Origin of the sequence: Uniformispora flossi (assembly GCF_049534875.1) — a bacterium.
Classification (GTDB): domain Bacteria; phylum Actinomycetota; class Actinomycetes; order Streptomycetales; family Streptomycetaceae; genus Yinghuangia; species Yinghuangia aomiensis.
The window spans coordinates 115,344-230,686 of record NZ_JBMULZ010000015.1 but is presented as its reverse complement, the minus strand read 5'-3'; the positions used below and the strand labels follow the sequence as shown (position 1 = coordinate 230,686).

Below are 115,343 nucleotides of genomic sequence, written 5' to 3'. Positions count from 1 at the left end.
GCGGTGCTGATCCTGCGGGACGTCCTCGAATGGTCGGCCGCCGAGACCGCCGCCCTGCTGGAGACCACCCCGGCCGCGGTCAACAGCGCCCTCCAACGGGCCCGGGCCCGGCTGTCCACGGCCGGCCCCGCCGAGCACGAGGTCGCGGAGGCCGCCGTCGACCGCGCCGTGGTCGACCGCTACGCGGCGGCGTTCGAGAAGGCGGACATCGAGGCGCTCACGGCGCTGCTCGCGCACGACGCGATCCTGGAGATGCCGCCGGTCAGCACGTGGTTCGTCGGACGGGACCGGTACGCGGCGTTCATGGGGTGGGTGTACGGCGCCAACGGGACCGACTGGCGCGTCGTGCCGACGGCGGCCAACGGGAGCCCGGCGATGGCGGCGTATGTGCGGACCGGGCCCGGCGACGGTGCGGTGTACCGGCTGCACACCCTCCAGGTGTTCGACGTGGCCGAGGGGCGGATCGTCAGGAACACGGTGTTCCAGGACCCGGAGGTGCTCGCGTTGTTCGACCTGCCGGCTCACGTCTGACAGACGCCTCATGCCTGATGGGCGATTGCGCAAATGTGTTGTCCACAGGGTGAATTCGGGGGCGGGGTTATCCACAGATTCGGGATTTCGGGCTGGGAAAGGGGAATTCGCCGGGGTGCCTCGACCTAACGTCGGGGCATGACGAAATCCACGAAGTTCTCCGGTGCCGCTGCGAACACGCGTGTGCTGTCGCGGTTGGACGGCCTGTTCGCCGACGATGCCGCGCGGCGCGAGGTGCGGCGGGAGGCGCGGGCGGGGGCGCCGCCGGACCGGCCGCCGGATGACGCTCCACCGGGTCGTCGGCTGCTCGCGGGGGACCACGCGGGGACGCCGCCGCCGTTGTCGGGCGGGTCCGGCGTGAACCGTGCGGAGACGCACCGGCCTGTGCCTGCCCGACCCGGCTCCGTACTGCCCGACTCCGTCCTCCCCGCACCCGTTGCGCCCGTGCCCGTCCGACCCGACCCCGTGCCGCCCGCACCCGGCCGCACCGACCCCGGTGCGGCCGAGGAAGGCGACGGGTGGGAGCGGTTGTTCGCCCGGCTGTCCGATCAGGACGCCTCTGACGCCTCTGACACCTGTGACGCCTCTGACACCTCGGTCGGCGCGGCCACTGTGGTCACCGGCGGGCAGGACACCGCCCGGCTGCCCGCAGTCCCGCTCCGCGGTCGGGTCGCCGACGCCGTCGCCGACCGGATTCCGCCGCACCTCAAAGCGTTGCGGGTCGGCATGGACCGGCGGGCGGTCGCCGCCGTGGCGGTGCTGGCGCTGCTGGCGGTCGTGCTGGCCGGGGCCGGGTGGTGGCGGGCCCGTCCGCAGGCGGTTGCGGTGCCGCCGGTGGTCGGGGGCTCCACCCGGGCGACGTCCGGCCCGGGTGCGGAACGGGCCCGCGTGGCACCGGGGCCCGGCTCGCCCGCGGCCGTCATGGTGCCCGGTGTCGAAGCGAGCGCCGTGCCTACGGCTCCGCCGACCGTCTCGGTGCACGTCGTGGGCAAGGTCGCGCAGCCCGGTGTCCTCGCCCTGCCCGCCGGTTCCCGGGTGGACGACGCGCTCAAGGCGGCCGGCGGGGTGCTGCCGGGGACCGACCTGTCCGTCCTCAACCTCGCGCGCGTGCTGGTCGACGGCGAACAGATCCCGGTGGGCGTGCCCGGGGCCACGGCACCGCCGCCGGTGCCTGCGGCGGTGCCGGGACCGGCTGCCGCGGGCGCGGGTGGCGGCAAAGCGGCGGCCGGCGGCGTGGTCGACCTCAACACCGCGACCGCCGAACAACTCGACGCCCTGCCCGGGATCGGCCCCGTCATGGCCGCCCACATTCTCGACTGGCGCCGCGAACACGGACGTTTCACGTCGGTCGACCAACTCCGGGAAATCCGCGGCATCGGGGCCCGCCGCCTGGAGGAAATCCGTTCGAAGGTGCGGGTATGAACGTCCGTGGGAGCGGCACGCCCCCTTTCCGTGCCTCCTCGGGACCTGGGAAGGAAAAGGAGAAAGCCGAAAACGTCCTCGATTTACGGCTGGTGCCAGGTGCGTTCGCCGCCTGGGCAGCCGCATGGGTCGCCGTCGACGTGCCGGCCCGAACCGTCCGGCTCGTTGTCGGGGCATGCCTGCTCGGCGCCGCGGTGCTCGCCCGACGCGGGTGCGGACCGGTGCGGGCCACAGCGGCCGTGGTGCTGGTCTGCCTGGCAGCGGGCGGGGGTTCCGCCGCTCTGCTCACGTCCGGCGAACGTGCCGGCCCGGTGCCCGGGTTGGCCGCGGAGGGCCGTACCGCCACGATCCGGTTCACGGTGACCGACGACCCGGCGGCCGTCGCCCCGAAAGTCCGGGGCGACGCGCGGGGCGGGGGATCCGTGCGGGTGCGGGCCCGCGCCGACGACGTCACGGTGGGGGCCGCCTCGGCGGGCAGCACACATACCCGCACGCCCCTCACCATCCTCGCCCCGGCCTCTCCCGCCTGGTCCCGCCTCCTGCCCACCACCCGGGCCGAAGTCGCCGGGCGGCTGGTGCCCGCCCGCGACGGCGGCCCCGACGCCGCGCTCCTGCTCGTCCGCGCCGCCGAGCCGCGGATCCTCGCCGACCCCGCCGCCCACCAGCGCTGGGCCGGTCACCTGCGCGAACGCCTCCGCGCCGCGTGCGCCGGGCTCTCGCCGACCGCCCGCGGACTGCTCCCCGGCCTGGTGGTCGGGGACACCCGGGCGATCCCGTCCGACCTCCTCGACGACTTCAAAGCCACCGAACTCACCCACCTCACCGCCGTCTCCGGCACGAACATCACGATCCTGCTCGGCGCCGCACTGCTCGCTTTCCGCTACGCCGGTGTCCGCGGCCGCGCTCTCCCGCTGCTCGGCGCCGGGGCGGTGCTCGCCTTCGTCGTGCTCGCCCGTCCCGATCCCAGCGTGCTGCGCGCCGCGGTCATGGGACTGGTCACCTTGGCGGCGCTGTTCACCGGGCGGCGCAGGCACGGCCCTTCGGCACTCGCCGGGGCGGCGCTCGTCCTGCTGCTCGTCGATCCCGGACTCGCGCGGAGCTTCGGCTTTGTGCTGTCGGTGCTCGCCACGGGTGCGCTGCTGCTCCTCGCGCCCCACTGGACGCGGGCGTTGGCGCGGCGCGGCTGGCCGGTCAAGGTGGCGGCGGCCGTCGCGGTGCCGTGTGCCGCGCAGGCGGTGTGCGGGCCGGTCGTGGTGACGTTCACCGACCGGGTCAGCCTGGTCGCCGTGCCGTGCAATCTGCTGGCCGAGTTCGCGGTCGTCCCGGCGACCGTCCTCGGGTTCCTGGTGCTGCTCGTGGCACCGGTGTGGCCGAGCGCAGCCGCCCTGCTCGCGCACGTGGCGGCGTGGCCTGTCGCGTGGATTGCCGCGGTGGCGCGCACCGGGGCGGGCGTGCCCGGCGCGACGGTCGGCTGGCCGGGCGGTCTCGGCGGCGGCATCGCCCTCGCGGTGGCGACGTTCGCGCTGGTCCCCCTGGTGCGGGTGATGGCGCGGCGGCCCCTGGCACTCGTCGGGATGGCGGGCCTCCTCGTGGTGATGCTGCTCCGGCCCGCGGCCGTGGTCAGGCCGTTGACCGGTTGGCCGCCGCCCGGCTGGCATCTGGCGATGTGCGACGTCGGCCAAGGCGACGCGCTCGTCCTGAACGCGGGTCCGCGGACCGCGGTGGTGGTGGACGCCGGTCCGGATCCGCGGCCGGTCGACCGCTGCTTGGGCGAACTCGGCGTCCGCGGGATCCCGTTGGCGATCCTCAGCCACTACCACGCCGATCACGTCGAGGGCCTGCCCGGTGTGCTGCGGCACCGCGCGGTCGGTGCGGTGGCGGCCACGCCGGTGGCCGAACCGGCGGGCGAGGCCGCCCGCGTGCGCCGCTGGACGACGGCCGAGGGTGTCCCGCTGCTGGCCGCCGAGTACGGCGAGGAACGCGTCTTCGGCGACCGGGTCCGGCTCCGCGTCCTCGCCCCGCACGACCCGGCCGGGGTGCGCCGGCTGTCCGGATCGGTGCCGAACAACGCGAGCCTGGTGGTGCTCGCCGAGGTGTCCGGCGTGCGGGTGCTGCTCACCGGCGACGTCGAACCGGACGCCCAGCACCTGCTGCGTACCGAGACCGCCGGCCTGCGCATCGACGTCCTCAAGGTGCCGCACCACGGGTCGGCACACCAGGACCCGGCCCTGGTCCTCGGTCTGCGTCCGCGCATTGCGCTGGTGTCGGCGGGACGCGGGAACCCGTACGGACACCCGGCACCCGCCACCACCGCGCTGCTGGCCGCGGCCGGGGCCGTGGTGCCGCGCACCGACCGGGACGGGAGCGTCGCGGTGAGCGGGCCGCCCGCGGCGCTGCGGGTGGTCGCCCGCGGCCGGGACCGGGTTGTCGCGGCGGCGTGCGATGCTGTCCGGGATGGCCAGGAAATCTGCAGACGACCCGCTCGCCCCGGTGACCCTCGTGGTCGGCCCGGAGGAACTCCTCGTCGACCGGGCGGTGGCCGTGGTCACCCGTGCCGTGCGCGCGGAGGACCCGGACGCCGACATCCGCGACCTCGCCCCCGGGGCGCTCCAGCCCGGCATGCTCGCCGAACTCGCCAGCCCGTCACTGTTCGGCGAACGCAAGGTGATCGTGGTGCGTGCCGCGCAGGACCTCGGCACGGACGTGGTCAACGACCTCAAGGGCTATCTGGCCGCGCCCGCCGAGGAAGTCGTGCTCGTCCTCACCCACCTCGGCGGGCCGAAGGGCAAGGGGCTGCTGGATGCGGCGCGCAAGGCGGGCGCCCGCGAGGTCGCGTGCGCGAAGGTCACCAAGGCCGGCGACCGACTGGCGCTGGTGAAGACCGAGTTCCGCACCGCGGGCCGTTCGGTCACCGAGGACGCGGCCCGGGCGCTGGTCGAGGCGGTCGGCAACGACCTGCGCGAACTCGCCGCCGCGTGCAGCCAACTCGCCGCCGACACCGAGGGCGTCGTCGACGAGGAGACGGTGGCCCGCTACTACACCGGCCGTGCGGAGGCGTCCAGCTTCGACGTCGCCGACAAGGCCGTGGAAGGGCGTACCGCGGAGGCCCTGGAGCAACTCCGCTGGGCGCTGTCCGTCGGGGTGGCCCCGGTCCTGGTGACCAGCGCGCTCGCCCAAGGCGTCCGCAACATCGCCCGGCTCGGCGGTGCCCCCCGCGGTGCCCGCCCGGCCGACCTGGCCCGCGACCTCGGCATGCCCCCGTGGAAGATCGACCGCGTCCGCCAACAGCTCCGCGGCTGGTCCCCCGACGGCATCGCCCGCGCCCTCCGCGCCGTCGCCGCCGCCGACGCCGCCGTCAAGGGCGGCGGCACCGACCCGGCCTACGCCCTGGAGAAGGCCGTCGTGACCGTGGCCATGACCCGCAACACCTGACCGGCGGGGCAGCACACGGCTCGGCTCCCCGTACGGGGTGAGCCGTCGGAACGAGACGCGCTTCCGGCCTGGCCGGTCGACTTCAGCACCGCCTTGCCCATCCCGCCACGCCGGGTCCTGGTCGTTGCCCGCACCCGTCCGCGGCTCGGCGGTCGTCGCGCTCCGGTCGGCCGGTTGGGCGTCCCGACCGGCCCGGATCGCCCGGCGCGCCCACCACCGCCTGCCCCAGCCCGGCCTGCGCAGTTACGTCCCGGCCTGGCCCGCGTCCCCGCCGGACCGGGGCCGTCCGTCGTGCCCGCTCCCGGCCGACCCGTCCCGGCCCGCGCGGTCATGTCCCCGGCCAGACCCGGCGCGCTGCCGGCCCCGCGTCCCGCCCCGCACCGACGCGGCCGCATCTCCCTCGTCGGCCCCGAACGCCAAGAACGCCGCCCCCGCCCGAATTGCTTCGGGGGAGCGGCGTTCCCGGGTGCCACAGAGACCGGCGGACCGGCCGGGAAGGTCAGGCCTGGAGGGAGGAGACCTTCTTGGCCAGCGCGGACTTCTTGTTCGCGGCCTGGTTCTTGTGGATGACGCCCTTGCTCACGGCCTTGTCGAGCTTCGCGTTGGCCTCGCGGGCGAGCACGGTCGCCTTCTCGACGTCGCCGGCCTCCACGGCCTCGCGGGCCTTGCGCACGGCGGTCTTGAGCGCCGACTTGACCGCCTTGTTGCGCTGGCGGTCCTTCTCGTTCGTCTTGATCCGCTTGATCTGGGACTTGATGTTAGCCACGGTAGAAAGAGCCTCGTCTTGTCGGACGTGAGTTGTCCACGTCGGGGTAGAGGGCCCTCGGTGAACTGACGACTGGTTGCGCGGCTGAGACAGTGGCACACGCAGTGGGACAGGCTACCAGGGGCCGATCAGGCCACCCAAATCGAACCCCGGGCTCAACCCGCCGCCGTGAAGTGCGTGACCTCGGGGAACGGATCGTAGAAATGGTGCAGCAGCTCGCGCCAGCGCCCGTACTCGGCGGAGCCGCGGAATCCCTGGGTGTGGTCCTCCAGCCGCTCCCACCGCACCAGCAGCAGGAACCGCGACGGGTGCTCGACGCACCGCTCGAGCCGCAGGTCCACGAAGCCCTCCTGACCCTCGATGAGCGGGCGGGCCTCGGCGAACGCGGCGAGGTACTCGTCCTCGCGGCCGGGGAGGACGTCGAGCAGCGCGTGTTCGAGGATCATGACCCGTCATCTTCCCGGGCCCGCCGCAGCCACACCAGCGCTTTTGCCGCCCGCGCGGCCTCGTAGGCGCGCAGTCCGGGCGCATACGGCGGCGCCGCCGACCGGGCCGCGTCCGTCCAGTGCCCCGCCGCCCCGGAAAGCAGCCCGCACAGTGCCTCGTGCGGGACGTCGTAGTCGGACAGGAGCCACTCCGGCAGCGCGGTCACCCCCGGATCGCGCAGGCAGAACAACAGTGCGTCGACCCACGCAGCGCCGCGCGCCGGCCGTGTCCAGTCGACCGCGACCGCCTCCCGCGACGCGCGGCCGCGCACGAGGACGTTCCCGGGATGCAGATCCGTGTGCAGCGGCCCTTCACCCTCCGCTGCGGAAGCCCAATGCCGCTCCATCGCCCGCAGCTCCCCGAGCCGCCCCGCCGCCCACGGGTCGAGCCCCGGCGGCGGCTCGGCCGCGACCCGCGCCCATCCCGACGCCAGGTGCCCGAGCGCCACCCCGACCGGCGGGATCCGGGCCGACCACGCCGCCGGATACTCCGCGGAGGCGAGCCGGGTGAGCAGGTTCCGGCAGGCCGCCAGGTCGGCCGGGTCGGTCAGGTCGGCCTCGCCGCCGGGGAGATCGGCGAACACGTCCTCGAAGAGCAGCACGAACCACCCGGCGGCGTCGAACGACGCCAGCAGCCGCGGTGCGGGGAACGTGTCCGGCATGCGCGCGCCGAACCACGCCTCCACGTCGTACTGGGCGGCGATCGGGTGGTCCTCCGGGCAGCCCTTGAGGAAGACGCGGCGCCCGTCCGGGAGCGCCAACCGGGCTGCGACGCCGCCGCTGAACCCGCCCGCGCGGTCCTCCGCGGACACCGCGGCCGCGCCCGACCGGGATGCCGCCGCGGCACGGACCTCGGGTGGAAGCGACCAGTACTCGACACGCATGGGACGATGATGGTCTACATGCCCCGCGCGCTTGCCCGCGTGCGACAGCAGTCCCCACGTCAACGATCGAGAACCTGGAAGCCTGCGTGCCCGCGACCCCCGTGAACGTGCCGGAGCCCAGCCGTACCGACCCGGCGCTGATCCGCAACTTCTGCATCATCGCCCACATCGACCACGGCAAGTCGACACTCGCCGACCGGATGCTGCAGATCACCGGCGTGGTCGACGCACGGCAGATGCGGGCGCAGTACCTCGACCGGATGGACATCGAGCGCGAGCGCGGCATCACCATCAAGTCGCAGGCCGTGCGGCTCCCGTGGACCGCCGAGGACGGGCGCACCTACGTCCTCAACATGATCGACACCCCCGGCCACGTCGACTTCACCTACGAGGTGTCGCGCTCCCTCGCCGCGTGCGAAGGCGCGATCCTCCTCGTCGACGCCGCGCAGGGCATCGAGGCGCAGACCCTCGCCAACCTGTACCTGGCGCTGGAGAACGACCTCCAGATCATCCCGGTGCTCAACAAGATCGACCTGCCCGCCGCGCAGCCGGAGAAGTACGCCGAGGAACTCGCGCACATCATCGGCTGCGAGCCGAGCGACGTGCTGCGCGTGTCCGGCAAGACCGGCGAGGGCGTCGCCGAACTCCTCAACGAGGCCGTGCGCCTGGTCCCCGCGCCGGTCGGCGTCGCGAACGCGCCCGCCCGCGCGATGATCTTCGACTCGGTGTACGACTCGTACCGCGGCGTCGTCACCTACGTCCGTGTCGTCGACGGCCAGCTCAACAAGCGCGAGCGCATCCAGATGATGTCGACGGGCGCGACCCACGAACTGCTGGAGATCGGCGTCATCTCGCCGGAGCCCAAGCCCGCGGACGGGCTCGGCGTCGGCGAGGTCGGCTACATCATCACCGGCGTGAAGGACGTCCGGCAGTCCCGCGTCGGTGACACCATCACCAGCCTGCACAAGGGCGCCACCGAAGCGCTCGGCGGCTACAAGGACCCGCGCCCGATGGTGTTCTCCGGCCTGTATCCGCTCGACGGATCGGACTACCCGGAGCTGCGCGACGCGCTCGACAAGCTGCAACTCAACGACGCGGCACTGGTGTACGAGCCGGAGACGTCCGCGGCCCTCGGCTTCGGCTTCCGCTGCGGCTTCCTCGGCCTGCTCCACCTGGAGATCATCCGCGAGCGCCTGGAACGCGAGTTCGGCCTCGACCTGATCTCCACCGCGCCGAGCGTGGTCTACCGCGTGGTGATGGAGGACGGCACCGAGCACACGGTGACCAACCCGAGCGAGTTCCCCGGCGGCAAGATCTCCGAGGTGCACGAGCCCGTCGTGCGGTCCACCGTCCTGGCGCCGAGCGAGTACGTCGGCGCGATCATGGAGCTGTGCCAGTCCCGCCGCGGCAGCCTGCTCGGCATGGACTACCTGTCCGAGGACCGCGTCGAACTGCGGTACACGCTCCCGCTCGCGGAGATCGTCTTCGACTTCTTCGACCAGCTGAAGTCCAAGACGCGCGGCTACGCGTCGCTGGACTACGAGCCCACCGGCGAGCAGATGGCCGACCTCGTCAAGGTCGACATCCTGCTGCAGGGCGAAGCCGTGGACGCGTTCAGCGCGATCGTCCACAAGGACAAGGCCTACAACTACGGCGTCGAGATGACGAAGAAGCTGCGCGAGCTGATCCCGCGCCAGCAGTTCGAGGTGCCGATCCAGGCGGCCATCGGCGCGCGCGTCATCGCCCGCGAGAACATCCGCGCGATCCGCAAGGACGTCCTCGCCAAGTGCTACGGCGGCGACATCTCCCGCAAGCGCAAGCTGCTGGAGAAGCAGAAGGAAGGCAAGAAGCGCATGAAGATGGTCGGCCGCGTCGAGGTGCCGCAGGAGGCCTTCATCGCCGCGCTGTCGACCGACTCGGACGGGCCCAAGAAGGAGAAGTAAGCCCGCACGCAAGCCCGGCCGCGTCGGCCGCGTCGGCCGCGTCGTCCGCACGACGCCCGCGCCGCACAGGAGTCCGCCCGCCGACCGGTATCCGGTCGGCGGGCGGTGTCCGTTTGCCCGGGGCGAAGCAGGCTGCCGTTCATCGGCCTTGGGCCTGCGAGGAGGGAAGGCCCCGGTTTTCCAGCGCGAGGATGATTAACCCGACAAGTCCGACTCACACCCGCCGTTCGTTTATCGGGCGCCCTTGGAATGGCGATGGCACCGGGGTCCGCGGCCTCCGCTACTACCGCGTAAGGGCCCGCCGGACTATGTTGACCGATCATCAATAAGCGTGACGCAGGGCACAGCCACCGCTCCACCACACCGCTCCACCACACCGCGCCGCCGTGAACCCGCTCGGCGGCGTGACCCCACACCCCAGGGTCTCGGAGGCCGCCGTGAGCGAAACCCTTGACGCGATCGAGAACCGCCCGCCGTCCATCGCCGTGGACTTCGTCGCCCGGGTCCGGGACACACCCGACGCGGTGGCCTACCTGTTCCCGCGCCCGCTGCCGGACGGCGGCGAGGAATGGGCGTCGCTCACCTGGGCGCAGACCGCGGAGCGCGTCGACGCGATCGCCGCGGGGCTGGTCGCCCTCGGTGTGGCACCGACCGACCGGGTCGCGATCATGTGCCAGACCCGGATCGACTGGATCCTCGTCGACCTCGGCATCGTGTGCGCCGGCGCGGCCACGACCACCGTGTACCCGTCGACCAACGCCGACGAGGCCGCGTTCATCCTCGACGACTCCGGCAGCACCGTCGTGGTCGCCGAGGACGCCGCCCAGGTCGCCAAGCTCCGCGCCGAACGCGAACGTCTCGGCGCGGTCCGCAAGGTCGTCGTCATCGACCCGGAAGGCAGCCGCGCGGCCCCCGGGGGTACCGAGGCCCCCGAGGACACCGAAGGCGACGACGAGTGGGTCGTCACCCTCGCCGACCTCGAAGCCGCCGGAACCGCGCTCCTCGGCAAGGAACCCGACATCGTCGAACGCCGCATCGCCGGCATCGAACGCGACCAACTCGCCACGATCATCTACACGTCCGGCACCACCGGCCGCCCCAAGGGCGTCCGCATCCTGCACGACAGCTGGTCCTACCAGGCCGCCGCCCAGGCCACCATGGCCTTCAGCGACGGCAACGACCTGCAGTACCTGTGGTTGCCGCTGTCGCACTGCTACGGCAAGGTCATGATCTCCGGCCAGCTGCGCATCGGCTTCCCCACCGCCGTCGACGGGCGCATCCCCAAGATCGTGGAGAACCTGCCGATCGTCCGCCCCACCTTCATGGCCGCCGCGCCGCGCGTGTTCGAGAAGGTCTACAACACCGTCGTCACCCGCGTGAAAGCCGAAGGCGGCGCCAAATACGCCATCTTCACGTGGGCGGTCGGCGTCGGCCGCCGGCACGTCCGGGCCCGGGCCGCCGGGCACAGCCCCGGCCTGCTGCTCGGCCTCCAGTACAAGCTCGCCGACAAGCTGGTCTTCGCCAAGCTGCGCGAGCTGTTCGGCGGCCGCATGAAAGGCTGCATCTCCGGCAGCGCCGCGCTGTCCGACGACGTCGCGGAGTTCTTCGAAGCGATCGGCGTCCCCGTCTTCCAGGGCTACGGCCTCACCGAAGCCACCGCCGGCAACAGCGTCAACCGCTACGGCGACAACCGCCTCGGCACCGTCGGCCGCCCCCTCCCCGGCACCGAGATCCGCATCGCCGACGACGGCGAAGTCCTGGTCCGCGGCCCGGCGGTCATGGCCGGCTACCACAACAACCCGGACGCCACCGCCGAGGTCCTCGACGACGACGGGTGGCTGCACACCGGCGACATCGGCGAACTGGACGCGCACGGCTCGCTGCGCATCACCGACCGCAAGAAGGACCTCATCAAGACGTCCGGTGGCAAGTACGTCGCCCCGTCCGACGTCGAGGGCCGCTTCAAAGGCATGTGCCCGTACGTGAGCAACGTCATCGTGCACGGCAACAACCGCAACTTCTGCTCCGCCCTGATCACCCTCGACGCCGACGCGATCCGCGGCTGGGCGGACACCTCCGGCCTCGCCGGGCTCGAGTACGCCGACCTCGTCGCGCACCCCAAGGTCCGGGCGCTGCTCGACGGCTACGTGGCCGACCTCAACGCCGGACTCCAGCGCTGGCAGACGATCAAGAAGTACGCGATCCTCCCGCGTGACCTCAGCGTCGAACACGGCGAGCTGACCCCGTCCCTCAAAGTCAAGCGCGTGGTCGTGGAACGCGAGTACGCGGCCCTCCTCGACGCGATGTACAAGGGCACCCTCGTCGAGACCTGACCGGCCCGAACAGCGCCGCAACCGACGCACCTCCCGCCCCGCGGGCCCCGCCGGCCACACCGGCGGAGTCCGCGGAGCGCCACGCACCGGACCGCGTTTCGGACCGGGTTTTGGGCCGGGTTTTGGGCCGGGACCCGCCGTGGGGGACACTGGGCCGATGCCTTCCGCACTTCCCGACGGCCTGCCCGCGCCCCTCGACGGCTCGCTGCCCGCGTCCGCCACGACCGGCGACGAGCCCCGGCCGTTCGGGTTCTACGTGCACGTGCCCTACTGCGCGTCACGGTGCGGCTACTGCGACTTCAACACGTACACCGCCGCCGAGCTGGGCGGCGGCGCCTCCCAGGCCGGGTACGCCGACGACGCGATCGCGGAGGTCCGCCTCGCCCGCGGCATCCTCGGCGACGCCGACCGGCCCGTCGAAACGGTCTTCTTCGGCGGCGGCACCCCCACCCTGCTGCCCGCCGCCGAACTCGGCCGGATCCTCGCCGCGATCCGCGACGAATTCGGCCTCGCCGCGGACGCGGAGATCACCACCGAAGCGAACCCCGAGTCGGTCACCCCCGCCTATCTGGAGACGCTGCGCGAGGCGGGCTTCACGCGCCTGTCCTTCGGCATGCAGAGCGCCCGCACCCATGTCCTCCACGTGCTCGACCGGCACCACACGCCCGGCCGTGCTCAGGAGTGCGTCGCCGAGGCCCGCGCGGCCGGCTTCGACCACGTCAACCTCGACCTGATCTACGGCACCCCCGGGGAGACCGACGACGACTGGCGGGCGTCCCTCGAAGCGGCCCTCGCCACCGGACCCGACCACGTATCCGCGTACGCGCTGATCATCGAGGACGGCACCCGCATCGCGAGCCGCATCAAGCGCGGCGAACTCCCGCCCCCCGACGACGACGCCCTCGCCGACCGCTACCTCATCGCCGAGGAACTCCTCACCGCGGGCGGCCTCGGCTGGTACGAGGTCAGCAACTGGGCCGCCAACGGCGCCGCCCGCTGCCGCCACAACGAGCTGTACTGGACCGGCGCCGACTGGTGGGGCGCGGGCCCCGGCGCGCACAGCCACATCGGCGGCGTCCGCTGGTGGAACGTCAAACACCCCAAGGCCTACACCGAACGCGTCACCGCGGGCCACTCCCCGGCACACGGCCGCGAGATCCTCACCGACGAGGACCGCCGCATCGAACGCATCCTCCTCGAACTCCGCCTCAAGGACGGCGCCCCGCTGTCCCTGCTCAAGCCCGAGGGCATGGCGGCGGCCGAACGCGCGGTGAAAGAAGGCCTGTTGGACGAGGACCGCTTCGCGGACCGGCACGCCGTGCTGACCCTGAAGGGCCGCCTCCTGGCCGACGCGGTGGTCCGCGACCTGGTGGACTGACACACGAGCCGACGGCCACGCGAGCATCGTTCGCATGATGGCCACCGGTGTCTTCTCGGCTCAGTGGTCAGATGTCGATCATCAGCCGCAGGTAGACACGAATATCCTCGGCTTCCTTGTTGGAGACCTTGCCCAGCGGCCGGCCGATGAGCCGCTGTTCCGAGATCGTCCGGATATCGTCCGTCCGCGCCCAACTCGGCCGCTGCAGCCCGGACCCCTCGGGGGCCACGGCGACATGATGCGGCAACCCGCGACTCCGGGTCGTCAGCGGCACGACGATCGCCATCTCGGTCGGGAATTCGACGAACAGCGGCGAAGACACGACGACCACCGGTCGGCGGCCTGCTTGCTCCGAGCCGACGACCGGTGACAGGTCGGCCATCCACACCTGCCAGGGCTTCGACCGCCGACTCACTCGTCGCCTCGCAGTCCGTCGCCGGCGACGCCGTCCCACTCGCCCAGTTCATCCTGGTATTCGGCCCACGCGACGGGATCCGCCTGCAGCCGCTCGTACGAGCGGAGTATCGCGGCCTTGCGGTGCTCCGTCAGAAGGTGCTCCAAGGCGGTGTTCAACGTGACACCGCCGAGATCCTGCTCGGCGACACGTGCCAGGTCGTCCCGGACATCGGCACGAACCTTTATCGTGGTCATCGTCATACCCCGGAGTATACCGTCCGGTGTGCCGATGGGCGGCCGGGCGGCCCAAGCCCTCCTACAGCGCCACGTCCATGATCAAGTCAGCGAGCTGCTCGTCGATCCGGTTCAGCTCCGACGAGTAGCGGCGCAAGTCGGCGCCGGTCTTCTTGGCGTCTTCCTCGCCCTGCTCCTTGGTCTTCAGCGCGTGGCCGACCTCGTCGCGGATGCTCTTGATCTCCGAGTCGAGGCCCTGCGCGATCGCGTCGCGCATCACGCGGAGCTGCTTGGTGATCTCGTCGCCCAGGTTCTGCACGTCGACGTCGGCGCGGCCGCGGAGTTCCTCCACGACCTGTTCGGCGACCTGCTCCTTCATACGCTGGTTGGCCTTGTTCAGCTGCAGGGCGCCGCGGAACAGGTTGCCGCCCAGCAGCATCGCGAAGATCGCCACCGGGCCCAGGCCGACCATGACGGCCAGCGCGCCCACCGCGATCTGCGGCAGGAGCGTGGTGAGCATGGTGCGCAGGCTGAACTTCCCGCCGCTCAGGGCGGTACCGGGGTCGAGGACGAACGAGACCGCGTCCGCGAGGAGGCGTTCCAGCGGCGCCGCGTTCTTGTCGGACACCTTGAACATCTGCGTCTCGGCCTCGGCCGGGGTGAGCGAGGCGCGGATCTCGTCGATGCGGGTGACGAACTGCTTCACGTCGTCGTCGATCGACCGCTCCAGGTCCTCGACGCGGCGCTGCAGCAGCGGCTTGAGTTCCTTCTCCTGCCACTCGGCGAACGCGACCTGGATGCGGCCGGAGAGGTGGTCGGAGATCTCCCGGACCGCCATCTCCATCTTCTCGCGCGCCTTGAACGGGTTGGCGCCGAGTTTGTTCTCCGGGTCGTACTCGCGCGCCCACGTCGGGACCTGGCCCATCACGCGCTGCATGAACCGGCGGCCGGCGTCCTCGACTTCGGCCCGGGTCTCGCGCAGGTGGCCTTCCATCTGGGCGACGATGACCCGGCGGTTCTGCTCCAGCCGGTTCAGCGGCACCTGCACGCGCTCGTAGGTGGAACGCAGTTGGTCGACGTTCTGGTTCAGCAGCGTCTCGCGGCGTTCGATCTGCTCGCGCGCCTCGATCAGCAGGTACTTCAGCTCGCGCGCGGGGGAGAGGATCTTCGCCCGGCCGCGTTCCCGGGTGAGGAAGTCCTCCAGCGCGCGCTCGAGTTCCACCATGCCGGACTCGCAGACCAGGGCCGGGTCCTCCTTGCGGCGGCCGTTCAGCGCGGCGCGCGCGTTGACGAAGAACACCCGGTCCGGGCGGGAGACGTAGGGGCCGAGGCGCTTGCGGATCTCCCGCTGCACGTCCTCGCGCTCTTCCTCCTCGACCAGGTTGATCTTGTTGCCGACGTAGAACACGTCCTCGTGGCCGCGTGCCTTGACGTGCACGTCGAGGAACAACTGCTCACTGCGCGACATCGCGGCCTGGCAGTCCACCACGAACACCAGCACGTCGGCCTGCTCCAGATACGCAAGCGTCACGCGCTCGCGCTCCGGCGCCTCGTTCAGCCCCGGCGAGTCCACCACCACGACACCGTTGCGGCACAGCTCCAGCGGCCAGCGCACCACCGCCCGCTGGTACGGGTTCGGCGTGTTGTCGTCGTCCGCGCCGATCGTCACGTAGTCGACGATCTCCTCGACGCCGATCGGAATCGGGTCGCCCGCGCTGCCGTCCGCTTCCAGCGGGTAGATGAGGGCCGAACGCTGGTCGGCCCACATCACCTCGTTGATGATCGCCGTGCACGGCCGCGCGAACGACGGCAGCACCTTGTCGCCGAGCATCGCGTTGATCACGGTGCTCTTCCCGCGCTTGAACTCGCCGACGATCATCACCTTGAACGCCTCGGACGCGGCGCGCGTGCGCACCGAAGCGAGCTTCTTCACCCCGCTGCCGATGGACAGTCCGGAGATGATCGGGGTCAGCCGGTCGATCAGCTCGACCAGCGTCTCCTGCCGGGCACGCCAGGCGCTGTACCCGCCGTTGGAGCGCCGCATCACCGGGTTGTCGTCCACTGCTCTCCTGTCCCTCCGCGCTGGTCCCCGCGGATCATACGGTGATCGGGCCGAACTACTTCCGGACGGTCTCACCGTCGATCAATGCGCCGACCCCGGTCAGCAATTCCTGCGTAGCGGAAAACAGCCGCTGCCAGTCCGGGCCGCCCTTGCCCTGCGAAGTCAGCGCCGCCAGCCGGTCCTTGCGCCACGCCTGCTGCCCGCGCACCGCCTCGTCCATGACCCCCGCATACAGCGTGTGCAGGCGCTCCGACACCTGCTCGGCGAACCCGGCCAGCACCTGCTCGACGGCCGGTGCCAGCGCCTTCGACGCCTGCGAACGCTGCCCGTCGGTCAGCGAACCCGACTTCACCTCGCCCAGCACCATGCCGCCCACCGACGCCGCCATGCCGGCGCCCATCGGCATCGACAGCCCGCCGGTCAGCGGAATCAGCAGCATGCCCAGCACCGCGATGCCGCTCGGCCCGATCCGCCACGCCAGCTTGCGGCTCTTGAGGTCCTTCAACCCCAGGTCCTCGGCCTCGTGCAGCTCGAACTCCGTCGACAACTGCTCGGCTTTGTCCACCTTGTGCATGGTGCCCTTGCCGAAGTGCTTCTTCATCTGCGCGTCGAGCCACTGCAAGTCGCCCTGCACACTCGCGTGCAGCTGGCCCTCGTACTTCTTCGCCAACCCGGTCAGCTCGCGGCGCAGCCGGAACGGCAGATCCCGCTCCCACCACGTCTTCGGGTCCGGCGTGCGCTCCATCTCGTACGTGAGGACCCCCAGCAGGTCCTCCTGCGACTGCGCCAGGTGCTCGCGGAACTTCTCCGCGGTCTCCCCGCGCCGCCGCTGCAGCTCGACGCGGACCTTGCCCCACTCGGCCGTCATCTTGTCGATCTGGACCTCGGCCTCGTCGGCCGCGCGGCGCCGTTCCTCGTCGCCGAGCGCCGCGTCCGCGACACCCTGGCGCGCGAGTTCCGCCATCTCCTCGAGCAGCCCCAGCAGCTGCCCCGCGGTCTGCCGGGCCCGCATCGACCGGCGTCCGCCCGACGACGCGTACTCCTCCAGCCGACCGCGCACGGACGCCAGCGGCGCGGCGTCCTCGCGGTGCGGGCCCGCGAGCACCTCCAGCACCGGCGAAATCCGCCGCACCCGGCCGCCGAGGTAGTCGACGATGTCCTCGCGCTCGTCGTCGTCGACGGTGTCCAGCTTCGACACCACCACGGTGATCCGCGGCACGTGCCGCGAGATGACCTCCTCCTCCAGGAACGAGGTCTCCGAAATGCCCAGCGGCTGGCTCGCCGACACCACCATGAACACCGCGTCGCTCGCCGCGACCGTGCGGCGCACGAGGTCCTGCGCCTTCTCGTCGTCGGCGCCCTCGCCCGCGTTCACACCGGGCGTGTCCACGATCTCCACGTCCAGCCGGGCCAGTTCCGGATCGGTGACGAGCACCCGGACACCGACCAGCGCGCCGTCGCCGGAACGCTGAGCCTCCTCGTCGATCTGCTGCCACGTCGACGGGACGGCCGGCCGCACGTCGGACTTGCCGTTCGCGTACTGGAGTTCGATGCGCTCCTCGGGACCCGGCGCGACCACGACCGGCACCCGCGTGTGCCGGCCCTCCGGCACGACCTTGGTGCCGAGCAGCCGGTTCACCAGTGACGACTTGCCGCGCCCGAATTCGCCGACGACCGCCAGCCGGAAGCCCGGCCGGCGCATCCGGGTGCGCAGCCGGTCCACCTCGGTGCAGATCTGCCCGAGACCGAACTCCTCGGCCAGCTCGCGGGTGCGGGCGATGGGATCGGACAACGCGGCACCCGACGTTTCGGCCGGACCCCCGGTCACCCCGGAGGTGCCGGGAGCCGCGAGCCGGGCGGGACGGGGTGCCGCGGCGGCGGCCCGCTGGGGTGGGACGCCCGCCGAGGACGGGCCGTTCGCGCGTGCCGGGGCCCCCGCCCCCTGCGGCGCGCGAGCGGCCGGGGCCGCCTTCGGCGCAGCGGGACGCTGCGCCGCGGTCCTCGACGGGCCCGGTAGACCGGAGACCCCGGCCTCGGCCGAGGCGCCCGCGGCGGCGCGCGCCCGCGCCTCGCGGCCCGCGGCCGACTGGCCCGGCGCGGCGGCGGCCTGCAGCCAGCTCCGCGTGCTGGGCACCAGCACGTGGTAGATCGGGTAGGCGGCGCGCGGCAGCACCTGCGCGTAGGCGCGGGTGAGCAGCTTCAGGTCGCGCTCGACGGGTTCGGACACGAACCGGGTCAGCGTCTGGAAGAACCGGGCGCGCGCGGCGAGCGCCTCGGCCTGCATCGACAGGTTCCAGGTCGCGCCGGAGCCCGCGGCCTTCGCCAGCATCGCGGCGGCGGCCTCGTGCTCGGACAGGGTGACGGTCTGCAGCACCTTCTGCGACGGCCACGCCCACTGCACCGCGGCCCACGCCGGGGCGACGTCGATGACGGGCGCCTGCGGTTCGCGGCGGCCCACGGCGAGCAGCGCGGTCAGCGTCCACTGGCCGTCGACCCGCTCGGGCACCGGCGGCAGCGCTATCGAGGCGGGCTTGAGCCAGCCCTTGAGTTCGGCGCTGCGGTGGATCCCGCCGAGGAGCCCGGCCACACCGCCCTGGCGGCGCGGCTGGGCCTGGGCGGCGCGGGCGTTGACGGCCTCACGGTCGATGGTCACGGAGGTTGTCCTCTCCAGGTTGTTCGGGAGGTTGTTCGGGGTCTGCCTGCGACCTGCCGTCCGACACGAGTGTCGGCGTGGGGTGCCGGCGCACCGGCCGTCCGGGGACGACGCGCCGCCGGAGCGGTACCGGACGCCCCGGGATTGCGGTCTCGGCAGGGTGGTTCGGGTGTTCGGGCGGTTCGGGTGGTTCGGGTGGTTCGGATGCGCTTCGGTTGTCTCGCGTACCTCGGGTCCGGGGGCAGTGGTGCCGGGCGGGCGCCCACCCGGCACCACCGCCTACCGGACTACGGTGCTAGCGAGTTCAGCGGCCGGTCGGCTCGCCGGTGTGCGCGATGACCGCCTGGTTGTCGCCGTCCGCCCACGCGTTCGCGAAGTCCTCGACGGCGATCGCCTGGGTCTGGCCCTCGGGCCACGTCGGGTCGTTGACGATGACGAACGCGTGGCCGTTCTCGTCGACGTCGATGCCCGTGACCCACACCGAGTTGAGCGCCGGCGGGTTCTGCTCGATCGGCTCGCCGGTGGCCACGTCACGCAGCGGGTCGGCGGTCTCGTTGGTGTCCACGACGGCGATGACCTGGTCACCGTGCTCCAGCGCGTCCATGAGGGTGTTCATGTCGGCGCCGTACACGGTCTCGGTCTCGATGCCGTGCAGCTCCAGGTAGCTGCCCACCTGGGTGTTGTACATGCCGGCCTCGGGGTCGTAGATCCCGGCGTTCTCCGCCTCCTGGACCGCGGAGGTCTCGTTGTACGGCTCGCCGGTGATCTTCTCGACGATCGACGCCTCGACGCTGATCGGGCCGTGCGCCGGGTCCTCGACCGGGTGGAAGAAGGCACCGTCGGACAGCGGGGTGCCCGCACCGTCGAAGTCGGTGACGTCGAAGGTCGGGGCGTAGTGCGCGACCTCCATGGCGTCGTACGACTGGTACGGGGCGTCGTAGGACTGGTCCCACCCGGTGTATGTCGTGTCGTAGTGCGTGTCGGGCGTGTAGTCCACCTCGGAAGGCGCGTAGCCGTCGTTGTTCTCGATGACGGTGGTGTCCGAGGCCGACGCGTAGACGTCCTGGTGCACGTCGATGTGCGTGCTGTTGTCGACGTACACGTTCTGGTACGAGTCGTAGTGCGAGTCGCCGTAGCACGGGTCGTACGCGACGTCGTACGAGTCGCCGTACACGTTGTCGTCGTACGGGTTGTAGCCCGGCTCCTGGTACGGGTCGTAGCCGGGGTCGTAGCCGTCCTGGCCGAACGGGTCGCTGTAGTCGTACTCGACCGGCTGGTAGTCGGTCGGGTCGTAGCCGGTGCCGTCCTGGACGTCGCTCGGGCCGTCGTACGGGTGGCCGTTCTCGGCGTAGTAGTGGTCGTAGTTCGGGTCGGACGGGTCGAGGCCGACGTTCGGGTCGTTCGGGTCGTAGGCCGGCATGTCGCCGCCCTGCGGCACGTCCAGCGGGTCGACGTAGGGCTGGCCCGTGGTCGGGTCGAGCAGTTCGCCGTTCGCGTTGTACTCGTCGCCGGTGACCGGGTCGACGTAGTGGCCGGTCGACGGGTCGAACTCGGAGCCGCCGCCCTGCGGGTTCCACTCCTCGGTGCCGTCGTTGACGTCGGCGTCGAGGGTGTCCGGGGCCTGGGCGCCGTACGGGTCGTTCGCGGCGTCGATCTGGTCCTGCACCCACGGGTCCGGGGTGGCGCCGGTGCCCGCGTCGGCCTCCGGGTAGCCCTGGTTGGCCGCGTCGATCTGGTCCTGCACCCACGGGTCGGCCGAGGTGCCGGCGGCCGGGTCGGCGCCGAAGTCCTGGGTACCGGCGGGCGCCGCGTCGAGCGGGTTGCCCGACGGGTCGAGCGCGGCCTGGTCCTCGGTGGCCGCCGGGTCGTACGACGGGTCGTCGTAGGTCGGCAGCTCCGGCGCGTCCGGCACGGAGTCGTACGAGATGTCCGAGGCGGGCATGTCGTCCGGCAGGTTGGGCGACAGGTCGTCCATGCCCTGCTCGACGCTCCACAGCTGGTCGTTGACGCTCGGGTCGTCGAAGCCCGTGCCGTCGTGCGACATGCCGTCGTCGTACCCGGTCTGGTCCAGGTCCGAGTTGTACGCGTCTTCGCTGAAGTGGTCGGTCATGTTCGGGATCCCCCCCGAGTCGTGAGCCGCTCGCGCTGCCTCGTGATGGTCGCGCGCCGCTGCTCGGTCTGCCTGGTGGCGTCGTGCAAAAGGTTCCTGCGTGCCGTGAGGATGCCCTCGCGGCGTTCGTACTCCGTGACCAGTTCGTCGACGGTGTGCGCGTACGTGGCCCGGTACTGCTCCACGTACGCGCGGACCGTCTCCGCATAGTGCTCGGTCGCGGCGAGGATGGCTTCGTCGATCTGCCGTGCGAGGCCGTCCGCGACCGTCTGGAGTGTCTGATGCATTTCGGCCCGTGCGTGGTTCCGCAGTGCGTTCATGTCCGTCGACGACATCGAGTCGGCGATCCGGGCCGCGAACGCCCCCAGCCCACTGCGCGGTTGGGGCGGCGGGCCGTAGTTCGGCGCCGACTGGCCGGGCATCGGCGGCGGCGGAATGCTCGGTGCCCCCGGGGGAGACGGCGGGGGGTAGGAGTGGATTCCGCCCGAATTGGGGCCGCCGTATTGCGGCGAATGCCCGGATGGGTAAGCGGGATAGGGTGCCGAGCCGGGCAGCCGCGGCGGCGGCATGTTCGGCGGCACGCTCCCGCGCCGCGGCCCGGTGGGCGGCGGCATCGACGCGAACCACTGGTCCACGCCGGACCCGATCGGACCCGATCTTGTTGCCTGGCCGCGAACCGCCCGTATCTGTTGTGTGACACCCGAGACGTTCGATTCGTACGCCCGCAGGGCGTTCGACGCGAGCACCGTCCCGGACACGATCGTGACGTTCGTGCGTATCTGCACGACGGCGGTCTGGTCGAGCTTCGCGTACTCGGCCTCGAAGGCGGCCTCGACGGCCGCTTCCGCCTCGCGCGCGCTGTCCGCCAGCGCCGACGTCACCGCCTTCTGTACGACGTCGCCGATGCGCGGCAGGTCGCGCCGGATCAGGTCGGGCACGTCCGCACGGATCACCCGGCGCATGTCGTCCGGCGTGACCGCGGTGTCGATGGCCGTGTCGATCGACCGGCGCGTGTACTGCTGCCACTGCGCGGCCATCGCGCCCACCGCACGCCGCGCGTTCTCCGCGCCCGCGTCCACCAGCAGGGCGCCGCGCGCCGCGTGCCGTTCGCCGAACGCGGCCAGGTTCGGGATGCGGTTCGCGTCCAGCTCGGCTTCCTCGGCCGCCAACCGGCGCTGCGCGTCCTCGAGTTCGCCGCCCAGTTCGGTGAGTACGTCCTCCATGAGGCGCAGCAGGTGGTCGGACACGGCGATGATGCGCTGGCGCTGCATCTGGTCCCGCAGCGTCTCCAGCGTCGCCGGGAACATGTCCGCCCAGTACTCCTGTTCCGGCCCGAGGAGTTCCCGGCCGGTGGCGCGGCGCAGCACGGCGTCGGCGGCGACGCCCTGCACGACGACGTCGTCGAGGCCCAGCAGGCGGGCGAACCGTTTGCGGACGTGGCTGAGCAGGTCGTCGTGCTCGTCGTCCTCGACGTGGTCCATCTTCGTGACGATGAAGATGCAGCGGCGCAGCAGTCCGGGGTCGAGCGCGTCGGTGAGGAACGCGGTCAGTGATGTCGAGGCGGGGGAGGCGGAGGGGGTAAGCACCGCGGCCAGGTCGGCTTCGGTGCGCATGACCTCGCTGGTGATGTCGGTGTGCCCGACCTCGGCGTTGGTGCCGGGGGTGTCGATGACGACCAGCCCGTCGCGCAGCGGCGCGGCGGGGTGCCGGACTTCGAGGTACGACAGGTGCGGGGCGAACCGCTCGTCGGCGGTGAGCAGCGACAGGATCCCCGCGGTGTCGTCGGGGACGGCGACGTCGGGTGCGAGGTGCAGCAGCATGCGGCCGAGGGGGCTGTGCGGGCCCGCGGCGCGGCCGGTGGGGTACTGGTAGCGGATCCCGTCGAGGCGGAACCGGACTTCGAGGGAGAATTCCGGCCCGTGCGTGATGCGGGTCGCGGCGGCGGTGGTGCGCAGCGCGGACGTGGGGAGGAGGTCCTGGCCGAGCAGGGCGTTGATGAAGGTGCTTTTGCCGGCCGAGAACTCACCGATGACGGCGAGGTAATAGCGGTCGTCGTGGAGGCGTTCCTCGACGGCGTGGATCCGCGTGGTGAGTTGGCCGAGCCGGGTCTGGTCGGCGACGATGCGGCGCACCAGGCGCAGCGCGAAGTCCAGGTGGTCCGAGACTTCGGTCAGCGCTTCGATTGTGTCGCGGCGCTCTTCGCGCGCCGCTTCGGACCGGTTTCCGCCCGGCCCATGAGTTGTCCCCACGTGCATGGCTCCCCCCAGAGTGGGGCCAGTCTCTCGACCGCCGGGCGTCGCGTCAATGCGGCGGGAGGGGAGCGGGCGCGCGGGGGGCGCAACGCGCGTCGACCATGCCGTACGCAGGTCGTTCCTCGCCGCCGAACTCGCTTCCGACGGGCGGTGGGAGCGGCCTTCGGGCATCGGGTTCATCGGGTTCTGGATCGTGCAGGAATGTTTCTTCGTCACCCGCACCGTAAGCCAGCTTGGGGTGGCTGGGGTTTCTGTTTCCCGTGGGATTGGCAAAGAACATGCCAAAGAACGGTTGTGGGGCGGTTGCGGGCCTTTTCCCGAGGGCTTTCCCCCAGGTCGGAGCGGGTGCAGGCGGCTACGATCCGGGCAATTGACCGCGGGTCAATACATCCCCCGGTGTTTCCCCCCTTCTGCAAAGGACTTCGATGCGTTCCGCACGCGCGCGTTTGGTCGGTGCCGCCCTGGTGCCGCTGCTTCTCGCGGCCACGGCCTGCAAGTTCGGCTCGGACGACAAGAAAGACGACAAGAAGGCGGACAACGCGGCGGCCTCGACCACCGCCCCGGCGTCCGCCCCCGCCGCCCCCTCCACCGCGGCACCCTCCGGTGCGGCTTCCGGCAACCCGGGCGGCAACGGCAAGGCGCTCACCGCCGCCCAGCTCCAGACCGCCCTGCTGTCCGCGAAGGAACTCCCGTCCGGCTGGAAGACCGCCGCCGGCAAACTCCCCGCCCCCACCGCGCAGACCGTCACCCCCGCGGGCTGCCAGCCGGTCTGGGACCTGGTCTTCGGCGACCCGAAGAAGCAGCCCACCGCCAAGGCCGGCGCCACCTTGACCGGCCCCGGCGGCAGCTACCAGGTCTCCCTGGCCGAATTCGCCCCCGGCGTCGCCGAGAAGCTCTTCGCCGACACCGCCGGCGCGGTCAAGAACGACACCACCACGGACTGCCTCGCCTACAGCGCCAAGAACGCCAAGGGCGACATCACCTCCGTCGAAGGCGGCACCCAGGACGCCCCCAAACTCGGTGACGCGTCCCTGAAGCTCCTGGTCGCCTACGGACCTAAGGCGTCCATGGACAACCCCTCCAACGCCAACCCGGCCGGCTACGTCCAGTTCATCCGCGTCGGCACCGCCATAGCCGCCGTCTATGTCGTCAGCGACGTCAACGTCGGCATGTTCCCGAAGGACTTCCCGGACGACCTGGTGAAGACCCAGGTGGACAAGCTGGCCGCGGCGAAGAAGGGCTGACCCGCACCGCGGCGTCGGCGGGCGGTGCGGCATGATCCGGACTCGACACATTGCGTCGACCGGCCGTCCCGGGGAGTCTCATGCACACCGCTCGCCCTGCCGCAACAGCCGCCGCACTGCTGGCACTTGTCATCGCCTCCGCCGGCTGTTCCGGCGGCGGCAAGTCGGGTGACAATGCGGACGACAAGCCCGCGCAGGGGCAGCCGGTCGCGCCTGCGGCCGGTGCGCCGTCCACGGCCGGTTCCGCGCCCGGCGGGCAGCCGTCCACCGCGGCGGCCTCGGCACCTTCGGCGGGCAAGGACATCGACCCGGCAAAGGTGCCCGACTTGCTGGTGGCCAATGCCGACCTCCCGGACGGCTGGAAGACCAGCTCGGACTTCCTGACCGACGACACCGGTGCGGCGAACCCGGAGAAGTGCCAAGCCGTTGCCGACCTCCTGCAAGGGCGCAGTGCCGCCGTGGAGCCCGTCGCAGCCGTGCGCACCGGGCTGCAAGACGGTTCCGCCACGGGCTCGCTGCGCGCGATCGGCATCCGCGCCTACACCGACGGAGGCGCCGCGAAGCTGATGGCCGACGCCGTCGCTGCCCGCCCCGGCTGTGCGACGTTCCGGGCGGTCGACTCGCAGGGCAAAGAAGCCGAGTACCACATCGCCCCCGGCAACCCGCCGAAACTCGGCGACGACGGCTTCGCCTCGCTGGTCACCACCAAGGCCGGCACCAAGAGCTACACGCTGCCCGCCACCCTCATCCGGGTCGGAAACGTCATCGTGAGCTTCATGGCCTACCAAGGCTCGTTCCCCGACGACGTCATACGCGCCCAGGTCGCCAAGGTCGTCGCCGCGCAGAAGGCCTGACGCGATCCGGCCCGGCCCCTCGCGCCTCCGGGCCACCTTTTCCCCGGTGGATCTTGCTTCGTCTGCCCGTGCGGGTATGCGATGGACGCAGTCGAGGCGATCCCTCGCAGATGTGCCGCTGCGCGGAGCCGGCGGGCGCCTTCACGGGTGCCGCGGGGTCCGGTCCGGGGGCGTTGCCGGAGCCGTCACCCACGGCATACGGGCGCATACTGGACATAGCGGGTCGCGTGGTCATCCCCGCGCGCCCGTGGGCGGTGCCGCTGTGCGGTGGTCCTCACCCGTCGGCCGACGCCCGGTCGCCCGGCGGATACCGGTTCCGTCCGGACCCGATCGGTCCTGTCCGGCCCCGCGAGGAGGCGGCGATGTTCGAGGAAGCGCAGTACCTGGCCCCGGTGACCCGGCGTGCCGACGGCAGCATCGAAGTCGAGCTGTCGCGAAGCCACCCGGGGTTCGCCGACCCGGTGTACCGCGAACGGCGCAACCGGATCGCCGAACTGGCGCTGCGCCACGTGCCCGGCGAGCCGATCCCCGCCGTGGAGTACACCCCCGAGGAACACGAAGTGTGGCGGATCGTGTCCGCCGAGCTGGCCGTCGCGCACCGCGAGCTGGCCGTCGCCGAATACCTGCACGGCGGCGAGCGCCTCGCCCTGCCGAAGGACCGCATCCCGCAGCTCGAGGAAGTCAGCGACTGGCTGGAGCCCCTCACAGGCTTCCGCTACCTGCCCGCGGCCGGACTGGTCGAGCTGCGCGAGTTCTACGGCACGCTCGCCGACTCCCTCTTCCACTCCACGCAGTACATCCGGCACCACAGCGTGCCGCTCTACACCCCCGAGCCGGACGTCGTCCACGAGGTCATCGGCCACGCCAACGCCCTCGCCAGCGACCGGTTCGCCGCGCTGTACCGGCTGGCCGGCGAGGCCGCCCGCCGAGTGGAGAGCCGCGAAGCACTGGAGTTCGTGTCCAAGGTCTTCTGGTTCACGCTGGAGTTCGGCGTGATGGCCGAAGGCGGCGAACTCAAGGCCTACGGCGCAGGCATCCTGTCCTCGTACGGCGAGATCCGCGAGTTCCGCCAGATGGATATCCGCCCGCTCGACCTGGCCGCCATGGGCACCACCACGTACGACATCACCCACTACCAGGACGTGCTGTTCCGCGCCGAATCGATGGCGCACCTCGAAGACGTCGTCGGCGCGTTCTGGGCCACCTGCGACGACGACGCCATCGCGCGCCTGGCACTCCCGGTGTCCTGAACCGATGCCCTGAACCGATGCCCTGAACCGGTGTCCTGAACCGGTGTCCTGAACCGGTGTCCTGAACCGGTGTCCTGAGCCGGTGCCCTGAACCGGCGTCCCGAAAGCGCAGAATCCGGCCGCGCTCCGCAGCACACGAACCGCGGGGCGCGGCCCGTCACTCCTCCGGCGGCGCCGTCACGAAGTCGATCAGCTCCTCGACCCGCCCCAGCAGGGCCGGCTCCAAGTCGCGGTACGAGTGCACGTGCGACAGGATCCACCGCCACGTCTCGCCGGTCGACGACGTCCGCCCCAGTGCCGCGTTGATCCCCGTCTTCCAGTCCGTTCCGCGCGGCACCGACGGCCACGCGTCCACGCCCAGCACGGACGGCTTCACCGCCTGCCAGATGTCCACGAACGGGTGCCCCGCCACCAGCACATGCGCGCCGAACGGGCCCGCCGCGACCTCCGCCGCGATCCGGCTCTCCTTCGACCCGGGCACCAGGTGGTCCACCAGCACCCCCAGCCTGCGACCCGGACCGGGAGCGAACTCACTTACCACCGCGGGCAGATCGTCGACGCCTTCGAGGAACTCCACGACCACACCCTCGATCCGCAGGTCGTCGCCCCACACGCGCTCGACCAACTCCGCGTCGTGCTTGCCCTCGACGTAGATCCGGCCCGCCCGCGCCACCCGCGCCTGATGCCCCGCCACCGCGATCGACCCCGACGCCGTGTGCGTCTTCCGCTGCGGCGCCGGCTGCCCGGCCCGCGGCCGCACCAGCGTCACCACCGCGCCGTCCACGAGGAAGCCCCGCGGCTCCATCGGGAACACCCGCAGCTTCCCGTGCCGGTCCTCCAGCGTGACCGTCAGGCCCTCGGGGGTCTTCTCCACCCGCACCACCGCGCCGCAGAACCCGGTCTCGGCCTCCTCGACCACCAGGTCCCGCTCCGCCTCCACCTCGGGAACCGGCTTCGGCTTCTTCCACGGCGGGGTCAGATCCGGCCCGTAACTCCTGCTGCGCATGGCAGCGAACGCTAGCGGGCTCAACCCCCGTCGACGGGGTCGGCACGCCGCGCCTTCACGTACTCCCATTGGCCCAGTACGAACTCCCGGTCCACCGGCTCGCCGTGCCCCGGCACCACCACCGACTCGGGCAGTTCCAGCAGATGCGCCAACGTGCCCGGCCACTCCGCCGGGAACGAATCCGGGCCGTACGACGGCGGCGCCGACTCCTCCACCAGATCCCCGGCCAACAGCACCCCCGCCTCCGGCACCCGCACCACCACATCGCAGCCGGTGTGGCCCCGGCCCGGCGCGTAGAGCAGCGCCTCCGCACCGCCGATATCCAGCCGTACTTCACGGCCCGCATCCACCAGATGCGTCGGCGCGACGATCCGCACCGCCGCCATGTCCCGCTCCGGCATACCGAACCGGACCGCGTCCGCCCGGCCCTCCTCGCCCCACCGCGCCAAATACGCGGGCAGGCCCGCGTGACCCCACACGTCCGCGTCCGGAAAACGACGCAGCACCTCCGCATTGCCGTAGCAATGGTCGAAGTGCCCGTGCGTATTCACCACCGCCAACGCGCGCGCGGCAGCCCGTCCCGCTCCAGCACCGACGCCAACCCGTCGAGCAGCGCCGCGGTCTCCCGCTCATACGAGCCGGTGTCGACCAGCACGAACCCCGCACGCCCCGCGACCGCCGCCACATTCAGTGCCAAAGCGGGCACCCGCGCGACATACAAACCCGCCCCGAAAGACCGCCAGGACGGGCTTTCGTCATGTTCCGCGTGTACCATCCGTCGACCCTTGCACAGACGGCAGGGTACGGACCCGACGACACCGCCGTACACTGGCACTCCGACAAGAGGAGTGCCAAGGCCAGGCCAGGGAGGTGCGCACGGTGCTGGACGACCGCAAGCTCGACGTGCTGCGCGCCATCGTGCAGGACTACGTCGCCACCCAGGAGCCCGTCGGCTCCAAAGCGCTCGCGGAACGCCACAACCTCGGAGTGTCCCCGGCCACCATCCGCAACGACATGGCTGTGCTCGAAGAAGAGGGCTACATCACCCAGCCCCACACCAGCGCCGGACGCGTCCCCACCGACGCGGGCTACCGGCTCTTCGTCGACCGGCTCGCCGGCATCAAGCCGCTCTCCACGCCGGAACGCCGCGCCATCCAGAGCTTCCTCGACGGCGCCGTCGACCTCGACGACGTCGTGGGACGCACCGTCCGCCTCCTCGCCCAGCTGACCCACCAGGTCGCCGTCGTGCAGTACCCCTCGCTGACCCGCTCCACCATCCGGCACGTCGAACTGCTCACCCTCGCGCCGACCCGGGTCATGCTCATCCTCATCACCAGCACCGGGCGCATCGAACAACGCGCCATGGACGTGGCGGCACCCATCGGCGAGGATCTCCTCGCCGACCTGCGCGCCCGCATCAACGCCCGCGTCGTCGGCAAACGCTTCGCCGACGTCGCGCTGCTCGTCCAGGACCTCGACGAATCGTTCACCGTCGAAGAACGGCCGATCGTCGGTACCGTCCTGGCCAACCTGCTCGACACTTTGGTGGAACAGCAGGAAGAACGGGTCGTCCTCGCCGGCACCGCCAACCTCACCCGGTTCGGTCCGGATTTCCCGATGACGATCCGCCCGGTCCTCGAAGCCCTGGAGGAGCATGTCGTCCTCCTGCGCCTGCTCGGCGAAGCCACCGAGCCGGCCATGGTGGTGCGGATCGGGCACGAGAACATGCACGAGGGACTGGCCGCCACCTCGGTGGTTTCCGTCGGGTACGGCAGCGGTGACGAGGCGCTCGCCAAACTCGGCGTGCTCGGGCCGACCCGGATGGACTACCCCGGAACGATGGGAGCAGTGCGCGCCGTGGCACGGTACGTCGGACAGATTCTCGCGGAGTCGTAGTTGACCACTGATTACTACGAGGTCCTCGGTGTTCGGCGCGATGCCACGCCCGAGGAAATCAAAAAAGCCTTCCGTCGCCTGGCGCGCGAACTGCATCCGGACGTCAATCCGGACCCCAAGACGCAGGAGCGCTTCAAGGAGATCAACGCCGCCTACGAGGTCCTCTCGGACCCGCAGAAGCGGCAGATGTACGACCTCGGGGGCGACCCCCTCGGGGGCGCGGGCGCCGCGGCCGGCGGCTTCGGCGCCGGCTTCGGGTTCAGCGACATCATGGACGCCTTCTTCGGCCAGGCCAGCCAGCGCGGACCGCGCTCGCGGACCCGCCGCGGCCAGGACGCCATGATCCGCATCGAGGTGCAGCTGGAGGAGGCGGCGTTCGGCACGACCCGGGAAATCCAGGTCGACACGGCGATCACCTGCACCACCTGCAACGGCGAAGGCGCCGCCCCCGGCACCACCGCCCAGACCTGCGACATGTGCCGCGGCCGCGGCGAGGTCAGCCAGGTCACCCGGTCGTTCCTCGGCCAGGTCATGACCTCGCGGCCCTGCCCCCAGTGCCAGGGCTTCGGGACGGTCGTGCCGAACCCGTGCCCCGAGTGCGCCGGCGACGGCCGGGTCCGGGCCCGCCGCACGCTCACCGTCAAGATCCCCGCGGGCGTCGACGCCGGCACCCGCATCCAGCTCGCCGGCGAAGGCGAGGTCGGCCCCGGCGGCGGCCCCGCGGGCGACCTGTACGTGGAGATCGCCGAGGTCCCGCACCCGACGTTCCAGCGCCGCGGCGACGACCTGCACTGCACCGTCACCATCCCGATGACGGCCGCGGCGCTCGGCACCAAGGTCCCCCTGGAGACCCTGGACGGCATGACCGAGATCGACATCCGCCCCGGCACCCAGTCCGGCCAGTCGATCCCGCTGCACGGCCGCGGCGTCACCCACCTCCGCGGCGGCGGCCGCGGCGACCTGATCGTGCACGTCGAGGTCCAGACGCCCTCGAAGCTCGACCCGGAGCAGGAGGAACTCCTGCGGCGCCTGGCCAAGCTGCGCGGCGAGGAACGCCCGCAGGGGCAGTTCTCGCCCGGGCAGCAGGGACTGTTCTCACGGCTGAAGGACGCGTTCAACGGGCGCTGACACGCGGTCGTCGGATGCCGTCGCCCCGCGCCCCGGAGTTTCGGGGCGCGGGGCGCGGTGGTTCCCGGGCGCGGCGACGTAGGGTCGGTCCGTGACCGTGTCCTGGCCCCTGCCCCTCGTCCAAGCCCCCATGGCGGGCGGCGCCTCCGGCCCCGAGCTGGCCGCGGCGGTGAGCGACGCCGGAGGCCTCGGCTTCCTGGCCGCCGGCTACAAGACCGCCGACGCCACCGCCGCCGACATCACCGCCCTGCGCGGACGCACCGACCGGCCCTTCGGCGTCAACCTCTTCGTCCCGGGCGAGACCTCCGAGGCCGTCGCCACCGACGAACTCCCCGCCTACCGCACGCGCCTGACGGCCGACGCCGACCGCTACGGCGTCGCCCTCGGCGACGTGCCCGCGCACGGCATCGACGACGACTGGAACGCCAAGGTGGCGCTGCTCCTCGACGACCCTGTCCCCGTCGTCTCGTTCACCTTCGGCTGCCCCGCCACGGACCTCCTCGCCGCCTTCCGCGACCGCGGCACGCTGACCGCCGTCACCGTCACCGCGCCGTACGAAGCCGGCCTCGCCGCCGCGGCCGGCGCCGACCTGCTCGTCGTCCAAGGCACCGAAGCCGGCGCGCACCAGGGCCGCTGGGACAACACCGGGCCGATCGGCGAGCCGTACGGCCTCCTCACCCTCCTCGCGCTCGTCCGCGAACTCACCGGACTGCCGCTGATCGCCACCGGCGGCCTGATGACCGGCGCGCAAGTCCGGGCCGTCCTCGCCGCCGGCGCGGTCGCCGCGCAACTCGGCACGGCGTTCCTCCGCTGCCCCGAATCGGGCGCGCCCGCCGCGCACAAGGCGGCCCTCGCCGACCCGCGGTTCGGCGAGACCCGGCTGACCCGGGCGTTCTCCGGACGCCCGGCACGCGGCCTCGTCAACGCGTTCGTCGAGGCGCACAGCGCCGAAGCGCCCGCCGCGTACCCGGAAATCCACTACGCGACGGCCCCGATCCGCCGCGCCGCGGCCGCCGCCGACGACCCCGCCGCGATGGCCCTATGGGCCGGCCAGGGCTGGCGGCTCGCGCGCGCCGAACCCGCGGCGGACGTGGTGGCACGGGTGACGGCAGACTTGGGCTGAGTCTTCGGAAGCCCTCCGAAGCCTTCCGAGAACCTTGCAGAAAGAGCCCCCATTGTGAGCGCACCCGTTTTCCTCACCGGCGACCCCGCCCTGCGCACCGGGCGCCGGGTCGTCCTCGACGGAGCCGAGGGACGGCATGCGGTCACCGTCCGGCGGATCGCCGTCGGCGAGGAGGTCGTGCTGACCGACGGGAAGGGCCTGTCGGTGCGCGGCACGGTCGCGGTGGTCGAGGGCAAGGACACGCTGTACGTCGACGTCGCCGAGCGCGCCGAAGAGCCGCCGCCGGCGCCGCGGATCGTCGTCGTGCAGGCGCTGCCGAAGGGCGACCGCGGGGAACTGGCGGTCGAGACGATGACCGAGGTCGGCGTCGACGTGATCGTGCCGTGGGCCGCATCGCGCTGCATCACGCAGTGGAAGGGCGAGCGGGGGGCGAAGTCCCTCGCCAAGTGGCGGGCCACGGCGCGGGAGGCGGGCAAGCAGGCCCGCCGCGTGCATCTGCCGGACGTGACCGAGCCGATGACGACCCGTCAGGTGGCGGGGCTGCTGGGCGGGGCCGCGTTCGCGGGCATCCTGCACGAGGAGGCTGCGGAGCCGCTGGCCACGGCGGAGTTGCCGGGCGACGGCGATCTCGTGCTCGTCGTCGGACCGGAAGGTGGCGTCTCGCCGGAGGAGATCACCGCGTTCACGACCGCCGGTGCGGCGCCCTACCGGCTGGGGCCGACGGTGCTGCGGACGTCCACCGCGGGCGTGTCGGCCGCATCGGTCCTGCTGGCCCGCTGCGGCCGCTGGTCCTGACCGGCCCGCGCGGCGCCAGCCGATAGCATCGCGCCGAACCTGCACTCACTAGGAGGCACGCATGGCGGCTGGGGAACCCCAGGCGGACTGCCTGTTCTGCAAGATCGTGGCCGGTGACGTGCCCGCCACGGTCGTGCACCAGACCAAGGACGTCGTCGCGTTCCGCGACATCAACCCGCAGGCGCCGACCCACATCCTGGTGATCCCGCGCGCCCACTACGCCAACGCGGGCGACCTCGGCGCCAACGCACCCGAGCTGGCCGGCACGCTCCTCGCCGAGGCCGCGTCGGTGGCAGCGGCGGAGGACATCGCGGACAGCGGCTACCGGATAGTGTTCAACACCGGCGCCGGCGCGGGCCAGACGGTCTTCCACGTGCATGCCCACCTGCTCGGCGGCCGCGGGCTGAGCTGGCCGCCCGGGTAAGCCCGAAAGGCCGGGGCTCGGTCACGGCGGTGGCGGTGCGGGACGCGCCGCCACCGTAACACCCCTGCCCCACCGTGTCTTCGCTCCTCAACGGGCCCTCCCTCTCCCAACCACCATCCGGGAGATCTCGCGTCGAAGGGCCCTCCCCCGCCTCCTCCGCCATCGGGCACCATCGGCGATCAATCCCGGTGCAGCACCCAACACCCCGAAGTCTGCGGGGTGGTTATCCCGGCCGCCGCATCTCACGCACCAAAGCTGTGGACAACCACTCCCACTGGCCACCACGCCACCCACAGCCGCCGTCGGCAGCCGCCCAGCCATCGCCGTGCACTCTCAGCACACTCACAAGCCCTCCTGCTCCCCACAAGCCTTCCGCCCCCGCATCGTCGAAAATAGATCCCATGTCCCCCCGCGAACTCCTCGTCCTGGGCACCGCCAGCCAAGCCCCCACGCGGCACCGGAACCACAACGGCTATCTGCTGCGCTGGGACGGCGAAGGGCTGTTGTTCGATCCGGGGGAGGGCACCCAGCGGCAGATGGTCTACGCCGGGGCGGCCGCGACCGACATCACCCGGATCTGCGTCACGCACTTCCACGGCGACCACTGCCTCGGCCTGCCCGGCGTCGTGCAGCGGCTCAGCCTCGACCGCGTGCGGCACGAGGTCACCGCGTACTACCCGGCCAGCGGCCAGGCCTACTTCGACCGCCTGCACCACGCCAGCGTGTTCCACGAGACCGCCGTCCTGCGCGAGCACCCCGTCGCCGGCGACACCGCGACCGTGCCACTCGACGCCTTCGCGCTCACCGCGAGCCGCCTCTCCCACCCGGTCGAGTCGTACGGCTACCGCCTCGTCGAACCCGACGGCCGCCGCATGCTCCCCGAGCGCCTCGCCGAATACGGCGTCACCGGCCCCGCGGTCGGCCGCCTCCAACGCGAAGGCTCCGTCGACATCGACGGCAAGCTCGTCGTCCTCGACGAGGTCAGCGAAGTCCGCCGCGGCCAGAGCTTCGCGTTCGTCATGGACACCCGGCTCTGCGACGCCGTCTTCGAACTCGCCGACGGCACCGACATGCTCGTCTGCGAGTCCACCTTCCTGCACGAGGACGAGGCCCTCGCCGAAGCCCACGGCCACCTCACCGCCCGCCAAGCCGGCGCCGTCGCCCGCGAGGCCCGCGCCCGGCTGCTCGTCCTCACCCACTTCTCGCAGCGCTACACCGACCCCCACGCGTTCGTCGACGACGCCCGCAAGGAATTCGACGGCCCCATCCACGTCGCCGCCGACCTCGACCGCATCCCCGTCCCGAAACGCCGCTGACCGGCCCCTTCCCCCGCCGTCGCATCCGCCGCACACTTGGCTCCGCGGACGCCGGGGTCCGAGGAACGAGGGGGCATGAACGCCGTACTGCGCGCGAGTCTCGCGTTCGTCCTGCTCGCGGTGCTCTACCTCGCACTTGTCGGTGCCGCCGCCGCGGTCGCGTACGCCGGCTCCCGCATGGTGCTCGCGGGCGGCGCCTGGGCATGGGGCGGCGGCGCCGTTTTCGCCTTCCTGACCGCCCTCGGCATCGCCGTCCTGGTGCGCTTCGCCCGCCCCACGTTCTACGCCCGCCCGGCGAGCCTGCGCGTCACCCGCGCCGAACAGCCCGAGCTGTGGAAACTCGTCGAGGAAGCCGCCGAGGCCCTCCACACCCGAGCGCCCGACGACGTGCGCCTGCTCCCCGACGCCAACGCCGCCGCCCACGAAGACACCCGGTTCCTCGGCCTCCTGTCCGGCCGCCGCACCCTCTATGTCGGCACGCCGCTGCTCCTCGCCCTCACCCGCGGGCACCTCCTCGCCGTCCTCGTCCACGAAATGGGCCACTACGCGGGCGGCCACACCCGCCTCGGCACCCTGACCCTCCGCTGGCGGAACGCCATGACGCGCCGGTTCGAAGGGCACCGCGCCACCGCCCGCCTGTGGGTACCGCTCGACGCGTACGCGAAGGTCACCCTCCGCCTCACCCTGCCGTTCGACCGCCGCCAGGAGTACGAAGCCGACGCGGCCGCCGCCCGCGCCGTCGGCAAGCACGAGACGATCGCCGCGCTCAGCGAGGTCCAGGCCGTCACCGCCGCGTGGGACACCTTCCTCGAGCGGCTGCGCGCCGCACTCGACATCGGCCACGCGCCCAAGGACGTCTACGCCGGCTTCACCCGGCTCCTCGCCGAGCCCGGCACCCAGGCCAGGCTCGACACCTTGCGGGCCACGCCTCCCGAGCCCGTCCGCGGCCCGTACGACAGCCACCCCCCGCTCGCCGACCGCCTGGCCGCCCTCGCCCGGCTGCCCGACACCGCCGCGACGCCGCCCGTGGCCGACACCCCCGCCCGCGACCTCCTCGCCGACCCCGCGGCCACCCTGCGCGCCGGTCAGGAGGTCTTGCTCGCGGGCCACCGCGACGACAAACCGCGCCTCGACTGGGACGTCCTCGACCGCGTCGTCGCCCGCGCCGGGACCGCGGCTCCCGCATGATCACCGGCCCGAAAACCTCAAGAGCGTGTCAAGGGCGAAGGGATACCATTGCCAAGAGGAAAACCCGTATCCCGAGTCCCGGAAAGTAGGCGTGATCAGGCCGTAAGGCCGCCCATGGCTTCCACACGACACGCTCGCGGCGATGCCGGCAACGCCGCCGAAAACGCCGCCACGACCCCGCAGGCCGCCGAGGCCACGCAGGCTCAGGCCAAGATCGTGATCCCGGCGAAGCATCCGATGGTCGCGCTGCTCGGCTCGGGAGACTCCTTCCTCCGCGTGATCGAGGACGCGTTCCCGACCGTCGACATCCACGTCCGCGGCAACGAGGTCACGACCACCGGCCCCGACGAGGACGTCGAACTGGTCAAGCGCCTCCTCGACGAGATGATGCTCGTGCTGCGCACCGGCCAGCCACTCACCGCGGAGGCCGTCGAGCGCTCGATCGCGATGCTCCGCTCCGGTGCCGACACGGCGCCCGCCGAGGTCCTCACCCTCAGCATCCTGTCGAACCGCGGCCGCACGATCCGCCCCAAGTCGCTCAACCAGAAGCGCTACGTGGACGCGATCGACCGCCGCACCATCGTCTTCGGCATCGGCCCCGCCGGCACCGGCAAGACGTACCTCGCGATGGCCAAGGCCGTCCAGGCGCTGCAGATGAAGCAGGTCAACCGCATCATCCTCACGCGCCCCGCCGTCGAAGCCGGCGAACGCCTCGGCTTCCTCCCCGGCACCCTGTACGAGAAGATCGACCCGTACCTGCGGCCGCTCTACGACGCCCTGCACGACATGATCGACCCCGACTCGATCCCGCGCCTGATGGCCGCGGGCACGATCGAGGTCGCACCACTGGCTTATATGCGTGGCCGCGCGCAGCCGACGTTCACGAAGGTTCTGACACCTGAGGGTTTCCGCCCCATCGGCGACCTCGAAGTCGGTGATCTGGTGATCGGATCCAACGGCGAGCCCACGCCTGTGCTCGGCGTCTACCCTCAGGGCGAGAAGGACATCTACCGGGTCACCGCCCAGGACGGCTCTTGGACGTTGGCCTGCGGCGAGCACCTGTGGACGGTCCGCACCGCGTCGGACCGCCGTCGCAACAAGCCATGGCGTGTCCTGGAAACCAAGGACATGATCGGCAACCTGCGGGCAGCGCATGCCCGCCGCTACGAGCTGCCGATGCTGACCGCCCCGGTCTGCCTTCCCGAGCGTGAAGTCCCGATGGACCCTTACGCCCTGGGCTTGCTGCTCGGCGACGGCTGCCTTACCGGCTCCACCACCCCGTCGTTCGCCACGGCCGACCCGGAACTCGCGGAGTCGTTGGACGCCGCGCTGCCCGGGGTTCACGTGCGGCACCGCGGCGGCGTGGACTACGTCCTCAACCGGGTCAAGGCTCCCGGAGACGTCGTGACTCTGGTCAACCCGGTCACGGAGGTCATGCGCGGGCTGGAGCTGCTCGGTGCGCGTTCGCATGCGAAGTTCGTGCCCGACGTGTACGTGCAGAACTCGGCCGACGTGCGGCTGGCCGTTCTGCAGGGCTTGCTCGACTCCGACGGCGGCCCTGTCGTGCAGGAGGGCCGTACCTGCCGGATCCAGTTCACGACGACGTCGATCATGCTCCGCGACGACGTGATCGGATTGGTGCAATCGCTGGGCGGTATCGCCTACACGCGTCGGCGCCGGGCGATCGGCCGCAAGCCTGGCCTGGCCAACGGCCGCCCGGTTCCGTACCGATACGACGCCCACATCGTCGACATCCGCCTGCCCGAAGGCATCGAGCCTTTCCGCCTGACGCGGAAGAAGGACGCCTACCACGCCGCCGGGGGCGGCGGCCGTCCGATGCGTTTCATCGACAGCATCGAACCGGCCGGCCGCGAGGAGACGGTCTGCATCCAGGTGGCGGCCGAGGACTCGTTGTACGTCACCGAGGACTACCTGCTCACGCACAACACCCTCAACGACGCGTTCATCATCCTCGACGAGGCCCAGAACACCTCCGCCGAGCAGATGAAGATGTTCCTCACCCGGCTCGGCTTCGGGTCGAAGATCGTCGTCACCGGTGACGTGACGCAGGTCGACCTCCCGAACGGGACGGAGAGCGGGCTGCGCGTCGTGCGGCGGATCCTGGACGGGGTCGAGGACATCGAGTTCTGCCAGCTGAGCAGCCAGGATGTCGTCCGCCACCAGCTCGTCGGCCGGATCGTGGATGCCTACGGGCGCTACGACGCCGAGCGCGACGCCCGGGACGTGCCGCGTTCGCGCGGGCGTCGCGGTCAGATCCACAGCACCACCGGCAACGGCAACGGCAACGCAGAACGGGATGTGAACTGACGGCCATGTCCATCGACATCGCCAACGAGTCCGGCTACGGGCTGGACGAGCACCGCATCGTGGACGTGGCACGGTTCACGCTCGACCGGATGCGGATCCATCCGCTGGCCGAGCTGTCCGTCGTCATCGTCGACGAGGCGGCCATGGAGCAGCTGCACATCCAGTGGATGGACCTGCCCGGCCCCACCGACGTCATGTCCTTCCCGATGGACGAGCTGCGTCCCGGGAAGGACAACGAGGACCCGCCGCAGGGACTCCTCGGCGATGTCGTGCTGTGCCCCGAGGTCGCTGCCCGGCAGGCGAAGACCGCCGGGCATTCGACCGACGAGGAGCTGCAGTTGCTCACCGTGCACGGTGTGCTGCACCTGCTCGGCTACGACCACGCGGAACCGGACGAAGAGCGCGAGATGTTCGGCCTGCAGGCCGAGATCCTGCGCGCCTGGCGGGAGCGCGGCGCGGCCGGCCCGGCCGGGGCGGACGGATGAGCCGCGCGGATTCGCCGGGTCCGCATAGCCGCGCCCTCGCCGCGGCCGCCGCGCCGGTGACCGCTTCCGGCACGGGAACGGCAGTCGCCGACGGGGGCAGCGGTGTCCTCTGACGAGGTCTTCCGGTTCGTCGTCGGCGCGGTGGTGCTGACGGTCGTGGCCGGGCTGTTCGCGTGTCTGGAAGCCGCTCTCGCGCGGCTTTCCCGGCCGCGTGTCGAGGAGCTGGTCCGGAACGGGCGCCGCGGCGCCGGGCGGCTGCTGACCGTCGTGCAGGATCCGGCACGGTACGTCAATCTGGCGCTGCTGGTCCGGGTCGCCTGCGAAGTGTCGGCGAGCGTCCTGATCACCGTGGTGTTCCTGGACGGCTTCGATGCGACGTGGCAGGCGGTCCTCGCGTCGATCGGCGTGATGGTGCTGGTGTCGTACGTCGTGGTCGGTGTCTCGCCGCGTACGGTCGGCCGCCAGCATCCGATCTCGGTCGGTATCGCGGGCGCGCCGGTGCTGATCGTGCTGGCCCGGATCCTGGGGCCGATTCCGCCGTTGCTGATCCTGCTCGGCAACGCGGTGACGCCCGGCAAGGGGTACCGGGAAGGCCCGTTCGCGTCCGAGACGGAGCTGCGGGCACTCGTCGACTTGGCCGAGAAGGAGTCGCTGATCGAGGACGAGGAGCGCAAGCTGCTCCACTCGGTCCTCGAACTCGGCGACACCATCGTCCGCGAAGTGATGGTGCCGCGCCCGGACATGGTGTTCATCGAGCGCCACAAGACGGTCAGCCAGGCGTTGCGTCTGGCGCTGCGCAGTGGCTACAGCCGGATCCCGGTCATCGGCGAGAACGAGGACGACGTCGTCGGCATCGTCTACCTCAAGGACTTGGCCGAGCATGCCGCGGGCCAGGACGACCGGTGGAACACCGAGCCGGTGTCGAGTGTCATGCGGCAGGCGACGTTCGTGCCGGACAGCAAGCCCGCCGACGACCTGCTGCGCGAGATGCAGGCGAGCCGCACGCACATGGTGCTGGTGGTGGACGAGTACGGCGGCACCGCCGGGCTGGTGACGATCGAGGACATCCTGGAGGAGATCGTCGGGGAGATCACCGACGAGTACGACCGGGCGACGAACCCGGTCGAGGACCTGGGTGACGGCCGGTTCCGGGTCACCGCGCGGCTGCCCGTGGACGAGTTGGGCGACCTGTTCGGTTTTGAACTGGACGACGAGGATGTGGAGACGGTCGCGGGCCTGCTCGCGAAGCAGCTCGGCCGGGTGCCGATTCCGGGGGCGACCGTGGAGGTGGAGGGCCTGCGCCTGACCGCCGACCGGCCGTCGGGGCGCCGGAACCAGATCGGCACCATCGTGGTCGAGCGGGCCCCGGAGGGGGAGCGCGGGCGGAGCGGTGACAGCGGGGCGCACGCGGAGCACTGAGCGCCCGTACGGGGGAGCGGGCCACACCGTGGTCACGGCCGTACGTGCCTTGTCCCCGGATTGTGCCGTCCGCGTAACAGGGGTCGGTTTTCGGCAATCGGGCCCCTAAAGTCGTGCCCACATCAACGGCACCGCCGCAGCGCGCGCCCGGCACCAGGGGGGTTACGGGCAGCGCATCCGCGGCGGCGGGCCGCTTCATCACGCACACCGCTAACTGGGGGGTTCACGGTGCGTACCCGTATGCCGCGACGCGCGGCGATCAAGGCCGTCGTTCCGCTGACCGCAATCGCGCTGGTCGGTTTGACGGCTTGTCAGAAGTCCGACGACGCGAAGAGCACGCCGTCGGCGTCCGTCTCGGCCAGTGCCGGCAAGGACAAGAGCGCCGACGCGGCGCCCGCGACCGACGACCAGTTGTCCGCGGTCCTGCTCGACGGCAAGGACATCCCGGCCGGCTACACCGGCGGCAAGGTGACGACCGAGCGGCAGGACAAGTCGAACCTGAAGACCACGCCGGCCGAGTGCGGCGTGCTGAACGGCATCAACGGCCCCGAGCCGGTCGGCTACGCCGAGCGGTCCTACGCCACCGGCGGGAAGGACCCGGAAGGCGACGACTCGGTGCAGGTCAGCCTCAGCACCGCGTCGCGGGACAAACTGAAGACCCAGTTCGACTCGGCTGTCGCGGCGCTCAAGACCTGCGCCCAGTACAACATCACGAAGGGCACCGACGCGCCCGTCACGACGGTCATCGTGGACGTCAAGAACGCGCCGTTCGGCAAGGACAGCGTCACCTACCGGGTGTCGCTGGTCGGCGCGCAGCACCAGGGGCTGGCGGTGGCGACCATTACGGTCGTCCTCAAGGGCACCACCGGGATGTCCGTGATGTCGATTGCGGCGGTGGGTGAGCCGGCGGACCCGACGCCGTTCGTGACCACCCAGCTCGCCAAGCTCGACGCGCTCGCCAAGGGCGGGGCGACGGACAAGCCCAAGTCCTCGGCTAAGCCGTCGTCGTCGGCCACGCCGTCGAACGGCAAGAACCAGCCGTCGACCGAGGCGCTCACGACTGCGCTGCTCAACAAGCAGGAGATCCCGGCCGAGTACGAGGCCCGGGACCCGTCCACGGACCGGCCGACCGAGGAGTCGAAGCAGGTCTCCGACTCGCGCTGCGCGAAGATCACCCAGTACACGGTCGAGCGCGCGGCCACCGGCTACGTCGAGCAGGCCTACGCCAAGCCGGCGCCCAGCGGCGGCCAGTCGACCGAAGGCGTGTTCACCTGGCTGGCGAGCCAGTCGAACGCGTTCCTCATGCAGGAGTTCGACAACTACGTGACCGCGCTCAAGGCGTGCCCGGCGTTCACGGAGACCGCTTCGGACGGCACGGTGGACAAGTACACGATCACGGATGTGACGACGGGCAACTACACCCCCGACTCGGTCACGTTCCGGGTCCGGGACGACAACAGCAAGGACGGCCGCGCCTACCTGTTCGTGGTCGTCGCCGTGCAGGGCACGGTCATGACCCAGGTCCAGTCGGTCGCCACCAACGGCCCTGCCGTCGAACCCACCAACATGATCACCGGCCAGCTCGACAAGGTCGCCGCGCTGACCCGCTGACGTACGCACACACCGACCGCCCCGGGCGTACGGAACTCCCGTACCCCCGGGGCGGTACTGTGCCCGGGACGCACCGACGAAGCACCCGGCAGGAAGCAGGAATCAGGCACCATGGCCGACATCGCCCCCGAGGACGCCAAGATCGTCACGCTGGCCCGGTCCACCCGCGCCCGCAACCGGACGGCCGAGGGCGCAGCCGTCCGCGACGAGACCGGCCGCACGTACGTCGCGTCGACCGTTGACCTGCCGTCCCTGAAGCTCTCCGCGCTGCAGACCGCGGTCGCGATGGCGGTCGCGGGAGGCGCGCGCGGACTGGAAGCCGCGGCGATCGTCGGCGAGGCCGCGGAGGTCGCCGATACCGACCTGGCGGCGGTCCGCGACCTGGGTGGCGCGGGCACCCCGGTGCTGCTCGCCGGGGCCGACGGCACCGTTTCGGCCACCACCCCGGCCTGACCGGCGGACCTGCGGGTCCGAGCGGGTTCCGGACTAGGGGAGAATGAAACCCATGAGTGACCGCACCACCTCCGCCGGCGCCGTCGACGTGCCTGTCCACCGCAGCGGCTTCGCCTGCTTCGTCGGCCGCCCCAACGCGGGCAAGTCCACGCTTACGAACGCGCTGGTCGGCACGAAGGTCGCGATCACCTCGGGCCGTCCGCAGACCACCCGGCACACGGTGCGCGGCATCGTGCACCGTCCCGACGCGCAGCTTGTCCTGGTGGACACACCCGGCCTGCACAAGCCGCGCACGCTGCTCGGCCAGCGCCTCAACGACCTGGTCCGCAGCACGTGGGCCGAGGTCGACATCATCGGGTTCTGCCTGCCCGCGGACCAGAAGGTCGGCCCGGGTGACCGGTTCATCGCGAGCGAGCTGGCCGAGATCCGCAAGACGCCCAAGGTCGCGATCGTCACCAAGACCGACCTCGTGGACAAGAAGACGCTCGCCGAGCAGCTGATCGCCGTGCAGAAGATGGCGCAGGACCTCGGCTTCGAGTGGGCCGAGATCATCCCGGTGTCGGCGGTGTCCGGCGCGCAGGTGGGCCTGGTCGCCGACCTGCTGGCCGACCTGCTGCCCGAGGGGCCGCCGCTCTACCCGGACGGCGAACTCACCGACGAGCCCGAGCAGATCATGGCTGCCGAGCTGATCCGCGAGGCCGCCCTGGAAGGCGTCCGCGACGAACTCCCGCACTCGCTGGCCGTCGTCATCGAAGAGATGATCCCGCGCGAGGACCGGCCCGCGGAGAAGCCGCTGCTGGACATCCACGCGTACCTGTACGTCGAGCGGCCGAGCCAGAAGGCCATCGTCATCGGGGCGAAGGGCTCGCGGCTCAAGGACGTCGGCACGCGTGCCCGCAAGCAGATCGAAGCGCTGCTCGGCACGCCGGTGTACCTGGATCTGCACGTCAAGGTGGCCAAGGACTGGCAGCGCGATCCCAAGCAGCTGCGCCGTCTGGGCTTCTGACCTGCGGGAATTCGCCGATTCGCCGAGGGGGCGAGCGCGGGCACGGAAAGGCGCCGCCCTCCGGGGGGAGGTGAGGGCGGCGCCCGTGTCTCTCCGCCCATCCATTCTGACCCGGATGCGTGTAAAGGGCACGTGAACGAGCGTGAACGTGGCGCGTGCCACACTCCGCACCGGGCGTGGGATGTGACTCCCGTCCGGGGACTCGGGTAAGGTGCTGGGCATCATGCGTCAGTGGCAGCTTCTTCTTAGCCGCCGCGGCGAGGGCTCGCCCCGCTAGACCGCCAGGGCCGGCCTCCCTCGCCGCGGGGTTGAGGCATTGCCTGATTCGGTTGTACGCGCCGGCCATTTGCGAGTTCGTTTCGCGAGTCATTCCGCGAACCCATCCGCAGAGCCCATCCAGAGCACGCCGACAAGCCGACGCGTTGCGAGCCGCAGCGCCGACCACTCCTCGAGGAGCCTGCCGCATGTCCGCCATCCGCCGCGCCACCCCCGTCACCGCCGCCACGGTCGCCCAGCAGCCGTCCGGGATGCCGATCCACAAGTACACGCCGTTCCGCGGCGTCGAGCTGCCCGACCGCACCTGGCCCTCGAAGACCATCACGACGGCGCCGCGCTGGCTGTCCACCGACCTGCGCGACGGCAACCAGGCCCTGATCGACCCGATGAGTCCGGCCCGCAAGCGCACCATGTTCGACCTGCTGGTACGCATGGGCTACAAGGAGATCGAGGTCGGTTTCCCGGCTGCTTCGCAGACCGACTTCGACTTCATCCGCAGCATCATCGAAGACGGCGCCGTCCCCGAGGACGTCACCATCTCGGTGCTGACCCAGGCCCGCGAGGAACTGATCGAGCGGACCGTCGAGTCGCTGGTCGGCGCGAGCCGCGCGACCGTCCACCTGTACAACGCGACCGCGCCGATCTTCCGCCGCGTGGTCTTCAACGTCGACCGCGACCAGTGCAAGGCCATCGCCGTCGACGGCACCGCGCACGTCATGCGGTTCGCCGAGAAGCACCTGGGCGACGAGACGGTCTTCGGCTACGAGTACTCGCCGGAGATCTTCATCGACACCGAGATGGACTTCGCGCTGGAGGTCTGCGAGGCCGTCATGGACGTCTGGCAGCCCGAGGCCGGCCGCGAGATCATCCTGAACCTGCCGGCCACCGTCGAGCGCGCCACCCCGAACGTCTACGCCGACCAGATCGAGTGGATGAGCCGGAACCTGACGCGCCGCGAGCACGTCGCGGTGTCCGTGCACCCGCACAACGACCGCGGCGCGGGCGTCGCGGCCGCCGAACTGGCCGTCATGGCGGGCGCGGACCGCGTCGAAGGCTGCCTGTTCGGGCACGGCGAGCGCACCGGCAACGTCGACCTGGTGACGCTGGGCATGAACCTGTTCAGCCAGGGCATCGACCCGATGATCGACTTCTCCGAGATCGACGAGATCCGCCGCACCGTCGAGTACTGCACCCAGCTGCCGGTCCACCCGCGCCACCCCTACGCGGGCGACCTGGTCTACACCGCCTTCTCCGGCTCCCACCAGGACGCCATCAAGAAGGGCTTCGAGATGCTGGAGAAGGACGCCGCCGAAGCGGGCAAGGCGCGCGACGAAATGCCGTGGGGCGTCCCGTACCTGCCGATCGACCCGATGGACGTGGGCCGCACCTACGAGGCCGTCATCCGGGTGAACAGCCAGTCCGGCAAGGGCGGCGTCGCGTACGTGATGAAGTCCGACCACAAGATGGACCTGCCGCGCCGCTTGCAGATCGAGTTCTCCCGGATCATCCAGGGCAAGACCGACGCCGAGGGCGGCGAGGTCACCCCGGCGGCGATCTGGGCCGCGTTCCAGGACGAGTACCTGCCGACGCCGGAGGCGCCGTGGGGCCGCCTGGCGCTGCGCACCCACCAGACCGCGTCGGTGGGCGAGGACAAGGACTCGCTGACCGTCGAGATGGTCGTCGACGGCGCCGCGGCCACGCTGGACGGCATCGGCAACGGCCCGATCGACGCGTTCGTCCGCGCCCTGGGCGGCATCGGCTTCGACGTGCGGGTGCTGGACTACACCGAGCACGCGATGAGCGGCGGCGAGGACGCGCGCGCGGTCGCGTACGTCGAGTGCGCCGTCGACGGCAAGGTCCTGTGGGGCGTGGGCGTCGACGAGAACATCGTGCGGGCCTCCCTGAAGGCCGTGGTCAGCGCGGTGAACCGGGCGGCGCGCGGCAGCGAGGGCTGACCTTCGCGCGAACACGGCACGCCGGCGGCCCCGAGGACTTCCTCGGGGCCGCCGGCGTTTCCGCGTTCGCGCGCTCCCGCGACCGGGTTGTTGCCGGGGTGCTGCCCCGGTGTTGCCGGAATGCTGCCGAAAACTACGTGCCCCTTCCCTCTTTAAGTCACGTGTCTTAACCTCTCGCCATGCGCCTCCGCTCCGGCGCATCCCCTTCTCGGGAGGTCCCCGTATGACCACCATCCGCAACCGCGTCGCCGAGCGCCGCACCGCACTCGGCACGCGCGTCCTGCACCGCCTGCCCGCAGGCCAAGTCGCCGCCCCCTACGAGCTGTTCGAGCTGCGGCCCTGCGGCCCGCTGATCGGCGCCGAGATCCACGGCGTCGACCTGCGCGAACCGGTCGGCCCCGAGCTCTTCGCCGAACTCGACCGCGCGCTGCTGGAATGGAAGGTGCTGTTCTTCCGCGACCAGCCCATCACCTCCGCGCAGCACCGCGCGTTCGCGCGGCTGTGGGGCGAACTGGAAGTCCACCCTTTCCTCGCCCAGGGCGATGTGCCGGAGGTCGTGCGGTTCGCCAAGGACGCCTCGATGGTCGGCGTCGAGAACATCTGGCACACCGACGTCACGTGGCGCGAGGAGCCCGCGCTGGGCTCGGTGCTGCGCGCGGTCGAGGTGCCCGCGTTCGGCGGGGACACGCTGTGGTCCGACTTGGCCGCGGCGTACGACAACCTGCCCGCGGACGTGCGGGAGCGCATCGACGGGCTCACCGCCGTCCACGACTTCGCGTTCTCCTTCGGAATGGGCATGGACGCCGAGCGGTTCGCCGCGATGCGGGCCGAATACCCGGCCGTGGAGCACCCGGTCGTGCGCACCCACCCGGTGACCGGGCGCAAGACGCTGTTCGTCAACGAGATTTTCACCGAGCACATCGTCGGACTGCCGGACGACGAGAGCGAAGAGCTGCTGGCGTACCTGTTCAAGCAGGCGAGCTACCCCGAGTACCAGGTGCGGTTCCGGTGGGCGGCGGACTCGGTCGCGATCTGGGACAACCGCGCCACGGCGCACTACGCGGCCAACGACTACCACCCGAACATCCGCGTCATGGAACGCGCGGCGATCCTCGGCGACCGCCCGTTCTGACCCGCGGCGGGCCCGCTCGGCCCCGCCGTGCCCCCGCCCGGTTCCGTGCGGTTCCGGGCGGGGGCACGGTGGCGCCTATGAAGTAGGTAGCTCTATGTGCCTACTTGATGACGCGTGGTGAAAACTGTGCCACCATCGAACGCGGAAGCGCGTTGGCGCGTCGCGGCCGAGGTGCAGGGGAGCCACGCCATGGTGGTCATCGTGGGGGTCCGGCAAATCCGGACGGTGCTCGACGACGGCGAGTTCTTCTGCCCGGAGTGCGGTGGTGACCGCAGATACCAATACGGCGTCGGCAGACGCTGGTTCATGCTCGCGGGGCTGCCGATGTTCCCCGTGTCGAAAGCCCTCGGCAGCGTCACGTGTGCGGTGTGCGGGATCGACTTCTCCCGCGCGGTCCTGGTCGTCCCCACCGCGCGGCGCCTCACCGGACTGCTGCGCGAGGCCACCCGCTCCCTCGCCGCCGCCGCGCTGGTCGCGGGCGGCGAGTCGTCCCCGGCCGCCCGTGCCGCCGCCGTCGCGGCCGTCCGCGACACCGGCCTCGGGGCCTACACCGACACCGTCCTCGACGCGGACCTGCGCGCCTATGACCCCGACGACGACCCCGACGAGTCCCTGGACGCCCTCGCGGACCACCTCGCCCCCGAGGGATGCGCCCGCCTCGTCGCCGTCGCCGCCCGCATCGCCGTCGCCGACGGCCCCTACCGCACCCTCGAACTCGACATGCTCCTCACCGCGGGCAACCGCCTGGGCCTCACCCGCCCGGAAATCGACCGCGTCCTGGACGAGGCCGCGGGCCACATGCCGCGGTAGGACGGGGGAGTCGGGGCAGGCAGGAGGGGCGGCTGTGGCCCGGCGACCGAAGCCACGGATCCTCGCCCGACCCCCGCCCCGCCCCTGCTCCGCCCGCGCGTGCCGTCGCGCGCCACCCCTCGCGCACCCGCCCCACGGTGATGTCGATGTCCTCCGCCGTCGCCACGCCCGCCTCATCGAGGTGCACGGCCTCGGTGGTCAACGCGGTGATCAGGCGTGTGGTGACGAAGCCGGCGACGTCCCGGGTTCACCACGCTGCCGGTCTTGCCGCCGTGCCCGTCGAGCGCTTTCGTCCTCGCGCGGTCCGGAGCGTCGGACCCCGGGTCGATAATGGGTGCGTGAGTCTCTACCGTGACGAGGGTGTCGTGCTGCGTACCCAGAAGCTGGGCGAGGCCGACCGGATCATCACCTTGCTCACCCGGGGGCACGGGCGGATAAGGGCCGTGGCGCGCGGGGTGCGGCGGACCAAGTCGAAGTTCGGCGCCCGCGTCGAACCGTTCGCGCACGTCGACATCCAGTTCTTCGCCAAGGGCAGCGAATTCCCCGGCCGCGGGCTGCCGTCGATCACGCAGGTCGAGACGCTGTCCGCGTTCGGCGGCGTGCTCGTCGCGGACTACCCGGCCTACACCGCCGGCACCGCGATCCTGGAGACCGCCGAACGCCTCACCGACCACGAGGGTGAACCGGCGCTCCAGCAGTACCTGCTGCTCATCGGCGCGCTCCGGACCCTGGCCGGCGGAGCGCACGAGCCCGCGCTGGTCCTCGACGCCTTCCTGCTGCGCTCGCTCGCGGTCGCCGGATACGCCCCCAGCTTCGGCGACTGCGCCCGCTGCGGCCTGGTCGGACCGCACCGGTTCTTCTCCGTCCAGGGCGGCGGAGCCGTGTGCGGGGACTGCCGTCCGGCCGGATCCGTCGTACCCTCTCCCGAGGCCCTCGATCTGCTCGGCGCGCTGTTGACCGGCGACTGGGTGGGCGCCGACGCCACCGCACCGCGGGTCCGGCGCGAGGGCAGCGGCCTGGTGGCCGCATATCTGCAATGGCATCTGGAGCGGGGTATCCGCTCGCTGAAACTGGTGGAGCGTTCATCGTGAGTCAGGCACGCGGCCGATTCGGACTGCCCATCTTCCGGAGAAGGGCGAGGCCGGCCGCCCGGTCGGGCGTGCGCCACCCGCACGAGTACCGCGACCCCAAGCCGCACGCGGGCGGCGTCCAGCCGCCGGTCTTCCCGGCCGGCGCGGTGCCCCGGCACGTCGCGCTCGTCATGGACGGCAACGGCCGCTGGGCCAAGGAGCGCGGGCTGGCCCGCACCGACGGGCACACCGCGGGCGAGGCGTCGCTGTTCGACGTCGTCGAGGGCGCCGCGCAGATCGGCGTCGAGTACATCTCGGCGTACGCGTTCTCCACCGAGAACTGGAAGCGCTCGCCCGAAGAGGTCAAGTTCCTCATGGGCTTCAACATCGACACGATCCACCGCCGGATCGACGAGATGGACGAGCTGGGCGTGCGCATCCGCTGGTGCGGGCGGCGCCCTCGGCTGTGGAAGAGCGTCATCAAGGAACTCGAGATCGCCGAAGAGCGCACCAAGGACAACACGCGCCTGACGCTCGCCATGTGCATCAACTACGGCGGCCGCGCCGAGATCGTCGACGCGGCGGCCGCGCTGGCGCAGGACGTGCGCGACGGCAAGGTCGACCCGAAGAAGATCGACGAGTCGCTGTTCGCGAAGTACCTCGACGAGCCGGACATGCCCGACGTCGACCTGTTCATCCGCTCGTCGGGCGAGCAGCGGACGTCGAACTTCCTGCTGTGGCAGTCGGCGTACGCCGAGATGGTGTTCGACAACGTGCTGTGGCCGGATTTCGACCGCACCCACATGTGGAAGGCCGTCGAGTCGTACGTGGCCCGCGACCGCCGCTACGGCGGCGCGCTGCCGAACGTCGTCTCCACGGCGCCCGGCGAGGCGCCCGGCCCCGCCCCGGCGGCGTCCGGGGACGATCCGGACGGCGCCGAAGCGGAAGCTCCCGTCGAGTCGAAATCCCGGTAAACCCAGGGCAAAACGCGCCACGCGCGGGTGAATGTGCCAGTGGCACGGGTCTTCGGATGCCAGCATGAACCGCATGTCCGAGCAGACCATGCCTCCCCCGGGCGCGCCCCCGAGCGGGTCGGCGCCGCCCGCCGCCACCACTCCAGGGGAGTCCGCCTCCGGGCGGCCCGAAGGCACCGGGGCCGTCACCGCCGCACGTCGGCCGTGGCGGCCCGGTCAGCTCGAACTGTTCGTCGCGGGACTGTTCTTGCTGCTGATCGGCCAGACGTGGATCACCGACCGGCTCGACTCCCGCGCGATCCAGGCGTGGAGCACGGTCTTCGTCGCGATCGCCGTGCAGGCACTGCCGTTTCTGGTGCTCGGCACGGTCATCTCCGCGGCGATCACCGCGTTCGTCCCGCCGTCGGTGTTCACCAAGGTGCTGCCCCGCAACCAGGCCCTCGCGGTGCCGATCGCGGGTGCGGCCGGCGCCGTGCTGCCCGGCTGCGAATGCGCGTCCGTGCCGGTCGCGGGCGGCCTGATGGCCCGCGGCGTGGCACCCGCGGCGGCGCTCGCGTTCCTGCTCTCCGCGCCCGCGATCAACCCGATCGTGCTGACCGCCACCGCGGTCGCCTTCCCGGGCCGGCCGGAAATGGTGTTCGCCCGGTTCGCCGCGTCGCTCGCCACCTCGGTGGTGATGGGCTGGTTGTGGATCCGCTTCGGCAAGACCGAATGGCTGCGCATTCCGCGCCGCTTCACCGAACCCGGCTCCGGATCCCGCTGGGAGGACTTCCGCACCGGCATGCAGCACGACTTCCTGCACGCGGGCGGGTTCCTCGTGGTCGGCGCGACCACCGCGGCCACACTCAACGTGACGGTGCCGAAGGACATCATCAACGCCGTCTCGGGCCACTGGTGGTTCGGCATCGTGGCGCTGGCGTTCCTCGCCGTGATCCTCGCGGTGTGCTCGGAAGCCGACGCGTTCGTCGCCGCCTCGCTGTCCGGCTTCTCGCCGACCGCGAAGCTGGCGTTCATGGTCGTCGGCCCGATGGTCGACGTGAAGCTGATCGCCCTGCAGTCCGGCACGTTCGGCAAGGGCTTCGCCGTCCGGTTCTCCACGGCCACCTTCGTCGTGGCCGTGGTCACCAGTATCGCCGTGGGGTGGTGGCTGCTGTGAAGCGCGATGTCCAGTCCGTCGTCCTCGTCCTGATCGGCGCCGCGCTGCTGCGGATCTCGCTCGGCGGCGAGATGTACCTGCGCTACGTCAAGGCCGGGCTGCGCCCCGCCCTCATCGCCGCGGGCGCGATCCTGCTGCTGCTCGGCCTGATCGGCGTGGTCCGCGACGGAATCCTGCGCAAGCACGAACAGTCCGCGGGGGAGGAGCACCACCACAGGGCGCACGGGCACGAAAGCCACGACGAGTACGAAGGCCACGAGCACGCCGGGGACGACGAGCACGCCGCTTCCGGGGGAAGCCACGGCCACGACCACGGCCAAGGCCCGCGCGTGGCCTGGCTGCTGTGCCTTCCCGTGATAGCGCTGTTCCTCATCGCCCCGCCCGCGCTCGGCTCCTACACCGCGGAGCGCTCCGACAACGTGGTCGCCAAGCCCGCCGCCAAGACCGTCGACGCGGGCTTCCCGGCGCTGGCCCCGGGCGACCCGCTCGACATGACCGTCGGCGACTTCAGCGTCCGCGCCGTGTGGGACACCGCCGACACCCTCAAGGACCGCCACGTGCGGCTCACCGGCTTCGTGACCCCCGGCCCCAACGGCACTTGGTACGTGACCCGCCTGGTCATCAGCTGCTGCGCCGCCGACGCCACGGCCCGCAAGGTCGAGATCCACGGCATGGCCGCGCCGCCGACCGACGCCTGGGTCCAGGTCACCGGCACATGGCTCAAGTCCGACGGCCCTCCGGCGTCGGAAAGCACCATTCCGGCGCTGACGGCAACGAAGGCCGACCGGATTCCGACGCCGAAGGAGCCGTACGAGTAAGGCGCCAGCGCGTCCCGGTGCGGCCGGTCACTTCGACCGCTCCCAATACGGGCCGACTCCGCGGTCCTGGGAAGGGCGGAAGGAACGGTTGACGGCCTCGCCGGGAACCGAGGAGGGCCACGGCTCCGGCTGGGCGCGCCGTGGGGGCGGCTTGGTCGGCGAAACGGCGCGCATGCCCTGAGCGGCGGCCTGGGCGGTGAAGTGCGCCGGGTCCGCCGACGCGGCCGTGTTGCGAACCGGCCGCGGCTCCGGCGGACTGGGGGCCTGCGGGGGCGAGTGGCGCGCGCCGGACGGCGAGGGCGCCGCACCGGATGCTCGGCTCTCCCCGTCCTCCAGGAGGGTCTCGCGACGTATGGCGAGCATCTCCGCGGGGATATCGAAGTTCGGCGCCGGCCGTCCATGGAGGTCACGCTGCTGGGCTATCGCCTCACTTCCGATGGCCGAAGACATGACGTTCGCGGTCACCGTGGTGAGGAACGCTCCCTCCTTGCGGTAGCGGTCGCGTGCCGTCGCGTAGGCCTGCGACAGGGTCTCTTGTTTGCGGTCGGCGCCGCGGCCTGGTGCTACCGCGGGAGTCCCGGTCTGTTCAGGTGTCCGCCCCCGCGCGGGTTCGTAGGCGGCGAGCCGACGGCCGCTTTCCAGCCACTTCTTGCGGGTTGCCGCGACGCGGGATTCCAGGATGACGATCTCGCGGGCGATGCTTGGAGAGTTGTCCCTCATCCGGTTCTCGGCCGCGCTGATGGTCGCCGCCGCCGCCACGAATTCCGCCGACGGGGTCCAGCCTCCCGACAGCGTCCGGGCCACCTCGACGTCCGCGTCGGTGACCGCCACCGCTTCGACAGCCGTGTGCGCGGAATCGCGCTCGGGCACCGGATCCTGCGGCGGCACGGGGGCGGCCAGCCCGTGGCGGTCGACGTGGTCGTCGACGAGCCGGGCCAGCACATCCACCGGGGGTGCGGGTTTGCCCATCGCGGACAGCACCCGCTGGGCGGCGCGGGCGGTAATCTGCGAGTCGACGCGTACCCATCCGCTGCCGTCGTCCTCCACTCCGCGCAAGAAGTCGATGAAACCGGACTCGAAAGTCTGGACACGGCGCACCGCGTCGAGTCGCTGCGTGTCCACCGGCCCGATCATGTCGGTCCAGGTATCCAGGATCACCGCGCTGTGGCCGGGCAGTTGGTGGAGCAGGCGGCGCAGGTCGTGGTCGGCGTTGCCGATGCTCAGCAGGTCGGCATCGATGAACTGGTACCACAGCTCGGCGACGGTCTTGGCCATCTGGTTCACCCCCATTGGGGACAGCAGCGCCGCCGCGATGTCCCGAGGGCGGTGGCCTTCGAACGGATCCGGCCTCGGCTGTGCGTCCCCCTTCGCCAGATGCGCGGCGTTCCGGGTGAACAGCCGCGTCCGCTCGTCGCGTGTGCGATCGTCGGGCAACGCCGAGAACGGCTCTGGTGGACCCCCGGGGTTGAGGTGCGCGTCCCACTCCGCGAGAGACGAGCGGATGGTGGCCTCGAGCTCGGCGACGGAGGATCCGAGTGACGCGGGGTCGATCGACAAGTCCGCCATGGGCAGTTGCCGTTGCAGACCCTGCACATGTTCGAACACTTCCTCCGCGAGTCCGACCGGCATCGGACCCCCGTCGAAGACGGCTCCGAAGGCGTCGACCATGCGCGGATGCGTGATGATCGTGTTGCCGCGGCTGGGATCTCCGAACTGGACGACCACGTCGGGTCCATACGGGTCTGAGGGCGTCAATTGGGGAAGAAAGGCGTCCAGTTCCTCGTGTGTGGTCGGTAGGCCGATCTTCTTGGCCAGCGCCGGCGCGCGGTCCACGACGATGTCCAGGAGTCGGTGCAGATTGGCGAGCTGCGCGTTCTCGAACACCGGCGCGCCACGCAAGGGAAGCGGATACCCGCTTTGACGCGTCTGGGCTTCGTAATACGCGCTCTGCTGGTCGGCGAGACTGTTCCAGCGCTCGGGATCGTCCTCGCGCATTTTGTCTGCCGTGATTCGCAACTGTTGGATCTGGGCGACCAGTCCCTTGACTGCGAAGGGCGTCACCTCGCCGGCCGGTGGATAGAACCGGGGCAAGGCGCCGGCCTCCCGCGCATGGGGCACCGTGATGAGGTCCACCGACTTGTCGCCGACGACATAGGTGCGAAGTGTCTTGGGTGCCGATACGGATGCATGGGCCTGGTTGCCCCCGAGCAGGGCGCCGACCTCGGGCAGCCCCGGCGGCAGACTGACCAGGTCATAGCCGTCCTGGCAGTCCCGCGGAATGCGCGCGACCGCGTAGCCGCTGTCCTCCCGGTAGGTGCCGGTCTCTGTGGCCTTCGGCAGCTTGCCGTGCAAGAGGGGCGCGGAGACCGGCAAACTGAACGCGGCGTAGCTGGCGCCGTTCCGGCGCTGGTACTTGTCGAGGCTCTCCGCAAGCCTTGCCACCACAGCTTGTGCCTCCAGCCGTGAGCGCCCTTCGCCGCACCGGTCGGCCCGGTTCGGCGAAAGCCGACGAAGGTCCAGGGGCGAAACACGCTCGTCCTTTGGACGGGTGCGAGCCGGGGAACTCTAACGGCCTTCGGCTTCCGACGGCATACCGTCGGGAGGGAGAACGGAGAAAACAGCGCTCGGCGGCCGGGCGGCCGGGTCTCCGAGCATCTTCGGAGCGTGACTCAGCCCCGCGCCGCCAGCGTGCAGGGGCCGCAGGTGCCGAAGATCTCCAGTTCGTGGGAGACGTCGGTGTAGCCGTGTTCGGCGGCGATGCGGCCGGCCCAGCGCTCCACGGCGGGGCCTTCCACCTCGACGGTGCGGCCGCAGGCCCGGCAGACCAGGTGGTGGTGGTGTCCGCGGCTGCAGCGCCGGTAGACGGCTTCGCCGTCGGGGTTGCGCAGGACGTCGACCTCGCCGGCGTCGGCCAGGGCCTGCAGCGTGCGGTACACCGTGGTCAGGCCCACCGAGTCGCCGCGCTGCTTGAGAAGGTCGTGCAGGTCCTGGGCGCTGCGGAAGTCCTCGACCTCGTCGAGGAGGGCCGACACGGCGGTGCGTTGCCGTGTGGATCTGCCGCGGGCCGGGCTGTTCGCGGTGGTCACCGGGGCTCCTCCTCCGATTTCGGCGGCTGCGGGGGCGTGTCCCGCCCCGACATTGTGCCGGACGCCGCCGGGGTGCTGCCGGTGAGCAGTGTGGCGTGCGCCACCTTCAGGTCGTCTTCGGAGGCGGAGATGTCGGTGGCGCGAGCCCGGCCGCGGCGGGCTTTGAAGGGGGCCACGACCAAGCCGACCAGGACGAACAGGCCGATGGCCAGCAGCACGATGGTCGCGCCGGGCGGTGCCTCGACGTAGTAGGTGAGGGCCGTGCCGGACACCGACACGGCGACGCCCACGCCGATCGCCACGGCCGCGGTGACCGCGAACGTACGGGTCAGCTGCTGGGCGATCGCGACCGGCACCACCATGAGCGCGCTGACCAAGAGCAGGCCGACCACGCGCATCGCGACGGTGACGGTGACCGCGGCGGTGACCGCGATGAGCAGGTTGAGCGCGCGGACGGGCAGCCCGGTGACCCGGGCGAACTCCTCGTCCTGGCAGACCGTGAACAGCGGCTTGCGCAGACCGATGGTGACCGCGAGGACGATGGCGGCGAGGACGGCCATGACCCGGAGGTCTTCCGGCGAGACGGTCGTGAGCTGTCCGAACAGGTAGGCGTTGAGGCTGGCCCCGCCGCCCGCGGATTGGCTGGCGAGCATGACGCCGCCCGCGATGCCGCCGTAGAACAGGACGGACAGGGCGACGTCGCCGCTGACCTTGCTGCGTTCGCGGACGAGTTCGATGACGATCGCGCCCGCGGCGGCGGTCAGCACCGCGAACAGCACCGGCGACTGGCTGAACAGCAGGCCGAGTCCGACGCCGGTGAGCGCGATGTGGCCGATGCCGTCGCCCATGAACGCCTGGCGGCGCTGCACGAGGTAGACGCCGACGGACGGCGCGGTCATGCCGACCAGCAGCGCGGCGAGCAGCGCGCGCTGCATGAAGTCGTAGTGGAGCAGGCTCACGTCAGCAGTCCCGAGGTGGTGTGGTCGTCGGCGTGCGGGTGCACGTGGTCGTGGCCGGGCAGCGCGTGCTGGCCGAGGGCCTGCGGCGGCGGTCCGTCGTGGCAGACGCAGCCGTCGCGCAGCACGACCGCGCGGTCGATGAGGGGCTCGAGCGGTCCGAGTTCGTGGAGCACCAGCAGGACCGCGCGGCCTTGTTCCTTCTGCCGGCGCAGGGTGTCGGCGAGGACTTCCTGGCTGGCCAGGTCGACGCCCGCCATCGGCTCGTCCATGATCAGCAGGTCGGGGCGGCGGGCCAGGGCGCGGGCGATGAGGACGCGCTGCTGCTGGCCGCCGGACAGGTCCGCGATGCCGTCGCCGGCGCGGTCGCGCATGCCGACGGCGTCGAGGGCGTCGTCGACGGCCGTGCGGTCCTCGCGGCCGAGGTGGAACATGTGGCGCCGGGTGAGCCGTCCGGACGCCACCACTTCGCGGACGTTGGCCGGGACACCCGCCGCGGCGGTGGTGCGCTGCGGCACGTAGCCGATGCGCGACCAGTCCTTGAACTTGCCGTACGGGGTGCCGAACAGGTCGATCCGGCCGCCGCTCAGCGGTACCAGGCCGACGAGCGAGCGGACGAGCGTGGACTTGCCGGAGCCGTTGGCGCCGAGCAGCGCGACGACTTCGCCGGGCGCGACGGCCAGGTCGACGCCGCGCAGGACGGCGCGGCCGCCGAGGGCGGCGGTGCCGCCGGTCAGCCGGACGGCAGGGGCGTCGGCGTGGGGGGTGTTCACTGGCATCCGAGTGCCTTCCGCAGGGCGTCGAGGTTGGCGCGCATCACGGAGAAGTAATCGGCCGCGGACTCGTCCTTGATTCCCTCCAGGGGATCGAGGACGGCGGCGGTGGCACCGGTGTCGCGGGCGAGCGCCTCGGCGGTCTTGGGACTGGCGAGGGTTTCGAAGAAGACGGTGGTGACGCCGCGGTCCTTGACGAGCTTCTGCAGGTCGGCGATGCGCGCGGGGGAGGGCTCGGAGTCGGGGTTGACGCCGGTGACGCCGATTTCGTCGATGCCGTACCGCTCGGCGAGGTAGCCGAAGGCGGCGTGGCTGGTCACGAACTCGTGGCGTTCGCAGCTCGCGAGGCCGGTTCTGAACTCGTTGTCGAGCCCGTCGAGCCGGGTCTTCAGCTCGGCGGCGCGGGCCCGGTAGTCCGCCGCGTGGGCCGGGTCGGCCTCGGCGAGGGTCTCGCCGACCCCGACGGCGACGGTGGCCAGTCGGGTCGGGTCGAGCCAGATGTGCGGGTCGCCGCCGCTTTCCGCGGAGTGGTCGTGGCCGTCTCCGCCGTTGTGGTCGTGCCCGCTGTGCCCGCTGTGCCCGTCGACTTCGTCGCCGTGCTCTTCGAGGGGGCTCAGCTCGCTCGCTTCCACGACGTGGTCCGGCTTCTCCAGACGCACCGCCTTGTCCACGGCGGGCTGCAGGCCCTTCAGGTACACCATCACATCCGCATCGGCGACGGCCGCGACCTGCTTGGGCTGCAGCTCCAGTTCGTGGGGTTCGGCGCCCGGCTTGGTCAGGTTCGTGACGCGTACTTCGGGGCCGCCGACCTGCTGGGCGACGAACTTCAGGGGGTAGAACGCGGCGACCACGCGTACCGAGCCGCTACCGGTTGTGCTGCCCGCGTCGTCCTTGGCGCCGCATGCGGTCAGCAGCAGCGCGGAGACCGCGGCGAGCGCGGTGAAGGAGACGGGGGCAGCCCGGCGTATGTTCATGACAATCATTCTCAACTTAACTGACAATGATTGTCAATTGCGGAATCTTTGGGGGCGACCGGTACCCCGTGCCGCCGGTACCCTGTGCGAACACCGTCACTGACCGCATCGTCGCACCGAAGAGAGCATCGTGGCCGCCGACAAAATCGAGACCATCGTCAGCCTGAGCAAGCGCCGCGGGTTCGTGTACCCGTGCTCCGAAATCTACGGCGGCCAGCGGGCAGCCTGGGACTACGGACCGCTCGGTGTGGAGCTGAAGGAGAACATCAAGCGCCAGTGGTGGCGCGCGATGGTCACCTCGCGCGACGACATCGTGGGTCTGGACTCGTCGGTCATTCTCGCCCGCGAGGTGTGGGAAGCGTCCGGCCACGTCGAGGCGTTCGTCGACCCGCTGACCGAGTGCACCTCCTGCCACAAGCGGTTCCGCGCGGACCACCTCGAAGAGGCGTACGAGGCCAAGCACGGCCGCCCGCCGGCCAACGGCCTCACCGAACTCAACTGCCCGAACTGCGGCACCAAGGGCGCGTTCACCGAGCCCAAGATGTTCAACGGCCTTCTGCAGACCTACCTGGGCCCGGTCCAGGACGAATCCGGCCGCGCCTACCTCCGCCCGGAGACCGCGCAGGGCATCTTCGTGAACTACAAGCTGGTGCAGGACAGCGCCCGCAAGAAGCCGCCGTTCGGCATCGCGCAGGTCGGCAAGAGCTTCCGCAACGAGATCACGCCGGGCAACTTCATCTTCCGCACCCGCGAGTTCGAGCAGATGGAGATGGAGTTCTTCGTCAAGCCGGGCGAGGACGAGCAGTGGCACGAGTACTGGCTCCAGGAGCGCTGGAACTGGTACACCGGCCTCGGCCTCCGCGAGGAGAACATGCGCTTCTTCGAGCACCCGAAGGAGAAGCTGTCGCACTACTCGAAGCGGACCGCGGACATCGAGTACCGCTTCCAGTTCGGCGGCAACGAGTTCGGTGAGCTGGAAGGCGTCGCCAACCGCACCGACTACGACCTCAGCACGCACTCCAAGCACTCCGGCACCGACCTCTCCTTCTTCGACCAGGAGACCAAGGAGCGCTGGATGCCGTACGTCATCGAACCGGCAGCCGGTGTCAACCGCGCCATGCTCGCGTTCATGATCGACGCGTACAGCGAGGACGAGGCGCCCAACGCCAAGGGCGTGATGGAGAAGCGCGTCGTCATGCGCCTCGACCCGCGCCTCGCCCCGGTCAAGGCCGCGGTCCTGCCGCTGTCCCGCAACACCGACCTGTCGCCCAAGGCCCGCGGCCTCGCTGCCGACCTGCGCCAGTTCTGGAACGTCGACTTCGACGACGCGGGCGCCATCGGCCGCCGCTACCGCCGCCAGGACGAGATCGGCACGCCGTTCTGCATCACGGTGGACTTCGACACCCTCGAAGACAACGCGGTCACCATCCGCGACCGCGACACCATGGGCCAGGAGCGCGTGGGCCTCGACCGGGTGCGCGAGTACCTGGCGCCGCGGCTGATCGGCTGCTGACCTTCGCCTGCCATGCCGAGCGGCCCGCTCTCCCGCCGTGGGGGAGCGGGCCGCTCGGTTTTTGCGGTGCCCGGTTTTGCCGTGCTCGGTTTTCGCCAGTGCTCGGTTTTTGCGTTGCGGGCAGGCCTGAGGGGCGGGCTGCCCCAGGGTCGTGCGCGGGTCGTCAGGCGAGGTCTTCGGTGGACGCCAGCCGGGCGCGGGTCTCCATCAACGCGAAGCCCAGCAGGTTGAGGCCGCGCCAGTTCTCCGGACGGTCCGCGTTCTCGTTCTGCGCGCCCAGCCCGATGCCCCAGATGCGGTCGCGAGGGCTCGCCTCGACCAGCACGCGGCTGCCGGTGCCGAGCAGGAACGCCCGCAACGCCGGGTCCTGCCCGAACTTGGCGACATTGCCCGCCACCACCAGCGCGAAGCGGCCCGCCACCCACGTCGCCTCGTCGAAGCCGCGGACCTCCCGGCCGACCGCCTTGGCCTCCTTCGGATGCGTGGCCTTGACCGCGCGCTTTTCCGCCGTCGCGTCCCCGAACATCCGGGCTTTGCCCGCCATCATCCAGTGCTCGGCGGTCGCGTAGGTGACACCGTCGACGGTGAACGGAGACGGGTACCACTGGCTCAGACACCCCGCACCGACCGACCCGTCGGCCTGCGGCTGGTGCCCCCAGAAGTGCAGGAACTTGACCCGCTTCCCGGTGCCCGTCAGGGCGAGCAGCGCGGCGACGTCCCGGGGCTCGGGGATGCTTGCCGGTTCGGCGATGCTTGCCGGTTCGGGGGTGCTCGCCGACTCGATCGATGCGGATTCCGTGCTGGTCATGTCACGTCCCCAAGTGCCCGGTGCGGTCAGGTCCCGACCAGCCTGGCATCGGCCGGGCGGAGCACGCCACTGGTTTTTCTCGAAGTGAGTACAACTTGCCGTGGGGGCGCCTGGGGGATGCCTGGGGGTGACCCCTGTGGATATCCGGCAGCCCCGCCGCCCGCTTGCGCGACAATAGGGAAACCCGTCCGCACGACCTGGAGCGATCCGCCATGACCACCACCGGGACGACCGACGCCGAGACCGCCGCGGCGACGGACTTCGCGCCGCTGCGCCTCGGCCGCACCGAGGTGTGGCCGCCGGTCGTCCTCGCGCCGATGGCCGGAATCACCAACGCCCCGTTCCGCACGCTGTGCCAGGAGCAGGCCGAATCCGTCACCGAGTCGCGGCCGGCCGGGCTCTACGTCAGCGAAATGATCACCACGCGCGCCCTCGTCGAACGCGACGACAAGACCATGCGCCTGATCCGCTTCGCCGCCACCGAACGCCCGCGCAGCATCCAGCTCTACGGCGTCGACCCGGACGTCCTCGGCCGCGCCGTCGCGATGATCGTCGACGAGGACCTCGCCGACCACATCGACCTCAACTTCGGCTGCCCGGTGCCCAAGGTGACGCGCAAGGGCGGCGGATCCGCGCTCCCGTACAAGCGCAACCTGCTCCGCGACATCCTGCGCGCCGCGGTCAAGAACGCCCGTCACCTGCCCGTCACGATGAAGATGCGCAAGGGCATCGACGACGACCACCTCACCTACCTGGACGCGGGCCGCATCGCCCAGGACGAAGGCATCACCTGGGTCGCCCTGCACGGCCGCACCGCCCAGCAGCACTACGGCGGCACCGCCGACTGGTCGTCCATCGCCCGCCTCAAGGAAGCCGTCGACGTCCCGGTGCTCGGCAACGGCGACATCTGGGACGCCGACGACGCCCTCCGGATGCTCCGCGAAACCGGCTGCGACGGCGTCGTGGTCGGCCGCGGCTGCCTGGGCCGCCCGTGGCTCTTCCGCGACCTCGTCTCGATCTTCGAAGGCAGCGACCACCGCGCCCGCCCCACCCTCCGCGAAGTCACCGGCGTCATGCGCCGCCACGCGGAACTCCTGGGCGAATGGATGGGCGAGGAACACGGCGTCACCGACTTCCGCAAGCACGTCGCCTGGTACACCAAGGGCTTCTCGGTCGGCTCCGAAGCCCGCCGCGGCCTCGCCATGGTGGGCAACCTGAGCCAACTCGACGACCTCATCGCCACCCTCCACCTCGACCAGCCCTGGCCCACCGGCGCCGACGGCCCCCGCGGCCGCACCGCGGGCGGCAAGAAGGTCGTCCTCCCGGAGGGCTGGCTCGACGACCCCGAATGCGCGGTCCCGCCGACGGAGGACGCGGAGACGGACCACTCGGGGGGCTGAGGCGGCTCATCGCCTTGCCTCGAATCCGCTGCGTCCCTTGGCCCGAACTCCGTGAACGGCTCGTGCCTTGGCCGGCCAGGGCGGAGCCGCGGAGCGGTCAGTCGGCGTAGGCCTCGACCTCCGCGGCCGGCAGGTCCGGGTCGGTGGCGCGCGTGTCGGACTCGCGGGCCGCGGCGCGGTCTTCGGCTTCGCGGCCTTCGAGGTGGCGGCGGATTCCGGCCATCGCGATGTCCGGGTCGGCGACCGGGCCCGCGCTTTCCGCGCGGGTGCAGGCGGCGAAGCCGTCGCGGAGGGCGGCGGCGTCGAAGCCCGCGCCGATCGCGACCAGGGTGGTGGTCGGCTGCTGTCCGCGCGGCCAGCCCGAGCGGGTGTAGGAGAGGTGGCGTCCCACCAACTGCAGGGTGTAGCGGTCGGGGCGGCCGGGGAGCGCGAAGCGCACGAAACCCTTCATGCGGTACACGCCCGGGAACCCGCGTTCCATGAACGCGGCGAACGCCCGCGGGTCCAGCGGCTCCGGAGACTCCAGGTTGAGCGTGTCGTAGGCGCTGTGCAGATGGTCGGCGTGGGCGTCGTCGGCTGCTTCGGTGCCGTGGTCACTGTGGGCTTCGGACGTGGCCGCGTCGCGGAGCAGGTCGTCGAAGGACAGCTGCTGGGCTCGCGGCACCGGACGAGTGCCGCCGGGGGCCGCGTCGAACAGGAGCGCGGGGTCGATGCGGCCGCGCCGGGACGGCACCACGGGCGCGCCGGGGGCGAGTTCGGCCAGCGTGGCGTGCAGCGCGGCGCGTTCGGCCGGGTCGAGCAGGTCGTCCTTGTTGGCGACGACGAGGTCGGCGTAGCGCAGGTGGCGGTCGATTTCCGGGTGTTCGGCACGGGTGGCGGCGAAGTGCGCGCCGTCGACGACCATGAGGAGCCCGGCGTACCGGATCCGCTGGTGGCGGCTGGCCAGCACCATCTGGACGAGTTCCACCGGCTCGGCGAGGCCGCTGGCCTCCACGACGATCACGTCGGGCTTGGTGCGTGCGAGGCGGCTGAACATGCCGTCCAGGTCGGACGTGTCGAGCACGCAGCACAGGCAGCCGTTGCCGAGCGACACCATCGAATCGACCTGTGCGGACACGAGCATCGCGTCGATGTTGACGGATCCAAAGTCGTTGACGACGACCGCGATCCGGGTGCCGTCCGCGTGCCGCAGCAGGTGGTTGAGCAGCGTGGTCTTGCCCGCGCCGAGGAACCCGGCGACGAGGACGACCGGGATGCGCTTGCCCACGGGATGCCTTTCGTCGGTGCTGTGCGTCGCCGACCATTCGATCAGATGCGGCGGTCGTCGGCGGACGGTGCCGGGGGTCGGCCGGTCGGATCCGGGTCGGGGCGGCGCCGGTGCGACGGGGTGACGCCGTGGGCGCGTTTGAAGGCGACGCTGAAGGCGAACGCGTCGGTGTAGCCCACGAGTCGGCCCACCGCGCCGACGGTGGCATCGGTGTCCCGGAGCAGGTCGGCGGCGAGGGTCATCCGCCAGGCGGTGAGGTAGGTGAGCGGCGGCTCCCCGACCAGGGCGGCGAAACGCGCGGCGAACGCGGCACGGGACAGGCCGGCCTCGGCGGCCAGCGCGGCGACCGTCCAGCGGCGGGCAGGCTCCTCGTGCAGCGCGCGCAGCGCGGCGCCGACCGCGGGGTCGGCGGTGGCCCGGTACCAGGCGGGCGGGTGCCCGTCCGGGGTGGCCCACCACGCGCGCAGCGCGAGGACGAGGACGAGGTCGAGCAGGCGTCCGAGGACCGCGTCCTGCCCGGGCTCGTCGTGGGCGGTCTCGGCGGCGAGGAGGTCCAGCGCGGCCCGGGTGCGGGGTCCGGCGGGCACGACGGCGAGGGGCGGCAGGTCGGCCAGCACGCGCTCGCCGACCTGGCCGTGCAGGTCGTAGCTGCCGCGGAGCACGGTGTCGGCCCCGGACCGGCCGCCGCCGTACGTCCGCGGCGCGAGACTCCGGCGCACCCGGTCCGCCGCTTCGCTGCCGTCGACGGACAGCTTGCGGCCGTTGCGGATCACCACGAGGGGCCGGGTGGTAGGCGCGTCGGAGATGGTGTGCGGCGCGGGGCCGCGGAGCAGGGCGATGTCGCCTTGTGCGAGGCGGGTGGGGGCGGCGTCGTCGATGCCGACCCAGGCATCGCCGTGGAGCGCGGCGACGAGCGAGAGCGGCGGCGGATCGGCGAACGTCAGCGACCACGGTGGTCGCTGGATCAGTTGCCGGACGGCGGTGTGCGAGGCGCGGGCCCGGTGCAGTAAGTCGCTCAGGACGTCCACAGGGCGACGTTAGACGATGGCAAAGGGAACCGCGACTATCACCAATGGATCGTCTGAGCGCCACGGAGTTCGCTGGTGGCCATGAACACGACCCTTGTCCTCGGCGGCACCGGAACGACCGGCCGCCGCATTGCCCGGCGACTGCGGGACGCCGGACACCCGGTGCGGACCGCGTCGCGCACCGGCGGCGACGTCCGCTGCGATCTCGGAGACCCGTCGACGTGGACGGCGGCGCTCGACGAGGTTGCCGGGCTGTACGTGCTGGAGCCCGACCTGCGGGCAGGCATCGACCGGAATGGGCGGATCCCCGGGCTGGTCAAGGCGGCGGCGGCCGCCGGGGTTCGCCGGGTGGTGATGCTGTCCGCGCACGGCGTGGGGGAGGCGGACGACGGGCATCCACTGAAGGCCGCCGAACAGGCCGTCCGCGCGTCGGGCGTGGACTGGACGATCCTGCGCCCCGACTGGTTCGCCCAGAACTTCAGCGAGACGTTCTGGCGCCCGGCGGTCCTGGCGGGAACCCTGGCGCTGCCGACCGGCGACGGCCGCACGCCTTTCGTCGACGCGGACGACATCGCCGAGGTCGCCGCGGCGGCTTTGACGGACGCCCGGCACGCCGGGCGGACCTACCAGCTCACCGGCCCGCGGTCGCTCGACTTCGCGGAAGCCGTGGAGATCATCAGCCAGGCCACGGGCCGAACCGTGCGGCACGTCGACGTCACCGCGGAGGCCTTCGTCGCACAGCAGGTTGCCTACGGGGTGGCTCCGGATGTCGCGGCCCGGCTGTGCGGCCTGCTGGTAGCGGTCCGCGAGGGCCGCGGGCCGGGGGTGTCCGACGGGGTACGCGAGGCCTTGGGACGGCGGGCCCGGGGGTTCGAGGAATTCGTGGCGGGGGCGGTGGGGCACTGGGAGTGAGCAGGACCCGGCAGCCCGGTCCGCGACGCCGGAAAGGCGGCCGGCTGTCGGCTGGTGACGGATCCCGCTGCGACGGGATCCCGATCCCACTGCGACGGGATCCCACTGCGGCGGGAGCCCGCTGCGACGGGATCCCACCGTGTGGACCCGACTGATCTCCGCGCCGTCCCAGCCCGCGTCCCGTGGTCGAAGTCCGTTCGCCGCGCCACACCGTCCCCCTGGCGTGATCCTGGTCTCAAGGCGTGCCCGGTCGGCTGGGCTGGGTACGCTCCCCGCCATCAGGGCAATCGGGCCGTGCGACTTCTGCCGGTGTCAGGCGCGGGGGCCCCTCACCCCCGCACGGTGGTCATGCGGCCCACCGTCGTGCGCGAGGGGGATACCCGTGCCGAACATCCCGAAATTCGTCTACGCCTTCGCCGAAGGCAACAAGGACCTCAAGGACCTGCTCGGCGGCAAAGGCGCCAACCTGGCCGAGATGCACAACCTCGGCCTGCCGGTGCCGCCGGGCTTCACGATCACCACGGACGCCTGCCGTGCCTACCTGCACGCGGGCGAGGAGCCGGCCGGGCTGCGCGAGCAGGTGGATGCGCACCTGGCCGCGCTGGAGAAGCGCATGGCGCGGCGGCTCGGGCAGCCCGACGACCCGCTGCTGGTGTCGGTGCGTTCCGGTGCGGCGTTCTCGATGCCGGGGATGATGGACACCGTCCTCAACATCGGCCTCACCGACGCCTCCGTCGCCGGGTTGGCCGCGCAGGCGGACGACGAGCGGTTCGCGTGGGACTCGTACCGGCGGCTCGTGCAGATGTTCGGCAAGACCGTGCTCGGCGTCGACGGCGACCTGTTCGAGGAGCGGCTGGAGGCGGCCAAGCACGCCAAGGGGGCCGCGACCGACGTCGACCTCGACGCGGACGATCTGCGCGCCCTGGTCGGCGAATTCCAGGACCTGGTCGCCGAGCACGCGGGCGTCGCGTTCCCGCAGGACCCGCGGACGCAGTTGGACATGGCGGTCCGTGCGGTCTTCGCGTCGTGGAACGGCGAGCGGGCGCGGCTGTACCGCCGGCAGGAGCGCATTCCGGACGATTTGGGTACCGCGGTCAACATCGTCGCGATGGTCTTCGGCAACCTCGGCCCCGACTCCGGCACCGGCGTCGCGTTCACCCGCGACCCGGCCACCGGGCAGCCCGGCGTGTACGGCGACTACCTCGCCAACGCGCAAGGGGAGGACGTCGTCGCCGGCATCCGCAACACCGTGCCCCTGGCCGCGCTCGAAGAACTCGACAAGACCTCCTACGACCGCCTGCTCGACATCATGCGGATCCTCGAAGACCACTACCGGGACCTGTGCGACATCGAGTTCACGATCGAACGCGGCACCTTGTGGATGCTCCAGACCCGCGTCGGCAAGCGCACGGCGGAGGCGGCCTTCCGCATTGCGGCGCAGCTTGCCGACCAGGGGCTGATCGATGCGGACGAGGCGCTGTGCCGCGTCACCGGAGCGCAGCTCGCGCAGCTGATGTTCCCCCGCTTCGCCGCCATCGGAGAGGACGGCGCCGACGGGCCCACCGCGATCGCCCGCGGCATCCCGGCGTCGCCGGGTGCCGCCGTCGGGCGGGCCGTCTTCGACCAGGCGACGGCGGTGGCCTGGGCGGCCCGCGGCGAGCACGTGATCCTGGTGCGGCGCGAGACCAACCCCGACGACCTGGCCGGCATGGTCGCCGCGGACGGCATCCTCACCAGCCGCGGCGGCAAGACCTCGCACGCCGCGGTCGTGGCCCGCGGCATGGGCAAAACCTGCGTGTGCGGCGCCGAGGACCTCGACGTGGACCCGCGCGCCCGCCGCTGCACGGCGCCGGGCGGCATCACCGTCGCGGAAGGCGACGTGATCTCGGTGGACGGCATGACCGGCCGCGTCTACGCCGGGGCCGCCCCTGTCGTGCCCCCGCCCGTCGTCGACTACTTCGAAGGCCGCATCACCGCGGACGACGACACCGACGGCCTGGTCGCCGCCGTCGCGCGTATCCTCGGCCACGCCGACCGGCGCCGCCGCCTGCGGGTCAGGGCGAACGCCGACACCGGGCCCGACGCGCAGCGTGCCCGCCGCTTCGGCGCCGAAGGCATCGGGCTGCTGCGCACCGAGCACATGTTCCTCGGCGAACGCCGCAAGTACGTGGAACGGCTCGTCCTCGCCGACTCCGACGACGGCCGCGCCGCCGCCCTCGACGCGCTCCTGCCGCTGCAGCGCCAGGACTTCGCCGAGGTGCTGGAGGCCATGGACGGCCTGCCGGTGACCATCCGGCTCATCGACCCGCCCCTGCACGAGTTCCTGCCCGACCTCACCGACCTGTCGGTCCGTGTCGCGGTCGCCGAAGCGCTCGGCGACCCGGTCGGCGAGGAACGCGAACTGCTGGACGCCGTCCGCCGGTTGCACGAGCAGAACCCGATGCTCGGGCTCCGCGGCGTGCGCCTCGGACTGGTCATTCCCGGCCTGTTCGCGATGCAGATCCGCGCGGTCGCCGAGGCCGCGGTCGCGCGCATCCGGGCCGGTGGCGACCCGCGCCCGGAGATCATGGTCCCGCTGGTCGGCGCGCTCCGAGAGCTGGAACTCGTCGGAGACGAGGCCCGCACGGTCTTCGCCGAGGTCAGTGCGGAATCCGGCACCGAGGTGGCGTTCCCGGTCGGCACCATGATCGAGCTCCCGCGTGCCGCGCTCACCGCCGGCCGGATCGCCGAGACCGCCGAGTTCTTCTCGTTCGGCACGAACGACCTCACCCAGACCACGTGGGGTTTCTCGCGCGACGACGTGGAGGCGTCGTTCTTCACCGAGTACCTGGACGCGGGCATCTTCCGGGTGTCGCCGTTCGAGACCCTCGACCGCGACGGGGTCGGGCGACTGGTGGCGCTGGCCGCGGCCGAGGGCCGGGAGACCCGCCCCGGTCTGGCGCTCGGCGTCTGCGGCGAGCACGGCGGCGACCCCGAGTCGGTGCGGTTCTTCCACGACACCGGGCTCGACTACGTGTCGTGCTCGCCGTTCCGGCTCCCCGTCGCCCGGCTGGAAGCCGGCCGCGCCGCGGTGCTGGGCACCCCCGACGGGGCCGGAAGCAGCGGATCGGGCGGCGATACGCGATGACACCCGAGTGACCGCGGGCGGGCGGAGTGCCCCGGGTGCTCCGCCCGCCCGGGAGGCCGAACCGGGGCGCGGAACGGGCCGGACGACGGGTCGGCGGTGGCCATTTCGCGTTTCCGGCACGGAAGGCCTTGGGGCCTGGGCGGGGGCACGTTCTACAGTGATCTCGTGCCGAAGATACGTGCAGCCTCCGTTGCCGAGCACCGCGCCATGCAGCACGCCGCCCTGCTCGATGCCGCCCGTGCGCTCCTGGACGAGGGCGGTTTCGCCGCGCTGACCTTCCCCGCGCTCGCCGAACGCACCGGGCTCGCCCGCTCTTCGGTCTACGAGTACTTCCGGTCGCGCGCGGCCGTCGTCGAGGAACTGTGCGCGGTCGACCTGCCCGCCTGGGTCGCCGAGGTCGAGGACGCCATGGCGGCCGTCGACGACCCGGCCGGGAAGATCGCCGCCTACGTCCAGCGGCAGCTCGAACTCGTCGGCGACCGCACCCACCGGGTCGTCGTGGCCATCTCCACCGGCGAACTCGACGCCAACGCCCGCGAGCGGATAAGGGCCGCGCACGGCCGCATCGTCGAACTCGTGGTGAACGCGCTCGACGACCTCGGCCACCCCGATCCGATGCTCGTCGCCTCGCTCGTGCAGGGCATGGTCGACGCGGCCGTCCGCCGCATCGAATGCGGTGCCGACGGGGCGGAGGTCACCGCGGCCACCCTCGGGCTGGTGCTCGGCGGGGTCGCGGAGATCCGGCTGCCGGCGGCGGTCGAGGAATCGTCCGAGGGCGCCGAGGGCGCTGCGGACGGCGCCGAGGGCGCGACGGAGACCCAAGCCGCGGTCTGACTCCGGAGTGCCGCGAGGGCGCGCCGAGGCGCGTCCGGCGGTGGCCGGCCGGGGACGGGACGGCAGAGGGCCGTGCGGCGGATAGAGCCGCACACGGCCGCGGTGCACCAGCCCCGCCGGGTCGGCGTATTTCGGCGCGCCCTGGGCGGCAGCCCCCGAGGGGCCGACGATGAGGCCCCAGTGCAGGCACACGTCGGCACAGTGCAGGGGCTGCGCGGCGACCGTGCCGATCGGGGTTCCCGCGTCGACGCTCTGACCGGGGGAGACGGTGGACGCGACCGGTTCGTAGGTGGTCAGCAGGTTGCCGTGCCGGATGCTGACGACGCCCCGGCCGGCGATCGCACCGGCGAACGCGACGATCCCGGCACCCGCCGCGCGCACTGCCTGCCCGGCGGCCGCGGCGAGGTCGGCGCCGCGATGGCCGGGCAGCCAGTCCCGATCCGGCGGCGCGAACGGCCGCACCACCACGGGCCGCGGGTCGAGGGGCCACACCCACCGCCCCGACGGCGACGCCGCCCCGACCGGATCCGGCCGTGACCGGGCGGGCGCGGCCAGCAGCCCGGGTAACCCGGCCGCGGTGCCGAACAAGGCCCCCGCGGTCACGGCGGCAACGGCAAGCAGGCGCCGACCGCTGCCTGCGGCGGCATGGTCGGGCCGGCCCGACCCGACGTAGTCGGCGCCCGCCGACGGGATCCGGGTCTCGGAACGGCCTGCGGGGGCCGGGGGCTGCGTGGTCATACGGGAGAGATTGCCCAAGAACGCAAACCGCTGCCGGTCATGGTCGGGAAAGCTGTGGAAAGACGTTTCTTCACCTGGATATCCACAAACGGTGTTGCGGGGGAGCCGCGCGACGGGGCAGCCGACGGACCGGTGGCACCGGCCGGACCACGCACGACGCCAGGGGCGGACCTCGGCCGGGCCGAGACGCCGAAACGCGGTGGGCGGGAGTCCGATGACCGGGGGAAACGCGGCCGGGCTTTTCCTGTCGTCTCCCTCCGCTTTCCCGCCTGCTTTCGCGTCCGCTTTCCCGGCCGATTTCCCGTCCGAGTGGCCTCCCCGGCCGCGGGTCGCTCCCCCGTTCGCCGGTCCCGTACACTTTCGACAGCGGCCCGGCTCTCCGGGTCGACTTCGCACGCCCACCTTCGGGTCTCCCGGCGAACCGTCGGTCACACGGTGACCAGGCGAAACGCCGTCGGATCCGGTGGGACACCTCTCGGTCCGGGTGCCTGGCCCCCGGCGCGGTGTCACGGGCGTCAGGCGCGCCGGCACCCGCCGGTGCGGACAACCGAGCAGGCCCTGCGGTTTCGCGGGGCGTACCACGAGGAGTGCGGCCATGGCCGTCGTCACGATGCGGGAGCTGCTGGAAAGCGGCGTCCACTTCGGGCACCAGACCCGTCGCTGGAACCCGAAGATGAAGCGCTTCATCTTCACCGAGCGCAACGGCATCTACATCATCGACCTGATGCAGTCGCTGGGCTACATCGACCGGGCGTACGAGTTCGTCAAGGAGACGGTCGCGCACGGCGGCACCGTCCTCTTCGTCGGCACCAAGAAGCAGGCCCAGGAAGCGATCGCCGAGCAGGCGACCCGCGTCGGCATGCCGTACGTCAACCAGCGCTGGCTGGGCGGCATGCTCACCAACTTCTCGACGGTCCACAAGCGCCTCCAGCGCCTGAAGGAGCTCGAGGAGATCGACTTCGACGACGTGGCCGGCTCGGGCATGACGAAGAAGGAACTCCTCGTCCTCAAGCGCGAGAAGGACAAGCTCGACAAGACCCTCGGCGGTATCCGCGACATGCAGCGCGTGCCGTCCGCGGTGTGGATCGTCGACACCAAGAAGGAGCACATCGGCGTCGGTGAGGCGCGGAAGCTCAACATCCCGGTCGTCGCGATCCTCGACACCAACTGCGACCCGGACGAGGTCGACTACAAGATCCCGGGCAACGACGACGCGATCCGCTCCGTCACGCTGCTGACCCGCGTGATCGCCGACGCGGTGGCCGACGGCCTGATGTCCCGTGCCGGTGCCTCCGCGGCCGACACCAAGGCCCCCGAGGTCGCCGCCGGCGAGCCGCTCGCCGAGTGGGAGCTGCAGCAGCTGAAGGGCGAGAAGGCGGAAGCCGCCGCCGAGCCGGCTGCCGAGGCCGCCCCGGCCGTCGAGGCCGAGCCGGCTGCCGAGGCCGAGCCGGTCGCCGAGGCCGCTGCCGAGGCCGAGGTCCAGGAGTCCGCCGTGACCGAGAAGGCCGTCGAGTCCGAGCAGTCCTGACGCCGTGACGCGGGGGGTACGCCGGTAAGCCGAGCGTGCCCCTCGCGTTCGTGCGGGCGGCGGCCGGAACGCGCCGGGCTCGGCCCGGCGCCGGATTCCGTGGCCCCGCCACCGCGCGGATCCGCGCGAAAACAGAAGACCACCGCGAGACGACACGCGAGAAGAAGAGATCTGACAATGGCGAACTTCACCGCCGCGGACGTCAAGAAGCTCCGCGAACTCACCGCCGCCGGGATGATGGACTGCAAGAAGGCCCTGGAAGAGGCGGACGGCGACCTGGACAAGGCCGTCGAGATCCTCCGCGTCAAGGGTCAGAAGGGCGTCACCAAGCGCGAAGGCCGCTCGGCCTCCAACGGCGCGGTCGTCGCGGTGCTGGACGGCACCCAGGCCGGTGTGCTGCTCGAGCTGAAGTGCGAGACCGACTTCGTCGCCAAGGGCGACAAGTTCATCGCGGTCGCCAACACGATCGCCGAGCACGTCGCGAAGACGTCGCCGGCCGACCTCGACGCGCTGCTGGCGAGCGAGATCGAGGCCGGCAAGACCGTCCAGGCGTACGTGGACGAGGCCAACGCCACGCTCGGCGAGAAGATCGTCCTGGACCGCTTCGCGCAGTTCGCCGACGGCTACGTCGCCGCGTACCTGCACAAGACCAGCCCGGACCTGCCGCCGCAGGTCGGCGTGCTCGTCGAGCTGTCCGCCGAGAACGCCCAGGTCGCGAAGGACGTCGCGCAGCACATCGCCGCGTTCGCCCCGACCTACCTGACCCGCGACGAGGTCCCGGCGGAGATCGTCGAGAACGAGCGCAAGGTCGCCGAGGCCACCGCCCGCGAAGAGGGCAAGCCGGAGGCCGCGCTCTCCAAGATCGTCGAAGGCCGGGTCACCGGTTACTTCAAGGAGAACGTCGTCCTCGAGCAGGCGTTCGCCAAGGACAACAAGAAGTCGGTGCAGAAGATCCTGGACGAGGCCGGCGTCTCGCTCAAGCGCTTCGCCCGCTTCCGCGTCGGCGTCTGAGCGTCCGACCAGCCGTTTCGGGCATAACCCCGGAACACGAGCGACACCAGCGGTAAACAGGTGTCCGGGGCCGGAGCACCAGCCCCGGACACCGGGAACGACGAGGAGGCCACTTCCGTGGAGGGACCCGTGCAGGAAACCGAAACGGGGGCGGCCCCTTTGTCGTCCGACGCGGTGAACGCGCCGGCCGAGGCGGCCGGCGACATCGACGCGCAGGCGTACCGGCGGCGCGTCCTGCTGAAGCTGTCCGGCGAGGCGTTCGCCGGCGGCGGCGGACTCGGCGTCGACCCGGACGTCGTGCAGGGCATCGCCCGCCAGATCGCCGAGGTCGTCCGGCTGGGCACCCAGGTCGCGGTCGTCATCGGCGGCGGCAACTTCTTCCGCGGCGCCGAACTCCAGGTCCGCGGCATGGACCGGGCCCGCTCGGACTACATGGGCATGCTCGGCACCGTGATGAACTGCCTCGCCCTCCAGGACTTCCTGGAGAAGCTCGGCATCGAGACCCGGGTCCAGACCGCGATCACCATGGGCCAGGTCGCGGAGCCGTATATCCCGCGCCGTGCCGTGCGGCACCTGGAGAAGGGCCGCGTGGTGATCTTCGGCGCGGGTATGGGCATGCCGTACTTCTCCACCGACACCACCGCCGCACAGCGGGCCCTGGAGATCGACGCGTCGGCCATCCTCATGGCCAAGGGCGTGGACGGCGTCTACGACTCCGACCCGAAGACCAACCCCGGCGCGGTCCTGTTCGACGCTTTGGACCACGCCGAGGTGCTCGCCCGCGAGCTGAAGGTCGCCGACGCCACGGCCATCAGCTTGTGCATGGACAACAAACTGCCGATCGTCGTGTTCAACCTGCTGGTCGAGGGCAACATCGCCCGCGCCGTGCGAGGTGAGAAGATCGGCACCCTGATCAGCCGGACCAACGGCTGAGCCACGGCGACACCGGACCGGGACAGGAGCCGAGACGTGATCGATGAGACCCTCCTCGAAGCCGAGGAGAAGATGGAGAAGGCCGTCTCCGTCGCCAAGGACGATTTCGCGGCCATCCGCACCGGGCGTGCGCACCCGTCGATGTTCAACAAGATCGTCGTGGACTACTACGGGGCCATGACGCCGGTGAACCAGCTGGCGTCGTTCGCCACGCCCGAGCCCCGCATGGTGCTCGTGACGCCGTTCGACAAGGGCTCCACGAACGCCATCATCAAGGCGATCCGCGACTCGGACCTCGGCGTCAACCCGACCGACGACGGCAAGGTCATCCGCATCGTGTTCCCGCAGCTGACCGAGGAACGCCGCAAGGAGTTCATCAAGGTCGCCCGCGGCAAGGCCGAGGACTCGCGGATCTCCATCCGCGCCGTGCGCCGCAAGGCCAAGGAGACCCTCGACAAGCTCGTCAAGGACGGCGAGTCCGGCGAGGACGAGGTGCGCCGCGCCGAGAAGGAGCTGGACGACACCACCCACCGGTACGTCGTGCAGGTCGACGAGCTGCTGAAGCACAAGGAAGCCGAGCTGCTCGAGGTCTGATGAACAACTCCACCTGGGGTGGCGCTCCAGAGCCCGGCTCCGGACCCGGCCCGTTCCAACCGTACGACCCGTGGGCGGGCCAGGCCGTGCAGGCGCCGGACCCCTACGGCACACAGGACGCGGACGCGCTGCGTACCCAGGTGATCCCGGCGATGCCCGCCGACCCGGCGGGCATGGCCGCGAGTGCGCCCGGGCCCGTCCCGGGCGGTCCGCCCGCGGACGATTGGGCGGCCGGCGGCGACGCCGGTTCCACCCGGGCGCAGCAGCACCCGGGCGCCGCGGGCGGGGTAGACCCCCACGGTGGCGTGTACGGCGACGGATTCGGCGAAGCGCCCGGCACGGGCGACACGGGTGGTGCGGACACTGCAGACGACGTTCAGCACACCGCGTACCTGCCGGTCGTGGATCCCGGCGTGCGCCCGCCCGCCGATCCCGGCGCCGTGCCGCCCATGCCCCCGCAGCCCGCGCGCCCTCCGGTGTCCGCGGGGACGCTCGTGACCGACCGGCCGGAGCAGTCCGGCGGCGAGTCCGGGCAGCCTGCCCAGCCGAAGAAGAGCCGGGCGGGCCGCAACCTGCCCGCCGCGATCGGCGTGGGCGTCGGCCTTGGTGCGGCGATCGTCGTATCTCTGCTGACGGTTCCGGTGATCTTCGTCGGGATCGTGATCCTGGCCGTGCTGATCGGCCTGTGGGAGCTGTCGGGCGCGCTGAAGCGCGGCCACGGCGGCGCGGGCGCGGCGAACGTGCCCCTGGTGCCGTTGGGCGTCGGCTCGATCGCCATGCTGATCGCGGCCTACGCGCGCGGACCCGAGGGGCTCGGCATCGCCACGGCGCTCACCGCGCTCGCGGTGATGATCTGGCGGATGACCGAGGGGCCGGAGGACTACCTGCGGGACACCGCGGCCGGTGTCTTCTCGGTGTTCTACCTGCCGTTCCTGGCGTCGTTCGCGGTGCTGATGCTCGCCGACGACGACGGGGCCAAGCGGGTCCTGGTCTTCTTCCTTGCCGTGGTGTGCAGCGACACCGGGGCGTATGCGGCCGGCGTGCTGTTCGGCAAGCACAAGATGGCGCCGACCATCAGCCCCGGAAAGACCTGGGAAGGCTTCGCCGGCGCGGTCGCGGCCTGCGCGGTCGCGGGGGCGCTGTCCCTGACGCTGATGCTCGACGGCCAGTGGTGGCAAGGCGCGCTGCTGGGTGCGGCCGTCGCGGCCACCGCGGCGCTCGGCGACCTCGTCGAGTCGATGATCAAGCGCGATCTCGGCGTCAAGGACATGGGCGACCTGCTGCCCGGGCACGGCGGTGTGATGGACCGGCTCGACTCGCTGCTGGCGTCCGCGCCCGCGGTGTGGCTGCTGCTGGAGATCTTCCTCTAGACACCGCAGGCGCGGGAGACGCGGCAGGGGCGACGAGGCGCGGTGGACGCGGCTCGACGCGACGGAGGGACCGAGCACGACGTGCGGCGGCAAAAGCACCCGTTCGGACCTGCGACACTGGATGAATCATGCCCAATCCAGGAGAGCTGACCTTCGCCGCCCCGCGCCGCGCCAAGCCGCCGCGCCACCTTGCCGACCTCTCGCCCGACGAGCGCCGCGAGGCCGTCGCCGCGCTAGGGGAGAAGCCGTTCCGCGCCGGGCAGCTGTCCCGCCACTACTTCGCCCGGCTCGCCGACGACCCGGCGCAGTGGACGGACATGCCCGCCGCGCTGCGCGAGCGGCTGGCCGGCGAACTCATGCCGGAGCTGATGACGTCGGTCCGCGACATCGCGTGCGACGGCGGCGCGACCCGCAAGTCGCTGTGGAAGCTGTTCGACGGCACGCTCGTCGAGTCCGTGCTCATGCGCTACCCGGACCGGGCGACGATGTGCGTGTCGTCGCAGGCCGGCTGCGGCATGAACTGCCCGTTCTGCGCGACCGGCCAGGCGGGGCTCACCCGCAACCTGTCGACCGCGGAGATCGTCGAGCAGGTCGTCGCGGGCGCCCGCGCGCTGCAGCGCGGCGATGTGCCGGGCGGGCCCGGCCGGGTCAGCAACATCGTCTTCATGGGCATGGGCGAACCGCTCGCCAACTACAAGGCGGTCCTCGGCGCGGTGCGGCGCCTCACCGACCCGTCCCCGGACGGGCTCGGCATCTCGCAGCGGTCGGTCACCGTCTCGACGGTCGGCCTCGTGCCCGCGATGCACAAGCTCGCCGACGAGGGCCTGAGCGTGACGCTCGCGCTGTCGCTGCACGCCCCGGACGACGAACTGCGCGACACCCTCGTGCCGGTCAACACCCGCTGGCCGGTCCGCGAGGTGCTGGACGCCGCGTGGCGGTACTCGGACCAGACCGGGCGCCGCGTGTCGATCGAATACGCGCTGATCAAGGACATCAACGACCAGGCCTGGCGCGCCGACCTGCTCGGCAAGCGGCTGCGCAACCACCTCGCGCACGTCAACCTGATCCCGCTCAACCCGACCCCGGGTTCCAAGTGGACGGCGTCGACGCAGGAGCGCCAGGACCAGTTCGTGCGGATGCTGGAGGCCCACGGGGTGCCGGTGACCGTCCGCGACACCCGCGGCCGGGACATCGACGGCGCGTGCGGGCAGCTCGCGGCCGCGGAAGTCTGAGCCGCGGAAGTCCGAGCCGGACGGCCCGCGCGACGTCGGCGGCACACCCGCCAAGGGGCCGGTGCCGGACCCGAAAACGCCGCAAAAACAACACAGCCGGACCGCCGTGGCGTCCCCTTCCACGGCGGCCCGGTCGTGTTTCCGTCACCGGGGCCACGCACTGCCCGGGACGTTCTCGCCGGACCTGGCCCGCATCCTGCCCGCGGGCGGTCTGGTCGCGCCGCCTTCACCGAGGTCCCGTCCGGGGGTGACAAGAGTCCGGCGGGGCGGCACTGAGTCAACTGTCGCGCACGGGACCTAAGAGGGCGATAAGCGTCCCCAGGAACCTCGCAGAAATATCGCGGCGGGGAATCCGTGCAGACCCGCCCTACCCCACCGGACGGCCCGTCGCCCCGGCCCGACCCCACCCCGTGACGCCCTCGCGGGCCGGCCGCCGGGTCGCCAGGGCCACGCCCACCGCCGCCGCTGCGACCAGCACGACCGCGAGGATCGTCCCCGTGGCGACCGCCTGGCCCGACACCGGGACGCGCGGCCGGTTCCCGCCGACCTCCAGCGGATAGACCGCCGCGGTGCCGGCGACCGTACCGCACACCCAGGCCGCGGCCACCGGCAGCAGCGCGGCCAGCACCCGCACCATCCGTTCCACCCGGGGCGCCGCGCCCATCGCGTGCAGGTCGCGGGCCGCGTCGCGGTGCTCGCGGACGTGGTCGACCAGCGCCGCGAGCAGCGCCGCCGCCCCGCACACCGCCGCCGCGGCGACCAGGGCCAGCAGCGGCAGGTCACCCGCCGCGTCGTCCGGGCCCGCGTGCAAGGCGCGGGTGGTCACCAGCAGCGCGGTCGTGGCGCCGAGCAGCCCGAGCGGCACCGCGAGCGTGGCGGCCTCGGACTCCATCCGCCGGGCCGCACACAGCAGGGCCGGGCTGCGGGTGTGGCGCACGAACAGGCCCGCGCCGCGGCGGACGACGGCCGGCAGGGTCAGCGCGGTGCCGACGACGGCCAGGGTGTAGCCGCACAAGGCGAACGGGTGCACGGCGCCCAGACCGACCGGCAGCCGCACCGGCCCGGCCAAGGCGTTCGGCAGGGCCTCGACGACCAGCCCGGCAGCCAGCAGCACCGGGCCGGGCGGCCGGCGGCTCGGGGCCGCGGCGGCTTCCGGATTCGGCAGTCCGGCGACCGATGCCGCGACCACCACCGCGGGGACCGACCCCAGGACGAAGAAGAGCCCGAGGAGCGGGATTTCGGCGTGTACGGCGAGGGCTTCGCGGATGGCCGCGCCGCCGGGCGCGTCGGCGTCGAACACCGCCCGGGCGACCAAGTGGGCCTGGAGGCCTGCCACCGTGCCCGCCGCACCGGCCACCAAGCTTTCCGCACCCGCGAGTTCACGCGCCTGCTCGGGCCGGCTGCCGGGGCCGATCAGGAGTTCGGTGCGGGCGATCCGCGCCGGGGCACCCAACCGTGCGGTGACCGCGGCCAGTTGCGCGGTCACACCGAGCACCAGGACGCCCGCCGAGACCGGTCCGGCGAGGGCATTCCCGGCAGTTGCGTAGGCCGTCGCGCACAGCAGCAGGACCGTGCCCGTGGCGGCCACGAGTGCCGTGCCGGCCAGGCGCGCGTGATCCGCGGGTGTTCCCGAACGCAGATTGCCGAGCACGATGCGGATCACAGGGCCCTCCGGCCACGTCAGGCGTCGGTGCGCACCGGGACGGGGCGTCCGTCGCGGAGTTCGAGCGTCCGGTCCGCGTGCCGGGCGACCTGGGGGTCGTCGGTGGCGAGCACGAGCGCGATGCCGTGCGAGCGCGACGCGCTGACCAGGATGCGCATGAGGTGGTCGAGTTCGGCGCCGTGCAGGCCGAGTCCGGGCTCGTCGGCGAAGACCACGTCGGGCCGGACGACCAAGGCCCGGGCGACGGCGGCGCGGCGCAGCAGTGCGGGCGGCAGTTGGTGCGGGCGCTGGTCGGCGTGGTCGAGCACGTCGAGGCGGCCCATCCAGTGCCGGGCGGCGGCGAACGCGGTGCCGCGGGTGCCGGGTTCGAGGAGCAGCGGCAGCGCGACGTTCTCCAGCACGGTGAGTTCGGGCATCAGCCGGGCGCGGCCGTCGAGCATGCCGAAGTGGGTGCGCCGGAGTTCGCCGCGGGCCCGGTCGCCGAGGGTGTGCAGCGGGCGGCTGTTGAACCAGACTTGGCCCGCGTCGGGGGCGATCACTCCGGAAAGGACGGCCAGCAGCGCGGACTTGCCCGCGCCGGTGGGGCCGGTGACGGCGAACGTCTCGTCGGCGCGGATCCCGACGGACATGCGGCGCAGGATCGTCGCCGGTCCGCGGGTGACGGTGACGTCGTGCGCGCGGAGCACGTCGTTGTCGGGGTTGCGGGTGCCGTCTTCGGCGACGGCGAATCCGCTGTCCGGGGTGTGCGGGACGGCGGGTCGCGCGCCCGCTCCGGCCGTCCGGGGCGACCGTGTCGCACGGGGCGAAAGAGCCGGCCGGGGTGAAAGGGCCATAGCGTTACCTCCGGGACAGGACTGTCCGCCCCCGTCCCGTGCAGTGCAACGAGCCGCGCCGACAAGAGGGCACGGCCGGGCCCGGCACTGGTCCGGACGAGTGGATGCGGCGATGATGGCCGCCGGGGGTCTCCGGGGCGGAGGCCCGGGTGCGGGGGAGGAACGGGGAACATATGCACGACGTCGCCTGGCTCGATCTGCCCGACCAGCTCAACGCTCGCGACGTGGGCGGACTGCCCGTCGCGGGCGGCCTGCGCACTCGCTCGGGGGTGCTGATGCGTTGCGAGACGCCGGACTTGCTGACCGCCGACTCGGTCGCTCGGCTGGTGTCCGACTACGGGGTACGGCACGTGTTCGACCTGCGGTCGATCGGCGAGGGACTGCCGGTCGCGGAGTGGCCGGGGATTACCCGGCACCGGCTGCCGTTGCTGGGGAGGCGCGCGGGCGCGGCCGCCGAGGAAGCGGCGAACGAGGCGGCGACCGAGCCCGGGGCGGCGCCCGCCGGAGTCGGCGACATATCGTCGGGCCAGGTCGATGTGCTCGGCGAGGACACGGACTTGGACCTGGCGACGGTGGACGTGCACGGGGCCGGTCGGCTCTACCTGGCGATGGCCGAGCGCGGTCGCGACGCGTTCGCACGGGCGCTGGAGCTGCTGGTGAACGACGCCGCGGGCCCGACGCTGGTGCACTGCACCGCGGGCAAGGACCGCACCGGCGTGCTGGTCGCGCTGCTGATGTCCGCGGTCGGCGTGGACCGGGCGGCGATCGTGGCGGACTACGCGGCCACGCGCATCCACATCGACGAGATGTTCCGGCGCATCGACGCCATCGCCAACCAGCCGCGGCTCAAGCCCGGGACACCGGCCGCCGCGGCGCTGCGCGACGCGGCACCGGAGTCGATGGAGGCGTTCCTCGACGCGGTGCTGGAACGCTACGGCAGTGCGGGGGAGTTCTTCGTGAAGGCCGGGGCCCGCCCGGAGTGGCTGGAGATCTGGCGGGAGCGCTTCGTCGCGGCCTGACGGTTCGGGGGCCGACGGTTCGAGCCTGACGGGGCACGGCGTCACGGCGTCACGGCGTCACCGAATGCGGAACGTGCGACGGCGCGACAGGGGGATTCCCTTGCCGCGCCGTCGCACTACGGTCCCGTGACCGTTGCCGGGCCTCAGTGCCCGAGGAACCGTCCGAACGCGTGGGCGAGCTTCGAGTTCTTCTTGGTGCGGGCTTCCTCGCCGTCGGCCGCCGTCATGACGCGCAGGCCGATGTTGGTGCCGAGCCAGCGCAGCGGCTCCGGTTCCCAGCGCGGCGACCGGTGCTGCACCCACGGGAGGCGGGTCAGGTCGGTGTACCGGTCGCGGATCAGGTCGGCCAGGGTGCGGCCGGCCAGGTTGGTGGTGCCGACGCCGTCGCCGACGTAGCCGCCCGCCCAGGCGAGCTTGCGGTGCCGGTCGATGCCGCAGCTCGCGAACCAGTCGCGCGGGACGCCGAGTGCGCCGCCCCACTGGTGGCTGATCGGCACGTCCGCGGTGACCGGGAACAACTCGCGCAGCACGCGCCGCAGTTCGGCGAACACGTGGTCATCGCGGTCGTACTCGGGGCGGACCTTCGAGCCGTAGTGGTACGGCGCGCCGCGTCCGCCGAACGCCAGCCGCCCGTCGGAGGTCCGCTGCCCGTAGACGATCAGGTGCCGGAAGTCGCTGAACGTCTCCCGTTCGGCGAGCCCGATCTCGTCCCACATGTCCTGCGGGAGCGGCTCGGTGGCGATCATCAGCGAGTACACCGGTGCCAGGTCGCGGCGGAAGCCGGGGAGTTCCGGGGTGTAGCCCTCGGTGGCGCGGACCACGACGTCGGCGCGGACGGTGCCGTAGGGGGTGACCGCGGCGCCGTCGTCGATCAGGGTGACGGGGGTGCCTTCGTAGATCGCGACGCCGCGGCGTTCGACCGCCTCGGCGAGGCCGCGGGCCAGCTTGGCGGGCTGGATGGCGGCGGTGTGCGGGGTGTAGACGCCGCCGAGGACGTCGGCGGCGCCGACCCGGGCGCGGGCTTCGTCGGCGTCGAGGTAGCGGAAGTCCTCCTTGCCGAAGCCCCACGCGTGCTGGTCCTCGACCATGTCCCAGGCGCGGCGGGTCTGCACGTGGGTGCGGGCGAGGATGACCGTGCCGCCCTTGGTGTAGCCGCAGTCGATGCCCTCGGCTTCGACGACCCGGCCGACCTCGTCGACGGTGGCGTTCATGGCGCGCTGCTGGGCGATGGCCCGTTCGCGGGTGCTGGTGCGGGCGACCTTGGCGAGGCCGGCCGGGAACAGCGCGGAGCACCAGCCGCCGTTGCGGCCGGACGCGCCGAAGCCGGCGAATTCGCGTTCCAGGACGGCGATGCGCAGGCTCGGGTCGGCTTCGGCGAGGTAGTAGGCGGTCCACAGGCCGGTGTAGCCGGCGCCGACGATGGCCACGTCGACGTCGAGGTCGCCGGACAGGCGGGGCCGCGGCGTGACGTCCTCGTCGAGGGTGTCGAACCAGAGGGACAGATCGCGGTGGCCGGTCACCGGCGCCACGTCCTCACGTACTCGGGAACCGGCAGCTCGAAGCGCAGGTCCGGGGCGGGAATCGGATCGTAGAACGTCTCGCCGAGGGGGACCGTTCCGGCCCATATCGGGGTGTCGAGGTCGTCCGCGTCGTCGTCGGGGTGCCCGGCGGAGATCTTGACCGAGGTCTCGTCGAGGGGCAGCGCGAGGACCAGGGTGGCGGCGAGTTCCTTCGCCTTGTGGGTGCGCAGTTCGGCGCGGCGGCCCGGCAGGAGGTGGTCGGTGAGCGTGTCGAGCGCGGCCGTCTTGGCGTCGCCGTCGAGGACGTCACAGACGCCGAAGACCATCGCGCTGCGGTAGTTCATCGACGACTCGAACGCGGAGCGGGCCACCACGAGGCCGTCGAGAAGGGTGACGGTCAGGCACGTCGGGGCGCCCGCGGCGAGGCTGCGGAACAGGCGGCTGCCGGTGGAGCCGTGGATCAGGACGCGGTCGCCGTCGCGCGCGTAGGCGACGGGCAGCACGTAGGGCCGGCCCTGGTCGTCGCTCACCGCGACGTGCGCGACGAGGGCGGCGTCGAGCACGCGGTGCAGCACGTCGCGGTCGGTCACCGCCTTCTCGCCGAGGCGCCGGACGCGGGTGCGGTCGGTGGAACCGGGGGAGGGGAGTGCCACGGGACCTTCTCTCGGAAGCGCGGGTACGACTGTGCCGCCGGCGCGGCCCGCGAGGGGCGCGCCGGCGGCACAGTGTGAGGGTTCGTCAGTATTGCCGGGGAGTGCTGCGGACCGCGACGAAATACGCGGTCCTTGGACGAACCTCCGCGCGGATCAGAGCTTGGTCCACGCCTCGGTCAGCACCGAACGCAGGATCTGCTCGATCTCGTCGAACGTCGACTGGTCGGCGATCAGCGGCGGCGACAGCTGGATGACCGGGTCGCCGCGGTCGTCGGCGCGGCAGTACAGGCCGGCGTCGAACAGGGCCTTCGACAGGAAGCCGTAGAGGACGCGCTCGATCTCGTCGTCGTTGAAGGTCTCCTTGGAGGCCTTGTCCTTGACGAGTTCGATGCCGTAGAAGTACCCGTTGCCGCGGACGTCGCCGACGATCGGCAGGTCGAGCAGCTTCTGCAGGGTGGCCAGGAAGGCACCCTCGTTCTCGAGGACGTGCTTGTTCAGGCCCTCGCGCTCGAAGATGTCCAGGTTGGCCAGCGCCACCGCCGACGAGACCGGGTGGCCGCCGAAGGTGTAGCCGTGCAGGAACATCTCCTCGCCCTTGTAGAAGGGCTCGGCGAGGCGGTCGGAGACGATCATCGCGCCGATCGGGCTGTAGCCCGAGGTCATGCCCTTGGCGCAGGTGATGATGTCCGGCACGTAGCCGAACTTCTCGCAGCCGAACATGGTGCCCAGACGGCCGAAGGCGCAGATGACCTCGTCCGACACCATGAGGACGTCGTACTTGTCGCAGATCTCGCGGACCCGCTGGAAGTACCCGGGCGGCGGCGGGAAGCAGCCGCCGGCGTTCTGGACCGGCTCGAGGAAGACCGCGGCGACGGTCTCGGGGCCCTCGTTGAGGATCTCGTACTCGATCTGGTCGGCGGCCCAGCGGCCGAAGGCCTCCGGGGAACCGTCGGCGAGGAACTCCGGCGCGCGGTAGTGGTTGGTGTTCGGCACCCGGAAGGTGGACGGCACCAGCGGCTCGTACGGAGCCTTCAGGCCCGGCAGGCCGGTGATCGACAGGGCGCCCTGCGGCGTGCCGTGGTAAGCCGTGGTGCGGGAGAGCACCTTGTGCTTGGTCGGCATGCCCTTGAGCTTGAAGTAGTGCTTGGCGAGCTTCCAGGCGGACTCGACCGCCTCGCCGCCGCCGGTGGTGAAGAAGACCTTGTTGAGGTCGCCCGGCGCGTAGTTCGCCAGGCGCTCGGCCAGCTCGATGGCCTTCGGGTGGGCGTAGCTCCACACCGGGAAGAACGCCAGCTCTTCGGCCTGCTTGCGGGCCACCTCGGCCAGCTCGGCGCGGCCGTGACCCGCCTGGACGACGAAGAGGCCCGCGAGGCCGTCGATGTACTTGCGGCCGTTGGCGTCCCAGATGTTGACGCCGTCACCCTTGACGATCGTCGGAACGGGCGCGTTCTCGTACGACGACATGCGGGTGAAGTGCATCCACAGGTGGTCGTACGCCTTCTTCGAAAGGTTGGCGGTGTCGAGCTGTTCGGTCATCGAGTACCCCATGTGTAGGTCTGCTTCCGGAGCTTGAGGTAGACGAAGCTCTCGGTGCTCCGTACTCCGGGGATTGCTCGGATCCTCTTGTTGATGAGGTCGAGCAGGTGGTCGTCGTCCTCGCAGACCAATTCCGCGATGAGGTCGAAGGAGCCCGCGGTGATGACGACGTAATCAACCTCGTCCATCGTCGCAAGGATGTCCGCGACCGGCTCGATATCGCCCTCGACGCGCAGACCGACCATCGCCTGGCGGTGGAAGCCCACCGTGAGCGGGTCGGTGACCGCGACGATCTGCATGACGCCCTGGTCGAGCAGGCGCTGTACGCGTTGGCGCACCGCCGCCTCGGAGAGGCCCACGGCCTTCCCTATCGCGGCGTACGAGCGGCGTCCGTCCTCCTGGAGCTGCTCGATGATCGCCTTGGACACGGAGTCCAGCGATCCGCCGTTGTTCCTGTCTCGACTGGCCACGTCGTCACTCTGCCTCATGGATCGGGACTTCCGCAAGGGAATCCGTTGACTTCGGTCGTGATGGCAACTGATTCAGTTGTCCTGTCGGGGTCATGCTGATGATCCCGACAGATTTGGGGTTACTCTTGGCGCGAAGACGGCAGGTTCCGCGCGGGCGCGCGGAGCGACCACCCGGATACCGCAACGTCACGGCATCCTCCCGCGCCGTCCGGGCGGGCGTACGACCACTTCGGTGAAGTCCAGAGGAGACTGGGGACATGAGCGAACTGCGGACCCTGCGCAACTTCGTCGACGGCAAGTTCGTCGACGCGATCGACGGCCGGACCATGGACGTCGTGGACCCGGCCACCGGCGAGGTGTACGCCACCGCGCCTCTCTCCGGTGCCGACGACGTCGACGCGGCGATGGCCGCGGCCGCCAACGCCTTCGAGACCTGGCGGGACACCACCCCCGCCGAGCGGCAGCGCCTGCTGCTGAAGATCGCGGACGCCTTCGAGGCCCGCGCCGACGAGCTGGTCGCGGCCGAGTCCCGCAACACCGGCAAGCCCGTCGCGCTGACCGCCTCCGAAGAGGTGCCGCCGATGGTGGACCAGATCCGGTTCTTCGCGGGCGCCGCGCGGATGCTGGAGGGCAAGTCGGCGGGCGAGTACATGGCCGGCCACACGTCCTTCGTCCGGCGCGAGCCGGTCGGCGTCTGCGCCCAGGTCACCCCGTGGAACTACCCGATGATGATGGCGGTGTGGAAGTTCGCCCCGGCCATCGCCGCGGGCAACACCGTCGTCCTCAAGCCGTCGGACACGACCCCCGACTCGACCGTCCTGATGGCCGAGATCATGGGCGAGATCCTCCCGGCCGGCGTGTTCAACGTGGTCTGCGGCGACCGTGAGACCGGTGCCGCGATGGTCGCCCACAAGACCCCGGCGATGGCTTCCATCACCGGCTCCGTGCGGGCCGGCATGGCGGTCGCCGAGTCCGCCGCCAAGGACCTCAAGCGCGTCCACCTGGAGCTGGGCGGCAAGGCCCCCGTCGTCGTCTTCGCCGACGCCGACGTCCCGGCCGCGGCCGAGGGCATCGCGGGCGCCGGCTACTTCAACGCCGGCCAGGACTGCACCGCCGCCACCCGCGTCCTGGTGCACGAGGACGTCCACGACGACTTCGTCGCCGCCCTCGCCGCCGCCGCCAACGGCCTCAAGACGGCCGGCCCGGACGTCGAGGACGCGGACTTCGGCCCGGTCAACAACGCCAACCAGCTCGCCCACGTGGCCGGCTTCATCGAGCGCCTCCCGGCGCACGCCAAGATCGAGGCGGGCGGCCACCGGGTCGGCGAGAAGGGCTTCTTCTACGCCCCGACCGTCGTCTCCGGCCTGAAGCAGGACGACGAGATCATCCAGAAGGAGGTCTTCGGCCCGGTCATCACCGTGCAGAAGTTCTCCGACGAGGCCGAGGCGATCGCCAACGCCAACGGCGTCGAGTACGCCCTCGCGTCGTCCGTGTGGACCAAGGACCACGCCACCGCGATGCGCCTGGCCAAGAAGCTCGACTTCGGCTGTGTGTGGATCAACACCCACATCCCGCTGGTCGCCGAGATGCCGCACGGCGGCTTCAAGCACTCCGGCTACGGCAAGGACCTGTCGGCGTACGGGTTCGAGGACTACACGCGCATCAAGCACGTGATGTCGTTCATCGAGGGCTGAGCCTCCGGCTCCGACGGGGTGAGCCTCCGGCTCCGACGGGAGCCGACCTGCTTGTCGCGACGCCGCCCGGGCCTTGAGGGCCCGGGCGGCGTCGCCGTGTCCCGGCCGTGTCCCGGCCGTGTCCCGGCCGTGTCCCGGCCGTGTCCCGGCCGTATCCGGGGCCGGGACCAAGCTGTCAAGGCGGCCGCGTCACGGCTGACACCCTGCGTGTTGTTCCCCCTTTGCGCAGAGCGGCAGGATGCACCAGGCCCGGTGTGCCGTCTCCGCCGGGCCCGGCCCGCGCGACCCGCGAACGCCGCAGCACATCGAACGAGGAGCCCCGCATGATCCGCGACCGCGCCCTGCCCGCTTTGCGCATCGGCGGCCGGAGCGTCGACCGGCGGGCCTTCCTCCGCGGCGGCGGCGCGCTCGCCGCGGCCGGGACCCTCGCCGCGTGCGGTGTGCCGTCCGCCTACGTCGCCGAGGACAAGCGCACCGGCACCGACAAGAGCGCGACCGAGAAGCGCGTCCGCTTCTCCAACTGGGCGCTCTACATCGACGTCGACGAAGACGACGCCGAGAAGCACCCCACCCTCGACCAGTTCACCGACCAGACCGGCATATCGGTGAAGTACACCGAGGAGATCAACGACAACGACGAGTTCTTCGGCAAGATCCACCCGGCCATCCAGGCCGGCAAGGAGCCGGGCCGCGACCTCATCGTCATCTCCGACTGGATGTGCACCCGTTTCGTCGGCCTCGGCTGGGTCCAGAACCTCGACAAGGCCAACCTGCCGAACGTGCAGGCCAACCTCGCCGAGACGCTGCGCAGCCCCGGCTACGACCCGAACCGCGACCACACCGTGCCGTGGGCGTCCGGGATCACCGGCATCGCGTACAACAAGAAGCTCGTCGGCCGCGAACTGCGGCACGTGAGCGACCTGTGGGCAAAGGACCTCGCCGGGCGGGTGACGCTGTTCTCCGGGTTCATGGAGGCCGTGACGCTGCTCATGATCGGCGAGGGCGCGGACGTCACGACGTTCACCGAGAAGGACGTCGACACGGTCATGTCGCGCGTGCAGAAGCTCGTCGACCAGAAGCACATCCGCAGCTTCACCGGCAACGACTACACGTCCGGCCTGGCGTCCGGCGACGTGCTCGCGTGCATGGCCTACTCCGGCGACGTGCTGCAGCTCCAGCTCGACAACCCCGACATCGAGTTCGTGGTGCCCGAGGAAGGCGCCGAGCTGTGGTCGGAGAACCTGATGATCCCCAACAGGGCCTCGCACAAGGCCAACGCCGAAGCGCTGATGAACTTCTACTACGACCCGGAGGTCGCCGCCGAGCTGGCCGCGTCCGTGCAGTACATCTGCCCGGTGCCCGCGGCCCGCGAGATCCTCGCCAAGAACGAGGACAAGGAAATCGCGGAACTCGCCGAAAACGAGCTGATGTTCCCCAGCGACGAGACCCAGGCCCGGCTGCACACCATGCGCGAGGTCGGCGTGGACGAGAGCCGCGGGTGGGAGAAGACGTGGGGCGGGATCATCGGTCTCTGAGGATTTCGTCCTCGGGATCGTCCGTGTTCGCGCTCTCGCGTTGTCCCTCGTCGGCGCCGGGTGCGGCTTCCCGCCGCCCCAGCGCCAGCTGCGGAAAGATCAGTACGGAGAACATGCCGGCGCCGACCATCGCGGCCGCGGAGCCGGACAGCAGGTAGTCGTTCTCCACGGCGATGGTCGTGATCACCACGATCAGCGGCAGCGCGGTACTCGCGAAGAGCGCCAATTCGCGGCTCTCGGGAGCGAGTTCGCCGCGGCGTGCGGAGATGTACGTCGGTAGGCCGCGTACCGCGAGGAACAGCAGCAGGAAGACGGGGATCCGCGCCAGGAGACCGGGGTCGTGCAGGAGCGCGTCCAAGTCGAACTTGACGCCGCTCATCACGAAGAAGATCGGCACGAGAAACCCGAACGCGATCGCGTCCAACTTCGCCGACACCGTCTCGACGAGGCGTACGGGCGCGTCGGCCAGCGCCAGGCGCAGCACCAGGCCGGCGGTGAACGCGCCGATCAGGTTGTCCAGCTCCAGTCGGTCGGCGAACCAGACCAGCAGCACCATGACCAGCATCGCCAGGCGGATCGCGAGCTGCCCGCTGGAGTGCAGCGTCTTGACGACGAGCCGGTCCAGCCACCGCGGGTGGGGCTTGACCGCCAGCCACACGCACGCCGCGGCGAGCACGGCGAAGATCGCCAGCGCCGCCACGGTGGCCCCCGGATGGCGCCCGCTGAGCAGCAGCGCGATCGCCACGATCGGGGCGAACTCGCCGACGGTACCGATCGCCATGACCTGCGCGCCCAGTGGTGTCGGCAGCAGCCCTGCGTCCCGGATGATCGGTAGAAACGTGCCGAGCGCGGTCGTGGTGAGCGCCAGCCCGACGGAGATGCCCGTCGTCGACGGATCGTGAAACGGCAGCGTCATGGCCAACCCGGCCGCCAACCCCAGCCCGAGCGACACGAACCACACCGCGACCGCGCTCCGGAGCGGGGCTCCTTTGATCCGCGGCACGTCGATCTCGAACCCGGCCAGGAACATCAGCATGACCAGCCCGAAGTCCGACAACGCCACCAACGGCTGCCCGTCCGGCGCCACCCACCCGAACACCGCCGGCCCGGCCAGGATCCCGAACAGAATCTCCACCACCACCAACGGCACCCGCATCCTCCAACGCTCCAACCCGGCCCGCGCGATGGGCGCGAACGCAAGGAGCGCGACGACCACGACCAGGTCGGCGGTGTCGAGGGTCATGGCGGCTCCGTGGGTGGGCAACGGTTTGGGGCTGGGGGCGGGGCCTGAATGGTGGGGGCGTGGGGTGGGGGCGTGGGGGCGGGCAAGGCTGGGAGAGACGATGGAGAGAGCCGGGTAGGTCAGGGGCCAGGTGCGTTAGGTAGGGCGATTGGCGATCATATGGAATGAAATAGAAGAGAAGGTGATGGCGCGCCAGACCTGTCCGCGCGGGTTGGCCGTCTACCTCGGCCCGGCCCCGAGCCCGTTGCTCACGCCCGGCCCGGCGGCACGCCCCTCCCCCCGGCCTCAGCGGCGGAGCAGGTCGACCACGCCTGTGAGGTCTTCTCCGCCGTTGCCCTCGGCCAGTCGGCGGCGCATCAACTCGAAGTAAGGGGTCAGGAGTTCGGGGCTGACACCTTGCTCCTCGGCGGTGGTCAGGAAGGTGGGGGTGCCGGCCACCTGCATGGCGAGGTTGGAGACGACGTCCTTGGTGTAGTCGCCGCTGCGCAGTTGCTCGGCCGTCTGGTGCACTCCCGGCGCCATAGCCGTGATCCAGTCCGCGAGCAGTGGGGCGAACGCGACCGGGTCGATGTCTTCCCTGCGGATCAGGGCGAAGGCGTGTGCGGCCCCGGCGAACATGCCGTACATGGCACTCAACAGGGCCACGTCGTGCAGGGCCGCGAATCCGGCGTCCTCGCCGACGTAGTTGGTGCCCGCCGGGACGGCGAGGGTTCCGCGGTGCTGGTCGAACAGTGCGCGCGAGCCGCTGTAGAAGACGTAGCCGCCCGCCTTCGGGATGCCGATCATCGGCGGGACAGCCATGATGCCGCCGTCCAGGTAGCGCGCACCACGCTCGCGCGCCCACTCGGTACGGGTGCGGGCCTGGGCGGGTGTCGATGTCGTGAGGTTGACGAGGTCCTTGCCGGCCAAGCCCACTCCGGCCAGGGCTTCTTCGACCGAGGCGTCGTCGAGCAGGCAGACGACGACGAGGGCGCCGGCGGCCACCGCCTCGTCGGCGGTGGCCGCGGCGTGTGCGCCCTCGGCGGTGAGCGTCCCGGTGCGGGCCGGTGTGCGATTCCAGACGGTGAGCGGATGGCCGGCGGCGAGCCAGGCACGGCCCAGAGCGGTGCCCATCGCGCCGAGGCCGAGCAGGGTGACGGGGGGCTTGGCGACGGTGTTCGGTGTCATGCGGACAAGGCTTCTCGGCGGCCGGAAGATGATCAGGTACGCACTTCGGAGTGGGTGGTTACCCTGTGGTGAGCGTGCAGGTCGGAGGGCCGTGACGGTTCAGGAGGACGGACATGACGACGCTGAACTGGCCGGCCGCGAGCGCCGGACACGTCTGCGGCATCGACACCGCGATGGAGGTGATCGGCGGCAAGTGGAAGGTGCTGATCCTCTGGGCGCTGCACGAACACCCTGCCGCCGCTTCGGCGAACTGCGCCGCCTGGTCCCGGGCATCACGGAAAAGGTGCTGGCCTCCCACCTTCGGGAGATGGAAGCGGACGGGATCGTGCGCCGGGTCTCGTACGACGAGGTGCCGCCCCGCGTCGAGTACTCGCTGACCGACGACGGCGTGTACCTCAACGACGCGCTCGCGCCCCTTGCGGCCTGGGGGCGCGAACGCGCGAACCGGCCGCGGGCGGAGGACGCTGCGGGCGGGGATCCCCGCTGAACGTGCCCGATCGACGGCGGCCGACAGAATCACTGTGGCGCCATCTGCGCCCGTTAAGCCCGAAGCCCGGCAGGCACGCCATCTTCGAGGTCCCGGCGCAGGGGGCTCCCGTGCTGGCGCCTGCGTGCGTGGACGTCGGTGCGGGCCGGCAACCCACGTTCCGGTGCCGGTCGGTAGTTGGCGTCCACACCGCGCATGTGCCGGAGCGTCGCCACACCGACGTGCCCCGGCGTTCCATCCCCGGCATGGCCGGATCCTCGCTACCCCGCCACTAGGCTTCTGCCCTATGACCACCACCCCTCTTCCCCCGTCCTCCGAGCCTCTTCGTGGTGAGGGTGGGTGGGATGTCGTCGTCATTGGGGCGGGGCCGTCGGGGGCTTCGGCGGCGTTGGCGGCGGCTGAAGCCGGATGCCGGACGTTGCTGGTGGAGAAGGCTGTGCTGCCGCGGTACAAGACGTGCGGCGGGGGGATCATCGGGCCGTCGGCTCAGGCGTTGCCTGCCGGGTTCCGGCTGCCGGCGAAGGACCACGTCAAGGCGGTCACGTTCACCATGGACGGGCGGTGGTCGCGGACTCGGCGGGCGCGGCGTGGGGCACCGGTGTTCTCGTTGGTGAACCGACCCGAGTTGGATGCCGCGCTCGTCGACGAGGCACGGAAGGCCGGGGCCGAGGTGCTGGAGGACACCACGGTGCAGCGGCTGGAGCAGGACGCGGACGGGGTCGTGGTGACGCTCGTCGGCGGCGAGACGCTGCGGGCGCGTGCGGTGGTGGGGGCGGACGGGACGGGGCGCACGAGCACGTACGTCGGCGTCGTCTTCGACCAGGTCGACCTCGGCCTCGAAGCGGAGATCCCCGTGCCGACCGAGGTGGCCGCGCACTGGCGCGGCCGGGTGCTCATCGACTGGGGGCCGGTGGCCGGTTCGTACGCCTGGGTCTTCCCGAAGGGCGACACGCTGACCGTCGGGGTCATCTGCGCCCGCGGCAACGGCGAGGCCACGCGGGCGTATCTGCGGGACTTCGTGGCGCGGCTCGGCCTCGCCGGTTTTCGGCCGTCGGTGTCGTCGGGGCATCTCACCCGGTGCCGGGCGGACGGGTCGCCGTTGTCCCGTGGGCGCGTGCTGGTCGCGGGTGACGCGGCCGGGCTGTTGGAACCCTGGACACGCGAAGGGATTTCGTTCGCGCTGCGGTCCGGTCGGGCCGCGGGGGAAGCCGCGGCGGCGGTGGCAGCCGCGGCCGACGACGCGGGGGTGGCCGACGCGGCGGAGGTATACCGCGCGGGCATCGAGGCGACGCTCGGACGCGAGATGCGTGCCGGGCGCATCATGCTGGCCGCGTTCGCGCGGCGCCCGAAGGTGTTCCACACCGCGGTGACGCTGGTGCCGAAGGCCTGGGGCGCGTTCGAGCGGATAGTGCGCGGTGACCGGACGCTGGCGGATTACGTCGATCGCCGCTCGATCCGCCGTTCCTTGGAGCGACTCGCCCGCTGAGGCACCGATTCCCAGGCCCAGCGGCCACACCCCACGTCCCCGCATGCGCGGACCACGCCGAATCGCGCCCAGTGGCACGAGTCCTGGCGCGGCCGACCAGCCGACTCCGGCGACCCTCCGCCGCCACCCCCCCCACACGCGGAACGGGCCGCCGGATCCCCGGCGGCCCGTCCTCACCACGGCGTCGTGCGCCGCCGCGCTCACGCCTCCACGTCGCGACGCCTCCGCATCCGGGTGAAGCCGACCATCGCGGTGCCCAGGATCAGCAGGCCCAGCGCCCCGCCTGCCATCGACAGGCCCCACGGGACGAAGCCGGTCTTCGGCAGGCTGCCGGAGGTGCCGGAGCCGCCGGTGTCGGTCGAGCCGCCACCTGAGCCCCCGCCGACCGCATTGGGCCCGTTGCCCCCGTTGCCGCCGCCGGCCGCGCCACCCGATCCGGCTCCCGAACCGCCGCCAGAGCCGCCGCCGGAGCCGCCGGAGTTGCCTCCGGTTCCCGGAGCGATGCTGAAGCCGATGACGTTCGGATCGTTGCTGCCGAACGCCAGGCGCAGCGGGCCGTCCTGGCCGAGGACCACGTCGAGGTTCGTCGCGCCCTGCGGGACCACGACGACGCAGAACGTGGAGATCAACGCGTCGTCCTCGAGCGGCAGCCGGACCGCGGCGCGGGCCGCGCGGGGTTCGTCCGCGCGGATGGCCGGGGCGTACTGCACCTTCGCCGTCCACGACCGCTGTTCGCCCGGCTTCAGCTCGGGCAGGGTGCAGCGGAACGACGTGCCCCAGGCGCTGCTCAGCGGCTTGGCGGGCACACAGCCGGGCACGTCCAGGATCTTCAGCTCGTTGGTGCTGAACGCGTAGACGTCGCGCGCCGGTTGGATGCGCTCGGTGCTGTTGCCGACGGTGAACGGGATCGATCCGATGCCCGTGGTGCCGTCGAAGGTGATCTGCCGGGAGATGCCGACGCCGTACGTGTGCGGCTGGCCGGACGGGGTCGGTGACCCCGAACCGCCCGTCCCTGTCGGCGACTTGCTGGGTGTAGGCGAGGACGTCGCCCTGGACGGGCTCCCCGACGGACTGGCGGGCGGACTGGCGGACGGGCTCGCCGAAGGCGACCCGCTCTTGGTTGGCCTCGTCGTCGACGGCTTCGGCGAACCGGACGACTCACCGCCCCCGGTCGTGGACGGCGAAGCCGACGGCGACCGCGACGAAGACGGTGACCCGCCATGCCCCGGCTTCGACGTCGACGCGGTCGCCGACGGCGACCCGCCGTGCCCCGGATGCCCGCCGGACCCTTCGCCGGATCCCTCGCCGGACCCTTCGTGGCCGCCGGAGCCCTCCCCTCCGGCGCCGATGCTCACCGAGACCCCGACCCCGACCCCGGTCGTCGACCGCCCGCCGGACGTCGACGGGGCGCCGAGCGCGAGCCCGGCCTGCAGGGTCAGCGCCAAACCGATCGGGAAAGCGACAATAACTGCCACCTTTCGACCGTTTTCCGATCGGATCGGCAAAGCAAGCGATCGAAAAAGTGATTGTGCCCGCAATGATCGAAGTGTGCGTGGGATGTCCACGCGCAGCCCCCTCCGTGAAATGGCCGGATGACCGATCCTGGAATGTGATCCTTTTATCGCCGGTCATTATCCGTCGGCCGTGTCGCCTTGTTTTACCATGGACCGCCGGAAATTCTGACGGGGTTCCCAGGGTGTGCCTTCACCCGATCGAGGGTCGATCGCGGGGCCGCTTCCGGGGGCTGGGGGTGGGCGATGCCGGGCGGGTGGGCGAGCGGTGAGGGCGGGCATGTGGTCGGTGGCCGATATCGGCTGGTGGGGGTTATCGGCAGTGGCGGCATGGGCACCGTGTGGCGGGCCCACGACGAGCTGCTCGACCGGCCGGTTGCTGCTAAAGTCCTGAATATCAGTTTCGGCCACGGGGTCGAGGATCAAAATCGCCGCGAGCGGTCGCTGCGGGAAGCGCGCGCCACCGCGCGAATTAATCATCCGAATGTCGTGCGGGTGTACGACTATGTCGAGGACGACGACCGCCTGTGGATCGTCATGGAACTGCTCGACGCTCGTTCCCTCGACACCGTGCTCGCCGAGGACGGCCCGCTCACCCCGCGCGACGCCGCCGCGATCGGCGTGCAGATCGCCCGCGCGCTGCGCACCGTGCACCAGCACGGCGTCCTGCACCGCGACGTGAAGCCGGGCAACGTGCTGATCGAAGCCGACGGCCATGCCGTGCTCACCGACTTCGGCATCGCCGCGCTGGAAGGCACCAGCGGGCTGACCGGCACCGGCGCCATCGTCGGATCGCCGGAGTTCATGGCGCCCGAGCGCATCGAGAGTGACGACGCCGGACCGGCCTCCGACCTGTGGTCGCTCGGCGTGACGTTGTGCGCGGCGGTGACCGGGAGTTCGCCGTTCCGCCGGTCGACCCCGGTCGCGACGCTCGCCGCCATCGTCATCGCGAAACCCGAAGTGCCACCGGAGACCGGCCCGATGGAGCCGCTGATCCGCGCGTTGTTCGGCCGCGACCCGGAGACGCGTCCGGTGGCTGCCGAGGTGATGGCCGCCCTCGAAGCCGTGCTGTCCGAGGACGCCCGCCGACATGCGGTCGATCCGACCGTGGAAGTCGCCGCACCGACCGGAAGCCCGACGGGCAGCCCGACCGGGAGCCCCGCCGGCCCCCCGCCCGGCCGCTTGATGCCCGACGCGCCGCTGCCCGAAGTCCCGAGCACCGGCGGGGTGCCGGGCATCGTGGCCGCCGCCACCGAAGTCGTGTCGTTCGGCGGCGCGGGCGCCGCATCCCAGGTTCCGGCCGGGGCCGCGCCCGGTGCGGTCGACACCCCAGGGGCGAACCGCGAGACCTCCGGAGTGTTCGACGCCGATGCCACGGTCAGCGCGGCCGCGGCGCCGACCGACGTGCTGCCGCGGGTTCCCGCACCGCCGCCGAGCGGCACCGGGACGAGCGGTGGTACCGGGACGAGCGGACCGGGCGCCACGAAGCCACTCACGTCCGCCGGTCTCCCGGACGGCGGATCACCCGGCGGACCCGACTCCGGACCGGGCGCCGACCCGGGCACCGACCCGGGCCGCAGCGGACCCGGCCGCCCCGCCCCCGCGTGGTGGCGCCGCCGTATCGTGGTGCTGCCCGCCGCGGCGTCGGCCGTCGCGGCGATCATCGTCACCGCGGTCCTGCTGTCGGGTGGCGACGGGAAGAAAAACGACGCCGGAAAGTCGGCGAGCCCGGTCCCGACGAACGTCGCACCGGCCACCGCGGCGACGAACCCGCCCCCGACCAAAGCGGCTTCGGCCACGCCGACATCGCCCGCGTACCCGGCGGCGGCAGCCTCCGCCGCCCCGGCCGGGACACCGGTGAACACCGTCACCGAGAGCGGCCGCTTCTCGTGGCCCGTCCCGCAGGGCTGGAAGCGCAACGAACAGGACCAGACCGTCGGCTACACCGACCCCGCGGGCCGCACGACGCTGTACGCGCGCACCGCGTTCCAGCAGACCAACGACCTGCTCGGCGTCTGGCGCGACCGCGAGGGCAAGGCCACCGCGGTGCTGGCCGACTACAAGCGCGTGCTGTTCGAGGAACGCACCATCCGCGGGCAGCGCGGCGTGGTGTGGGAGTCGACGTGGACCGAGGCGGGTGTGGCCCGTCATGCGATCCTCGCCGCCTACATCGCGAACGGCGTGTACGTCGAGGTGGACGTCTTCGCCGACGAAAGCACCTGGCAGCGCGACGAACCCCTGTTCCAGTGGGCGCTGCAGAGCATCACGCCCGCCGGCAGCGGAGGGAACGCGGGGAACGGTCCGACCCAGGCGGCCTGAAACCCACGAGCGAAGGGGGCGGCCCACCCGCCGCCCCCACTCCTCACCGCCGCAGCGCCTCCAGCCCCAGCAACGCCACATGCAGCGACAGGCAGCTCTCCACCTGGTCGAGGTCCACGGCCAGCACCCGTTCGATCCGGTGCAGCCGTTCGTAGAACGACGGCCGTGACAGGTGCGCCGCATCCGCGGCCGCCGACTTGTTGCGGCCGTTTTCCAGGTACACGCCGAGCATCTGCACCAACTGCGTGCCGTGCTGCGCGTCGTAGGCCAGCAGCGGGCCCAACTCGCGTTCCACATAAGTCTGCAGCCGTGCGTCGTCGCGCAACAGGTGCAGCAGGCCGCGCAGCCGCACGTCGGGCAGCCGGTAGAACGGCGCGCCGCCGCCCTGGTGCAGCGCGGCGTCGGCGACCTGGGTGGCTTCCAGCAGCGACCGGCGGGCGTCGCGGACCGCGCCGACCGACGAGCCGACCGCGATGACGATGTCGGCGGCGAAGTCCGGAGCCAGCTTGCGCAGCGCGGCCGAGAAGCCCTCCAGCGCGGCGTCTTCGGTGTCCTGGGCGCCCAGCGCTATCAGTAGCCCGACGCTGTCGTCGTCAAGGCCGCCCACCAGGGCCTGGACCCGGCGTTCGCGGACCGCGGCCGCCGCGGTCTCGGTGAAGTCCCGCAGCCGGGCCTGCGATTCGAGGGCCGCGGGGGTGACGCCGCGGCGCAGCCGCAGCACCACGCCGACCAGGCGGCGGCCTTCCAGGTTCACGCCCAACGCGCGGGCGCGCAACGTGACTTCGGCGACGGTGTAGGAGTGCGTGAGGATGCCGGACAGCAGGGTGCGGTGGGTCTGGCGTTCGAGGCTTTCGCGGTCGCGCACCACGAGCCGGTTGAGGGCGAGGGTGGAGGCGGCGCGTTCCAGGAGCATGCTCTGCTGCTGCGGGGGAGCGGTGCCTTCGCCGACCAGGATCAGCCGGCCCCAGTCGTGGCCGCGGGCGCCGACCATGGTGACCAGCCAGCCGGTGCGGTCGTCGAAGCCGGTCCGGGAGGCGAGGCGGACCTGCCGGGAGCGGTTCTCCCAGTGCTCGAGCAGCGATTCCGGGCGCATGCCGGCGGCGTCGTAGGCGAGGACCTGGTGGGCGAGGTTCTCCAGCACGACCGGGCGGCCGGACATGCGGGACGCCTGCCGGACCACGTCGGCCGGCTCGGCGCCCTCGACGGCCAGCTCGTTGAACGCCTGGTGCACCGCCTCGGAGGCCTGGAGTTCGGCGAGCTGCGCGTCGATGATCAGGCCGTGCACGGCCTCGGTGATGCCGACGAAGTGCGTCTCGTGGCGGAGCGTGACCACCGGGAGGCCGGCCTGCTCGGCGGCGGCGACCAGGGCGCGCGGCAACTGGTCGGCGTACCGGCGGCCCAGCTCGATGACCAGGCCCGCGGCGTCGACCTGGGCGAGGTCGCGGACGTAGCGTTGGAGGCCCTCGCGGTCCTCCGGCAGGGCGATACCGGTGGCCAGGATCAACTCGCCGCCGCGGAGCAGCTTGGCGGCGTCCGGCAGCTCGCTGATGTGCACCCAGCGCACCGGCCGGGACAGGCCGCGTTCACCGGCGACGACCTGGGGCATGCCGCGGCGGACGGCATCGAGCGCGACGACGTCGGCGACCGTGGGAAACACCTGTACTACCTCCGCAAACTGTAAATGCGCAGGGGCGCACCACTTCCATGGTGGCAGGTTTCTCGGGGATACCCGGCACCCGCCCTACGTGTCCCCGCTACCGCAAATCCGGCACCCCGGCCTTCCGATGTGTAAATCTGCCCGGCCCTGGCCTGTCGCCGTGGCAGTTGCGGCACCGGGTGCCGGGGAGGCATCGTCCTACGCTGACGCGGAACACGTGCCGATCCGATGGATCCATCAGCCAGAATGGCATCAGACGACGGAATCCATCGAGCAAGGCGGTCGATTCTGAGGAGACCATCCGTCCAGGTGGTCCAGGATCGCGCCGGGTTGGGCTGTTAAGACCGGCCCCTGCCGGATTCGCGCACGGAGTCAACCGAGCCTCTGGAGGGCCGCATGCAGGACTTCGCCGAAGGTCACCAGTTCATTGGGGGCCGGTTGCGGCCCGGATCGTCCGGCGAGACGTTCGACGTGACCAACCCGGCCAACGGGCAGGTCGTCGAATCCGTCACGCTCGCGAACACCGCGGACGTCGACAGCGCCGTTGCGGCCGCTACGAACGCGTTCCCAGAGTGGTCCCGGGCCACCCCGGCGGACCGCGCGGGCGCCCTCAACCGCCTCGCCGCGATCCTCGAAGAGCGCGCCGCCGAGTTCGCCGCCGTCGAGACCGCGCAGGCCGGCAAGCCGATCCGGCTCACCACCGAGTTCGACGTGCCCGGCACGATCGACAACGTCTCCTACTTCGCGGGCGCCGCGCGCAACCTCGAAGGCAAGGCCTCCGCCGAGTACAGCGCCGACCACACCTCGGCGGTCCGCCGCGAGGCGATCGGCGTCGTCGGCTCGATCGCGCCGTGGAACTACCCGCTGCAGATGGCCGCCTGGAAGATCCTCCCGGCCATCGCCGCGGGCAACACGATCGTCCTGAAGCCGGCCGAGATCACCCCGCTGACCTCGCTGATGTTCGCCCAGGCGTGCGCCGACGCGGGCATGCCCGACGGCGTCGTCAACGTGGTCACCGGCAAGGGCCGCACCGTCGGCGAGTACCTCATGGCGCACCGGGACGTGTCCATGATCTCGTTCACCGGCTCCACCGGGGTCGGCAAGCGCGTCGCCGAGGTCGCCATCCAGACCGTCAAGCGCATGCACCTCGAACTGGGCGGCAAGGCCCCGTTCGTGGTCTTCGACGACGCCGACCTGGACGCCGCGGTCCACGGCGCCGTCGCCGCGTCGCTCATCAACAGCGGCCAGGACTGCACCGCGGCCACCCGCGCCTACGTGCAGCGCCCGCTCTTCGACCGCTTCGTCGAGGGCGTCGCCGACCTGTACGCCGCCGTCCGCCACGGCGACACCATGGACCCCTCCACCGACAACGGCCCGCTGGTCTCGCGCCGCCAGCAGGAGTCCGTCGCCGGCTTCGTGGACCGCGCCCGCGGCTACGGCGCCAAGATCGTGGTGGGCGGCGAGGCCCCCGGCGGGGCCCTCGCCGACGGCGCCTTCTACCGCCCCACGCTGGTCACCGGCGTGGCCCAGGACGCGGAGATCGTCCAGGACGAGATCTTCGGCCCGGTGCTCGTCGTGCTGCCGTTCGACAGCGACGAAGAGGGCATCCGCCTCGCCAACGACACCCCGTACGGCCTCGCGGCCTCCGCGTGGACGCGGGACGTGTTCCGGGCCGGACGTGCCACCCGCGAGATCCAGGCCGGCTGCGTCTGGGTCAACGACCACATCCCGATCATCAGCGACATGCCGCACGGCGGCTACAAGGCCTCCGGCTTCGGCAAGGACATGTCGCAGTACTCGTTCGACGAGTACACCAACATCAAGCACGTGATGTACGACATCACCGCGGTTGCCGAGAAGGACTGGCACCGCACGATCTTCGGAGACCGGTAATCGTCCGTTTGCGCCGCTGATACGCCCGGCCGGGCCGGCCGGGCGTGCCACGGTGATGTCCCCGGCACGCAGGCCCGCCCGCCCGGCGCGGGCGGTCCTCGTGCTGCCCAAAGGAACCATGAACGAGCAGCAGCGGGCCGGCGCCTCCGGCGACGTCAATCTGGTGGGCCTGAGCAAGAGCTTCGGCAGCAACACCGTCGTCCAGCCCCTCGACCTGACGATCCCCGCAGGGTCCTTCTTCGCCGTCCTCGGTGCATCCGGATGCGGCAAGACGACCACGCTGCGGATGATCGCGGGCCTGGAACAGCCGAGCAGCGGACAGGTGCTCATCGGCGGCCAGGACGTGACCGGGCTTCCGCCCTACAAGCGGCCGGTCAACACCGTCTTCCAGAACTACGCCCTGTTCCCGCACCTCACGGTCGCCGAGAACGTCGCGTTCGGCCTGCGCCGCAAGGGCCGCAAGGACGTGGCCGCGCCGGTCGCCGAGATGCTGGACCTCGTCCAGCTGGGCCACCTGGCCGGGCGCAAGCCCGCCCAGCTCTCCGGCGGCCAGCAGCAGCGCGTGGCGGTCGCCCGCGCGCTCATCAACCACCCGCAGGTGCTGCTCCTCGACGAGCCGCTCGGCGCGCTCGACCTCAAGCTGCGCCGCCAGATGCAGCTCGAGCTGAAGCGCATCCAGACCGACGTGGGCATCACGTTCGTGCACGTCACCCACGACCAGGAAGAGGCCATGACCATGGCCGACACCATCGCGGTCATGAACGGCGGCGTGGTCGAGCAGATGGGCTCGCCGACCGAGCTGTACGAGTCGCCGCGCACCAAGTTCGTGGCGAACTTCCTCGGCCAGTCGAACCTGCTCGATTCCCGGGTCACCGGCACGAGCGACGGCTACCTGACGCTGGACGTGCACGGCACCCGCATGGCGCTGCCGAAGGCGCGGGCCGCCGCGCAGGACGACCTGCTCGTCATGGGCATACGCCCGGAGAAGATCTCCATACGCCACCAGGACGCCGCGGACGCCGCGGACGCCGTCAGGGGAACCAAGGACGGCGACAACCGCAACGCGCTCGGCGGCGGCGTCATCGTCGACTCCAGCTTCATCGGCGTGTCCACGCAGTACACCGTCCGCATGCCGTGGGACCAGGAACTGACCGTGTTCGAGCAGAACATGGAACGCGACGCCCGTCTCGTGCCGGGCGCCCCGGTCGTCCTGGACTGGAACCCCGACCACGGCTTCGGCCTCGCGCCGGAGCCCGTGGAGGCCGCCGCGTGAGCGAGCGAAGCGAGCGAGCCGGCAAGAGGGGTGTGCTGCGTGAATGCGGCACCGAGCGCCGGCGAGGTGTGGCATGAGTGCGCTTCCGCAGAAGGCGGCAGGTGCGGGGGGTGAGCTGAAGGACCCGCCCAAGCGCGGCCGGTGGGTGCCGTACGCGCTGCTCGCGCCCGGCATGGTCTGGCTCGTCGTCTTCTTCCTGATCCCGATGCTCGTGCAGGGCGGAACCTCCCTGCAGACCGGCGGTCTGGAGAAGGGCTACGAGTTCACCTGGCACTGGGGCACGTACTGGGACGCGTTCCAGGACTACTACCCGCAGTTCCTCCGCTCGTTCGGCTACGCCGCGGCGGCCACGATCCTGTGCCTCGTCATCGGCTACCCGCTCGCCTACGCGATCGCGTTCAAGGCCGGCAAGTGGCGCGGCATGTGGCTGGTCCTCGTCATCGCGCCGTTCTTCACCAGCTTCCTGGTGCGCACGCTCGCGTGGAAGACGATCCTCGCCGACAACGGCATCGTCGTCGACGTCCTCAACACGCTGCACTTCACCGACGTCACCGCAACGCTCGGGCTGACCGAGGGCGACCGCGTGCTGGCCACGCCGCTCGCGGTGATCTGCGGACTGACGTACAACTTCCTGCCGTTCATGGTGCTGCCGCTGTATGCCTCGCTGGAGCGCATCGACCCGCGGCTGCACGAGGCGGCCGGCGACCTGTACGCCAACCCGCGCACCACCTTCACCAAGGTCACCTTCCCGCTGTCGCTCCCCGGCGTCGTGTCCGGCACGCTGCTGACCTTCATCCCGGCGTCCGGCGACTACGTCAACGCCGCGTGGCTCGGCTCGCCCGACACCGGCATGGCGGGCAACGTCATCCAGACGCAGTTCCTCCGCGTGCTCGACTACCCGACCGCGGCGGCACTGTCGTTCATCCTGATGCTGCTCATCGTGCTGATGGTGTCGGCGTACATCCGCAAGGCCGGCACGGAGGACCTCGTCTGATGATCCGCTGGCTTCGCAACAACGCGGTCACCCTGTTCGGCATCCTCGCGCTCGCGTACATGACGCTGCCGAACCTGGTCGTCCTGCTGTTCTCGTTCAACAACCCGAACGGCAAGTTCAACTACACCTGGAACGGCTTCACCCTCGACGCGTGGAAGGACCCCTTCGGCGTCGCGGGCATCAAGGACTCGCTGATCACCTCGCTGGAGATCGCGGTCCTGTCGACCATCGGCGCGACGGTGCTCGGCACGGCGGTGGCGTTCGCGCTGGGCCGCTACCGCTTCCGCGGGCGCGGCTTCACCAACACGCTGCTGTTCCTGCCGATGTCGATGCCCGAGGTCGTCATGGGCGCCTCGCTCGGCACGCTGTTCCTCAACATGCGCATCTCGTTCGGCTTCTGGACGATCCTGATCGCGCACATCATGTTCTGCCTCAGCTTCGTGGTGGTCGCGGTCAAGGCCCGCGTCCTGGGCATGGACCCGAAGCTGGAGGAGGCCGCACAGGACCTGTACGCGTCGCCGACGCAGACGTTCCTGCGCGTCACCCTGCCGATCGCGGCCCCGGGTATCGGCGCGGGCGCCTTGCTCGCGTTCTCGCTGTCGTTCGACGACTTCGTCATCACGAACTTCAACTCCGGTGACACCGTCACGTTCCCCATGTTCGTGTGGGGCGCGGCACAGCGGGGTACCCCGCCGCAGATCAACGTGATCGGGTCGGCGATGTTCTTCATCGCCGTCGCGATCGTCATCGTCGGCCAAGTGCGGACGAACCGAAAAGCGAAGCAGAAAGCTTCGTGAAGTAACCTCCGAAAATCCTCGAAGAGTGGTGGAAAACCGATGGATCCCGCGACCTCTCTGGATCCCACCCGGTCCCTCGCGGACGCCGCACCCGTGCCGTTCTGGCTCGACGACCCCGCCAAGCCGGCAGCGCTGCCCAAGCTGATCGACGACGAGCACTGCGACCTCGCGGTGGTCGGCGGCGGGTACTCCGGCCTGTGGACGGCCCTCATCGCCAAGGAGCGCAACCCGTCGCGCGACGTCGTCCTCGTGGAGGGCAACGAGATCGGCTGGGCGGCGTCCGGGCGCAACGGCGGCTTCTGCGCCGCGAGCCTCACTCACGGATTGTGGAACGGTCTCGACCGGTGGCCCGACGAGATGGCGCAGCTCGAGCGTCTCGGCGGGATCAACCTCGACGAGATCGAGGCGGCCGTGAAGCGGTACGACATCGACTGCGCGTTCGAGCGCACCGGTGAACTGGCCGTGGCCACGGCCGCCTACCAGGTCGAGGACCTGCGCGAGAGCGTCGACATCGCCCGGAAGTACGGCGCGGACCAGGTCTTCCTGGACCGCGACGCCATGCAGGCCGAGGTCAAGTCGCCGACGTACCACGCGGGCGTCTTCGACAAGGACGGCTGCGCGATGGTCAACCCGGCCAAGCTCGCGTGGGGCCTGAAGGCCGCGTGCCTGAAGCTGGGCGTGCGCATCTACGAGTACACCCAGGTCGACAGCATCGCCGCGCATGGCGCGGGCATGGTGCTGGAGACCGGCTACGGCCGCCTCTACGCCGGCAAGGTCGCGCTCGGCACGAACGTGTTCCCGAACCTGGTCAAGCGCCTGCGCAACTTCGTCGTGCCGGTCTACGACTACGCGATGATGACCGAGCCGCTCACCCCCGAGCAGCTCGACTCGATCGGGTGGAAGAACCGCCAGGGCATCGGCGACAGCGCGAACCACTTCCACTACTACCGGCTGTCCGAGGACAACCGGATCCTGTGGGGCGGCTACGACGCGGTCTACGACTTCAACCAGAAGGTGTCGGCGGAGCACGACCAGCGCCCGGCCACGTTCCGCAAGCTGGCGGGGCACTTCTTCGAGACGTTCCCGCAGCTCGAAGGCCTGCGCTTCACCCACACGTGGGGCGGCGCGATCGACACGTGCAGCCGTTTCAGCGCGTTCTACGGCACCGCCTACAAGGGCAAGGTCGCGTACGCGATGGGCTACACCGGCCTCGGCGTGGGCGCGACCCGGTTCGGTGCCGAGGTCATGCTCGACAAGCTGGACGGCAAGTCGACCGAGCGCACCGAGCTGAAGATGGTCAAGACCAAGCCGATCCCGTTCCCGCCGGAGCCGGCGCGGTGGATCGGCATCGAGCTGACGCAGCGCGCGCTGACCCGGGCGGACGCCAACGAGGGCAAGCGCAACCTGTGGCTGCGGGCGCTCGACAAGGCGGGCATGGGCTTCGACAGCTGAGGTTGCCCGCCGCGGGTGACGCCCGAGGGGCCGGGTACCGGCCCGTTCGACGGTTTGTAAGGCGAACGGGTCAACGGCCGACAGGGTGCAGGTTGAGTCGAGGGCCGGTGGCGAAGAGACTGGCGTACATAGGGTGCGGCCTCATGACGAGGCGCCCCGTTGTATGACATTTCGCCGCCAGCCCTCGTGCCTGGCTGCCGTTCCCGGAGGCCTCCCCTTGAGCAAGCACGTAACCCACTGGATCGGCGGCGCCGCGTGGACCGGCACGGCCGAGCGTCGCGGCGACATCTACAACCCCGCCACCGGCAAGGTGACCGGCACGGTCGACTTCGCCTCGGTGACCGACGTCGACCAGGCGGTCGCCGCCGCCACGCAGGCGTTCGGCACGTGGCGCAACGCGTCGCTCGCCAAGCGCGCCCAGGTGCTGTTCAGCTTCCGCGAGCTGCTCAACGCGAAGAAGGACGAGCTGGCCGCGATCATCGTCGAAGAGCACGGCAAGGTGCACTCCGACGCGCTCGGCGAGATCGCCCGCGGCCAGGAGGTCGTGGAGTTCGCGTGCGGCATCCCGCAGCTGCAGAAGGGCGGCTTCTCGGAGCAGGCCTCGACCGGCATCGACGTCTACTCGATCCGCCAGCCGCTCGGCCCGGTCGCGATCATCTCGCCGTTCAACTTCCCGGCGATGGTCCCGATGTGGTTCTTCCCGATCGCCATCGCGACGGGCAACACGGTCGTCCTCAAGCCGTCCGAGAAGGACCCGTCGGCCGCGAACTTCCTCGCCGACCTGTGGAAGCAGGCCGGCCTGCCGGACGGCGTGTTCAACGTCGTGCACGGCGACAAGGTCTCCGTCGACCGCCTGCTCGAGCACCCGGACATCAAGTCCGTGTCGTTCGTGGGCTCGACCCCGATCGCCAAGTACGTGTACGAGAACGGCACGGGCTACGGCAAGCGCGTCCAGGCGCTCGGCGGCGCGAAGAACCACATGCTGGTCCTCCCGGACGCCGACCTCGACCTGGTCGCCGACGCCGCGGTCAACGCCGGCTTCGGTGCCGCGGGCGAGCGCTGCATGGCCATCTCCGCGCTGGTCGCCGTCGAGCCGATCGCCGACGAGCTGATCGGCAAGATCAAGGAGCGGGTGGCCGGCCTGCGCGTCGGTGCGGGCTGCAACGCCACCTCCGACATGGGCCCGCTGGTCACCCGCCAGCACGCCGACAAGGTGATCTCCTACGTCGAGGCCGGCGTCAAGGAAGGCGCCGAGCTGGTCGTGGACGGCCGCACGCACGCCATCGACGGCGACGACACCACCGACGGCTTCTGGCTCGGCCCGACGCTGTTCGACAAGGTCACCCCGGAGATGTCGGTCTACACCGACGAGATCTTCGGCCCGGTGCTGTCGGTCGTCCGCGTCGACTCGTACGACGAGGGCCTGGCGCTCATCAACGCCAACCCGTACGGCAATGGCACCGCGATCTTCACCAACGACGGTGGCGCGGCCCGCAAGTTCCAGAACGAGGTCGAGGTCGGCATGGTCGGCATCAACGTGCCGATCCCGGTGCCGGTGTCGTACTACTCGTTCGGCGGCTGGAAGAACTCGCTGTTCGGCGACACCCACGCGTACGGCCTCGACGGCGTGCACTTCTTCACGCGCGGCAAGGTCGTCACGCAGCGCTGGCTCGACCCGAGCCACGGCGGCATCAACCTCGGCTTCCCGACGAACAGCTGAGTCGTCGCATTTGCCGTGACCCCGAAGTGACTCCGCGCGGCTGATCCACCCTTCCCGCGGATTCCAGGAGCCCCGCCGGACGCCAAAGGCGTCGTCCGGCGGGGCTCCGTCGTATCCCCCGACGCGGTTACCATACTCAGGCGTATGGAGCCGGGGGCGGATCCCGCCGAAAACGCCGGACGTTCGCGTCGTGCGGCCGTTCCGCTTGCACGGGCCCGATGGCACCATGCCGTGACAACCCGTCAGATGATCGGCCCGGCCGGGAGCCGCACCACCCGGGCGGGTGAGAGGAGCACGTGTGGGCCAGCAGCACGCGGATGCCGAGGACGGCATCGCGGCCCTCGAAGGCGTCCGCAACTTCCGCGACATCGGCGGTCTCCCGACCGCCGACGGCCGTCGGATCCGGGCCGGGCGCTACTACCGCAGCGGACACCTGGCGAAACCGACCGACGCCGACCGCAAGGTCCTCGACGGCCTCGGCATCCGCCTCATCGTCGACCTGCGCTCGCCCGCCGACATCGAACTCGACGGCGCCGGCCACGTCCCCGACGGCGCCCGCCGGATCAACCTGCCGATGACCGACCCCGCGCGGCACTCCGACTTCTGGGCGGACATCAAGGGCGGCGACCCGGTCGTCATCCGCGACCGGCTCGGCGACGGCAAAGCCGAGGCGATGATCGGCCGCGACTACCGCGACCAGGTGGTCAGCCGCCGCGACAACCACGCGGCCCTGCTCGACGCGCTGCTCGCCGACGGCCTCCCCGCCGTCGTGCACTGCTCGGCGGGCAAGGACCGGGCCGGCATCGCCGCCGCCCTCGTGCAGCGCATCTGCGGCGTCCCGGACGCCGAGATCGTGGCGAACTACCTGGAGAGCAACGACCCCGCCAAGCGCTACGCGCCCAACGCCGACAAGGTCGCCATGCGCCCGGAGATCGCCGAACTGTTCGCGCCCTTCCTGGAAGTCCGCGAGGAGTACCTGCGCGGCGCGCTGGAGGTCATGGACATCCACTGGGGCGGCTTCGACGCCTACCTGGCCGAGGGGCTCGGCTTTGGCTCGGAGAAGCAGGCGCAGTTGCGTGCGCTGATGGTCGAGGGCTGATTTCCGGCCACGTTCCGGCTCTTGCGCCTCTGCCGTACAAATGCCCGGAAATGCCCGTAGGGCCCGGCGAGTTCGTCTCGCCGGGCCCTACGCGTTCCCGCAGCTCAGTTCTCGTCGGCACCCTCGTCGGCGAGCGTGATGACCCAGCGGCTGTGGCGGCGCGGGTAGAGGTACGTGGCCCAGTACACGGCCGCCGCAGCGACGATGCCGAGAGTCCAGTACACGGCCTTCGGCTCGTCCTTGAACAGCTCGACCATGATGTAGACCAGCCCCGCGATCAGAACCACCGGAACGGCCGGCCACAGCGGCATCCGCCACGCGGGCGTGTGCTTGTGGTGCGCCCGGCGGGCGGCCAGCGAACCGGCGGCGACCAGCAGGTACAGGAGCGTCACCGCGACACCGGTGATCGCGTTCAGCATGTCGAACTTGTCCGGGTCGAGGAAGCACAGCGCCGCACCCGGGATGCTGACCGCGAGGGTGGCCACCCACGGCGAGCCGAAGCGGTTCACGGTGCCGAACGCCTTGTTGACCGGCTCCGGCCACGCGCGGTCACGCGCCGAGGCGTACAGGACGCGCGAGTTCTGGATGACCATGACGATGGCGGCGTTGATGATCGCGAGCGCGACGCACAGGCTGATGAACGTGGCGACGCCGTGGTTGCTCCAGCCCTCGATCAAGGTCGGCAGGTCGCCGTCGGTCAGGGCCGTCATGTCGCCGCCGCCCAGGGTGATGGCGATCGTCGGGATGATGAGGATCGCGCCGCCGATGCCCAGCGTCCACAGCACGGTGCGGGACACGGTGCGGCGCGGCTGCTCCATCTCCTCGGCCAGGTAGACCGCGGTGGAGAAGCCCTGGAGGGCGAACAGCGCCACCGCCAAGCCGGAGATCAGCATGGCGGCCGACACCGGGCTCAGCCCGCCGCCTTCGACCAGCGTCTTGGCGTGCACCAGGTCGCCGACCGGGCGGTCCTTGTGCCCGAAGCCGAGGAACGCGACCATTCCGGCGGCGATCACCTCGAGACCGAGGAAGATGCCGGTCACCCACGCGTTGGCGCGCAGGTCCAGCAGACCCATGATCATCGCGCCGATCATGACGAGTGCGCCGGCCCACTTCAGGCCGTCGCCGTCGAGCGAGACGATCGAACCTATGTAGTCGCCGGTGCCCATCGCGATGATGGGCGGCACGATCATGACGACGATGCCCGCGACGATGAACGCGATCCAGGCCGCGAACCGGCCCATCAGCGTGCCGACCATCGCGTACTCGCCGCCCGCGCTCGGGACCATCGTCCCCAGCTCGGAGTAGCAGAACGCGACACCGACGCACAGCAGCGCGGCGATGATCAGGACGAGCGGAGTGCCGGTGCCGAGGTCGGCGTACATGCCGGGCACGATGACGAACAGCGACGAGGCCGGCGTCAGACAGGACAGGGTGAGCAGAGTGCCGCCGACGACGCCGAGAGACCGCTTGAGCGGCTTCGGCGCGCCGTTGTGGAGCTGGGTCCCGACGGAGGCTTGGGGGGTACCCGCATCGACCGTGGGGAGTGTTGCTTCAGCCATGGGCGCATTCCTGATCCAACAGGGGGTGCGAGTATCGCCTCCGGGACGGGAGCAAGACGGGGCCGGAGCGAGCGACGCTGATCGGCGGCCGGGTCTGCAAGTTGCTGCGTAATGAAAGCTGCCGTTCGCCTGGGCGTCAAGATGCCGTCAACAACTGATTCCGAAGGTATTCGCCTGACCCGGCGTCAGTTTCCTTTGCCCAGAGCGATCGAAGCCAAAGGAATCCGCAGTGGTTGATGCGGAAATTTTCCCGCAGCGTGAGACCTCCGTTACCGGTGTGATATCGGAGGCTGAGCGGTTGTGTTCCGGGTGTGACCGGACCGTGGCGGAACGGGATCGCCTGCGCAGTGGATCTTCAGCCCGCGCGCTCGTCGCGGTACGGTCCGCGCCATGGCCAACCGTGTCCTCGCCCACACCGGCGCCCGCTACCCGATCGTCCAGGCGCCCATGGGCTGGATAGCCCGCTCCCGCCTCGCCGCCGCCGTCTCCCGGGCGGGCGGCCTCGGGATGATCGAGACCTCCTCTGGAGAGGTCGACGCGTGCCGGGCGGAGATCGACGCGATGGTCGCGGAGGGGCTGCCGTTCGGGGTGAACCTGCCCCTGATGTTCCTGCGCGACGACACCCTCGTGCGGTACGTGGCCGACGCCGGGGTCCGGTTCGTCACCACGTCGGCGGGCAGCCCGGCACGCTACCTGCCGATGCTCAAGGAGCACGGCCTGACGGTGTACCACGTCGTCCCGTCGGTACGCGCGGCCCGCAAAGCCCTGGAAGCGGGCGTCGACGGTCTGGTCGTGGAAGGCGCGGAGGGCGGCGGGTTCAAGAACCCCGACGAGGTGTCGCTGCTGGTGCTGCTGCAAGCGGTCCGGGCGCTCACCGACCTGCCGCTGATCGCCGCGGGCGGGATCGTCGACGGCCGCGGCATGGCCGCGGCGTTCACGCTCGGCGCCGAGGCGGTGCAGATGGGGACGCGGTTCCTGTCGAGTGCGGAGAGCCCGGTGCACGGGAACTACAAGCAGGCCGTGGTGACGGCCGACGAAACCGGGACCGTGGTCGTGAACCGGTCGGGCAGCCCGACGATGCGGGTGCTCAAGACGGACTACTCGAGCGGCCTCGCGGCCGCGGGCGGACCGGCGGGCGGGTCGCTGGCGGCGGTGAAGCGGCTCTACTTCGAGGGCGACATGGAGGCGTCGCTGGCGTCGGCGGGACAGTCCGTCGGACTGGTCGACGCGGTGCGGCCGGCGGGCGAGATCGTCGAGGAGACGATGCGCGGGTTCCATGCGGCGTTGCGGGAGACGGCGAAGCGGGCGGGGGAGCTGGGGACGTAGCGGCGGTCAGACGGTGCCGCGGGTACTGCCGGTGCCGCCGGCTTCCGGGTCGAACGTTTCTGCCGCCGGACGGTCGCCGGGCGTGAACCGTGCGGCCGCCCACAACGCCAAGCCGCACAGCGTCCAGCTCGCCAGCACGTCGCCGAGCCAGTGGTAGTCGCACCACAGCAAGGCGAAGCCGACGAGCGCGCACAGCACGGCCGCGCCCGCGTAGACCCGGCGCCGTGCCCGCGGGCCGAGCACCGTCCCGAGCAGCAGTGCCGCGGCGCCGAAGCAGATCGCCGAGGTGGCGGTGTGCCCGGACGGGAAGAAGCCCCACTCGCCGCGCGCGATCTCGTGCTCGCCGGGGCCGGGCCGCGCGATGGCGATTTTCCCGCCGATGACGATCGTGGACACCGCGCCGACGGCCGCCGCGACGGCGACGTAGAGGCGGGTGAGGGCCGCGGTTCCGGGGGGTGGCGGGGTGCCGGGGGGTTGCGGGGTGGCGGGGACGGGTCGACGTGGTGACGCCGGGGGCAGGGCGGCCGAGGCTTCCGCCCGCCGCGCCTGGTGCGTCTGGTGCGGCTCGGCGGCGGCCACGGCTGCGTCGTCTGCCTCCGGCCCGCGCGCGCCCGTGGGCCGTTCCGTCTCCGACGCCATCGTCCGGCGGTGCGCGATCCAGCCCGTCGCCAGAGCGCACACCAGCAGCACCGAGCCTGCCTGCACGGGCCCGCCCAAGTCCGCCAGCGCGTGCATCGGGCCGTCGAGCCACGACAACCCCCGCGTCGCCGCCAGGTCGCGCATGCCGTCGCGGACCGCGCTGTCCAGCGGGATCAGCGGTCCGGCATCGGCGAGCACCTGGACGGTCAGGAAGACCAGGAAGGCGAGCAGCAGGCCGGGGACCAGCAGGGGACGGCGGGCCGGGGAGGCCCGCCGCCCCGGGACGGGGGGCGTTGTCCCGGGGCGGCGGCGGCCGGCTTGCTCAAGGCCGGCCTGGGGTCGGCCGGGCCCGGAACGGGGGGGTGTGCCGGGTCCGGCATCTGGGGTCCTCGCGTGCATCTCACTCGAAGATACGTGGAACGGGCGCGCCGGAGTTCCCGATTCGCGTCCTTCGACACAATCCCTGCACACCTTCTCCACGCCCTTCGCGCTGTGCGTCCTTGCTCGGCCGCCGTCCCCGTGCCGCCGCGGCTGCCGGTACCCGGCCGGACCGGTGCCGAAAGCCGCGCCCCGTCCCGCGCCGATTCCCCCTGGCGTGCCGTGGCGGATCTCTTGCCTCCCGGGCTCTGGCGTTGTCAGCCGCTGTGGATGTACGGTGTCAGCCCCGGATTGTGAGCGGCGTCACAGCACGGGCTAACCGGTTCTCCGCACGACGGAGGCCCGGACCGACGAGGGGGCACACCGGGCGTTGAACCGCCCGAGGTTGGGCGACGTGACGTCAGCGCACGGTCCTCCGAGCCCGCCCGCCGTCGGTTCGCAAAGGTAGGGTTCCAAGGTGGTTGAAGAGTCCGGCTATCCCACACACCGCGCCACGCACCACACCGCACCGCAGGTGCCGCCCTCCGCGACACCTGCCGCGTCGGCCCGCGCCCGCCGCTTCACGACGGCGTACACCCCGCTGCGCGACGCCCGCTTCACCGAGCCGCGCGGCACTCCGCGCCCCGCCCACCGCGAGCACCACGCAGGCGCCGGCACCGGCATCGGTGTGGTGATCACCAGCGACCGCCAGCTCCGCGTGGTCCGCACGGCGAAGCCGCGCGGCATCCGCTTGGACGGCGAAGTCGACTTGGCCAACGTCGAGATCGTGCGGCAGTCGCTGCGTTCCGTGGCCCGCGACGGCGCCGACGTGATCGTCGACGTGCACCGCCTCGCCTTCATCGACGTCGCGGGTCTCCGCGTCGTCGTCGAGGGCGCCGCGGAACTCGCCCGACGCGATGCCCGCCTGGTCCTCGTCGGCGCCTCCCGGCAGATGCTCCGCATTCTGCGGCTGTGCGGCTGGGACGCGGTCGACGGGCTGCACATCGGCGAGCCCGGCACCGCGTGACGCGCGGCGCACCGAGCCCGCGGCCGGCCCGGATTTCGGCGCCCTTACACAAAATCCGCGCGAGAGCGGCATCGGCAAGGCCCGGGAACGACCGCGGCCGCGGCCCCCGAAGACGGTAGGGGGCCGCGGCCGCGGGTGTGCGTCGGACGGTCAGGCGGTGACCTGCGCGATGGCCTTCTCCAGGATGTCGAGGCCTTCGACGAGCAGGTGCTCCGGCATGACCAGCGGCGGCAGGAAGCGCAGCACGTTGCCGTAGGTGCCCGCGGTGAGGACCAGCAGGCCCTCGGCGTGGCAGGCCTTGGCGATGGCGCCGGCGTAGTCCGCCGCGGGCTCCTTGGTGCCCGGCTTGACCAGCTCGATGGCGATCATCGCGCCGCGGCCGCGGACCTCGCCGATCGCCGGGTTCTTCTCCGCGATCGTGTTCAGGCGGCCCTTCATGACCTCGCCGATGCGCTGCGCGGCACCGTTGAGGTCGTGCGCGCGCATGGTCTCGATGGCGCCGAGCGCCGCGGCGCACGCGACCGGGTTGCCGCCGTAGGTGCCGCCCAGGCCGCCCGCGTGCGCGGCGTCCATGATCTCGGCGCGGCCGGTGACCGCGGCGAGCGGCAGGCCGCCCGCGATGCCCTTGGCGGTCGTGATCAGGTCCGGGACGATGCCCTCGTCGTCGCACGCGAACCACTCGCCCGTGCGGCAGAAGCCGGTCTGGATCTCGTCCGCGACGAACACGATGCCGTTCTCGCGGCAGAACTCCACGATCTTCGGCAGGAAGCCCTTGGCCGGCTCGATGAAGCCGCCCTCGCCCAGGATGGGCTCGATGACCACGGCGGCGACGTTGTGCGCGCCGATCTGCTTGGTGATCGCGTCGATCGCGGCGGCCGCGGCCTCGTCGGCGCAGTTCTCCGCACCGGTCAGCCAGCGGAACGGGTACGCCACCGGCACCCGGTAGACCTCGGGCGCGAACGGGCCGAAGGACTCCTTGTACGGCATGTTCTTCGCGGTGAGCGCCATCGTCAGGTTCGTCCGGCCGTGGTAGCCGTGGTCGAACACGACGACCGCCGTGCGCTTGGTGTAGGCGCGGGCGATCTTGACCGCGTTCTCCACCGCTTCGGCACCCGAGTTGAACAGCGCGGTGCGCTTCTCGTGGTCGCCCGGGGTCAGCTCGTTGAGCTGCTCGGCGACGGCCACGTACGAGTCGTACGGGGTGACCATGAAGCAGGTGTGCGTGAACCGCTGGAGCTGCTCGGTCGCGCGGCGGACCACGGCCTCGGCGCTGTTGCCGACGCTGGTCACGGCGATGCCGGAGCCGAAGTCGATCAGCGAGTTGCCGTCGACGTCCTCGACGACGCCGCCGCCGGACCGGGTGACGAACACCGGCAGGGTCGTGCTGACCCCGCGGGCCACGGCCTTGTTGCGGCGCTCCATCAGCTCGATGGACTTGGGGCCGGGGATGGCGGTGACAAGCCGGCGCTCCTGCGGAAGCGACGGGCCGCCGGGCTGCGAAGCGCCCATCGAGGTCTCCTTGTGACGGGAAGGCGGGTATGACCGCAGGCTAGGTCGGTTCCGGGGCGCCGTGCATGCGCCACACCGGTGAAGTGGGTGGGGCCGACCTGGCCGTGGTGGACAAGTCGGCGGCGTGTCCGGCCGACCGCCTCGACGCGGCTCCGGGCCCGGCCCCGCTACCTGCCCAGTTCGACCAGGACCGGCCCGGTGCGCTCGCCCTCGCGGGTCGTCAGGCTGCACAGCGCGTGGCGGGCGCCGAGTTCCCCGGTGATCTCGGACGGCGACCACCGGTACCGCTCGACCTTGCGCACCGTCACGCTCTCCGAGCCCCCCGCGGCCTTCTCCCCGAACAGCGCGCCCATCAGGGCGAAGCGGGTCTTGCGCAGCAGGCCGCCCTCCGGCGCGCCCTTGGTCACCGATGTCTCCTCGACCAGCCGCTTGCCCCAGTGCTGGGCGAACGCCTCCGCGTCGCGGGGGCCCGCGCCCGGCAGGACGGCCTTGCAGCCGACCGCACCGAAGACCGTCGCGCGCAGCCGCGGCGCGAAGTCGTCCATCGAGCGCACCGCCAGCACCATGCCGGCGTTGCGGCTGCGCAGCCAGGCCATGCCCTGCGCGGCGTACTCGTCGACGAACGCGCCCGCGCCGTCGGCGATCAGGCAGGTGAACACGCCGTCGTCCGCGCCGGACGTGTCGCGTGCCGCGGCGGCTTGGACGAACTGGCCGATGAGGAGCCGGCCGACGATGCGCGCCGCGTCCGGGTAGGACGCTTCGTTCAGCGCCACCCGCACGCGCACCGGGCGGTCGATGTGGCGCATCGCGAAGCGCTGCCGGGACGGGTCGAACAAGGCGGCCACACCGGGGCGCTCCAGCACCGACAGGCGCTGCACGACGGCGCGGGCGCCCTCGTCGGCGCGGGCGAGGGTGCGCAGGCCGCGTTCGAACTCGCCGGCGCGGCCCGCCGCCTCGAGGGCGGTGCGGAGCGCGTCGACCGCGTCGGCGTGGCCGTCGAGCAGGTCGAGGAGGGCGGCGAAGCTGGGGTGGCGGCCGAAGGCGGCGACGTAGGCGGCGATCGCCTGGTGCAGCGCGCTGCGGGCGGCGTCGCGCAGCCGGGCGTCGTCCTCGTCGCCCAGTGCCGCGGTGGCGAGCCGGTCCGCGGCCTCCTCGGCCGTCGCGGAACCGCCGTACGGGTCGATGCCCCACGCCGAGTCCGGGTCGCCCAGCACGATCTCGATGTCATAGGCGCCCTTGCGGGCGAACGCGGTGCCCTTGGCGTCGAGCACCACCACGGATGCCGCCCCGGCCAGCGCCGACAGGCTCAGTGACTCGACGACGGGCCGCAGCAGCGCGTCGGCCTCGCCCGCGGTGGACGGGCCGACGACCACCATCGACGTGCCGAGCACATCGGGTTCCAGCGCGAATCCGACGGCGCGCACCGGTGCGGTGTTGCGGTCGCTGTCCGCCGCTTCGCCGACCTTGACCTGGCCGGTCATCAGGTCGTGCACGGCTTCGCGCGGCTTGAGGTCGCGGGCGCCGGAGCCGTGCGCGCATGCCCCCGCGCCGCGTTCGCGGACCTCGTGGGCCACGTCGTCCAGGAAGTCGAAGTCGCCGCCGCTCGCCTCCAGCACCCGGCGGAGCCGCAGGTAGTCGACGTCGCCGAGGCGGCCGAGGTCGGCTTCCTCGTCGAGCCGGTTCGCGGCGCCGACGAAACCGGCGTCGCGCAGCTCGGGCCACAGGTCGTCGGTCGGCGCGGTCGTCTCGGCGTCGTCTTCGGGGTCGGCGGGTTCGGCCGGGCGCGGCTTGGCGAGGTAGGGCCGCAGCACCTCGGGCCAGCGTCCCCAGTAGGCGGCGGCCGCGAGGAACGCGGCGTTGTAGACGATGCGGATGAGCCACTGCAGTTCGTGCAGGGTGTGCCGGCTGTCCGGGAACGTCTGGAGGAGCAGCCACACGAACGGGCGCTGCAGCATCGCCCAGGCGACCAGGCCGGCCAGCAGGAACGTCCCGGCGCGGCGCCACTGCTCGGGCGTGGGCTTGCCGTTGGCCTCGGCCCGGGTCTCGAGCCGTTGCAGGAGCGGCGCGAGGTAGGGCAGGAGCAGTTCGTGCCAGCGGCCGACGTACGCGAAGAAGCCGATGCAGGCGACCCAGAACAGCGAGGCGAACAGCGGCCACAGGAACTCGGGGATGACGTTGATGACGATCCACGAGTAGACGAGCACGAACCAGCGGAACGCGATCGCGGACAGCAGCAGCCACAGCACGGCACGGCGGATCAGTGCCCCGTCGGGGCGGCGGCGGGCCCGGTCGTCGAGGGCTTTGAGCTTGAGCGCGGCTTCGTCGCGGCCGTACGCGTACACCCCGGGCGCGTCGCGGAACCGCGGGGCGAACACCCAGGACCGCAGGTCGGATCCGGGCTGCTTGACGAGGGAGGCCCCGCCCGGCCGGGCGGGGTGCGGCACGGCGCCGGCCGGCGGCGGCGCGAACGCCGGGGCTTCCGCGTCGGGGTCCTGCCACCACTGCCCGGCGGTGTCGGTCGTGGCCCCGCTCTCCGGTCCTTGGGCGCCCCGTCTGCGTTCCACGTCCATCCCGTCACCGCCGCGTCGATTCCCGCACCAGGAAACGCACTCAATGTAGTGGACCGTTGCGGAGGAGTGATGATCATTCCGCATGACGACACGCGGCTGCTGCCCCGACTGGGCCGCCGCGGCACAATGGAGGAGTCCTCGTACTCCACTTCGGCCCAAAGCCGCCGCTCCCGATGGGCCGGCGCCCCCGGGCCGCGCTTCGCCGTCAGGAACGCGCCATGCCTCCCACGCTCGACCAGCTCGTCCGCGCCCCCGCGCTCGACCTGCTGGTGCTGGCCGGGGAACGCAATCTCGACCGGCAGATCCGCTGGGTGCACACCAGCGAACTCGCCGACCCGACGCCGTACCTCGAAGGCGGCGAGCTGGTCCTGACCACCGGCATGAAGATCGGCCGGTCGTCCGACGAACGCCGCGCCTACGTCGAACGCCTCGCCGAAGCCGGCGTCGTCGGCCTGGGCCTCGGCATCGGTCTGACGCACGCCAAGGTCCCCGCCGCCATCCTGGAAGCCGCCGAGGAACGCGGGCTACCGGTGTTCGCCGTGCCGCGCCCCACGCCGTTCATCGCGATCAGCAAGATGGTTTCCTCGGCCCTGGCCGCCGACCAGTACGAGACCGTCACCACGAGCTTCACCGCCCAGCAGGAACTCACCCGCGCGGTCCTCGGCCGGGAAGGCACCGCGGCCCTGATCCGCCGTCTCGCCGGCCGGCTCGGCGGCTGGGCCGCGCTGTACGACGCGTCCGGCACCCCGGTCCACGTCAGCCCGGCCTCCGCTCGCTCCCGGGCCGCCGCGCTTGCCGAGGACGTCACCCGGCTGCGCGGCCTGTCCGCACCCGCCTCGGCCTCGCTGCAAGGCTCCGGGCCGCACGGCGAACGCGTCGTCCTGCAGTCCCTCGGCGCCGACCGGCGCATCCGCGGCTTCCTCGCGGTCGGCTCGGAGAACCCGCCCGGCGCCGCCGACCGCCAGATCGTCGCCTCGGCGACCTCGCTGCTCACCCTCGCCCTCGAACAGTCCCGGGCACTGCACGCCGCCGAGGGGCGCATGCGCACCGCACTCCTGCGCATGTGGCTCGGCGACGCGGCCGACCTCGGCGGCGACGACGCGGACGGCGGCCTGGTCCGCGCGATCGCCGCCGACCTGGGCACCCCGCTGCCGTCCGGCGACGTCGTCGTGGCCTCCGCCCGCGGCCCCGAAGCCGCCCGGCTCCCCTTCGCCGAGCGCGCCGCGGCCCTGGGCACCGACGTGTTCACCGCCGACTTCGACGACACCGTGGTGGTGGTCGCGCCGGCCCGCCTCGCCGAGGGGGATCCGGCCGCGGTGTGGGAGCGCGCGGCCCGCGACCTGCCCGGCATCGGTGTCGGGGTGTCCGGCACGGTGGCCGCGGACCCGGCCGGCGTCGCGGAAGGGCACCGGCAGGCCCGCCAGGTGTACGGCATCGGCGTGCGCGGCGACCGCACCGTCGGCGTCTACGGGCAAGCCGCCGCCTCCCTCCTGCCCCTCCTCGGCGGCGACGCGGTGCGTGCCTGGGCCGAGGAACTCCTCGCCCCGCTGCACGCGCACGACGCGGGCGGACGCGGCGACCTCGTCGCGTCGGTCCGCGCGTGGCTCGCCCGGCACGGCCAGTGGGACGCCGCCGCGGGCGACCTCGGCGTGC

89 protein-coding genes and 4 pseudogenes (2 of these 93 cut by a window edge) are annotated in these 115,343 nt (G+C 71.6%); 57 read left to right on the top strand and 36 right to left on the bottom strand.

The window, feature by feature from the left end; genetic code table 11:
* The 4 genes and pseudogenes from ACPA54_RS28565 to holA form a co-directional block, all read left to right on the top strand.
* A protein-coding gene (locus ACPA54_RS28565; RefSeq protein ID WP_423534248.1) for a sigma-70 family RNA polymerase sigma factor crosses the window boundary here: on the top strand, positions 1-531 show its 3' portion. The gene continues 459 nt to the left of window position 1, outside the view; the window shows 531 of its 990 coding nt (coding positions 460-990); its start codon lies beyond the left edge, outside the window; its stop codon occupies positions 529-531.
* A 138-nt stretch (positions 532-669) separates the two neighbouring features.
* On the top strand, positions 670-1,953 hold the full coding sequence (locus tag ACPA54_RS28560) for a helix-hairpin-helix domain-containing protein (protein ID WP_423534247.1): 1,284 nt from the start codon (positions 670-672) through the stop codon (positions 1,951-1,953).
* Positions 1,950-4,106: pseudogene (locus ACPA54_RS28555) on the top strand (ComEC/Rec2 family competence protein); the annotation flags it as partial. The gene ACPA54_RS28560 and the pseudogene ACPA54_RS28555, both read left to right, overlap by 4 nt.
* A 301-nt stretch (positions 4,107-4,407) precedes the next feature.
* The gene (holA, locus tag ACPA54_RS28550) at positions 4,408-5,385 is read left to right on the top strand and encodes a DNA polymerase III subunit delta (RefSeq protein WP_423534246.1); all 978 of its coding nucleotides are present in this window, start codon (positions 4,408-4,410) and stop codon (positions 5,383-5,385) included.
* Positions 5,386-5,884: 499 nt separating this feature from the next.
* Here holA and rpsT read toward each other — a convergent pair whose 3' ends face one another.
* From rpsT to ACPA54_RS28535, 3 genes are all read right to left on the bottom strand, one after another.
* Positions 5,885-6,151, bottom strand: a complete 267-nt coding sequence (rpsT, locus tag ACPA54_RS28545) for a 30S ribosomal protein S20 (RefSeq protein WP_345678404.1) — start codon at positions 6,149-6,151, stop codon at positions 5,885-5,887.
* Positions 6,152-6,306: 155 nt separating this feature from the next.
* Positions 6,307-6,597: an antibiotic biosynthesis monooxygenase family protein gene (locus ACPA54_RS28540; protein ID WP_423534245.1), complete on the bottom strand. Its 291-nt coding sequence runs from the start codon at positions 6,595-6,597 to the stop codon at positions 6,307-6,309.
* Complete coding sequence (locus ACPA54_RS28535; RefSeq protein ID WP_423534244.1) at positions 6,594-7,520, bottom strand: phosphotransferase family protein; 927 nt, start codon at positions 7,518-7,520, stop codon at positions 6,594-6,596. The genes ACPA54_RS28540 and ACPA54_RS28535 overlap by 4 nt, the downstream gene beginning before the upstream one ends.
* 86 nt (positions 7,521-7,606) lie before the next feature.
* Between ACPA54_RS28535 and lepA the strand changes: the two genes are divergently transcribed.
* The 3 genes from lepA (at position 7,607) to hemW (ending at position 13,174) form a co-directional block, all read left to right on the top strand.
* Positions 7,607-9,463, top strand: a complete 1,857-nt coding sequence (gene lepA, locus ACPA54_RS28530; RefSeq protein WP_423534243.1) for a translation elongation factor 4 — start codon at positions 7,607-7,609, stop codon at positions 9,461-9,463.
* A 437-nt stretch (positions 9,464-9,900) separates the two neighbouring features.
* The gene (locus tag ACPA54_RS28525) at positions 9,901-11,796 is read left to right on the top strand and encodes an AMP-dependent synthetase/ligase (RefSeq protein ID WP_423534242.1); all 1,896 of its coding nucleotides are present in this window, start codon (positions 9,901-9,903) and stop codon (positions 11,794-11,796) included.
* Positions 11,797-11,953: 157 nt separating this feature from the next.
* Entirely contained in the window at positions 11,954-13,174 is a 1,221-nt protein-coding gene (gene hemW / locus ACPA54_RS28520) for a radical SAM family heme chaperone HemW (protein ID WP_423534241.1), read from the top strand.
* Positions 13,175-13,241: 67 nt separating this feature from the next.
* On the opposite strand, the gene ACPA54_RS28515 is transcribed toward hemW, so the two are convergent.
* The 6 genes from ACPA54_RS28515 to ACPA54_RS28490 form a co-directional block, all read right to left on the bottom strand.
* Positions 13,242-13,562: a type II toxin-antitoxin system PemK/MazF family toxin gene (locus ACPA54_RS28515; protein ID WP_423534240.1), complete on the bottom strand. Its 321-nt coding sequence runs from the start codon at positions 13,560-13,562 to the stop codon at positions 13,242-13,244.
* 23 nt (positions 13,563-13,585) lie between these two features.
* The gene (locus ACPA54_RS28510) at positions 13,586-13,831 is read right to left on the bottom strand and encodes a hypothetical protein (protein ID WP_423534239.1); all 246 of its coding nucleotides are present in this window, start codon (positions 13,829-13,831) and stop codon (positions 13,586-13,588) included.
* A gap of 55 nt (positions 13,832-13,886) precedes the next feature.
* Entirely contained in the window at positions 13,887-15,866 is a 1,980-nt protein-coding gene (locus ACPA54_RS28505; protein WP_423534238.1) for a dynamin family protein, read from the bottom strand.
* A 55-nt stretch (positions 15,867-15,921) separates the two neighbouring features.
* Positions 15,922-18,519: a dynamin family protein gene (locus ACPA54_RS28500; protein WP_423534237.1), complete on the bottom strand. Its 2,598-nt coding sequence runs from the start codon at positions 18,517-18,519 to the stop codon at positions 15,922-15,924.
* Positions 18,520-18,823: 304 nt separating this feature from the next.
* Positions 18,824-20,629 carry a hypothetical protein gene (locus tag ACPA54_RS28495; protein WP_423534236.1) on the bottom strand — a complete coding sequence of 602 codons (1,806 nt, stop codon included), beginning with the start codon at positions 20,627-20,629 and terminating at the stop codon, positions 18,824-18,826.
* Positions 20,626-22,878: a dynamin family protein gene (locus ACPA54_RS28490; protein ID WP_423534235.1), complete on the bottom strand. Its 2,253-nt coding sequence runs from the start codon at positions 22,876-22,878 to the stop codon at positions 20,626-20,628. Before ACPA54_RS28490 ends, ACPA54_RS28495 begins: the two co-directional genes overlap by 4 nt.
* Before the next feature lie 428 nt (positions 22,879-23,306).
* Here ACPA54_RS28490 and ACPA54_RS28485 point away from each other — a divergent pair, with 428 nt between their 5' ends.
* The 3 genes from ACPA54_RS28485 (at position 23,307) to ACPA54_RS28475 (ending at position 26,229) form a co-directional block, all read left to right on the top strand.
* Positions 23,307-24,125 carry a hypothetical protein gene (locus ACPA54_RS28485; RefSeq protein WP_423534234.1) on the top strand — a complete coding sequence of 273 codons (819 nt, stop codon included), beginning with the start codon at positions 23,307-23,309 and terminating at the stop codon, positions 24,123-24,125.
* A gap of 80 nt (positions 24,126-24,205) precedes the next feature.
* Positions 24,206-24,979 carry a hypothetical protein gene (locus ACPA54_RS28480; RefSeq protein ID WP_423534233.1) on the top strand — a complete coding sequence of 258 codons (774 nt, stop codon included), beginning with the start codon at positions 24,206-24,208 and terminating at the stop codon, positions 24,977-24,979.
* A gap of 362 nt (positions 24,980-25,341) precedes the next feature.
* Positions 25,342-26,229 carry a phenylalanine 4-monooxygenase gene (locus ACPA54_RS28475; RefSeq protein WP_423534232.1) on the top strand — a complete coding sequence of 296 codons (888 nt, stop codon included), beginning with the start codon at positions 25,342-25,344 and terminating at the stop codon, positions 26,227-26,229.
* A 157-nt stretch (positions 26,230-26,386) separates the two neighbouring features.
* On the opposite strand, the gene ACPA54_RS28470 is transcribed toward ACPA54_RS28475, so the two are convergent.
* From ACPA54_RS28470 to ACPA54_RS28460, 3 genes are read right to left on the bottom strand one after another with little or no spacing between them, the layout of a single operon-like run.
* Positions 26,387-27,235 (bottom strand): DUF3097 domain-containing protein, encoded by an 849-nt coding sequence (locus ACPA54_RS28470; protein ID WP_423534231.1) that lies wholly within the window; start codon positions 27,233-27,235, stop codon positions 26,387-26,389.
* A gap of 20 nt (positions 27,236-27,255) precedes the next feature.
* On the bottom strand, positions 27,256-27,786 hold the full coding sequence (locus ACPA54_RS28465; protein WP_423534230.1) for an MBL fold metallo-hydrolase: 531 nt from the start codon (positions 27,784-27,786) through the stop codon (positions 27,256-27,258).
* Complete coding sequence (locus ACPA54_RS28460) at positions 27,783-27,932, bottom strand: hypothetical protein (protein ID WP_423534229.1); 150 nt, start codon at positions 27,930-27,932, stop codon at positions 27,783-27,785. The genes ACPA54_RS28465 and ACPA54_RS28460 overlap by 4 nt, the downstream gene beginning before the upstream one ends.
* A gap of 182 nt (positions 27,933-28,114) precedes the next feature.
* Between ACPA54_RS28460 and hrcA the strand changes: the two genes are divergently transcribed.
* From hrcA to ACPA54_RS28380, 16 genes are all read left to right on the top strand, one after another.
* Positions 28,115-29,131 (top strand): heat-inducible transcriptional repressor HrcA, encoded by a 1,017-nt coding sequence (gene hrcA, locus ACPA54_RS28455; RefSeq protein ID WP_345678387.1) that lies wholly within the window; start codon positions 28,115-28,117, stop codon positions 29,129-29,131.
* Positions 29,132-30,259 (top strand): molecular chaperone DnaJ, encoded by a 1,128-nt coding sequence (dnaJ, locus tag ACPA54_RS28450; protein WP_345678386.1) that lies wholly within the window; start codon positions 29,132-29,134, stop codon positions 30,257-30,259.
* 91 nt (positions 30,260-30,350) lie between these two features.
* Complete coding sequence (locus tag ACPA54_RS28445; RefSeq protein ID WP_423534228.1) at positions 30,351-31,382, top strand: nitronate monooxygenase; 1,032 nt, start codon at positions 30,351-30,353, stop codon at positions 31,380-31,382.
* Between the two features lie 54 nt (positions 31,383-31,436).
* Entirely contained in the window at positions 31,437-32,177 is a 741-nt protein-coding gene (locus ACPA54_RS28440) for a 16S rRNA (uracil(1498)-N(3))-methyltransferase (protein WP_423534227.1), read from the top strand.
* A 61-nt stretch (positions 32,178-32,238) separates the two neighbouring features.
* Positions 32,239-32,601 carry a histidine triad nucleotide-binding protein gene (locus ACPA54_RS28435; protein WP_423534226.1) on the top strand — a complete coding sequence of 121 codons (363 nt, stop codon included), beginning with the start codon at positions 32,239-32,241 and terminating at the stop codon, positions 32,599-32,601.
* Positions 32,602-33,002: 401 nt separating this feature from the next.
* Positions 33,003-33,917 (top strand): ribonuclease Z, encoded by a 915-nt coding sequence (locus ACPA54_RS28430; RefSeq protein WP_423534225.1) that lies wholly within the window; start codon positions 33,003-33,005, stop codon positions 33,915-33,917.
* A 75-nt stretch (positions 33,918-33,992) separates the two neighbouring features.
* Complete coding sequence (locus tag ACPA54_RS28425) at positions 33,993-35,105, top strand: M48 family metalloprotease (RefSeq protein ID WP_423534224.1); 1,113 nt, start codon at positions 33,993-33,995, stop codon at positions 35,103-35,105.
* A 237-nt stretch (positions 35,106-35,342) separates the two neighbouring features.
* Complete coding sequence (locus ACPA54_RS28420) at positions 35,343-37,433, top strand: PhoH family protein (protein ID WP_423534259.1); 2,091 nt, start codon at positions 35,343-35,345, stop codon at positions 37,431-37,433.
* Between the two features lie 5 nt (positions 37,434-37,438).
* Entirely contained in the window at positions 37,439-37,918 is a 480-nt protein-coding gene (gene ybeY, locus ACPA54_RS28415; RefSeq protein WP_345678380.1) for an rRNA maturation RNase YbeY, read from the top strand.
* Between the two features lie 102 nt (positions 37,919-38,020).
* A complete protein-coding gene (locus ACPA54_RS28410) occupies positions 38,021-39,337 on the top strand; it encodes a hemolysin family protein (protein WP_423534223.1) in 1,317 nt (438 codons plus the stop codon).
* A gap of 240 nt (positions 39,338-39,577) precedes the next feature.
* Positions 39,578-40,948: a hypothetical protein gene (locus ACPA54_RS28405; protein ID WP_423534222.1), complete on the top strand. Its 1,371-nt coding sequence runs from the start codon at positions 39,578-39,580 to the stop codon at positions 40,946-40,948.
* A 111-nt stretch (positions 40,949-41,059) separates the two neighbouring features.
* Positions 41,060-41,401 carry a cytidine deaminase gene (locus ACPA54_RS28400; RefSeq protein ID WP_345678377.1) on the top strand — a complete coding sequence of 114 codons (342 nt, stop codon included), beginning with the start codon at positions 41,060-41,062 and terminating at the stop codon, positions 41,399-41,401.
* Between the two features lie 43 nt (positions 41,402-41,444).
* Positions 41,445-42,407, top strand: a complete 963-nt coding sequence (gene era, locus ACPA54_RS28395) for a GTPase Era (RefSeq protein WP_345678376.1) — start codon at positions 41,445-41,447, stop codon at positions 42,405-42,407.
* A gap of 464 nt (positions 42,408-42,871) precedes the next feature.
* Positions 42,872-44,638: a 2-isopropylmalate synthase gene (leuA, locus tag ACPA54_RS28390; protein WP_423534221.1), complete on the top strand. Its 1,767-nt coding sequence runs from the start codon at positions 42,872-42,874 to the stop codon at positions 44,636-44,638.
* Positions 44,639-44,861: 223 nt separating this feature from the next.
* Positions 44,862-45,770: a TauD/TfdA dioxygenase family protein gene (locus ACPA54_RS28385; RefSeq protein ID WP_423534220.1), complete on the top strand. Its 909-nt coding sequence runs from the start codon at positions 44,862-44,864 to the stop codon at positions 45,768-45,770.
* A 189-nt stretch (positions 45,771-45,959) separates the two neighbouring features.
* Positions 45,960-46,580, top strand: a complete 621-nt coding sequence (locus ACPA54_RS28380) for a TerB family tellurite resistance protein (RefSeq protein WP_423534219.1) — start codon at positions 45,960-45,962, stop codon at positions 46,578-46,580.
* A gap of 139 nt (positions 46,581-46,719) precedes the next feature.
* Here the strand turns inward: ACPA54_RS28380 and ACPA54_RS28375 are convergent.
* Positions 46,720-46,849 (bottom strand): annotated as a pseudogene (locus ACPA54_RS28375) (3-hydroxyacyl-CoA dehydrogenase family protein); the annotation flags it as partial.
* A gap of 69 nt (positions 46,850-46,918) precedes the next feature.
* Between ACPA54_RS28375 and recO the strand changes: the two are divergent.
* From recO to ACPA54_RS28355, 4 genes are all read left to right on the top strand, one after another.
* Positions 46,919-47,671: a DNA repair protein RecO gene (gene recO / locus ACPA54_RS28370; protein WP_423534218.1), complete on the top strand. Its 753-nt coding sequence runs from the start codon at positions 46,919-46,921 to the stop codon at positions 47,669-47,671.
* A gap of 68 nt (positions 47,672-47,739) precedes the next feature.
* The gene (locus ACPA54_RS28365; protein WP_423534217.1) at positions 47,740-48,624 is read left to right on the top strand and encodes an isoprenyl transferase; all 885 of its coding nucleotides are present in this window, start codon (positions 47,740-47,742) and stop codon (positions 48,622-48,624) included.
* A 73-nt stretch (positions 48,625-48,697) separates the two neighbouring features.
* Positions 48,698-49,780 (top strand): permease, encoded by a 1,083-nt coding sequence (locus ACPA54_RS28360; RefSeq protein ID WP_423534216.1) that lies wholly within the window; start codon positions 48,698-48,700, stop codon positions 49,778-49,780.
* On the top strand, positions 49,777-50,598 hold the full coding sequence (locus ACPA54_RS28355) for a TIGR03943 family putative permease subunit (protein WP_423534215.1): 822 nt from the start codon (positions 49,777-49,779) through the stop codon (positions 50,596-50,598). The genes ACPA54_RS28360 and ACPA54_RS28355 overlap by 4 nt, the downstream gene beginning before the upstream one ends.
* 27 nt (positions 50,599-50,625) lie before the next feature.
* On the opposite strand, the gene ACPA54_RS28350 is transcribed toward ACPA54_RS28355, so the two are convergent.
* From ACPA54_RS28350 to ACPA54_RS28330, 5 genes are all read right to left on the bottom strand, one after another.
* The gene (locus ACPA54_RS28350) at positions 50,626-53,040 is read right to left on the bottom strand and encodes a hypothetical protein (RefSeq protein WP_423534214.1); all 2,415 of its coding nucleotides are present in this window, start codon (positions 53,038-53,040) and stop codon (positions 50,626-50,628) included.
* A 227-nt stretch (positions 53,041-53,267) separates the two neighbouring features.
* Positions 53,268-53,684, bottom strand: a complete 417-nt coding sequence (locus ACPA54_RS28345; protein WP_423534213.1) for a Fur family transcriptional regulator — start codon at positions 53,682-53,684, stop codon at positions 53,268-53,270.
* Positions 53,681-54,643, bottom strand: coding sequence for a metal ABC transporter permease (locus ACPA54_RS28340; RefSeq protein ID WP_423534212.1), 963 nt, complete (start codon positions 54,641-54,643; stop codon positions 53,681-53,683). The genes ACPA54_RS28345 and ACPA54_RS28340 overlap by 4 nt, the downstream gene beginning before the upstream one ends.
* The gene (locus ACPA54_RS28335) at positions 54,640-55,419 is read right to left on the bottom strand and encodes a metal ABC transporter ATP-binding protein (protein ID WP_423534211.1); all 780 of its coding nucleotides are present in this window, start codon (positions 55,417-55,419) and stop codon (positions 54,640-54,642) included. Before ACPA54_RS28335 ends, ACPA54_RS28340 begins: the two co-directional genes overlap by 4 nt.
* Positions 55,410-56,387 (bottom strand): metal ABC transporter substrate-binding protein, encoded by a 978-nt coding sequence (locus tag ACPA54_RS28330; protein ID WP_423534210.1) that lies wholly within the window; start codon positions 56,385-56,387, stop codon positions 55,410-55,412. Before ACPA54_RS28330 ends, ACPA54_RS28335 begins: the two co-directional genes overlap by 10 nt.
* A 130-nt stretch (positions 56,388-56,517) precedes the next feature.
* Here ACPA54_RS28330 and ACPA54_RS28325 point away from each other — a divergent pair, with 130 nt between their 5' ends.
* On the top strand, positions 56,518-57,900 hold the full coding sequence (locus ACPA54_RS28325) for a glycine--tRNA ligase (protein ID WP_345678363.1): 1,383 nt from the start codon (positions 56,518-56,520) through the stop codon (positions 57,898-57,900).
* 163 nt (positions 57,901-58,063) lie between these two features.
* Here ACPA54_RS28325 and ACPA54_RS28320 read toward each other — a convergent pair whose 3' ends face one another.
* Positions 58,064-58,708 (bottom strand): NADAR family protein, encoded by a 645-nt coding sequence (locus ACPA54_RS28320; RefSeq protein ID WP_423534209.1) that lies wholly within the window; start codon positions 58,706-58,708, stop codon positions 58,064-58,066.
* 212 nt (positions 58,709-58,920) lie between these two features.
* Between ACPA54_RS28320 and dusB the strand changes: the two genes are divergently transcribed.
* Positions 58,921-60,108 carry a tRNA dihydrouridine synthase DusB gene (gene dusB / locus ACPA54_RS28315; protein WP_423534208.1) on the top strand — a complete coding sequence of 396 codons (1,188 nt, stop codon included), beginning with the start codon at positions 58,921-58,923 and terminating at the stop codon, positions 60,106-60,108.
* Positions 60,109-60,205: 97 nt separating this feature from the next.
* Here dusB and ACPA54_RS28310 read toward each other — a convergent pair whose 3' ends face one another.
* A complete protein-coding gene (locus ACPA54_RS28310) occupies positions 60,206-61,375 on the bottom strand; it encodes a CobW family GTP-binding protein (protein WP_423534207.1) in 1,170 nt (389 codons plus the stop codon).
* Between the two features lie 41 nt (positions 61,376-61,416).
* Positions 61,417-62,403 (bottom strand): AraC family transcriptional regulator, encoded by a 987-nt coding sequence (locus ACPA54_RS28305; protein ID WP_423534206.1) that lies wholly within the window; start codon positions 62,401-62,403, stop codon positions 61,417-61,419.
* Positions 62,404-62,484: 81 nt separating this feature from the next.
* Here ACPA54_RS28305 and ACPA54_RS28300 point away from each other — a divergent pair, with 81 nt between their 5' ends.
* The 3 genes from ACPA54_RS28300 (at position 62,485) to ACPA54_RS28290 (ending at position 67,276) form a co-directional block, all read left to right on the top strand.
* Positions 62,485-63,315: an NmrA family NAD(P)-binding protein gene (locus tag ACPA54_RS28300; RefSeq protein ID WP_423534205.1), complete on the top strand. Its 831-nt coding sequence runs from the start codon at positions 62,485-62,487 to the stop codon at positions 63,313-63,315.
* Positions 63,316-63,706: 391 nt separating this feature from the next.
* Positions 63,707-66,442, top strand: a complete 2,736-nt coding sequence (gene ppdK, locus ACPA54_RS28295; protein ID WP_423534258.1) for a pyruvate, phosphate dikinase — start codon at positions 63,707-63,709, stop codon at positions 66,440-66,442.
* A 165-nt stretch (positions 66,443-66,607) separates the two neighbouring features.
* On the top strand, positions 66,608-67,276 hold the full coding sequence (locus ACPA54_RS28290; RefSeq protein WP_423534204.1) for a TetR/AcrR family transcriptional regulator: 669 nt from the start codon (positions 66,608-66,610) through the stop codon (positions 67,274-67,276).
* 183 nt (positions 67,277-67,459) lie between these two features.
* Here the strand turns inward: ACPA54_RS28290 and ACPA54_RS28285 are convergent.
* A pseudogene (locus tag ACPA54_RS28285) lies at positions 67,460-68,014 on the bottom strand (peptidoglycan DD-metalloendopeptidase family protein); the annotation flags it as partial.
* Between the two features lie 595 nt (positions 68,015-68,609).
* On the opposite strand from ACPA54_RS28285, the gene rpsB reads away from it, so the two are divergent.
* The 6 genes from rpsB (at position 68,610) to rlmN (ending at position 74,682) form a co-directional block, all read left to right on the top strand.
* Positions 68,610-69,542, top strand: a complete 933-nt coding sequence (rpsB, locus tag ACPA54_RS28280; protein WP_423534203.1) for a 30S ribosomal protein S2 — start codon at positions 68,610-68,612, stop codon at positions 69,540-69,542.
* A 177-nt stretch (positions 69,543-69,719) separates the two neighbouring features.
* Positions 69,720-70,553: a translation elongation factor Ts gene (gene tsf / locus ACPA54_RS28275; RefSeq protein WP_345678355.1), complete on the top strand. Its 834-nt coding sequence runs from the start codon at positions 69,720-69,722 to the stop codon at positions 70,551-70,553.
* A 174-nt stretch (positions 70,554-70,727) separates the two neighbouring features.
* Complete coding sequence (gene pyrH, locus ACPA54_RS28270; RefSeq protein WP_423534257.1) at positions 70,728-71,486, top strand: UMP kinase; 759 nt, start codon at positions 70,728-70,730, stop codon at positions 71,484-71,486.
* A gap of 36 nt (positions 71,487-71,522) precedes the next feature.
* Complete coding sequence (gene frr / locus ACPA54_RS28265) at positions 71,523-72,080, top strand: ribosome recycling factor (RefSeq protein ID WP_345678354.1); 558 nt, start codon at positions 71,523-71,525, stop codon at positions 72,078-72,080.
* A 152-nt stretch (positions 72,081-72,232) separates the two neighbouring features.
* Complete coding sequence (locus ACPA54_RS28260) at positions 72,233-73,450, top strand: phosphatidate cytidylyltransferase (protein WP_423534256.1); 1,218 nt, start codon at positions 72,233-72,235, stop codon at positions 73,448-73,450.
* 128 nt (positions 73,451-73,578) lie between these two features.
* Positions 73,579-74,682: a dual-specificity RNA methyltransferase RlmN gene (gene rlmN, locus ACPA54_RS28255; RefSeq protein ID WP_423534202.1), complete on the top strand. Its 1,104-nt coding sequence runs from the start codon at positions 73,579-73,581 to the stop codon at positions 74,680-74,682.
* Between the two features lie 367 nt (positions 74,683-75,049).
* Here the strand turns inward: rlmN and ACPA54_RS28250 are convergent, their stop codons facing one another.
* Together ACPA54_RS28250 and ACPA54_RS28245 are read right to left on the bottom strand one after the other, a co-directional pair.
* Positions 75,050-76,345 carry a hypothetical protein gene (locus ACPA54_RS28250; protein ID WP_423534201.1) on the bottom strand — a complete coding sequence of 432 codons (1,296 nt, stop codon included), beginning with the start codon at positions 76,343-76,345 and terminating at the stop codon, positions 75,050-75,052.
* A gap of 17 nt (positions 76,346-76,362) precedes the next feature.
* Positions 76,363-77,178: an ABC transporter ATP-binding protein gene (locus ACPA54_RS28245; RefSeq protein ID WP_423534200.1), complete on the bottom strand. Its 816-nt coding sequence runs from the start codon at positions 77,176-77,178 to the stop codon at positions 76,363-76,365.
* A 173-nt stretch (positions 77,179-77,351) separates the two neighbouring features.
* Here ACPA54_RS28245 and ACPA54_RS28240 point away from each other — a divergent pair, with 173 nt between their 5' ends.
* Positions 77,352-78,197, top strand: a complete 846-nt coding sequence (locus tag ACPA54_RS28240) for a tyrosine-protein phosphatase (RefSeq protein ID WP_423534199.1) — start codon at positions 77,352-77,354, stop codon at positions 78,195-78,197.
* A 143-nt stretch (positions 78,198-78,340) separates the two neighbouring features.
* On the opposite strand, the gene ACPA54_RS28235 is transcribed toward ACPA54_RS28240, so the two are convergent.
* The 4 genes from ACPA54_RS28235 to ACPA54_RS28220 all read right to left on the bottom strand — a co-directional run bounded on the left by ACPA54_RS28235 (position 78,341) and on the right by ACPA54_RS28220 (position 82,394).
* Complete coding sequence (locus tag ACPA54_RS28235; RefSeq protein WP_423534198.1) at positions 78,341-79,717, bottom strand: NAD(P)/FAD-dependent oxidoreductase; 1,377 nt, start codon at positions 79,715-79,717, stop codon at positions 78,341-78,343.
* A complete protein-coding gene (locus ACPA54_RS28230; protein WP_423534197.1) occupies positions 79,714-80,370 on the bottom strand; it encodes a pyridoxamine 5'-phosphate oxidase family protein in 657 nt (218 codons plus the stop codon). Before ACPA54_RS28230 ends, ACPA54_RS28235 begins: the two co-directional genes overlap by 4 nt.
* A 153-nt stretch (positions 80,371-80,523) precedes the next feature.
* Positions 80,524-81,918: an aspartate aminotransferase family protein gene (locus tag ACPA54_RS28225; RefSeq protein ID WP_423534196.1), complete on the bottom strand. Its 1,395-nt coding sequence runs from the start codon at positions 81,916-81,918 to the stop codon at positions 80,524-80,526.
* Entirely contained in the window at positions 81,903-82,394 is a 492-nt protein-coding gene (locus ACPA54_RS28220; protein ID WP_345678346.1) for an Lrp/AsnC family transcriptional regulator, read from the bottom strand. The genes ACPA54_RS28225 and ACPA54_RS28220 overlap by 16 nt, the downstream gene beginning before the upstream one ends.
* A 239-nt stretch (positions 82,395-82,633) precedes the next feature.
* Here ACPA54_RS28220 and ACPA54_RS28215 point away from each other — a divergent pair, with 239 nt between their 5' ends.
* Positions 82,634-84,070 (top strand): gamma-aminobutyraldehyde dehydrogenase, encoded by a 1,437-nt coding sequence (locus ACPA54_RS28215; RefSeq protein ID WP_423534195.1) that lies wholly within the window; start codon positions 82,634-82,636, stop codon positions 84,068-84,070.
* Positions 84,071-84,393: 323 nt separating this feature from the next.
* On the top strand, positions 84,394-85,605 hold the full coding sequence (locus ACPA54_RS28210) for a polyamine ABC transporter substrate-binding protein (protein ID WP_423534194.1): 1,212 nt from the start codon (positions 84,394-84,396) through the stop codon (positions 85,603-85,605).
* Here ACPA54_RS28210 and ACPA54_RS28205 read toward each other — a convergent pair.
* Positions 85,592-86,848 carry a cation:proton antiporter gene (locus ACPA54_RS28205; RefSeq protein WP_423534193.1) on the bottom strand — a complete coding sequence of 419 codons (1,257 nt, stop codon included), beginning with the start codon at positions 86,846-86,848 and terminating at the stop codon, positions 85,592-85,594. The genes ACPA54_RS28210 and ACPA54_RS28205 overlap by 14 nt on opposite strands.
* A gap of 285 nt (positions 86,849-87,133) precedes the next feature.
* Positions 87,134-88,015 carry an NAD(P)-dependent oxidoreductase gene (locus tag ACPA54_RS28200; RefSeq protein ID WP_423534192.1) on the bottom strand — a complete coding sequence of 294 codons (882 nt, stop codon included), beginning with the start codon at positions 88,013-88,015 and terminating at the stop codon, positions 87,134-87,136.
* A gap of 113 nt (positions 88,016-88,128) precedes the next feature.
* Between ACPA54_RS28200 and ACPA54_RS28195 the strand changes: the two are divergent.
* Positions 88,129-88,502, top strand: a pseudogene (locus ACPA54_RS28195) (winged helix-turn-helix transcriptional regulator).
* Between the two features lie 286 nt (positions 88,503-88,788).
* Positions 88,789-89,988, top strand: coding sequence for a geranylgeranyl reductase family protein (locus ACPA54_RS28190; protein ID WP_423534191.1), 1,200 nt, complete (start codon positions 88,789-88,791; stop codon positions 89,986-89,988).
* A 200-nt stretch (positions 89,989-90,188) separates the two neighbouring features.
* On the opposite strand, the gene ACPA54_RS28185 is transcribed toward ACPA54_RS28190, so the two are convergent.
* Positions 90,189-91,463 (bottom strand): hypothetical protein, encoded by a 1,275-nt coding sequence (locus ACPA54_RS28185; RefSeq protein WP_423534190.1) that lies wholly within the window; start codon positions 91,461-91,463, stop codon positions 90,189-90,191.
* Positions 91,464-91,745: 282 nt separating this feature from the next.
* Here ACPA54_RS28185 and ACPA54_RS28180 point away from each other — a divergent pair, with 282 nt between their 5' ends.
* Positions 91,746-93,818, top strand: coding sequence for a serine/threonine-protein kinase (locus tag ACPA54_RS28180; protein ID WP_423534189.1), 2,073 nt, complete (start codon positions 91,746-91,748; stop codon positions 93,816-93,818).
* Positions 93,819-93,861: 43 nt separating this feature from the next.
* On the opposite strand, the gene ACPA54_RS28175 is transcribed toward ACPA54_RS28180, so the two are convergent.
* Positions 93,862-95,475, bottom strand: a complete 1,614-nt coding sequence (locus tag ACPA54_RS28175; RefSeq protein WP_423534188.1) for a PucR family transcriptional regulator — start codon at positions 95,473-95,475, stop codon at positions 93,862-93,864.
* A gap of 396 nt (positions 95,476-95,871) precedes the next feature.
* Here ACPA54_RS28175 and ACPA54_RS28170 point away from each other — a divergent pair, with 396 nt between their 5' ends.
* The 7 genes from ACPA54_RS28170 to ACPA54_RS28140 all read left to right on the top strand — a co-directional run bounded on the left by ACPA54_RS28170 (position 95,872) and on the right by ACPA54_RS28140 (position 104,703).
* Positions 95,872-97,368, top strand: a complete 1,497-nt coding sequence (locus tag ACPA54_RS28170; protein ID WP_423534187.1) for a gamma-aminobutyraldehyde dehydrogenase — start codon at positions 95,872-95,874, stop codon at positions 97,366-97,368.
* Positions 97,369-97,486: 118 nt separating this feature from the next.
* On the top strand, positions 97,487-98,641 hold the full coding sequence (locus ACPA54_RS28165) for an ABC transporter ATP-binding protein (RefSeq protein WP_423534186.1): 1,155 nt from the start codon (positions 97,487-97,489) through the stop codon (positions 98,639-98,641).
* 73 nt (positions 98,642-98,714) lie between these two features.
* A complete protein-coding gene (locus ACPA54_RS28160; protein WP_423534185.1) occupies positions 98,715-99,635 on the top strand; it encodes an ABC transporter permease in 921 nt (306 codons plus the stop codon).
* Positions 99,636-99,637: 2 nt separating this feature from the next.
* A complete protein-coding gene (locus ACPA54_RS28155) occupies positions 99,638-100,432 on the top strand; it encodes an ABC transporter permease (RefSeq protein ID WP_423534255.1) in 795 nt (264 codons plus the stop codon).
* A 39-nt stretch (positions 100,433-100,471) separates the two neighbouring features.
* Entirely contained in the window at positions 100,472-101,884 is a 1,413-nt protein-coding gene (locus ACPA54_RS28150) for an NAD(P)/FAD-dependent oxidoreductase (RefSeq protein WP_423534184.1), read from the top strand.
* A gap of 217 nt (positions 101,885-102,101) precedes the next feature.
* The gene (locus ACPA54_RS28145) at positions 102,102-103,604 is read left to right on the top strand and encodes a CoA-acylating methylmalonate-semialdehyde dehydrogenase (protein WP_423534183.1); all 1,503 of its coding nucleotides are present in this window, start codon (positions 102,102-102,104) and stop codon (positions 103,602-103,604) included.
* 298 nt (positions 103,605-103,902) lie between these two features.
* The gene (locus ACPA54_RS28140; protein WP_423534182.1) at positions 103,903-104,703 is read left to right on the top strand and encodes a tyrosine-protein phosphatase; all 801 of its coding nucleotides are present in this window, start codon (positions 103,903-103,905) and stop codon (positions 104,701-104,703) included.
* 104 nt (positions 104,704-104,807) lie between these two features.
* Here ACPA54_RS28140 and ACPA54_RS28135 read toward each other — a convergent pair whose 3' ends face one another.
* The gene (locus ACPA54_RS28135; protein WP_423534181.1) at positions 104,808-106,262 is read right to left on the bottom strand and encodes an APC family permease; all 1,455 of its coding nucleotides are present in this window, start codon (positions 106,260-106,262) and stop codon (positions 104,808-104,810) included.
* 390 nt (positions 106,263-106,652) lie between these two features.
* On the opposite strand from ACPA54_RS28135, the gene ACPA54_RS28130 reads away from it, so the two are divergent.
* The gene (locus tag ACPA54_RS28130; protein WP_423534180.1) at positions 106,653-107,588 is read left to right on the top strand and encodes an NAD(P)H-dependent flavin oxidoreductase; all 936 of its coding nucleotides are present in this window, start codon (positions 106,653-106,655) and stop codon (positions 107,586-107,588) included.
* Between the two features lie 6 nt (positions 107,589-107,594).
* On the opposite strand, the gene ACPA54_RS28125 is transcribed toward ACPA54_RS28130, so the two are convergent.
* Positions 107,595-108,626, bottom strand: a complete 1,032-nt coding sequence (locus ACPA54_RS28125; RefSeq protein ID WP_423534179.1) for a phosphatase PAP2 family protein — start codon at positions 108,624-108,626, stop codon at positions 107,595-107,597.
* 436 nt (positions 108,627-109,062) lie between these two features.
* Between ACPA54_RS28125 and ACPA54_RS28120 the strand changes: the two genes are divergently transcribed.
* On the top strand, positions 109,063-109,611 hold the full coding sequence (locus ACPA54_RS28120; protein ID WP_423534178.1) for an STAS domain-containing protein: 549 nt from the start codon (positions 109,063-109,065) through the stop codon (positions 109,609-109,611).
* Between the two features lie 150 nt (positions 109,612-109,761).
* Here the strand turns inward: ACPA54_RS28120 and gabT are convergent, their stop codons facing one another.
* Positions 109,762-111,120: a 4-aminobutyrate--2-oxoglutarate transaminase gene (gene gabT, locus ACPA54_RS28115; protein ID WP_423534177.1), complete on the bottom strand. Its 1,359-nt coding sequence runs from the start codon at positions 111,118-111,120 to the stop codon at positions 109,762-109,764.
* Between the two features lie 167 nt (positions 111,121-111,287).
* Entirely contained in the window at positions 111,288-113,684 is a 2,397-nt protein-coding gene (locus tag ACPA54_RS28110) for a type IV secretory system conjugative DNA transfer family protein (RefSeq protein WP_423534176.1), read from the bottom strand.
* Between the two features lie 224 nt (positions 113,685-113,908).
* Here ACPA54_RS28110 and ACPA54_RS28105 point away from each other — a divergent pair, with 224 nt between their 5' ends.
* Positions 113,909-115,343, top strand: the 5' portion of a protein-coding gene (locus ACPA54_RS28105; RefSeq protein ID WP_423534175.1) for a PucR family transcriptional regulator. The gene runs 128 nt beyond the window's last position; only the first 1,435 of its 1,563 coding nucleotides appear in the window; it begins with the start codon at positions 113,909-113,911; the stop codon falls past the right edge of the window.

Bases quoted from the DNA above. Each gene is read 5' to 3' on its own strand.
- ACPA54_RS28170 (WP_423534187.1), top strand. From the start codon at position 95,872: ATGCAGGACTTCGCCGAAGGTCACCAGTTCATTGGGGGCCGGTTGCGG.
- ACPA54_RS28475 (WP_423534232.1), top strand. From the start codon at position 25,342: ATGTTCGAGGAAGCGCAGTACCTGGCCCCGGTGACCCGGCGTGCCGAC.
- era (WP_345678376.1), top strand. From the start codon at position 41,445: ATGAAACCCATGAGTGACCGCACCACCTCCGCCGGCGCCGTCGACGTG.
- gabT (WP_423534177.1), bottom strand. From the start codon at position 111,120: ATGGGCGCTTCGCAGCCCGGCGGCCCGTCGCTTCCGCAGGAGCGCCGG.
- ACPA54_RS28165 (WP_423534186.1), top strand. From the start codon at position 97,487: ATGAACGAGCAGCAGCGGGCCGGCGCCTCCGGCGACGTCAATCTGGTG.
- ACPA54_RS28405 (WP_423534222.1), top strand. From the start codon at position 39,578: ATGCCGCGACGCGCGGCGATCAAGGCCGTCGTTCCGCTGACCGCAATC.
- ACPA54_RS28560 (WP_423534247.1), top strand. From the start codon at position 670: ATGACGAAATCCACGAAGTTCTCCGGTGCCGCTGCGAACACGCGTGTG.
- rpsB (WP_423534203.1), top strand. From the start codon at position 68,610: ATGGCCGTCGTCACGATGCGGGAGCTGCTGGAAAGCGGCGTCCACTTC.
- ACPA54_RS28335 (WP_423534211.1), bottom strand. From the start codon at position 55,419: ATGCCAGTGAACACCCCCCACGCCGACGCCCCTGCCGTCCGGCTGACC.
- ACPA54_RS28135 (WP_423534181.1), bottom strand. From the start codon at position 106,262: ATGGCTGAAGCAACACTCCCCACGGTCGATGCGGGTACCCCCCAAGCC.
- ACPA54_RS28480 (WP_423534233.1), top strand. From the start codon at position 24,206: ATGCACACCGCTCGCCCTGCCGCAACAGCCGCCGCACTGCTGGCACTT.
- ACPA54_RS28330 (WP_423534210.1), bottom strand. From the start codon at position 56,387: ATGAACATACGCCGGGCTGCCCCCGTCTCCTTCACCGCGCTCGCCGCG.
- ACPA54_RS28180 (WP_423534189.1), top strand. From the start codon at position 91,746: ATGCCGGGCGGGTGGGCGAGCGGTGAGGGCGGGCATGTGGTCGGTGGC.
- ACPA54_RS28300 (WP_423534205.1), top strand. From the start codon at position 62,485: ATGAACACGACCCTTGTCCTCGGCGGCACCGGAACGACCGGCCGCCGC.
- ACPA54_RS28245 (WP_423534200.1), bottom strand. From the start codon at position 77,178: ATGGCCCTTTCACCCCGGCCGGCTCTTTCGCCCCGTGCGACACGGTCG.
- ACPA54_RS28435 (WP_423534226.1), top strand. From the start codon at position 32,239: ATGGCGGCTGGGGAACCCCAGGCGGACTGCCTGTTCTGCAAGATCGTG.
- ACPA54_RS28485 (WP_423534234.1), top strand. From the start codon at position 23,307: ATGCGTTCCGCACGCGCGCGTTTGGTCGGTGCCGCCCTGGTGCCGCTG.
- ACPA54_RS28470 (WP_423534231.1), bottom strand. From the start codon at position 27,235: ATGCGCAGCAGGAGTTACGGGCCGGATCTGACCCCGCCGTGGAAGAAG.
- dusB (WP_423534208.1), top strand. From the start codon at position 58,921: ATGACCACCACCGGGACGACCGACGCCGAGACCGCCGCGGCGACGGAC.
- ACPA54_RS28385 (WP_423534220.1), top strand. From the start codon at position 44,862: ATGACCACCATCCGCAACCGCGTCGCCGAGCGCCGCACCGCACTCGGC.
- ACPA54_RS28205 (WP_423534193.1), bottom strand. From the start codon at position 86,848: ATGACCCTCGACACCGCCGACCTGGTCGTGGTCGTCGCGCTCCTTGCG.
- leuA (WP_423534221.1), top strand. From the start codon at position 42,872: ATGTCCGCCATCCGCCGCGCCACCCCCGTCACCGCCGCCACGGTCGCC.
- ACPA54_RS28150 (WP_423534184.1), top strand. From the start codon at position 100,472: ATGGATCCCGCGACCTCTCTGGATCCCACCCGGTCCCTCGCGGACGCC.
- ACPA54_RS28320 (WP_423534209.1), bottom strand. From the start codon at position 58,708: ATGACCAGCACGGAATCCGCATCGATCGAGTCGGCGAGCACCCCCGAA.
- ACPA54_RS28200 (WP_423534192.1), bottom strand. From the start codon at position 88,015: ATGACACCGAACACCGTCGCCAAGCCCCCCGTCACCCTGCTCGGCCTC.
- ACPA54_RS28215 (WP_423534195.1), top strand. From the start codon at position 82,634: ATGAGCGAACTGCGGACCCTGCGCAACTTCGTCGACGGCAAGTTCGTC.
- ACPA54_RS28510 (WP_423534239.1), bottom strand. From the start codon at position 13,831: ATGACGATGACCACGATAAAGGTTCGTGCCGATGTCCGGGACGACCTG.
- ACPA54_RS28125 (WP_423534179.1), bottom strand. From the start codon at position 108,626: ATGCACGCGAGGACCCCAGATGCCGGACCCGGCACACCCCCCCGTTCC.
- ACPA54_RS28190 (WP_423534191.1), top strand. From the start codon at position 88,789: ATGACCACCACCCCTCTTCCCCCGTCCTCCGAGCCTCTTCGTGGTGAG.
- tsf (WP_345678355.1), top strand. From the start codon at position 69,720: ATGGCGAACTTCACCGCCGCGGACGTCAAGAAGCTCCGCGAACTCACC.
- ACPA54_RS28220 (WP_345678346.1), bottom strand. From the start codon at position 82,394: ATGAGGCAGAGTGACGACGTGGCCAGTCGAGACAGGAACAACGGCGGA.
- ybeY (WP_345678380.1), top strand. From the start codon at position 37,439: ATGTCCATCGACATCGCCAACGAGTCCGGCTACGGGCTGGACGAGCAC.
- ACPA54_RS28130 (WP_423534180.1), top strand. From the start codon at position 106,653: ATGGCCAACCGTGTCCTCGCCCACACCGGCGCCCGCTACCCGATCGTC.
- holA (WP_423534246.1), top strand. From the start codon at position 4,408: ATGGCCAGGAAATCTGCAGACGACCCGCTCGCCCCGGTGACCCTCGTG.
- ACPA54_RS28210 (WP_423534194.1), top strand. From the start codon at position 84,394: ATGATCCGCGACCGCGCCCTGCCCGCTTTGCGCATCGGCGGCCGGAGC.
- ACPA54_RS28240 (WP_423534199.1), top strand. From the start codon at position 77,352: ATGCACGACGTCGCCTGGCTCGATCTGCCCGACCAGCTCAACGCTCGC.
- rlmN (WP_423534202.1), top strand. From the start codon at position 73,579: ATGCCCAATCCAGGAGAGCTGACCTTCGCCGCCCCGCGCCGCGCCAAG.
- ACPA54_RS28430 (WP_423534225.1), top strand. From the start codon at position 33,003: ATGTCCCCCCGCGAACTCCTCGTCCTGGGCACCGCCAGCCAAGCCCCC.
- ACPA54_RS28400 (WP_345678377.1), top strand. From the start codon at position 41,060: ATGGCCGACATCGCCCCCGAGGACGCCAAGATCGTCACGCTGGCCCGG.
- ACPA54_RS28380 (WP_423534219.1), top strand. From the start codon at position 45,960: ATGGTGGTCATCGTGGGGGTCCGGCAAATCCGGACGGTGCTCGACGAC.
- ACPA54_RS28540 (WP_423534245.1), bottom strand. From the start codon at position 6,597: ATGATCCTCGAACACGCGCTGCTCGACGTCCTCCCCGGCCGCGAGGAC.
- ACPA54_RS28535 (WP_423534244.1), bottom strand. From the start codon at position 7,520: ATGCGTGTCGAGTACTGGTCGCTTCCACCCGAGGTCCGTGCCGCGGCG.
- ACPA54_RS28260 (WP_423534256.1), top strand. From the start codon at position 72,233: ATGCCCGCCGACCCGGCGGGCATGGCCGCGAGTGCGCCCGGGCCCGTC.
- ACPA54_RS28360 (WP_423534216.1), top strand. From the start codon at position 48,698: ATGTCCGAGCAGACCATGCCTCCCCCGGGCGCGCCCCCGAGCGGGTCG.
- ACPA54_RS28425 (WP_423534224.1), top strand. From the start codon at position 33,993: ATGAACGCCGTACTGCGCGCGAGTCTCGCGTTCGTCCTGCTCGCGGTG.
- ACPA54_RS28420 (WP_423534259.1), top strand. From the start codon at position 35,343: ATGGTCGCGCTGCTCGGCTCGGGAGACTCCTTCCTCCGCGTGATCGAG.
- ACPA54_RS28160 (WP_423534185.1), top strand. From the start codon at position 98,715: ATGAGTGCGCTTCCGCAGAAGGCGGCAGGTGCGGGGGGTGAGCTGAAG.
- ACPA54_RS28225 (WP_423534196.1), bottom strand. From the start codon at position 81,918: ATGGGGTACTCGATGACCGAACAGCTCGACACCGCCAACCTTTCGAAG.
- hemW (WP_423534241.1), top strand. From the start codon at position 11,954: ATGCCTTCCGCACTTCCCGACGGCCTGCCCGCGCCCCTCGACGGCTCG.
- ACPA54_RS28495 (WP_423534236.1), bottom strand. From the start codon at position 20,629: ATGACCGACCACTTCAGCGAAGACGCGTACAACTCGGACCTGGACCAG.